This window comes from Microtetraspora glauca, assembly GCF_040656155.1.
In the GTDB taxonomy this organism is placed as follows: Bacteria; Actinomycetota; Actinomycetes; order Streptosporangiales; family Streptosporangiaceae; genus Microtetraspora; species Microtetraspora glauca.
On record NZ_JBFALK010000019.1, the window covers coordinates 1 to 115343 of the forward strand.

General features: G+C 71.5%; 88 protein-coding genes and 3 pseudogenes (1 of these 91 running past the window's edge). 47 read left to right on the plus strand and 44 right to left on the minus strand.

The window, feature by feature from the left end; translation table 11 throughout:
* Positions 1 to 74: 74 nt before the first annotated feature.
* Positions 75 to 941 (plus strand): potassium-transporting ATPase subunit C, encoded by an 867-nt coding sequence (locus tag AB0I59_RS30085; RefSeq protein WP_358138271.1) that lies wholly within the window; start codon positions 75 to 77, stop codon positions 939 to 941.
* A gap of 277 nt (positions 942 to 1218) precedes the next feature.
* Here AB0I59_RS30085 and AB0I59_RS30090 read toward each other — a convergent pair whose 3' ends face one another.
* The 3 genes from AB0I59_RS30090 to AB0I59_RS30100 are packed head-to-tail and all read right to left on the minus strand — an operon-like array spanning position 1219 to position 2904.
* Positions 1219 to 1656 (minus strand): YbaB/EbfC family nucleoid-associated protein, encoded by a 438-nt coding sequence (locus AB0I59_RS30090; protein ID WP_358138273.1) that lies wholly within the window; start codon positions 1654 to 1656, stop codon positions 1219 to 1221.
* A 3-nt stretch (positions 1657 to 1659) separates the two neighbouring features.
* Positions 1660 to 2580, minus strand: coding sequence for a hypothetical protein (locus AB0I59_RS30095; protein ID WP_358138275.1), 921 nt, complete (start codon positions 2578 to 2580; stop codon positions 1660 to 1662).
* Positions 2581 to 2619: 39 nt separating this feature from the next.
* On the minus strand, positions 2620 to 2904 hold the full coding sequence (locus AB0I59_RS30100; protein WP_061260702.1) for a hypothetical protein: 285 nt from the start codon (positions 2902 to 2904) through the stop codon (positions 2620 to 2622).
* A 1083-nt stretch (positions 2905 to 3987) separates the two neighbouring features.
* Here AB0I59_RS30100 and AB0I59_RS30105 point away from each other — a divergent pair.
* The 3 genes from AB0I59_RS30105 (at position 3988) to AB0I59_RS30115 (ending at position 7531) form a co-directional block, all read left to right on the plus strand.
* A complete protein-coding gene (locus AB0I59_RS30105) occupies positions 3988 to 6675 on the plus strand; it encodes a hypothetical protein (protein ID WP_358138277.1) in 2688 nt (895 codons plus the stop codon).
* On the plus strand, positions 6627 to 6986 hold the full coding sequence (locus AB0I59_RS30110; RefSeq protein WP_358138279.1) for a hypothetical protein: 360 nt from the start codon (positions 6627 to 6629) through the stop codon (positions 6984 to 6986). The genes AB0I59_RS30105 and AB0I59_RS30110 overlap by 49 nt, the downstream gene beginning before the upstream one ends.
* Positions 6987 to 7081: 95 nt before the next feature.
* Positions 7082 to 7531, plus strand: coding sequence for a group II truncated hemoglobin (locus tag AB0I59_RS30115; RefSeq protein WP_061260697.1), 450 nt, complete (start codon positions 7082 to 7084; stop codon positions 7529 to 7531).
* 19 nt (positions 7532 to 7550) lie between these two features.
* Here the strand turns inward: AB0I59_RS30115 and AB0I59_RS30120 are convergent, their stop codons facing one another.
* From AB0I59_RS30120 to AB0I59_RS30140, 5 genes are all read right to left on the minus strand, one after another.
* Positions 7551 to 8126 (minus strand): hypothetical protein, encoded by a 576-nt coding sequence (locus AB0I59_RS30120; RefSeq protein ID WP_061260695.1) that lies wholly within the window; start codon positions 8124 to 8126, stop codon positions 7551 to 7553.
* Between the two features lie 104 nt (positions 8127 to 8230).
* Positions 8231 to 9061 carry a hypothetical protein gene (locus AB0I59_RS30125; RefSeq protein WP_061260693.1) on the minus strand — a complete coding sequence of 277 codons (831 nt, stop codon included), beginning with the start codon at positions 9059 to 9061 and terminating at the stop codon, positions 8231 to 8233.
* Positions 9062 to 9285: 224 nt separating this feature from the next.
* A complete protein-coding gene (locus AB0I59_RS30130) occupies positions 9286 to 9732 on the minus strand; it encodes an Lrp/AsnC family transcriptional regulator (RefSeq protein WP_061260692.1) in 447 nt (148 codons plus the stop codon).
* Positions 9729 to 11084, minus strand: a complete 1356-nt coding sequence (locus tag AB0I59_RS30135) for a transaminase (RefSeq protein WP_082777552.1) — start codon at positions 11082 to 11084, stop codon at positions 9729 to 9731. Before AB0I59_RS30135 ends, AB0I59_RS30130 begins: the two co-directional genes overlap by 4 nt.
* 107 nt (positions 11085 to 11191) lie before the next feature.
* Positions 11192 to 11851, minus strand: a complete 660-nt coding sequence (locus tag AB0I59_RS30140; RefSeq protein ID WP_358138282.1) for a TetR/AcrR family transcriptional regulator — start codon at positions 11849 to 11851, stop codon at positions 11192 to 11194.
* 84 nt (positions 11852 to 11935) lie between these two features.
* Between AB0I59_RS30140 and AB0I59_RS30145 the strand changes: the two genes are divergently transcribed.
* A complete protein-coding gene (locus AB0I59_RS30145) occupies positions 11936 to 13561 on the plus strand; it encodes an amidohydrolase (protein WP_358138284.1) in 1626 nt (541 codons plus the stop codon).
* Positions 13558 to 14898, plus strand: a complete 1341-nt coding sequence (locus AB0I59_RS30150) for an APC family permease (RefSeq protein WP_358138286.1) — start codon at positions 13558 to 13560, stop codon at positions 14896 to 14898. Before AB0I59_RS30145 ends, AB0I59_RS30150 begins: the two co-directional genes overlap by 4 nt.
* A 156-nt stretch (positions 14899 to 15054) precedes the next feature.
* Here the strand turns inward: AB0I59_RS30150 and AB0I59_RS30155 are convergent, their stop codons facing one another.
* Together AB0I59_RS30155 and AB0I59_RS30160 are read right to left on the minus strand one after the other, a co-directional pair.
* Positions 15055 to 16302: an amidohydrolase family protein gene (locus AB0I59_RS30155; RefSeq protein ID WP_358138288.1), complete on the minus strand. Its 1248-nt coding sequence runs from the start codon at positions 16300 to 16302 to the stop codon at positions 15055 to 15057.
* A 202-nt stretch (positions 16303 to 16504) separates the two neighbouring features.
* Positions 16505 to 17527, minus strand: a complete 1023-nt coding sequence (locus AB0I59_RS30160) for a TauD/TfdA family dioxygenase (protein WP_358138290.1) — start codon at positions 17525 to 17527, stop codon at positions 16505 to 16507.
* Positions 17528 to 17651: 124 nt separating this feature from the next.
* On the opposite strand from AB0I59_RS30160, the pseudogene AB0I59_RS30165 reads away from it, so the two are divergent.
* A pseudogene (locus AB0I59_RS30165) lies at positions 17652 to 18865 on the plus strand (RNA-guided endonuclease InsQ/TnpB family protein); the annotation flags it as partial.
* 37 nt (positions 18866 to 18902) lie between these two features.
* Here the strand turns inward: AB0I59_RS30165 and AB0I59_RS30170 are convergent.
* From AB0I59_RS30170 to AB0I59_RS30205, 8 genes are all read right to left on the minus strand, one after another.
* The gene (locus tag AB0I59_RS30170; RefSeq protein WP_358138292.1) at positions 18903 to 24488 is read right to left on the minus strand and encodes a non-ribosomal peptide synthetase; all 5586 of its coding nucleotides are present in this window, start codon (positions 24486 to 24488) and stop codon (positions 18903 to 18905) included.
* Positions 24485 to 28090: a non-ribosomal peptide synthetase gene (locus AB0I59_RS30175; protein WP_358138294.1), complete on the minus strand. Its 3606-nt coding sequence runs from the start codon at positions 28088 to 28090 to the stop codon at positions 24485 to 24487. Before AB0I59_RS30175 ends, AB0I59_RS30170 begins: the two co-directional genes overlap by 4 nt.
* Positions 28091 to 28095: 5 nt before the next feature.
* Complete coding sequence (locus tag AB0I59_RS30180) at positions 28096 to 28281, minus strand: MbtH family protein (RefSeq protein ID WP_061260679.1); 186 nt, start codon at positions 28279 to 28281, stop codon at positions 28096 to 28098.
* A gap of 67 nt (positions 28282 to 28348) precedes the next feature.
* Positions 28349 to 34033, minus strand: a complete 5685-nt coding sequence (locus AB0I59_RS30185) for a type I polyketide synthase (RefSeq protein ID WP_358138296.1) — start codon at positions 34031 to 34033, stop codon at positions 28349 to 28351.
* Positions 34026 to 37634, minus strand: a complete 3609-nt coding sequence (locus AB0I59_RS30190) for a non-ribosomal peptide synthetase (protein ID WP_358138298.1) — start codon at positions 37632 to 37634, stop codon at positions 34026 to 34028. Before AB0I59_RS30190 ends, AB0I59_RS30185 begins: the two co-directional genes overlap by 8 nt.
* Positions 37631 to 40078, minus strand: a complete 2448-nt coding sequence (locus tag AB0I59_RS30195; RefSeq protein ID WP_358138300.1) for a lantibiotic dehydratase — start codon at positions 40076 to 40078, stop codon at positions 37631 to 37633. Before AB0I59_RS30195 ends, AB0I59_RS30190 begins: the two co-directional genes overlap by 4 nt.
* On the minus strand, positions 40075 to 40839 hold the full coding sequence (locus tag AB0I59_RS30200; protein WP_358138302.1) for a thioesterase II family protein: 765 nt from the start codon (positions 40837 to 40839) through the stop codon (positions 40075 to 40077). Before AB0I59_RS30200 ends, AB0I59_RS30195 begins: the two co-directional genes overlap by 4 nt.
* On the minus strand, positions 40839 to 44384 hold the full coding sequence (locus AB0I59_RS30205; RefSeq protein WP_358138304.1) for an amino acid adenylation domain-containing protein: 3546 nt from the start codon (positions 44382 to 44384) through the stop codon (positions 40839 to 40841). Before AB0I59_RS30205 ends, AB0I59_RS30200 begins: the two co-directional genes overlap by 1 nt.
* A 241-nt stretch (positions 44385 to 44625) precedes the next feature.
* Here AB0I59_RS30205 and AB0I59_RS30210 point away from each other — a divergent pair, with 241 nt between their 5' ends.
* From AB0I59_RS30210 to AB0I59_RS30235, 6 genes are all read left to right on the plus strand, one after another.
* Positions 44626 to 46446, plus strand: coding sequence for an AfsR/SARP family transcriptional regulator (locus AB0I59_RS30210; protein ID WP_358138306.1), 1821 nt, complete (start codon positions 44626 to 44628; stop codon positions 46444 to 46446).
* Positions 46447 to 46510: 64 nt separating this feature from the next.
* Entirely contained in the window at positions 46511 to 48178 is a 1668-nt protein-coding gene (locus AB0I59_RS30215) for a serine/threonine-protein kinase (RefSeq protein WP_358138308.1), read from the plus strand.
* Between the two features lie 3 nt (positions 48179 to 48181).
* Positions 48182 to 51094: an AfsR/SARP family transcriptional regulator gene (locus tag AB0I59_RS30220; protein ID WP_358138310.1), complete on the plus strand. Its 2913-nt coding sequence runs from the start codon at positions 48182 to 48184 to the stop codon at positions 51092 to 51094.
* Positions 51095 to 51174: 80 nt separating this feature from the next.
* Positions 51175 to 51846 (plus strand): hypothetical protein, encoded by a 672-nt coding sequence (locus tag AB0I59_RS30225; RefSeq protein ID WP_358138312.1) that lies wholly within the window; start codon positions 51175 to 51177, stop codon positions 51844 to 51846.
* Positions 51830 to 52396 (plus strand): OmpA family protein, encoded by a 567-nt coding sequence (locus AB0I59_RS30230; protein WP_061260655.1) that lies wholly within the window; start codon positions 51830 to 51832, stop codon positions 52394 to 52396. Before AB0I59_RS30225 ends, AB0I59_RS30230 begins: the two co-directional genes overlap by 17 nt.
* A gap of 45 nt (positions 52397 to 52441) precedes the next feature.
* Positions 52442 to 53170, plus strand: a complete 729-nt coding sequence (locus tag AB0I59_RS30235) for an ankyrin repeat domain-containing protein (RefSeq protein ID WP_061260653.1) — start codon at positions 52442 to 52444, stop codon at positions 53168 to 53170.
* A gap of 196 nt (positions 53171 to 53366) precedes the next feature.
* Here AB0I59_RS30235 and AB0I59_RS30240 read toward each other — a convergent pair whose 3' ends face one another.
* Entirely contained in the window at positions 53367 to 54170 is an 804-nt protein-coding gene (locus tag AB0I59_RS30240; RefSeq protein WP_358138315.1) for a maleylpyruvate isomerase N-terminal domain-containing protein, read from the minus strand.
* Between the two features lie 172 nt (positions 54171 to 54342).
* Positions 54343 to 54753: a virulence activator alpha C-terminal domain-containing protein gene (locus AB0I59_RS30245; RefSeq protein WP_358138317.1), complete on the minus strand. Its 411-nt coding sequence runs from the start codon at positions 54751 to 54753 to the stop codon at positions 54343 to 54345.
* Positions 54754 to 54920: 167 nt separating this feature from the next.
* Between AB0I59_RS30245 and AB0I59_RS30250 the strand changes: the two genes are divergently transcribed.
* Positions 54921 to 56111, plus strand: a complete 1191-nt coding sequence (locus tag AB0I59_RS30250) for an esterase-like activity of phytase family protein (protein ID WP_061260646.1) — start codon at positions 54921 to 54923, stop codon at positions 56109 to 56111.
* 181 nt (positions 56112 to 56292) lie between these two features.
* Complete coding sequence (locus AB0I59_RS30255) at positions 56293 to 57033, plus strand: trypsin-like serine protease (RefSeq protein ID WP_358138320.1); 741 nt, start codon at positions 56293 to 56295, stop codon at positions 57031 to 57033.
* 50 nt (positions 57034 to 57083) lie between these two features.
* Here the strand turns inward: AB0I59_RS30255 and AB0I59_RS30260 are convergent, their stop codons facing one another.
* The 3 genes from AB0I59_RS30260 to AB0I59_RS30270 all read right to left on the minus strand — a co-directional run bounded on the left by AB0I59_RS30260 (position 57084) and on the right by AB0I59_RS30270 (position 59416).
* Complete coding sequence (locus tag AB0I59_RS30260; RefSeq protein WP_358138322.1) at positions 57084 to 58253, minus strand: alanine racemase; 1170 nt, start codon at positions 58251 to 58253, stop codon at positions 57084 to 57086.
* Positions 58254 to 58439: 186 nt separating this feature from the next.
* Positions 58440 to 58712 carry a hypothetical protein gene (locus tag AB0I59_RS30265; RefSeq protein WP_063818980.1) on the minus strand — a complete coding sequence of 91 codons (273 nt, stop codon included), beginning with the start codon at positions 58710 to 58712 and terminating at the stop codon, positions 58440 to 58442.
* A 101-nt stretch (positions 58713 to 58813) separates the two neighbouring features.
* Positions 58814 to 59416, minus strand: a complete 603-nt coding sequence (locus AB0I59_RS30270; protein WP_358138324.1) for a TetR/AcrR family transcriptional regulator — start codon at positions 59414 to 59416, stop codon at positions 58814 to 58816.
* Positions 59417 to 59531: 115 nt separating this feature from the next.
* Here AB0I59_RS30270 and AB0I59_RS30275 point away from each other — a divergent pair, with 115 nt between their 5' ends.
* The 5 genes and pseudogenes from AB0I59_RS30275 to AB0I59_RS30295 form a co-directional block, all read left to right on the plus strand.
* Positions 59532 to 60185 (plus strand): class I SAM-dependent methyltransferase, encoded by a 654-nt coding sequence (locus AB0I59_RS30275; RefSeq protein ID WP_358138326.1) that lies wholly within the window; start codon positions 59532 to 59534, stop codon positions 60183 to 60185.
* 181 nt (positions 60186 to 60366) lie between these two features.
* Positions 60367 to 61419: an aromatic ring-hydroxylating dioxygenase subunit alpha gene (locus AB0I59_RS30280; RefSeq protein WP_358138328.1), complete on the plus strand. Its 1053-nt coding sequence runs from the start codon at positions 60367 to 60369 to the stop codon at positions 61417 to 61419.
* Positions 61416 to 61607 carry a hypothetical protein gene (locus AB0I59_RS30285; RefSeq protein WP_061260634.1) on the plus strand — a complete coding sequence of 64 codons (192 nt, stop codon included), beginning with the start codon at positions 61416 to 61418 and terminating at the stop codon, positions 61605 to 61607. The genes AB0I59_RS30280 and AB0I59_RS30285 overlap by 4 nt, the downstream gene beginning before the upstream one ends.
* Entirely contained in the window at positions 61604 to 62587 is a 984-nt protein-coding gene (locus AB0I59_RS30290; protein WP_061260633.1) for a PDR/VanB family oxidoreductase, read from the plus strand. Before AB0I59_RS30285 ends, AB0I59_RS30290 begins: the two co-directional genes overlap by 4 nt.
* Positions 62588 to 62623: 36 nt before the next feature.
* Positions 62624 to 63307: pseudogene (locus AB0I59_RS30295) on the plus strand (IclR family transcriptional regulator); the annotation flags it as partial.
* A 73-nt stretch (positions 63308 to 63380) separates the two neighbouring features.
* Here AB0I59_RS30295 and AB0I59_RS30300 read toward each other — a convergent pair.
* Positions 63381 to 64298, minus strand: a complete 918-nt coding sequence (locus tag AB0I59_RS30300; protein WP_358138331.1) for a PaaX family transcriptional regulator — start codon at positions 64296 to 64298, stop codon at positions 63381 to 63383.
* 146 nt (positions 64299 to 64444) lie between these two features.
* Between AB0I59_RS30300 and AB0I59_RS30305 the strand changes: the two genes are divergently transcribed.
* The 10 genes from AB0I59_RS30305 to AB0I59_RS30350 all read left to right on the plus strand — a co-directional run bounded on the left by AB0I59_RS30305 (position 64445) and on the right by AB0I59_RS30350 (position 74515).
* Entirely contained in the window at positions 64445 to 65356 is a 912-nt protein-coding gene (locus AB0I59_RS30305; protein ID WP_358138333.1) for an SDR family oxidoreductase, read from the plus strand.
* Between the two features lie 16 nt (positions 65357 to 65372).
* Positions 65373 to 66251: an amidohydrolase family protein gene (locus AB0I59_RS30310; protein WP_435831128.1), complete on the plus strand. Its 879-nt coding sequence runs from the start codon at positions 65373 to 65375 to the stop codon at positions 66249 to 66251.
* 43 nt (positions 66252 to 66294) lie between these two features.
* The gene (locus AB0I59_RS30315) at positions 66295 to 66753 is read left to right on the plus strand and encodes a MaoC family dehydratase (protein ID WP_358138337.1); all 459 of its coding nucleotides are present in this window, start codon (positions 66295 to 66297) and stop codon (positions 66751 to 66753) included.
* A 5-nt stretch (positions 66754 to 66758) separates the two neighbouring features.
* Entirely contained in the window at positions 66759 to 67910 is a 1152-nt protein-coding gene (locus tag AB0I59_RS30320; RefSeq protein ID WP_358138339.1) for an acyl-CoA dehydrogenase family protein, read from the plus strand.
* A gap of 132 nt (positions 67911 to 68042) precedes the next feature.
* Positions 68043 to 69389: an MFS transporter gene (locus AB0I59_RS30325; RefSeq protein WP_358138341.1), complete on the plus strand. Its 1347-nt coding sequence runs from the start codon at positions 68043 to 68045 to the stop codon at positions 69387 to 69389.
* Between the two features lie 19 nt (positions 69390 to 69408).
* Positions 69409 to 70929 carry an acyl-CoA synthetase gene (locus AB0I59_RS30330; protein WP_358138343.1) on the plus strand — a complete coding sequence of 507 codons (1521 nt, stop codon included), beginning with the start codon at positions 69409 to 69411 and terminating at the stop codon, positions 70927 to 70929.
* Between the two features lie 90 nt (positions 70930 to 71019).
* Complete coding sequence (locus AB0I59_RS30335) at positions 71020 to 71934, plus strand: ATP-binding cassette domain-containing protein (RefSeq protein WP_358138345.1); 915 nt, start codon at positions 71020 to 71022, stop codon at positions 71932 to 71934.
* Between the two features lie 3 nt (positions 71935 to 71937).
* A complete protein-coding gene (locus AB0I59_RS30340; protein WP_061261095.1) occupies positions 71938 to 72735 on the plus strand; it encodes an ABC transporter permease in 798 nt (265 codons plus the stop codon).
* Between the two features lie 11 nt (positions 72736 to 72746).
* Positions 72747 to 73880, plus strand: coding sequence for a sensor histidine kinase (locus AB0I59_RS30345; RefSeq protein WP_358138348.1), 1134 nt, complete (start codon positions 72747 to 72749; stop codon positions 73878 to 73880).
* Positions 73871 to 74515 (plus strand): response regulator transcription factor, encoded by a 645-nt coding sequence (locus AB0I59_RS30350; RefSeq protein ID WP_061261097.1) that lies wholly within the window; start codon positions 73871 to 73873, stop codon positions 74513 to 74515. Before AB0I59_RS30345 ends, AB0I59_RS30350 begins: the two co-directional genes overlap by 10 nt.
* Before the next feature lie 74 nt (positions 74516 to 74589).
* Here AB0I59_RS30350 and AB0I59_RS30355 read toward each other — a convergent pair whose 3' ends face one another.
* Positions 74590 to 75180, minus strand: coding sequence for a TetR/AcrR family transcriptional regulator (locus tag AB0I59_RS30355; protein WP_358138350.1), 591 nt, complete (start codon positions 75178 to 75180; stop codon positions 74590 to 74592).
* Between the two features lie 169 nt (positions 75181 to 75349).
* Between AB0I59_RS30355 and AB0I59_RS30360 the strand changes: the two genes are divergently transcribed.
* On the plus strand, positions 75350 to 76369 hold the full coding sequence (locus AB0I59_RS30360) for an aldo/keto reductase (RefSeq protein ID WP_358138352.1): 1020 nt from the start codon (positions 75350 to 75352) through the stop codon (positions 76367 to 76369).
* Between the two features lie 55 nt (positions 76370 to 76424).
* Here the strand turns inward: AB0I59_RS30360 and AB0I59_RS30365 are convergent, their stop codons facing one another.
* The 6 genes from AB0I59_RS30365 to AB0I59_RS30390 all read right to left on the minus strand — a co-directional run bounded on the left by AB0I59_RS30365 (position 76425) and on the right by AB0I59_RS30390 (position 81814).
* Positions 76425 to 78032 (minus strand): ABC transporter permease, encoded by a 1608-nt coding sequence (locus AB0I59_RS30365; protein ID WP_358138354.1) that lies wholly within the window; start codon positions 78030 to 78032, stop codon positions 76425 to 76427.
* On the minus strand, positions 78029 to 78952 hold the full coding sequence (locus AB0I59_RS30370) for an ABC transporter ATP-binding protein (protein ID WP_358138356.1): 924 nt from the start codon (positions 78950 to 78952) through the stop codon (positions 78029 to 78031). Before AB0I59_RS30370 ends, AB0I59_RS30365 begins: the two co-directional genes overlap by 4 nt.
* Positions 78945 to 79634 carry a TetR/AcrR family transcriptional regulator gene (locus AB0I59_RS30375; protein ID WP_061261145.1) on the minus strand — a complete coding sequence of 230 codons (690 nt, stop codon included), beginning with the start codon at positions 79632 to 79634 and terminating at the stop codon, positions 78945 to 78947. The genes AB0I59_RS30370 and AB0I59_RS30375 overlap by 8 nt, the downstream gene beginning before the upstream one ends.
* 191 nt (positions 79635 to 79825) lie before the next feature.
* Entirely contained in the window at positions 79826 to 80530 is a 705-nt protein-coding gene (locus AB0I59_RS30380) for a hypothetical protein (protein ID WP_358138358.1), read from the minus strand.
* Between the two features lie 141 nt (positions 80531 to 80671).
* Positions 80672 to 80857 (minus strand): hypothetical protein, encoded by a 186-nt coding sequence (locus AB0I59_RS30385; RefSeq protein ID WP_358138360.1) that lies wholly within the window; start codon positions 80855 to 80857, stop codon positions 80672 to 80674.
* Positions 80858 to 81061: 204 nt separating this feature from the next.
* Complete coding sequence (locus tag AB0I59_RS30390; protein ID WP_358138362.1) at positions 81062 to 81814, minus strand: DUF4118 domain-containing protein; 753 nt, start codon at positions 81812 to 81814, stop codon at positions 81062 to 81064.
* A gap of 357 nt (positions 81815 to 82171) precedes the next feature.
* Here AB0I59_RS30390 and AB0I59_RS30395 point away from each other — a divergent pair, with 357 nt between their 5' ends.
* Positions 82172 to 82600, plus strand: coding sequence for a hypothetical protein (locus tag AB0I59_RS30395; RefSeq protein WP_061261105.1), 429 nt, complete (start codon positions 82172 to 82174; stop codon positions 82598 to 82600).
* Here AB0I59_RS30395 and AB0I59_RS30400 read toward each other — a convergent pair.
* Positions 82584 to 83030, minus strand: coding sequence for a hypothetical protein (locus AB0I59_RS30400; RefSeq protein ID WP_061261106.1), 447 nt, complete (start codon positions 83028 to 83030; stop codon positions 82584 to 82586). The two genes, AB0I59_RS30395 and AB0I59_RS30400, sit on opposite strands and share 17 nt — an antisense overlap.
* A 92-nt stretch (positions 83031 to 83122) precedes the next feature.
* The gene (locus AB0I59_RS30405; RefSeq protein WP_358138364.1) at positions 83123 to 83692 is read right to left on the minus strand and encodes a class I SAM-dependent methyltransferase; all 570 of its coding nucleotides are present in this window, start codon (positions 83690 to 83692) and stop codon (positions 83123 to 83125) included.
* Positions 83693 to 84206: 514 nt separating this feature from the next.
* Here AB0I59_RS30405 and AB0I59_RS30410 point away from each other — a divergent pair.
* On the plus strand, positions 84207 to 86015 hold the full coding sequence (locus AB0I59_RS30410) for an APC family permease (RefSeq protein ID WP_358138366.1): 1809 nt from the start codon (positions 84207 to 84209) through the stop codon (positions 86013 to 86015).
* Positions 86012 to 86536, plus strand: a complete 525-nt coding sequence (locus tag AB0I59_RS30415; RefSeq protein WP_061261109.1) for a hypothetical protein — start codon at positions 86012 to 86014, stop codon at positions 86534 to 86536. Before AB0I59_RS30410 ends, AB0I59_RS30415 begins: the two co-directional genes overlap by 4 nt.
* Positions 86537 to 86669: 133 nt before the next feature.
* Here the strand turns inward: AB0I59_RS30415 and AB0I59_RS30420 are convergent, their stop codons facing one another.
* Entirely contained in the window at positions 86670 to 87767 is a 1098-nt protein-coding gene (locus AB0I59_RS30420; RefSeq protein WP_358138368.1) for a hypothetical protein, read from the minus strand.
* A complete protein-coding gene (locus AB0I59_RS30425) occupies positions 87764 to 88273 on the minus strand; it encodes an RNA polymerase sigma factor (RefSeq protein WP_358138370.1) in 510 nt (169 codons plus the stop codon). The genes AB0I59_RS30420 and AB0I59_RS30425 overlap by 4 nt, the downstream gene beginning before the upstream one ends.
* 286 nt (positions 88274 to 88559) lie before the next feature.
* Here AB0I59_RS30425 and AB0I59_RS30430 point away from each other — a divergent pair, with 286 nt between their 5' ends.
* Positions 88560 to 89477 carry an NAD(+)/NADH kinase gene (locus AB0I59_RS30430; protein WP_061261112.1) on the plus strand — a complete coding sequence of 306 codons (918 nt, stop codon included), beginning with the start codon at positions 88560 to 88562 and terminating at the stop codon, positions 89475 to 89477.
* 232 nt (positions 89478 to 89709) lie between these two features.
* Here the strand turns inward: AB0I59_RS30430 and AB0I59_RS30435 are convergent, their stop codons facing one another.
* Both AB0I59_RS30435 and AB0I59_RS30440 read right to left on the minus strand, forming a co-directional pair.
* Positions 89710 to 90378, minus strand: coding sequence for an Lrp/AsnC family transcriptional regulator (locus AB0I59_RS30435; RefSeq protein WP_358138372.1), 669 nt, complete (start codon positions 90376 to 90378; stop codon positions 89710 to 89712).
* A 67-nt stretch (positions 90379 to 90445) separates the two neighbouring features.
* A pseudogene (locus tag AB0I59_RS30440) lies at positions 90446 to 91711 on the minus strand (MFS transporter); the annotation flags it as partial.
* Positions 91712 to 91863: 152 nt separating this feature from the next.
* Between AB0I59_RS30440 and AB0I59_RS30445 the strand changes: the two are divergent.
* From AB0I59_RS30445 to AB0I59_RS30460, 4 genes are all read left to right on the plus strand, one after another.
* The gene (locus tag AB0I59_RS30445) at positions 91864 to 92370 is read left to right on the plus strand and encodes a hypothetical protein (RefSeq protein WP_358138374.1); all 507 of its coding nucleotides are present in this window, start codon (positions 91864 to 91866) and stop codon (positions 92368 to 92370) included.
* Positions 92371 to 92481: 111 nt separating this feature from the next.
* A complete protein-coding gene (locus tag AB0I59_RS30450) occupies positions 92482 to 93657 on the plus strand; it encodes a cytochrome P450 (protein ID WP_061261114.1) in 1176 nt (391 codons plus the stop codon).
* 122 nt (positions 93658 to 93779) lie between these two features.
* Positions 93780 to 94403, plus strand: coding sequence for a CBS domain-containing protein (locus AB0I59_RS30455; protein ID WP_358138376.1), 624 nt, complete (start codon positions 93780 to 93782; stop codon positions 94401 to 94403).
* Positions 94404 to 94534: 131 nt separating this feature from the next.
* Positions 94535 to 94813, plus strand: coding sequence for a dsRBD fold-containing protein (locus tag AB0I59_RS30460; protein WP_061261115.1), 279 nt, complete (start codon positions 94535 to 94537; stop codon positions 94811 to 94813).
* Between the two features lie 39 nt (positions 94814 to 94852).
* On the opposite strand, the gene AB0I59_RS30465 is transcribed toward AB0I59_RS30460, so the two are convergent.
* A complete protein-coding gene (locus AB0I59_RS30465) occupies positions 94853 to 96490 on the minus strand; it encodes an AMP-binding protein (RefSeq protein ID WP_358138378.1) in 1638 nt (545 codons plus the stop codon).
* A gap of 86 nt (positions 96491 to 96576) precedes the next feature.
* On the opposite strand from AB0I59_RS30465, the gene AB0I59_RS30470 reads away from it, so the two are divergent.
* Positions 96577 to 97449: a LuxR C-terminal-related transcriptional regulator gene (locus tag AB0I59_RS30470; RefSeq protein WP_358138380.1), complete on the plus strand. Its 873-nt coding sequence runs from the start codon at positions 96577 to 96579 to the stop codon at positions 97447 to 97449.
* A 140-nt stretch (positions 97450 to 97589) separates the two neighbouring features.
* Here AB0I59_RS30470 and AB0I59_RS30475 read toward each other — a convergent pair whose 3' ends face one another.
* Positions 97590 to 99155, minus strand: coding sequence for a glycosyl hydrolase family 18 protein (locus AB0I59_RS30475; protein ID WP_061261118.1), 1566 nt, complete (start codon positions 99153 to 99155; stop codon positions 97590 to 97592).
* Between the two features lie 480 nt (positions 99156 to 99635).
* Between AB0I59_RS30475 and AB0I59_RS30480 the strand changes: the two genes are divergently transcribed.
* Positions 99636 to 100172, plus strand: coding sequence for a nuclear transport factor 2 family protein (locus tag AB0I59_RS30480; RefSeq protein ID WP_061261119.1), 537 nt, complete (start codon positions 99636 to 99638; stop codon positions 100170 to 100172).
* A complete protein-coding gene (locus tag AB0I59_RS30485; RefSeq protein WP_358138383.1) occupies positions 100169 to 101029 on the plus strand; it encodes a TIGR03619 family F420-dependent LLM class oxidoreductase in 861 nt (286 codons plus the stop codon). The genes AB0I59_RS30480 and AB0I59_RS30485 overlap by 4 nt, the downstream gene beginning before the upstream one ends.
* A 320-nt stretch (positions 101030 to 101349) precedes the next feature.
* Here AB0I59_RS30485 and AB0I59_RS30490 read toward each other — a convergent pair whose 3' ends face one another.
* The 4 genes from AB0I59_RS30490 to AB0I59_RS30505 form a co-directional block, all read right to left on the minus strand.
* Positions 101350 to 102102 (minus strand): amino acid ABC transporter ATP-binding protein, encoded by a 753-nt coding sequence (locus AB0I59_RS30490; protein ID WP_358138498.1) that lies wholly within the window; start codon positions 102100 to 102102, stop codon positions 101350 to 101352.
* 89 nt (positions 102103 to 102191) lie between these two features.
* Positions 102192 to 103100 carry an amino acid ABC transporter permease gene (locus tag AB0I59_RS30495; protein WP_358138385.1) on the minus strand — a complete coding sequence of 303 codons (909 nt, stop codon included), beginning with the start codon at positions 103098 to 103100 and terminating at the stop codon, positions 102192 to 102194.
* A 2-nt stretch (positions 103101 to 103102) separates the two neighbouring features.
* Entirely contained in the window at positions 103103 to 104059 is a 957-nt protein-coding gene (locus AB0I59_RS30500; protein ID WP_358138387.1) for an ABC transporter substrate-binding protein, read from the minus strand.
* Between the two features lie 14 nt (positions 104060 to 104073).
* On the minus strand, positions 104074 to 105630 hold the full coding sequence (locus AB0I59_RS30505) for an amidohydrolase (protein ID WP_358138389.1): 1557 nt from the start codon (positions 105628 to 105630) through the stop codon (positions 104074 to 104076).
* 124 nt (positions 105631 to 105754) lie between these two features.
* On the opposite strand from AB0I59_RS30505, the gene AB0I59_RS30510 reads away from it, so the two are divergent.
* Positions 105755 to 106630 (plus strand): LysR family transcriptional regulator, encoded by an 876-nt coding sequence (locus AB0I59_RS30510; RefSeq protein ID WP_061261124.1) that lies wholly within the window; start codon positions 105755 to 105757, stop codon positions 106628 to 106630.
* A gap of 70 nt (positions 106631 to 106700) precedes the next feature.
* Positions 106701 to 107888, plus strand: coding sequence for an amidase (locus AB0I59_RS30515; RefSeq protein ID WP_358138391.1), 1188 nt, complete (start codon positions 106701 to 106703; stop codon positions 107886 to 107888).
* Between the two features lie 3 nt (positions 107889 to 107891).
* Here AB0I59_RS30515 and AB0I59_RS30520 read toward each other — a convergent pair whose 3' ends face one another.
* Positions 107892 to 108977, minus strand: a complete 1086-nt coding sequence (locus tag AB0I59_RS30520; RefSeq protein ID WP_358138393.1) for an Lrp/AsnC family transcriptional regulator — start codon at positions 108975 to 108977, stop codon at positions 107892 to 107894.
* Between the two features lie 102 nt (positions 108978 to 109079).
* Between AB0I59_RS30520 and AB0I59_RS30525 the strand changes: the two genes are divergently transcribed.
* The 3 genes from AB0I59_RS30525 to AB0I59_RS30535 all read left to right on the plus strand — a co-directional run.
* Positions 109080 to 110573, plus strand: coding sequence for an amidohydrolase family protein (locus AB0I59_RS30525; RefSeq protein ID WP_358138395.1), 1494 nt, complete (start codon positions 109080 to 109082; stop codon positions 110571 to 110573).
* Positions 110570 to 111262: a cysteate racemase gene (cuyB, locus tag AB0I59_RS30530; RefSeq protein ID WP_061261128.1), complete on the plus strand. Its 693-nt coding sequence runs from the start codon at positions 110570 to 110572 to the stop codon at positions 111260 to 111262. The genes AB0I59_RS30525 and cuyB overlap by 4 nt, the downstream gene beginning before the upstream one ends.
* A 155-nt stretch (positions 111263 to 111417) precedes the next feature.
* On the plus strand, positions 111418 to 115343 hold the beginning of the coding sequence (locus AB0I59_RS30535; protein ID WP_358138397.1) for a hypothetical protein. It continues 5431 nt past the right edge of the window; the window shows 3926 of its 9357 coding nt (coding positions 1-3926); its start codon is at positions 111418 to 111420; the stop codon falls past the right edge of the window.

A 115343-nucleotide genomic window follows, 5' to 3' on the forward strand; every position in this document is an offset into this window, starting at 1 on the left:
GGCGGCATCGTGGCGCCGTTCATCGGGATCAAGCTCATCGACCTGTTCATCCAGTTCCTTCCGGGGATGTCATGATGGAACGTCTGCCAGGCTGGATCCGCCAGCACCTCGCCGCGGTTCGCGCGCTGCTCGTGCTGACCGTGGTTCTCGGAGCCGCCTACCCGCTCGCGGTCACCGGCGTCGCCCAGGCCGTGCTCAACGGCAAGGCCAACGGCTCCCTCGTCCAGAAGGACGGCGCGGACGTCGGCAGCGCCCTCGTCGGGCAGTCCTTCACCGACAAGGACGGCAACCCGATCAAGAAGTACTTCCAGAGCCGCCCGAGCGCGGCCGGGGACGGTTACGACATGCTGGCCAGCTCCGCCAGCAACCTCGGCCCCGAGGACGTCATTGACGTCCTGCCCGACCCGAACGGCGCCGACGACGCCGCCAAGGAAGGCAAGCAGCGTCTCCTGACGCTGGTCTGCGCGCGCAGCGTGGCCGTGGGCGCGCTCGAAGGCGTCAGCGGCGCCCGGCCGTACTGCACGGGCGATGGGGTCGGGGCGGTTCTCAAGGTCTTCCCGGCCGTCGGCACGCCGACCCGGGTGGTCAGCGCCAACCAGGCATGTCCGGCGAAGCCGTTCATCGCCGGTTACCAGGGCGTGCCGGTCGAGTGCGCCAAGCCCGGCGAGGACCTGGCCGCCGGCCGGACCGTCCCGGTGCGAGGCGCGGCGCGGGCCGTCGTCCCGGCGGACGCGGTCACCGCGAGCGGCTCCGGTCTCGACCCGCACATCTCGGTCGCGTACGCCGAGCTCCAGGCGCCCCGAGTCGCCAAGGAGCGGGGCATCCCGCTGGAGCGGGTCAGGCGGCTCATCACGGACAACACGACCGGGCGAGCGCTCGGCTTCATGGGAGAACCCGCCGTGAACGTTCTCGCGCTCAATCTGGCGCTGGACAAGGGGTGAACAGGAGGTGCGGGCCGTCTGTCACAGGCGGCCCGCACCTTGCGGTGTCCAGCAGCGTCGCAGTGTCCAGCGGCGTCACGATGTCATGGTGTTACGGCCGTCAGCGGATCAGCGGCGTCAGAAGCATCAGCGACTTCAGCGATCTGACCAACTTCAGCGGCGTCAGGGTCTACACGACCTGAGTAACGTCAGGGATTCAGCGACTTCAGCAACTTCAGCGACCTCAACGGTGTCAGCGACCTCAACGGTGTCAGCGACCGCAGCGACGTCAGCGGCTTCAGGGGCGGATCAGCGCCCGGAGCCGCTCGATCATTTCGGTGGCGTCGCGGAGGTTCTCCTCCAGCGTCCTGCTCGCGTCGCGGGTCAGGTCACCGAGCAGCCGCCGATCGGCGATCAGCGAGTTGGCCGGGTCCAGATGCTCGGCCGCCCGCTCACGCGCCCGGGTCTCGGCATCGTGGCGAGCCCGGTGGATCAGAGCGACGATCGTCTCGGCGAGCTCGTCCGAGCCCATCCGCATCGCGCGCGGGTCGATGTCGATCCGTGTGACGCCCGAGCTGGTCGCGTAGTCGACCGCGACTCTGCCGTCATCGGACTCGGCGCGTACGGTGATGCCGCCGGCCTCCCGGTGCGCCGCCGACATTCGGTCGAAGAGCCGGTTCGCGTCGTGGGCGAACTTCTCCGGGTCGAAGCCCAGTGCCCGTGTGAACTCGTCCATCCGTCACTCCCATGGATAGGTGTAGGAGCCGTCCGCCTCCTGCGCGGGGACGTACGGACCCGTGATCGTCTGGTGGCCTCTCGCGACGTCGGCGACGCCCTTGGCGCCCGCCGCCTGGGAGAGGCCGGGCGGGAGGGGCGACCCCGCGGGTAGGCCGAACCGGTTCATCAGGAACCCTTCGCCGGGAAACCTGCCGTCGATGCCGCGCGCGGTGAGATCACGTTCGAGCCTGTTCGCGGTGCCCCAGATCAGCAGGGGGCCCTGCGAGACGGTCGCCTGGACGAAATCAGCCACCGCGCTGTGGTCGCCCTTGGCGGTCTCGACCAGGATGTCGCCCGCGATGGTGCTCCCGAGCAACGCGGCACAGGCGTGGAGCAGGGTGGTGAGCCCGGACTCCACCGTGACGAAGCCGCCGATCATCTTGATCAGCACCTGCAGGGCGAGGACGCGCGCCTCGGCCGCGCTGATCGGGGAGACGCTCGCGAGGAGGACCCAGGCCGCGACCGCCGCGAGTGTCAGCGCGACGAGGCACACGAACAGGACCATGGCGTAGGTCGCCGCGGCCGCCGTGAAGAGGACGAGGGTCACGACCCAGGCCCGGATCTCGATGCTCGTCAGCTCGTCGAGGTAGGCGTCCATCCGGCGCTGGAAGGCACGCCCGTCCTCGCTCTTCCAGCGCTCGTCGGAGGAGCCGGAGACCCCGGAGAGGAGGTCGGTGATTCGCCGCCTGGCGGCCGCGACGCCGCTCGCGGTCTCGTGCCAGACCTTCGCCGCGTCCCAGAACAGCCGCGGGTCGTACTGGTGCACGTACAGCTTGGCGACGAACGGCCACGCCGCCGACACGCCGAGGGCGGAGAGGGTGAGCGCGGCCCCGGTCCCCACCTGCAGCGCCGTCTTCGCGGCGTCGGCGGCCCCGTCAAACATCGCGGGCCCGTCCCCGCGCGTCACGCCGGTCCGCCGGCATCAGACCGTCCTGATGGTGGCGGCGCTCTCGGCGCCCGCCCAGACGGCGGCCGTGGTGCCGACCTTGTCCGTGATCACGACGAGGTCCTCGACCTTGCCCTTCAGCTCCTGCAGCGTGTACGCCTCGACCTCGTTGTAGGCGAGGGCCAGCGAGTACGTGAACGAGGTGAACGTCGACTCCGAGACGGAAAGCCCGACGATGGCGCTGATCACGTCTCCGAGCGGTTCGGCGGCCCGGGGAAGACCCGCCTGGATCTCCCGTAGCCGCCCCTGCTCGATGAGCACCTCCTGCGGTGAGGCCGGGCATGGTGGCGTGAACGGACCTCCGGGAGCCCAGGGCCAGGTGCCTTCCCCACGGGGGCGGTCATCGCACTCGTGGGATCCTCCACCCGGGGGATCGCCGTACCGGGAATCATCACCTGCAGGGGTCGGGGGCGGGGTCTGACCGGGTCGCACCACTTCTCCTCTCGGACGCGGCGCCTCCACTTTCGGGCACGGTCCCGGCGGAAGTGATCATCGCTACGGAACTTCTACGGCCGGGGCGCGGGTTCATACGTGTTCTTGACGAGGTCCTCGTCGCCGGCTCGCGACCCGGCCGCTGACCCCGGCGTCGTCGAATCGGCGCCGGGTGATGTCGATGTGATCGAGATCATCGCGCGTTCCTTGCCGTACATTTCGTGGCATGCCCCCCGTCTGGCTGGACACCGGCGACAAGATTGCATCCCTGGTCGGGGCGGTCGCCGGAGTGACCGCCCTGCTGGTCCAGGTCATGGCGACGGTCCTGCGGAAACCAGCGGCGACCGAGGGAACAGGAGGCCGGCGCCCACGCCGATGGACGAGCCGGATCTCCCTGACCGCGTTCGTGACCGCCGGTGTGGCCGGACTCGTCCTGGCGGCACCGTCGACGGCCCGAGGGGAGCCGGACTGGCGACTGGGCGCCGCGGTCGTTCTCGTGGCGGCGACGGCCGCCGTCCACGGCGGGGTCCGGCGCCGTGAACCGGTCACGCTCAACCCCGCCGTACGGCACCTGCTGGCCGAGCAGCGGCGAGAGGCGGAGCGCCATCGCTACCACCTGACGGGCTCGCACCTTCCTCGGGTCACCACGCTCTATGTTCAGCAGCGGGCTGATGCGGGCGTGGGGCACGCCGGCCGGGCCGTACCGGGGGACAGGGGACCGATGACCCCCCTGGAGATCCTCACGCGGTTCCGGCACGCCGTGATCGTCGCGGAGCCGGGAGCCGGCAAGTCCACGCTCACCGCGCACCTCGCCGCCGCGTCCTCCGACTGGTGGCAGGCGGCACGGCGCGGGTCCCGGAAGAAGTCGCCGTTCGGCGAGACCGTCGCGCTGCGCCTGCCCGCCCTCGACTGGTGGGCAGGGACCTGGCGGCGGCGCTGGCCGATCACTTCTCCAGGCACGGAGACGAGGTGGCGCGGGACATGTTCACCCGGCCGCCGCTGGAGGGAGCCCGCTGGCTGGTCCTGGTGGACGGCCTGGACGAGATCGCCGATCCGGACGAGCGGTCTCGGGTGCTGACCACTTTGAGCACGTCCGCCGAGCAGCGGTCGGATGTGTTCCGCTTCCTGATCACGACCCGGCCCCTTCCCCCGGGTGAACTGGCCGAACTGGTGCGGGCCGGCGCGGCGGACCTGCGGCTCCGGTTGTTCGACGCGTCGGATCTGCGGCGGTTCGCCCAGCGTTGGTTCGAGGCGCGGCCGGTGGCGGGGGCGGGTGCCGAGCCGCTGGAGTCGGCCCGCACATTCGTGGCCGGCATCAGGCGGAGCGGGATGTCCGCGCTGCCACGGGTGCCGCTGCTGGTCACCATGGCGGCCCTGCTGTACGAGCGTGATCCTTCGGCGGGGCTGCCCGCCGACCGCACCCGGCTCTACGAGGAGTTCGTCACCCTGCTGCGCGCTGCCCGGCGCCGGCCCACGGACACCGCCGCCCTGGCGTGGACGGAGCACGAGGACCGCCTGCTGGCGCACCTCGCCGCGATCAGGGTGCATACTCCGGAACGCCACCTCCTCGAAGCGGCGGTGGAGTGGACGTCGGAGTGGATCCCGAGCGAATCGATCGCCGGGATGACACGTTCGGTGCTCACCAGCACGGTGCTCAACCGGCTCCTGGCGACCTCGCTGCTCGTCGCGGACGGGACCGATGTGGTTTTCCCCCATCAGAGCCTCGCGGAGTATCTCGCCGCCGGGAGCGAACCGTTCGACGAGGTCGTCTGGCGGCGCGCGATCGGCGACCCCGCGAGCCGAGAGTTCGCCCTGTTCGTGCTCGGCAGGGCCGGCCCTCCCGTGGACGAGTTCGTCCCGTGTCTGCTGGACGGAACCGACGCCGACCTGGTGGCGGCGGGCCGCGTGATCGCCGACGGGTACCGGGTGAAGCCGGAGGTGGCCGAGGCCGTCGTCACCTCCCTGCTCTCCCGGGTGCGGGCGGGTGAACGCGGTGAGGAATGCCTGGACGTGCTCACGGACCTGGCGGTGACCCGGCCGGAGCTGGTCGCGCGCCTGGCCGAGGTCTCCCGCGACCGGGACGTTCCCGACTGGACGAGGGCGATCGTCGCCGACGCCCTGGTGGACGTGGACAGGAAGACCGCGTGCGCGCTGCTGGCCGAGATCGGCCTCGCCGACGAACTCGGGACCCATCCCGTGCGGCGCTGGTGCGCGGATCGGCTGCTGGCGCATGCCGACGACAGGGCCGCCCACCGGATCCAGAAGATCCTGCAGGTGGACGGTGACTGGGAGATACGTTCCTGGGCGCTCGACCTGGACGATCTGCTGCCACCGCTGCCCGACGTGCCCGAACGGGCGCTCGCCGCGCTCGCCGACGACCCGCGCCAGCAGATCTTCCTCCGGGTTCAGGCGGCCACCGCGCTGCTGGAGCACGCGGCCCCGGTCGCGGCCCGGATCCTGACCGACATCGCGACCGACCATGGAGAGGACCAGCGGGCACGGTTCGAGGCCGCGCGGGTGCTGGCCCAGCGTGCCCGGCCTCCGGTGCTGACAGGTCTGGAGGTGCTCGCGGAGAGCCCGTCGACCAGGTCCACGCTGCGGTGTGAGGCCGCCATCCTGCTCACCGGACACGAGGACGCCCGCGGCCGGCTGGTCCTGCGGGACCTGGCCGGAACAGCGGAGGAATCGTGGGTGCGCTTCCGCGCCGCCCGGAAGCTGTGGGAAGACGGCATCGATGAGGGACGCGACGTCCTGCGGCGGCTCGCGATCGACGAGCGGACGGGCCTGCGGACCCGCGTCGCGGCAGGACGCCTTCTCATCGAACGCGACGATGCGCACACGCGGGCGGAGCTACGGCAGGTCGTGACCCAGGCTGACGGCCTCTCCGCCCGCTACTGCGCGGCCCGGGCACTGCACGAGGCGGGCGACGCGACGGGTACGGCGGCGCTCCGCGAACTGGCCGCCAGTCCGGCTGCCGGTCCGCACATCCGGCACGCGACCGGGCTGGCACTCCTGCGCGCCGGCGATCCCACCGGCGTCGCTGTGCTCGAAGCGGTGGCGACCCAGAGCGCCGACTCCCAGGCGAGGATCACAGCCGCCCGGTCGCTGATGCCGTACGACGCCGCTGCGGCGGTCGCGGCGCTCCGCTCGATATTCGACGAACCGCGTGTGGGAGGTCACATCCGCTACCAGGCGGCGTCGTCCCTGCTCGAACACGGCGACGAGGTGCCTCTCGCCCGGCTTGCCGCGCAGGTCTCCGACAGGCTGCTGCGCGTGGCGATCGCGCAGACCTTGCATGAGCGTGGAGACTCCGCCGGACTCGTGCTGCTCCGCGACGTGCTGTGCGCCAGACGGTCCGGGGGAGCCGAGCGGAGGGCGAGAAGGACGCCGCGTGGTTCGTGGAGCTGCTCCTCCGGCGCAAGCCGCGCTTCTACGACGGACTCAAGGTGGTGGTCGCACTTGCCGAGATCGGCGGTGAGCAGGTCCGGATCGTGCTGGAGCGCATGGCTCGCAACCGGGAGGCGGCCGGCACGCTGGTCCGGCCGGCCTGCGTGGCGGCCATCGCGGCGGATGCGGAGCCGGCCGCACTCGACGCGTTGACACGGGTGGCCCAGGATCCGCGAGCGGACGTGCTCGTTCGGTGCTACGCGTCGGCGTTCCTGCTCGCCGAAGGTCGGACCGGCGTGGCCCTCGCCGCCCTGCGGAGCCTGCGTGATCGGCGTCGCGGTGACCCGATCACCCGGCGCCTGTGCGACCGGTTGATCGCCGTCGCCACGGGACAGCGGGTCGAAGCGCTACCGCGGCTCTGGCGCATCCTGTTCGACCTGTTACTCCCGGATCTCGATGTCACCGAGATCGATTTCGCTGGGATCGATTTCGCCGGGATCGATGCCATCGGGCGACGGCCGTGACGCCTGAAATCCCAATGTCCTGATAAAGGACCGAAGGCGGTGAATGCAATCGCAAAAGCTGGCAGCGCGCCGATTTCGCATGTAATGCTGTAAGCATGGTGAGTCTGTTCGAGCACGCGGGTGGACACGAAGGTCTCCACCGGTTCAACGACATCTTCTACAGCAGTCTTCTGGCCGATCCGCTGCTTCAGCCGCTGTTCGGTGCCGGACGCCCCCATCACGTCGCGCATCTCACCGCCTTCACCGCCGAATCCTTCGGCGGCCCCGACGTCTTCTCGCAGGACATGGGCGGGTTTCCCATGCTGATCGCGGCACATCGTGGTCTGAAGATCAGCGAAGAGCAGCGGCAGCGGTTCGTCGAGCTGTATCTGGCCGCCGCCGACAGCGCCGGGCTGCCCGACGACCCGGCGTTCCGTGAGGCGCTGCGTTCGCACGTGGAGTTCGGCTCGCAGGTGGCCGTGCAGAACTCCCACGCCGAGACCGACGACCAGTTGCACCCGCTGCGGGAAGTCCCTCTCTGGGAGTGGCCCGGGCCGTCCGCGTAGGGCACCGCCCGGGTCGTCGTCATCGTCTCGTGAGCGCGGGGTCGCGGGACATCGTCGCCATGACCGCCAGACCCGCTCCGAGCAGCAGAGTCCATCGCAGATGGGCGGAGAGCAAGGCCTCGGGCCGCAGGGTGAACAGGGAGACCGGCCCGGGGAGGGTCAGCATCAGCAGCCAGCCGCCGACGATCGCGGCGGATGCCACGGCTCCCGGCTCGCTCTGGCCGTATCGGCGGGCCGCCAGGGCGGCCGTCGCGAGCCCGGCGACGAGCAGCGCCGCGAACTCCAGGCTGGCCCACCCCATCCACACGTCGGGAATCCGCGGCGCCACGACGAGGAGGGACACACTCCAGACCGGTACCGCCCAGGCCGCGGCCAGCCCCACCCGGAACAGGGTTCGCGCGCGGAGCGGCGTGGGCGAGGGCGCGATGATGTCTGCCGCCTGGTCGTCCAGCACGAAGGCGCAGGCCAGGGTGACCAGGCCCGCGATCACCCGCAGGCACCAGACGCCGTCCGTCCACGACGCCCCCACGTCGTACGGCCAGGCGAGCGCGAGCGCGACGAGGACCGTGGCGACCGCCGCGGGCTGCCACCGCACGAGACGTCCACTCAATGGGGCGAGCTGCCGGAGCTGCCCGATTCGCGAGGACCTCGGCGGCGGTGGATCGCCTGCGGCCGACAGGGATCGAGGCGCGGGCGCCTTCACAGCAGCACCCGGATTCCCGCGAAGGCGACGACCACGACGGCCAGCGCGCCCACCGCCAGCCACAGACGCCGGCGGGAGGAGTCGGCCAGCATCGCCAGCGCTCCCGCCCCCAGGCACAGTCCGAGCAGGTAGACCGCGTGCCAGCCGACAGAGCCCGGGTTGAAGCCGATGGCCGCCAGGTAGGGGTGGGGCCCCCAGAGCGCGAAGTCGGCGTAGAAACCCAGCAGGTAGAACGGGCCGGTCTCCTGGCCGTCCCCCGCGCCCGCGGTGTTCACGTACTGGTTGACGCGCACCAGGATGATCATGATGAGCAGCGGTGCTCCCGGCCAGGGCGTCCACCGGGCCACCGCGATCCCGAGCAGGCACCCGCCCAGCAGGTTGAGCGGCCCGCACGCCAGCTCCGCGATGGTCGGAAACCGCTCCAGCTGGTTGCCCGTCACCAGGTAGAGACAGGACAGCAGCGCCTGCGCCGCGACACCCATGAAGAACGGGGCGAGGGCCGCCAGGCACAGAGCCCCGGTCCGATCCTCCCGCCAGCGCGGGAGACCCTCCAGCAGCTCCTCCGTACCGGCCCGGCGCGCGGACGAGGTGACCAGATTCGCGGCGAAGAAGACCGGTACGCCCCAAAACAGCGTCATCGGCGCGGTGAGCGCGGTGAAGGCGGGGCGAGGACCCGCCCAGGCGTCGGTGCCGACCGCGATGCACCACATGGCTACACCCAGCAGGTTGAGCGGATGGCACAGCAGGCGCCGGGCCTCGTTGGTCGCCAGCACGTGCAGGGCGGAGGGACGCGACGTGCCCCGGACGGCGTGCGGGACGGCGCTCATGGCGTCACCTCCAGCGCGGCGCGGCCGGTGGCGCTCGTGCCGGGTGGTCGCGGGCCGTTCCGCACCGTGTGTTCGTCCATCGCCCTGCCCGCAATCCGTGTCTCGACAGCGTGTCGTTCCTCTGTCGCTCCGGGGCCGCCGAACGGTTCGCGCCGGCTCACGGCGGTGCAGGGGGGCGGGGGGCGCGGGCCGGGCCGCCCGCCACCCCGCCACCGCGCGGGTGCTCAGGTGCCGGGCCAGGCGAACCGGTGGGTGTGGATCCCGAAGTACGTGAACGCCTCGGCGCGGGTGACTCCCGGAACCCGCTTGATGTGGTCGTTGAGCACGGCGAGCAGTTCGGCGGGCTCCTTGCACACCACCTCCACGAACATGTCGAACGAGCCGGACGTGAGCACGACGTAGATCACGCCGGACAGCTCGCTGATCCGGTCGGCGACGGTGTGCACGTCGCTCTCGACGCGCACACCGATCAGCGCCATGACGGGTAGGCCCAGCGCCATCGGGTCGGTCACGCCGACGATCTGGACGACGCCCTCGTCCCGCAGCCGCTGCACCCGCTGGCGTACGGCGGGGGCCGAGAGCCCGGTCGTCTCGGCCAGCGCGGTGTAGGAGACCCGGCCGTCCCGCTGCAGCTCGCGCAGCACGAGCCGATCGATCTCGTCGAGGTTCATCCGGCCAGCTCGGCCACGGCGGCCGCGAACACCTCGTGGTGCCGGTCGACGTCGGCCTCGGTGGTCGCCGGGCACATCAGCGCCATGTTGTGGAACGGGGTGAGCAGCACGCCGCGGTTGGCCAGGTAGACGTGCAGGTAGTCGTCGAGGTCGGGGTCGCCGGCCGCGTTGGACTCCCCGCCGTCGCGCGGGGCCGGATCGGAGAAGCGGTACTCCGCGCGCGCGCCGAGCTGGGTGACCGACCAGGGCAGCGCGTGCTCGTCGATGACCTCCCGCACCCCCTTGGTGAAGCGGGTCGCCAGCTCGGTCATGGCGGTGAAGGCGTCGTCGGTGAGCACGTGCTCGAGAGTGGCCCGCATGGCGGCGACCGAGAGCGCGTTGCCGGCGAGCGTGCCGCCGACTCCGCCCATGTCGACCAGGTCGAGGCCGCTCATTCCCTCGACCCGGGCCGCCACCTCGGCGGACAGCCCGTACCCGCCGCTGGGGATGCCGCCGCCGACGGCCTTGCCGATCGTCACGATGTCGGGGTCGAGCCCCCACGCCCCCGTGCAACCGCCGGGACCGGCCGAGAACGTGTGCGTCTCGTCGTTGATGAGCAGCGTGCCGTACCGCCTGGTCAGCTCGCGTACGCCGTCGAGGTAGCCGGGCTCGGGCAGCACGATGCCGATGTTGGTGAGAGCGGGTTCCATGAGGACCGCGGCGACGTCGCCGTGGGCCAGCTCGCGCTCCAGGGACGGAAGGTCGTTGAACTCCACCACGCGGGAGGTCACGGTCGGATCGACGGGAGCGCCGACGTTGCCCTCGCGGGAGACCTGCTCGCCGTCCGGGCCGACCACGAGGAGGACCTCGTCGACGCTGCCGTGGTAGCAGTAGCTGTTCACCAGGATCTTGGGGCGGCCGGTGATCGCCCGGGCCAGGCGGATCGCCCAGCGGTTGGCGTCGGTCGCGGTCAGCGAGAAGCTCCAGTACGGCACGCCGAAGCGGCGGCCGAGCTCGGCGCCGACCCAGGTCGCGTCCTCGGTCGGCATCATCACGGTCGCGCCGCCACGGCCCCCGAAGCGGTCCGCGACCGCGTCCACGGTGGCCTGCGGCGAGTGCCCCGCCATGGCGCCGGTGTCGCCCAGGCAGAGGTCGACGTAGGAGTGGCCGTCCAAGTCGGTGACCCGGGCACCCCTGGCCTCCGCCAGGTAGAGGGGGAAACCGGCGGCGGTCTTGTTCATCCAGGTCATCGGCACGCCGCCGAACAGGTGGGCCCGTGCCTGCTCGTACGCGGCGGCCGAGCGCGGGTTGCGGTCACGGAAGGCGCGGCGCTCACGGTCGAGCAGGTCGGCGAGATGAGCACGGTCGATCATGGTCACTGCCTTAGAAAACATCGAACGAGTCGGTAGTCATGACTGAATCTGAAGTCAACGTATACCAGAACGTTCGATTCTTCATAGGGGTGGTCTGGGGCGCGATGTCACCCGGTCAGGGTCGGCAGCACCCGGCGCAGCCCGTCGACGATCGCGCCGAGGCCCACCTCGAAGGAGAGGTCGGCGGGCGGGCACCGGCGCGCGGCCGCCGCGTCGTCGCGGGCGCGTACGGTCGCGGCGAACGAGGGCGCCTCCGCCGCGAGCGGCCCGGAGTCGAACATGTCGGGCGGGGCCACCATGTCCAGCGCGGATCCGAGGATGAACGACTCGACCGAGACCATGACGGGGATGATCATCTCGGCCGGCCAGCCGCCGCGTTCCAGGCCGACGACCACCTGCTCGTACATCCGCAGGGTCCGCAGGGCGCCGGTGATCGGAAGGGTCGCCAGGAGCGATATGGCGGGCGGATGCGCGGCGAAGGCGGCGCGGTATCCGTGGGCCCACTGGACCATCGCCTCATCCCAGGGCAGCCGGGAGAACATCGAGGCGTCGATCGAGTCGGAGACCAGCTCGCGGACCGCGGCGAGGATGTCGTCCTTCCCCGTGACATGGTTGTAGAAGGAGGAGGGGCGCACCCCGAGCCGCTGCGCCAGCGCGGCCAGGGAGAACCCTTCGGCCCCGGCGTCGTCGATGAGCCCGAGGGCGGCCCGCGCGATGATCTCCCTGCTCAGCACCGGTGTGGCCGGTCGGCCTACCCGTCTTCTCATTTCGCCCGGCCGACCCCTTCCGCTTTCACCTCCGGACAACTTATCCTTCCCGCACAAAACGAACGACATTCTTTTTGGACGCCGATGACTCGCACCCTCTTCCACAACGGCACCATCTGGACCGGCACCGGGAGTACCGTCTCCGCACTCACCACCCGGAACGGCCGGATCGAGGCCGTCGGGGCCGAGGCCCTCGCCCGGACCGCCGACGCGATCGTCGATCTCGAGGGCGGGTTGCTGCTCCCGGCCTTCGGTGACGGGCACTGCCACCCCGACCACGCGGGGTTCGAGGCGATGGGCCCGCGCGTCAGGGAATGCGGCAGCGTGGAGGAGATCGTCGAGGAGGTCCGCCGGTACGCGCTCGCGCATCCGGATGCCGAGTGGATCGTCGGCGCCAGCTACGACTCCACCCTGGTCCCCGGTGGCGTGTTCGACGCCCGCTGGCTGGACGCCGCCGTACCCGACCGCCCCGTCGTCCTGCGTGCCTGGGACTACCACACGGTGTGGTGCAACACCGAGGCCATGCGGCGGGCCGGTCTTTCCGCCTCGACGCCGGACACGGCCCGCGGCACCTACGCCCGCCGCGCCGACGGCGAGCTGCTCGGGACGATGTACGAATGGGACGCGGTGGACGCGGTCCTCGGCGCCGCCCCCGCCCGCACCACCGGTGACCTGGTGCGGGCGCTGCGCCTCGCCACCGAGTCCTACGCGGCGGCCGGAGTGACCTGGATCCAGGACGCCTGGGTGGAACACCGTTCCGTAATGGCGTACATCGAGGCGGCCCGGCAGGGCGCGCTGGCGACCCGGGTGAACCTCGGCTTGCGCGCCGACCCGGCACGCTGGCGCGACCAGCTCGCCGAATTCGCGGCCGACCGTGACCGGGTGCGCGCGCTGCACGACGACCGGCTCACCGCGAACACGGTCAAGTTCTTCATGGACGGCATCCTGGAGAACCGCACCGCGTCGCTGCTCGACCCCTACAGCGACGACCCGTGCGCGCGCGGCATGCCGATCTGGCCGTACGAGGAGCTGCTGGAGGCGTTCACCGCCGTGGACGCGATGGGCCTGCAGGCGCACCTGCACGCGATCGGCGACGGCGGCGTGCGGACCGCCCTGGACGCGGTCGAGCACGTGATCCGGGTCAACGGACCCCGGGACCGGCGACCGGTCATCGCCCACGTCCAGGTGCTGGACGAGGCCGACCTGCCGCGTTTCGCCGAGCTCGGTGTGATCGCGAACCTCCAGCCCCTGTGGGCGCGCATCGACGCCGCGATGACCGAGCTGACGTTCCCCCGGATCGGCGCCGAACGCGCCCGGCGGCAGTACCTCATCGGCTCGCTGCTCCGCGCCGGAGCCCGCGTGGCCTTCGGCAGCGACTGGCCGGTGAGCGACCACCGCCCGCTGGCCGGGTTGCCGGTCGCGGTGACGCGCGAGAACGCGGAGCGGGAACCGGCCGGCGGCTGGCTGCCGGAGGAGCGCCTCACCTTCGACGACGCCCTGTCCGCGTACACGGCCGGCGTGGCCTACCAGGCGTTCGCCGAGGAGGACCGCGGCGTGCTCGCCCCCGGGAAGGTCGCCGACCTGGTCTGGCTGGACGCCGACGTACGCCGGATGGACCCGCACGACATCGCACTCCGGTCGGCCGTCCGCGGCACGTGGATGGCCGGCACGCGAATCCACCCCCCTTCCGACAGGAGTAGCGCGCTATGAAAGAGTCCGCCGCGGACCCGGGACTGAAGCGGGTCCTGGGCGTTCCGGGCCTGACGCTGTTCGGGCTGACCTACCTCGCCCCGGTCGCCGTCTTCACGACGTACGGCGCCGTCGCCCAGATCACCGAGGGGCACCTGCCGTCGGCGTACGTGGTCGCCCTCGTGGTCATGCTGTTCACGGCGTTCAGCTACGGCCGGATGGCGCGGGCGTTCCCCGCCGCCGGATCGGCCTACACCTACACCCAGCAGACCTTCGGCGGGCACGTCGGGTTCATGACCGGGTGGACGCTGATGCTCGACTACCTCTTCCTGCCGATGATCAACTTTCTGCTCATCGGGATCTACCTGCACGACCAGTTCCCCGGCGTGCCGCAGTGGGCCTTCACCCTGGCCGCCCTGCTCGTGGTGCTCACACTCAACGTCCTCGGCATCAAGGTGATGAGCCGGGTCAACGTCGTGGTCGTCGGAGCCTCCGTGGTGCTGATCCTCATCTTCGTCGCGCTGTCCCTCAAGCACCTGTCGGGCCACCCTTCCCCGGCGCCCTTCGAGTCGTTCACGCCCGGTACCGGCGTCTTCACCGGCGCCGCGATCCTCGCGCTGAGCTTCCTCGGCTTCGACGCCGTCTCCACGCTGTCGGAGGAGGCGAAGGAGCCACGCCGCAGCATCCCGCGGGCGATCATGCTCACCACGCTGATCGGCGGCCTGCTGTTCGTCCTGGTCGCCTGGATGGGCAGCCTCGCGCACCCCGGCTACGACGACTTCGTCAACCCCGACACCGCGGGCGTGGACATCATGGCCGCGCTGGGCGGCGCCGCGTTCCAGACGATCTTCGTGGGCATCTACGTGATCGGCGCCTTCGGATCGGCGATGACCACCCAGGCGAGCGTCTCCCGCATCCTGTACTCCATGGGACGGGACGGCGTGCTGCCGAAGCGCGCGTTCAGCATGCTGCACCCCCGCTTCAAGTCGCCGGTCTTCGCGGTCGCCGTGGTGTCCGCGGTGTCGCTCGTCGCGCTCTTCATCAGCCTGGGCAACGCGGTGGTGATGGTCAACTTCGGGGCGCTGATCGCCTTCTCGATGGTGAACCTCACCGTGATCAAGCGCTACATCGTCGACGAGCGACGGCGGTCCGCGGGTGACCTGCTCCGGTACGGACTGGTGCCCCTGGTGGGCTTCGCCCTGACCGTCTGGCTGTGGACGAGCCTGGAGGGGGTGACGTTCCAGGTCGGACTCGTCTGGATGGCCGTCGGCCTGGTCTACCTCGCCGGACTCACCCGGTTCTTCACCCGCAAGCCTCCGGTGATGACCTTCTCCGAGGCCGATCCCGCCGGCGCCTGACGTTCACGAGCCCGGACGCCGGGGTCCCCTCCGCCAGGGACCCCGGCGTCCGGACGCCGGGCCGTACCGGGCGCGGTCGCGGCGTGTGGCGCGCCTCGGCGGGGGGAACCGCCGGTCAGGCGGTCATGACGACCAGGGTCGGCGGGCGGTGGAGCCTCACAGCGCCGGGACGCGGCCGTGGAACGTCGTGGCCGAGGTCGTGGTGGCGACGATCCGGCCGCCGGTGATCACGTGACCCGGCGGTGAGTGCCTGGCGAGGACCTCGCGTACGCTCCGGCCGTCCAGCACGACCAGATCGGCGGGTGCGCCGGGCTCCAGCCGGTGGGCCGGACGGCCCAGGACGCGCGCGGCGTCCACGGTGACCATGTCGAACAGCCGCTCCAGTTCCGGATCGGTTCGCGCGTCCAGCAGATGGGCGGCCAGGAAGGCGACCTCCGGCATGCTGTGCCTGCCGAAGGGGTAGTACGCGTCCTCGATGTCGTCCTGGCCGAGCGCGACCGGCAGGTCGGCGTCGGCGAGGGTGAAGACCGGCAGGTGCAGCGGGCCGGTGTGCGGGTCGCTGACGAATCCCAGTCCCGCCGCGCGGCACAGTCCGATGAGGCGACGCAGGGAGGGCTCGGGATAGAGGGCCGTCGCGCGGGCGTGCTGCACGCTGGCCCGGCCGGTCATCCCGCGCTCCACCAGCGCGGTGGCCAGCATCTGGGTGGTACGCAGCGACGGATCGCCCGCGTCGTCGGTCAGCATGGCAACCCGCAGCCCGTGCTGGTGCGCCAACTCCACCATGCGGGTGACGTGCACCTCGGCGTCGGCGTCGGTGAACTCGATCCAGGGGATGCCGCCGACCACGTTCACGCCCAGCCGCACCGCCTCGGCGACCAGTTCCTCGGTGCCCGGCGCGCGCAGCAGGCCGTCCTGGGGGAAGGCCACCACCAGGAGGTCGACCAGCCCGCGGAACTCCTCGCGCAGGGCCAGCAGCGCCTCGACCCCGGTGAGCCCGGCGACCGGATCGACGTCGGCGAACGCCTGTACGACGCGCACGCCCTGGCGCACCGACTCCCACATCGCCGACCTGGCCCTGGCCAGCACGGCATCGGCGGTCTGGCGCACCTTGACGGCCGCCGCCGACTCGATCGCGCCCATCGCCGCGCCCATCGTCCCCGCGGTGTAGGCGGAGAGGGGCTCCTGGCCCGCCAGGTCGAGGGTGTGGACCTTGCACAGGTGCAGGTGGGCGTCCACGAACGGCTCGGTCACGAGGTTCCCGTCCGCGTCGACCACCGTCGCCTCGGGCGGGCTCGTCGTCTCCGGGTCGTCGGGCGCCACGACGGTGAGCAGGCCGCCGTCCGCGGCCAGCATCCACCGGCCCGGGCGGCCGCGCAGCGATGCGTTGCGAATGAGTACGTCCACAGCTCGGACGATAGGGCCGGTCCTGCGGCCGGGCACATGGCGACATCTGCCAAGTCAGCGCCGTACGGGTCTCACCGGGCTCCGGGGCGCCATGCCGCAGACGGCCTTGTGCGTGGGGTGGTCCACGACATCACCCCCTCTGTCCAGGGAGGGTCTGACCGCCATCATCGGTGGCCAGACCCTCGACGGGCGGAGCAGCCGATCAGGCGGTCATCGCGACCAGGATCCGGCGGGCGCCGGTGTACGGCTCCCGGCCGTGCGCGCACAGCATGTTGTTGATGATCATCAGATCACCCTCCCGCCACGGGAACGCGTACGAGGTCTCGTCGTAGGCGGCCTTGACGGCGGCGAGGTCCGCCGGGGCGATGGAGGAGCCGTCGGCGAGGTACGCGTTGCGGGGCAGGTCGGCCTCGCCGTACAGCATCAGGAGGGCCTCGCGGACCTCCTCGTCCAGGCTGGTGACATGGAACAGGTTCGCCTGGTTGAACCAGACCTGCTCACCGGTCAGCGGCTCGGTCTGGTGCGCGGGCCGGTGGTGCCGGGTGCGCAGGCCCTCCTCGGTCCATTCGTACGCTATGCCGTGCCGCGCGCAGTAGTCCTCGACCTCGGCGGGGTCGTCGGTCTGGAACGACTCCTGCCAGGACAGGCCGAGCCCCTCCCGGAACGCCCTGGCGTAGACGACGCCGGCCGCGAACCTCTCCCGTACGCCCTCGGGGATTGCGCGGAACACCGCGCGGCTGTTCGCGATCGGGGTGGCCCCGCCCGTGGCGGCGGCGGTGTCGCAGAAGAAGAACAGGTGCCCCGGCCAGGTGTCGGAGTACGAGTTCTCGTTGTGCATCGGGAGCGGCTGGTCGGCCGGGTACTCGGTCGAGGTGTAGATGGACTCGGTGACCGACGTGCGCGGGGTGGAGCGTTCGGTGTAGCGCAGCGGCTCACCGCCGACGACCCGGACGATCCGGTCGAACAGGTCGAGGTCGGCGGGCAGGTCGCGGATCAGCACCGCGCCGTGCTCGGCCAGACCGGCCCGCAGGCCGTCGCGGTGGGCCGTCACCCAGTCGAGGTGGTCGGTCATGTCCGGGCCGAGGCCGTAGACCACGATGGTGGTGTGGTCGTTGCCGGCCACCTGCCCGGTCACTGGCCCGGTCACCGGCCCGGTCACTGGCCCGGTCACCGGCCCGGCCACCTGCCCGAGCCGCCCTGGGTCCGTGGGAACGACGCCCGTCATCAAATCTCCTTGAGCGTGGATACCCCCGCCTTCAGGCGGGGGAGGAAACGCGGCACGATTCCGCACCGGTGGATACGAACAAACGAGCGATGTCTCGGCTGGTCGCGTGGTAGGACTGTGAGGCATGGCGCAGGTGGTGAAGCGGGCGTACAAATACCGCTTCTACCCAACTCCCGGGCAGGCCGACGTGCTTGCCCGGACGTTCGGCTGTGTCCGTCTCGTCTACAACAAGGCATTGGAGGATCGGACCCGCGCCTACAGGGTGGAGGGCCGTCGGGTCTCGTATGGGGAGTCGTCGGCCGCGCTCACCGCGTGGAAACGCACTCAGGAACTGGCGTTCCTGAACGAGGTGTCGTCGGTGCCGTTGCAGCAGGCGCTGCGTCATCTTCAGGCCGGGTTCGTGAACTTCTTCACCAAGCGCGCCGGGTTCCCGACATTCAAGTCCCGTAAGAAGTCGCGGCTGTCGGCGGAGTACACCCGCTCGGCGTTCCGGTGGCGGGACGGCACGTTGACGTTGGCGAAGATGGACGGCCCGCTGGACATCGTGTGGTCCCGGCCGCTGCCGGAGGGGGCGGAGCCGTCCACGGTCTCCGTGAGCAAGGACGCGGCCGGCCGCTGGTTCGTGTCGATCCTGGTCGAGGAGAAGATCACACCGCTCGCCCCGGCGGAGAACGTGGTCGGGGTGGATGCGTGGATCACGTCCCTGCTCACCCTGTCGCGGCCGATCGACGGGGTGACCGACGCACACGGCACGGTCGCCAACCCTCGGCATGAGCCGGCTGAGCGCAGGCGGCTGGCCAGGGCCCAGCGGGCGCTCGCCCGCAAGGGGAAGGGGTCGGCGAACCGAGTCAAGGCCAGGCGGCGGGTGGCTCGCGTGTATGCGCGGATCACCGATCGCCGCCGGGATTTCCTGCACAAGGTCACCACACGGCTTGTTCGCGAGAACCAAGTGATCGCCGTGGAAGACCTGACCATCCGTACCATGGTCAAGAACCGCACGCTGGCCCGCGCGATCTCGGATGCGAGCTGGCGGGAACTGCGGTCGATGCTGGAGTACAAGGCCCGCTGGTATGGGCGGGAAGTCGTGGTGGTCGACCGCTGGTTCCCCTCCTCCAAGCTGTGTTCGGCGTGCGGCACGCTCGCCGAGTCGATGCCGCTTTCCGTCCGGGAGTGGGTGTGCGCCTGCGGCGCTGTCCACGACCGGGACGTGAACGCGGCCAGGAACATCCTCGCCGCCGGGCTGGCGGAGAGGTGAAACGCCTGTGGAGCTGGTGTAAGACCTCAACGGAGTCCTCTCCGGGCGGGCGACCGGCGGTGAAGCAGGAAGGCCGACCTGTGAGGGTTGGAATCCCCTTCCTTCAGGGAGGGGAGGACGTCAAGATGTGCTTCCTTTCGCGAGGCTCAGGCGGCGTTGCCTTTCCTGCATGCCGATGAGGTCGTCGGGGAGCGAGTCCGGAACCTCGGTGTCGAAGCGCCGCAGCAACCGGAGGGTCGACGCGCCGACGGTCACCGCGGCCATCATCAGCGCGAAGACGACGTAGGTGAGGCCCACGCCCCGGCCCTCGCCGACGCCGATGACCGCGCCGACCGAGCCGGCGAGCGCCCCGTCCGGCCGCAGCATGGGGTTGAACAGGGACGTGGCCAGGGGCGCCAGTACGGCGAACCCGATCGGCAGGGTGGACCACGAGAGGGCCTGGTTGAGCGAGAGCACCCGCCCGTGGAACCGCTGCGGCACCTTGACCTGGACCAGCGTCACGTAGATGCCCTGCGAGATCGACATCGACATCGCCAGGCAGAACACACCGGTCACGACCACGGCCAGGGACGGCCGCAGGCCCATCACCAGGCACCCGGCGGCCATTCCCAGGTTGCCCAGGAACACGCCGACCATCCGGCGCTTGCGCGGGCCGCCCCAGAGCGCCATCACCACGCCGCCGGCCACCGCGCCGAGCGCCTCGGCCACCGCAACCTGCGCGACCTGGTCGACCGTGCCGAAGGAGAGCGTCAGCGGGACGGTCAGCACCAGGGCGGGGCCGAGGAAGATGTTGGCGACGGCGAAGTAGATCACCATGGCCCGGAATCCGCGGAGGTTCCAGGAGAACCGCAGTCCCTCCACGATCGCGGTGACCAGCGGTTCCTTACGGCGGAAGCCGAGCGTGTCGGGGAAGCGGACGACCAGCAGCACCGCGAGGGCGAACACGTAGCTCGCCATGTCGATGGCGAGGATGCCGGGCAGGCCGATCGCGACGTACAGACCGGCGCCCATCAGAGGGGCGAACAGCATCGCGAACCCGTTGGTGAGCTGCGCCAGACCGACCGCGTGCCCCAGATAGCGCTTGGGCACCAGCTGCGGCACCGCGGTCTGGAAGGCCAGCCGCTGGTAGGTGCCCGCCATCGAGTTGATCGGCAGCAGCACGTAGATGATCCACAGGTCCAGCCGCCCAGTGAAGAGCAGCGACGCGATCGCGAGCTGGACCGCCCCCGCGACGCCGCTCGCGACGATCATGACGCGTCGCCGGTCGAACCGGTCGATGAGCGGCCCGGCGATGGGCATCATCGCCACACCGCAGATCAGCGTCAGCGCCCACAGCAGGCCGAGGTCGGCCACCGATCCCGTCCGGTCGAACAACCACACCGGTACGGCGAAGCCGGTCAGCGCCGAACCGGTCGCCGACACGAGCTGCCCGATCGCCACGCTGAGGAACCTGCGGTTGCTCGGCTGCACCGCGGGCGGCCCCGCGGACTCTCCCGGCCCGGCCGGGTAGTGCGTGTCGTGCAGCGCCCACGCCGCGTCCGGCCCCCGCTCGGCGACGCCGTACTCGGCGGTCTCGCGCCGGGCCATCGCCGGGTGGACGCCCGTGACGATCTCGGCCAGTTCCTCCGCCCGATGCTTCAGGAAGAAGTGGCCGGCCTGGTCGAGAACCACCAGCCCGGTCGTGCCGGTCAGGAACTCCCACTCCCGATACCGCTCGGTGTAGTAGTCGGTGACCGGGTCCTCCGAGCCGACGACGGAGATGATCGGAGCGGACATAGGCGCGGGGCGCTGGTCGAGCAGTGTGGTGAAGTACTCCTCGGACGCCCGGGAGTCGGCCCGCATGTTCGCGATGATCCGGTCGGCCTGCTCGGGGTCCAGCTCGTCGGTGTCGACGCCCATGCCCTTGAGCCAGTTGGCGTACTCGCGGTTGCTGCGCAGCTTCTCCAGCCGGGTCCGCAGCGTCCCGACGACGCCCTTGATGCGGGCGAACGGGAACATCGCGCCGATGTAGACCGCGTCCACGTCCCGGCCGTTCTCGGTCAGCTTCCGTGCCGCGCCGACCGCGATGGCGCTGCCGACGCCGCAGTGGCCGTACAGGACCAGGGGGCCTTCGACGCGCTCCCTGATCTCCGCCACGATCCGGTCCACCAGCTCGTGGAAGGGGAGCGCCTCCTCGTTCAGCCCGACGTCGTGGCCGGGGATGGCCACCGAGTACAGCGCGTGCCCGGCGGGGAGCGCGTCGGCGAGCGGCTGGTAGACGATGGCGCTGCCCCCGCCGTAGGGCACGCAGACGTAGGACAGGGTGCGTTTCCCGCCCTTCGGGGTCAGCTCGTAAAGCAGCGGCTGGGGCCCGGCCGCCGCGTCGGCGCCGCCGTCGATGAAGGCGGCCAGCTCACGGATGGTCCGGTTCTGGAACAGGTCCATCACGCCGACCGGACGTCCCGAGCCGTCGGACGCCTTGCGGATCCTGGCCACCACCTGGGTGGCGAGCAGGGAGTGGCCGCCCGAGTCGAAGAAGTCGTCGTGGACGCCGAGCCGCTCCACGCCGAGCACGTCGATCCAGATCTCGGCCAGCATCCGTTCCGTGGCGGTCTCCGGCTCGACCAGCTCGGCGGTGGCGTCCCGCGTGGCCTGGGGACCCGGCAGGGCCGCGCGGTCCAGCTTGCCGTTGGGCGACAGCGGCAGCGTGTCCATGGTGACGAACGCCGTCGGCACCATGTAGTCGGGCAGGCCCTGTTTCAGCGCGGCCCGCAGCTCGGCGACGTCGACGTCCACCCCGCCGTGGGTCGTCAGGTAGGCGACCAGCCGCTTGTCGCCGGGGGTGTCCTCGCGGACGATCACCACCGCCTCCGCGACCTCGTCGCGGTCGCGCAGCGCCGTCTCGATCTCGCCCAGCTCGATGCGCAGGCCGCGCAGCTTCACCTGGTGGTCGATGCGGCCGAGGAATTCCAGGTTCCCGTCCGCGCGCCAGCGCGCCAGGTCGCCGGTGCGGTACAGCCTGGCACCCAGGTCGGCGCCGAACGGGTCGGGGACGAACCGTTCGGCGGTGAGCGCCGGACGGCGGTGGTAGCCCCTGGCCACCCCGACCCCGCCGATGTGCAGCTCGCCCGGCACGCCGATCGGGGCGGGATTCCCGCGCTCGTCGAGGACGTACAGCCGGATGTTCGCGATCGGGGCCCCGATCGGCAGGGTGACCGCGTCGGCGATCGCCTCGGGAGCGCAGTGCCAGGAGGTGACGTCGATCGCCGCCTCGGTGGGGCCGTACAGGTTGTGCAGCTCGCAGTGCAGGAGCACCGTCGTGAAGGTGGCCGCCGTGGCCACCGGAAGCTCCTCGCCGCTGCAGATCACCCGGCGCAGCGCCGTGCAGCCCGCCGCCGACTTCTCGTCGTCGGCGAGGAACACCGCGAGCATCGACGGGACGAAGTGCGCGGTGGTCACGCTCTCGCTGATCAGCAGCTCGCGCAGGTACGCCGCGTCCTTGTGGCCGCCCGGCCGGGCGAGCACCAGCCGCGCTCCGGTGAGCAGCGGCCAGAAGAACTCCCACACCGACACGTCGAAACCGGCGGGCGTCTTCTGCAGTACGACGTCGTCGCCGCCCAGCGGGTAGGCGCGCTGCATCCACAGCAGGCGGTTCACGATGCCGCGGTGGGTGTTGGGCACGCCCTTGGGGCGGCCGGTGGATCCCGACGTGTAGATGACGTACGCGGCGTTGCCTGAGGTGACCGGGGGCCGCGGGTCGTCCGCGGGCCGGTCCGCCCACTCGCCGGGATCGTCCAGGTTCAGGATGACCGCGTCGGTGGCCGGGACGGTCGCCTTCAGGTGCTCCTGGGTCAGCACCACGGGAGCCCGAGCATCGTCGATCATGAACGCCAGCCGGTCGGCCGGGTACTCCGGATCGAGCGGCAGGTAGGCGGCTCCCGCCTTGAGCACGCCCAGCAGCGCCACCACCAGTTCGGCCGAGCGTTCGGCGAAGACGCCGACCAGGGTCTCGGGGCCCGCTCCCAGGTCGCGCAACCGGTGCGCCACCCGGTTCGCCCGCTCGTTCAGCTCGGCGTACGTCAGGTGGCGGCCCTCGAAGGTCACCGCGACGGCGCCGGGGGTGCGGGCGACCTGCTCCTCGATCAGGCCGTGCAGCGTCGCCGCCTCGTCCAGCTCGGCGCCGGTGTCGTTCCACACGTCCACCAGCAGCGTCTGCTCGGCGGCGTCCAGCATCGGCAGCTCGGACACCCGCCTGGACGGGTCGGTCGTGACGGACCGCAGGAGGGTGACGAAGCGGGTCGCCATCCTCGCCACGGTCGCCTCGTCGAACAGTGCCGTGTTGTAGACGAACTTGACGATCAGCCGGTCCCGCACCTCGATGACGTGCAGTTCGATGTCGAAACGGGTGGCCCGCAGGTCCATCGGCAGCCAGGTGATGCCGAGGTCCGAGCCGCCCGCCTCCGCGATCCGGCCCATCTGGTAGTTCTGCAGCGCGAACATCGCCTGGAACACCGGCGACCGGCTGACGTCGCGGGGCACGCCGAGCGCGTTGACGAGCTGCTCGAACGGGACCTCCGCGTGGTCGAAGGCGTCGAGAACGCCGACCCGGGTGCGTTCGAGCAGCTCGTCGAAGGTCGGGTCGTCACCGAGCCGCGCGCGCATCGGCAGCATGTTGACGAACATGCCGACCACGTTCTCCAGCTCAGCCAGCGACCGGCCGGCCGACGAGGAACCGACCGCGAAGTCGCCCTGGCCGGAGTGCCTCGACAGCAGCACCTGGTAGGCGGCGAGCAGCGTCATGAACAGCGTCGTTCCGCGCTCCCTGGAGAGCCGGTTGACAGCCCCGGCGAGCTCGGCGTCGACATCGACGATGTGCCAGTCGCCCTCGAAGACCTGGGTGGCCGGTCGCGGCCGGTCGGCGGGCAGCTCCAGGGCCGGCACGCCGGCGAGCCGGTCGCTCCAGAAACCCAGCTGGCGCTCCAGCTCGGGACCGGTCTGTGTCTGCCGCTGCCAGTGCGCGAAGTCTCCGTACGAGACGGGCAGGCCGGGGAGCGTGACCCCGGTGCCGGCGCGCCCGGCGTGATAGGCGGCGGCCAGGTCGCGCAGCAGCAGGTCCACCGACCATCCGTCACCGACGATGTGGTGGGTGGTGACCAGCAGCCGGTGATCGTCGTCGGCCAGCCTGATCAGCAGGGCGCGGAGCAGCGGCCCCTCGGTCAGGTCGAACGGCTCCGCGGCCGCCTCGTCGATCAGCGCCTGGGCGGCGGCCTCGTCGTCCGCCGTCACGACGCGCAGCGGCACCGCGACGGAGGGCTCGACGTGGACGGTGGGCCGCCCGTCGGAATCGGCGGGGAAGCGCATCCGCAGCGCCTCGTGCCTGGCGGGAAGGGTCTGCAGGGCCCGGTCGAGCAGGTCGAGGTCGATCTCCCCGGTGAGGCGCATCGGGATCGGGATGTTGTACTGGCTCGTGCCCGGCGCGAACTGCTCCATGAACCAGACCCGCTCCTGCTGGTAGGACAGGGGCGGGGCGGAGCCCTCTGGGCGGGGCCGCACCGTGGTGGTGGCTGTGTCCGGTCCGGCCGCGCGCCGCCGGAGCCGCTGTTCCAGCAGCGCCCGCCGGGCCGCGGACAGCGATGCCTGTTGCGGGTTCTGGGACGGCGTCTGGGGCGGCGTCTGGGGTGGTGTCTGGGGTGGTGTCTGGGGTGGTGTCTGGGGTGGCGTCGTCATGATCGGCCGTCGCCTTCTGATGTGAGCAGCCGCTCGACATCCTCATCACTGAGCTGGTCGAGGTCCTCGGTGAGCCGTCGTTCGATCTCGGCCGCGAGGTCCGCGACGGTGGTGTACGAGAACAGACCGCGGACCGGGATGTCGATCTCGATCTGGCCGCGGATCCTCGCGATGGCCCGGATCGCCAGCAGGGAGTTGCCGCCGAGCTCGAAGAAGTCGTCGGTGGCACCGACCTTCTCCACGCCCAGGAGACCGGCGAAGACCTCCGCCACCAGCTCCTCGGCGGCCGTGCGCGGCTCGACGTACTCGCCGTCCGCGACCGCGACCGGCGCGGGAAGCGCGGCGTGGTCGAGCTTGCCGTTGGCGGTCAGCGGGAGGGCGTCGAGGACGACGTATCCCGACGGGACCATGTGGGCGGGCAGGGTCGCGGCGAGCGCGTCGTTCACCGCCGCGACGTCCACGCCGAGGCCCGTGCCGCCGTCCGTGTCGCCGCCCGTGTCGTTTGTGCCGCCTGTGCCGCCACCTGTGCCGTCGCTCGCGTCGCCGACCAGGTAGGCGACGAGACGCCTGCCGTCGGAGGTGTCCTCGCGTACGGTGACAGCCGCGTCCCGGACGCCCGGCTGGGCGCGCAGAGCCGTCTCGATCTCGCCGGGCTCGATGCGGTAGCCGTGCAGTTTGATCTGTTCGTCGGCGCGGCCGACGAACTCCAGGCTCCCGTCGGCACGGCGGCGGGCCAGGTCACCGGTGCGGTACATCCGCAGGCCGGGGGCCCCGAAGGGGCAGGGTACGTACGCGGCGGCGGTGGCTCCCGGCCGGTTCAGATAGCCGCGGGTCACCTGGGGGCCCGCGATGTACAGCTCGCCGACGACACCGGTGGGCACCGGCCGCAGTCCGCCGTCCAGCACGTAGGCGGCGTTTCCGGGGGCCGGGCGGCCGATCGTGACCGAGCCCGCCTGGTCGACGGGCAACGCCTCACCCGGTGCCACGCGCGCCGCGACGCAGCCGACGGTGGCCTCGGTGGGACCGTACTCGTTGACGACCGTGACGCCGGGGTGCCGCTCCCGCCAGGCGGTGACCCCGTCCGCGGGCAGCGCCTCGCCTCCCAGCACCAGGTCGCCACCCGGGGCCACGTGGTCCGGCAGCGCGGCCAGCAGCGCGAGATGGCTGGGCGTGACCTTGAGGAACGTCGCCAGGCCGCGGGGGGCCCCGCCGAGCGTGCCGCCGGTCGTCTCCCCAGCCGTCCTCCCAGCGTTCTCGCCGGTCGTCGTCCCGATGGTCGTCCCGATGGTCGTCCCGGTGGTCGTCCCGGTGGAGATGGCGGCAGGGGAGTCGGTCTGGGTATCGGCCGGGGAGTACGTCCGGGTGGTGGTCGGGGTGTCGGTCTCGGTGTCGTCGAGGGCGGCGAGCCGCACGGCGCCCCCCACCGTCAGCGGTCCGAACAGGCCGGTCACGGTCAGGTCGAAGGCGATAGGGGAGTGCAGCAGCGCCTCCCCGGCGAGTCCGGGATAGGCGGTGCCGGCCCACGCGAGGTAGGCGGCCACCGAGCCGTGCTCGACCACGACGCCCTTCGGGGTGCCGGTAGAACCCGAGGTGTAGATGACGTACGCGACGTTCCCCGGCGCGGCCGGACGTGGCGAGCCGCCGCCGGGGCCGCCTGTCCCATCGCCGACCCGCTCAGCGGGCCGTCCGGCCTGCCACCCGGCGGGCTCGTCGATGGCGAGCACGGCCGGTCGGGAGGCCAGGCCAGCGGCTGAGGGAGCAGCCGGGGAAGCGGCTGAGGGGGCGGACGGGGGAGTGGCCAGTGTGCCCTCCACGGCAGCCGGGGGAGTGGCTGAGGGGGTGGCCGGGGGAGTGGCCAGGGCGCCTTCCACGGCGGCCAGCAGGTGGCGCCGGGTGAGCACCACCGTGGCGGCGGAGTCGCCGAGCAGGTACGCCACCCGGTCGGCCGGATAGGCCGGATCCACCGGAACGTAACCCGCCCCGGCCTTCCACACACCCAGTAGGGCGGGCAGCAGCTCCAGGCAGGGGTCCGCGCACACCGCCACCAGCGACTCGGGGCCGGCTCCCGACCGGCGCAACCGGTCCGCCACGCCTTCGGCGGCCTCGTCCAGTTCCGTGTAGGTCAGCCGCCGGTCGCCGACGATCACCGCGGTCGCGTCCGGAGTGCGCGCGACCTGCTCCTCCACCATGCGGAGCGCCGTCTGGCCGCGCTGCTCGCGCGGCTCACCGGTGCTCGCCTCCACCAGCGCCGCGTGCTCGGCGTCGTCCATGAGCCGCAGGTCGCCGATCCCGGTCTCGGGGGCGGCCACACCGGCGGACAGGACGCGCAGGTAGCGGGCGACGAACGTCTCCGCCGTGCCCCGGTCGAACAGGTCGGTGCGGTACAGCAACCGGCTGGTGCCCGTGGTCAGGTCGAACGCGAGATCGTCCTTCGAGGTCGTGTACGGGGTCGGCTCGATGCCGGAGTCGGGGATGTAGTTGAAGCCGATCTGGTACAGCGGCTGCGCTCCCGGATCACGCTGCGGCGCGACCGCCTCCACGACCGCCTGGAACGGAATCTGACCGTTCTCCATGGCGTCGAGCATCGTGGCGCGGACCCGCCCGAGCAGTTCGGCGAAGGTGGGGTCACCCGAGGCGTCCACCCGTACCACCAGCTGGTTGACGAACATGCCGATCAGGCCGGTGACCTCCGGGAGTTCGCGCCCGCTCATGGTCACCCCGATCACGGTGTCGTCCTCGCGGGACAGCCGCGACAGCAGGGCGACGTACGCCGTGAGGAACACCATGAACGGCGTCGCGCCCGAACCGCGCCCCAGCGCGGTGGCCCGTGCCTGGAGCTCTTCCGGGATCGTGAAGCGGACCTCGTCTCCGGCGTAGCCGAGCCGGGCGGGCCGGGGCCGGTCGGTGGGAAGGGAGTGTACGGCGGGCAGTCCCGCCAGCCGCTCCCGCCAGTAGTCCGTCTGCGCCGCCAGCGCGTCGTCGGCGAGCCGGCCACGCTGCCAGGCCGCGTAGTCGGCGTACTGGATCGGCAGGTCGGGCAGCCCCGGCCGCTCGGCGGACCCGGCCTGTTCGGTGGCCCCGAACGGCTCGGTGGCCCCGGCCTGTCCGGCCGCCGCGGCGGCGCACAGTTCGGAGATCTCCCTTTCGAGGATGACGGCCGAGGTGGCGTCGAACACGGCATGGTGGACCACGAAGCTGACCACCCAGCGCGCGTCCCCGGTCCGGATCACCGTGGCCCGCCACATCGGGGCGCGATCGGTGGAGATCGCCTCCCCGGCGACCGACCGGATGTGGTCGAGCGTACGAGCCCGGTGATCCTCGGCCGGGAGCGACCGCAGGTCGAGCACCCGTACGCCGGGGTCGATCTCCGCGTGCACGATCTGGCGGAGGGAGCCGTCCACGATCCGCAGGGACGTGCGGAGCACCTCGTGCCGATCGGCGACGGCCTTGAGCACCGCGATGATCTGATCGGCCTCGAGCGCGTACGGGATCTCGAACGCGCACGGCAGGTTGAAGACCGGCGAGCCCGGATCCATCTGATCGGCCAGCCAGATCCGTTCCTGGCCGAAGGAGGAGGGCGCCTCCCATTCCTTGTCGATCACCCCGGTCACCCGCCCTGGCGCAGGCTGAGCGGCCGCATGTCGGTCCACACCGTCTCGATGTGGTCCAGGCACTCCTGCTTGGCGCCGCTGAATCCGGCGTCGTGCCACCCCGCGGGAAGGGTACGTCCGCTGGGCCAGATCGAGTACTGCTCCTCGTCGTTGCGCACAACCAGGAAGTGGTCGTCGGTCATATTTCCTGCCTCGTTCGTCGAATCTCTTCGGGTGTGAAGACCTCGGGCGTCGGCCGTGGAGAGGAGGTCAACGACGGTCCAGCCTGGGGATGGTGGTGACGGCCGGGCTCGGCTCGGCCGCGTCGGTCGCATTGGGGGCATCGGTCGCATCGGGGGCATCGGCGACGTCGGTGGCGTTGGTGGCGCTGGCCGCGTCGGTCGCGTCGGCCGCTTCCGGGCGCGGCGCGTCGGCCACGTCGGCGGAGGCGCGCAGCCGTTCGACGACGACCGCGAGCTCCGCCACGGTCGGGGATTCGAACAGGCTGCGCATCGGCAGCTTCACCCCGACGGCCTTGCGCAGTGAGGCGATGAGCTGCACCGCGATCAGGGAGTTGCCGCCGAGCGCGAAGAAGTCGTCGTCGATCCCGACCTGCGGCACGCCGAGGCCGTCGCTCCACACCTGGGCGATGGTCGCCTCAAGTTCGTTGCGGGGCACGGCGTGGTCGTCGGATGCTCCCGACGCCCCGGGGCGATCGTCGGCGCCGGCGTCTCCGGCGTCTCCGGCGTCTCCGGCGATGGTGTCGGTGGTCCGGGACCTGGTCCGTTCCGCGAGTTCGGCCACGGGCAGCGGGTTGATCACGACCTGTGCGCCGAGGCCCGCGGCCATGACCCGGCGGAACGCCTCCGCGCCGTCCACCGGAGCGATCCCGTCCGAGCCCGCCGTGCCGTCCACCGTGCCGCCCGTCACGTCGGAGGACGCGCCCGCCGAAGCGGGGACAGGTGTCGCGGTCGCGGATCCGGCCGCCGGTTCGCTGCCGTCACCCGCCAGGTTGCCCGTGACGGCGGCGCGGTCCACCCGTCGCAGCACGAAGTCGGCGATCTGCACCAGCACCCGGCCGTCCTCGTCGAAGAGCGTCAGATCGGCCGAGACCACGTCGTCGCCACCGTCGGCGTACCGCAGGTGGCTCCAGAACCGCGCGGGCAGCGACCCGCGCACCCGCACCTGGCCGTAGGAGAGCGGCAGGTAGCTGCCCTCCCCGCGCCCCTCGCCGAACGCGGTGGCCACGTCGAGCAGCGCCGGATGCAGCACCCAGCGCGCGAGGTCGGCCATGGCGGCCTCGGGCGCGACGATCCTGGCGAGTTCCTCGCCCTCGCCCACGTGGTGTTCGTCCAGCGCGTCCCAGCGGGGACCGAAGGTGAGCATGCTGGTGCGACCGGTCCCGCGTACGACGGCGCTCTGCCGGCAACGGGCCACGATCGGCCCGGCCTCCACCCCGGCGGCCGGCTCGGGCCGTACCCATGCGGCCGATCCGCGTACGTGCGCGGCGGAGCGGCCCGCCGTACGGCTCGTCACCTGGAACTCGACGCCCTCCGGCGTGCCGGCGAGCTCCACGCGGTACTGCGCGGTCGCCCCGTCGGGAACGGAGAAGGGCTCCAGGAACGCCACGTCCCTGAGCTCCACGACGTGGTCCGCGTCCGGAGCGGGCACGCAGGCGGCCACGGCGGCCCGGACCGACTCCAGGTGACCGGTGCCGGGGACCACCGCGACGTCGCCGATGCGGTGCTCGTCGAGGATCCAGTGGGTGGAGGCGGACACCAGCCCGTGACACTCGGCCTGCCCGTCCTGGCCGGTCACCCGCGTGGAGAGGACCGGGTGGTCCACCGCTTCCGCCACCCCGCCGCGTGCGGCGCGGAACCCGTCGGGCGCGGACACCTCGACGGCCATGCCGACCTCGGTCCAGCCGCCCCAGTTCTGCGACACGACCGGCGCGTTCCAGCCGTGTGCACTGCGGGCGTAGGCGTCGAGGAAGTTGTTGGCCGCGCAGTAGTCGACCTGCCCGAAGCCGCCGACCACCGAGGTCACCGAGGAGCAGAGCGCCACCCAGTCGAGCGGGAGGTCGCCGAAGGCCTTCGCGAGGGCGAGGGTTCCGGCGACCTTGGGGGCCAGCACGGCGGTGGCCGCGGCCCGGTCCTTCACCTCGGCCATCCCGCCCCCGGGAAGGCCGGCCGCGTGCACGATCCCGTCCAGCCCGCCGAACTCGGCGTCGATCCGCTTGCGCACCGCGCTCAGCTCGGCCGGATCGGTGACGTCGGCGGCCAGCACCAGCACCTGGGCGCCGGCCTGCTCCATCCGCCGGATAGCGAGGATGGCCCGGCCCGTCCTGTCCGCGCCGCCGTGCACCGCGAGGTGGGCGTCCCACTCCTCACGCGGCGGCAGGCCACCGCGGCTGAGCAGCGCCAGCCGGGCGCCGGCCCGCCGCGCGAAGTCTTCGGCGAGCGTGATGCCGATTCCGCCGACTCCACCGGTGATCAGGTACCGGCCGCCGTCGCGGACCACCGGCGACTGGGGGGCCTCCTCGCCCAGGGACACCTGGGCGTAGTCGGTCACCCAGCGGCGGCCGCCGCGCAGCGTCACCTCCGGCTCGTCGGCGGGGCGCAGCAGCTCGGCGACGAGTTCCGCCGTCCGCGTGGGACCCGTCTCCGGGTCGGCGTCCACGTGCCGTACGGTCAGGCCGGGAAGTTCCAGCGGCACCACCCTGACGATGCCGGCGAGGGTGGCGTGCTCGGGGCGGAGCAGGTCGCCCCGCGCGTCCGAGGTTCCCGACGAGACCACGTCGAGGTGCACGCCGTCGGCCGCTCCCGCGTCGGCGAGGGCCTGGACCAGGTTCAGCACGCTGAAGAAGCCGCGCTCCTGCGCGTCCCAGGTGGCGGTGATCTCACCGTCGGCGGGCGGCCCGTCCAGGGCCAGGGCGTGCACGATCCTGGCGGGGACGCCCTCGCCGAGCAGCGCCGCGTAGTCGCCGTGGCCGCCCACCCGCACGGCGGCGCCCCGGGCGCGCAGCCCGGCGACGAGTTCGTCTCCGCGCGGCCCGTCGGCCAGCACCAGGCAGTCGCCGAGGTCGGTCCGGCGGGTGTCCGGGGCGAGCTGCCGCCAGGTCGGCACCGCGAACCAGTCGGCCAGCGGCAGCGGCCCACGCCGCCGGACGGGCGCGGAGGCCGCCTGGTCGGCCGGGTCGGCGTCGATCCAGTAGCGCCTGCGCTCGAACGGGTAGGCGGGCAGCGGCACCCGGCGCGCCACAGTGCCCGGCCCCGACCCCGTACCTGTGCCCGGTCCCGTGCCGAACCCCGCGCTCAGCGGCACTCCGGCGGCCCACAGCGTGCCCGCCGCCTCGTAGACGGTGACGGTGTCCCCTGCGCGTTCCCCCGGCCCGGGAAGGCTGGGCAGCGGCGCGGGCGCCCCCTTGGGAAGCTGCATCCTGGCCAGCCCGGCGAGCTGTCGTCCGGGCCCGCACTCGATCAGCAGCGGCGGCGTCTCTCCGTACGCGGCGAGCAGCCCGGCGACGCACGCGCCGAACCTGACCGGCCGCCGCAGGTGGTCGGCCCAGTACGCCGGATCGGTCGCCTGCTCGGCGGTGATGGGCTCGCCGGTGACGTTGGACCAGAACGGCAGGCTCGGGGCCTGCCGCGGCACCGAGGCGACCAGCGCGGTGAACTCCGCGAGGATCGGCTCCATCATCGCCGAGTGGAAGGCGTGCGACGTGCGCAGCGCCTTGCAGCCCACCTTCTGGTCCTTCAGGGTCGCGGCGAACGCCTCGATCGCCTCCGTGGGACCCGCGACCACGCAGGTGCCGGGGCCGTTGACGGTCGCCACCGACACGCCCTCGGGCAGCAGCCCGGCCAGCGCCGACTCGCCCCGCTGTACGGCGAGCATCGCGCCCGGCGGCATCGACTGCATCAGCGCGCCGCGGGCCGCGACCAGCCGCACCGCGTCGGGCAGCCGGAATACCCCGGCGACGGTCGCCGCCGCGTACTCGCCGATGGAGTGGCCGATCATCGCGGCCGGTCGTACGCCCCAGCTCTGCCACAGCCGGGCCAGCGCGTACTCCACGGTGAACAGCGCGGGCTGGGTGTAGCGCGTCTGCCGGAGCGTCTCGTCGGCGTCAGCGCCGTCCGTGCTGTCAGCGCCGTCCGTGCCGTCAGCGCCGTCCGTGCCGTCCGTGCTGTCCGTGCCGTCCGCCGCGGCGAAGAGGAGGTCGCGCAGGTCGAGGCCGAGGTGCTCGGTGAGCAGGCCCGCGCACTCGTCGACGGCGACGGCGAACACCGGTTCCGTCCGGTACAGCTCGGCGCCCATGCCGGCGTACTGCGCGCCCTGCCCGGAGAACAGGAAGGCGATCGGCGGGGCGGCCGCGGGCTCCCGCTTGCGCAGGCGCTTGCGGTCGCGCAGCGCGGCGACCGCGTCCGCGCGGTCGGCGGCCACCACCGCGGCCCGGTGGGGGTACTCCAGCCGGCCCGTCCGCAGCGTGTGGGCCACATCGGCGAGATCGAGGTCTTCGTGGGCGGCGAGATGGTCGGCGAGCCGGTCCACCGCGGTGTCCAACGCGGTGGCGGTCTTCGCGGACACCTGCAGCAGGTGCGCGGGCCGTGCGGAAGGGGTGCCGGAACCGGGCGCCGCCTCGACGGGTGGCGCCTCCTCCAGGACCACGTGCGCGTTCGTTCCTCCGATGCCGAAGGAGCTCACGCCGGCACGTCGGGGACCGCCGTCGGTCTGCCACTTGCCCAGCGTGGACGCCACGTAGAACGGGGTGTCGTCGAAGTCGATCGCCGGGTTGGGGCGCTCGTAGTTGATGGTCGGCGGGATCAGCCCGTGCTCCAGCGCCAGCACCGCCTTGATCACGCTGATGATGCCCGCGGCCTGGCTGAGGTGGCCGATGTTGGACTTCACCGAGCCGATGGCGCACCAGCCGCGGTCCGGCGTGTCCTGCGTGTACACCGAGGACAGGGCGGCGACCTCGATCGGGTCGCCCATCGCGGTGCCGGTGCCGTGCGCCTCGACGTAGCCGATCGTGCGCGGGTCGATGGCGGCCAGCCCGACGGCCTGCGCGATCACGGACGCCTGCCCGTCGACGCTGGGCGCGGAGAAACCGACCTTCGCCGCGCCGTCGTTGTTGATCGCGTTGCCCCGGACCACGGCGCGGATGTGGTCGCCGTCGGCGATGGCGTCCTCAAGCCGCTTGAGGACGGCGACTCCGACGCCGCTGCCCCAGACGGTGCCGTTCGCGCCGGCGTCGAACGGACGGCAGTGACCGTCGGGTGAGGTGAACCCCTCCACCCCGATGTATCCGGCGGCGGGCGGGTGTTCGACGTTCACTCCACCCGCCAGGGCCATGTCGCACTCGCCGCCGCGCAGCGCCTCGCAGGCCATGTGGAACGCGACCAGCGACGTGGAGCAGGCGGTGTGGAGGGTCAGGCTGGGCCCGCGCAGGTTCAGCCGGTACGACACGGTGGTGGCCACGTAGTTCGGTGAGTTGGCGGTGGCGAGCCCGATGCCGTGGCGGGTGTCCCACACCCGCTTGTTGCGGGCCAGGTTCTCCCACAGGTACTGGTTGCCCCCGGTGCCCGCGTAGACGCCGATGGCGCCGTCGTAGCGCGTCGGATCGGTTCCGGCGTCGTTCAGTGCCGCGTAGCACGACTCCAGGAACAGCCGGTGCTGCGGGTTGAGGATCTCCGCCTCGCGCGTGGTCATGCCGAAGAGGGCGGCGTCGAACTGGTCGTACCCCTCGACGTACGGTGCCTTGGACACCCAGCTCGGGTCGTCGACGTCCTCCGCGGGCACACCCCTGGCCAGCTGCTCCTCACGGGTGAAGGAGCTGATGGACTCCACACCGTCGACCAGGTTGCGCCAGAACTCCTTGAGGTCGGCCGCGCCCGGCACGCGGGCGGCCATCCCCACGATGGCGATCGGTTCGACGCCCTCGTCGGTGACGTCACTCATGGTCGTTCTCCTGTCCGATGGTGCCGTGGGCGCGTCGTGGGCGCCGGGTACGGTTCCGCCGCGCCTCGGCCCGGGAGGCCGCGCGGGCGAGTTCGGGGTTACCGGCCTCAGGTCGGCCGGTGGGGCCGTCCGCCCGGGTGTCCAGGTGGGCGGCGAGGGTGCGGATGTTCGGATAGCGGAACAGGTCCACCATCCGAAGTTCGCGGTCGAGCCGGACGCACAGGCGGGCGTGCACGGCGGCGAGCGCCAGGGAGTGGCCGCCGATGTCGAAGAAGTTGTCGTCGGGGCCGAGGTTGTCCCGCTCCAGGACCTCGCGCCAGATCGCGGCGATCAGCTCCTCGGTGGCGGACGTTCCGGCGCCCGGGACGGGGCGCGGCGCGGCCGCCGGTTCCGCGACCCGCATGGCGCCGGGCGCGGCGGCCGGGAACAGCGGGGCCGGCAGGGCGACCGCGCCTACGGCGGAGGCCGGGTCGGCGGCCAGCGCGCCGACCACGGTCACGTAGTCGGCGAGCATCGCGTCGATCCTCGCGGCGTCGAACAGGTCGGGGTTGTAGACGACCTCGACCGTGAACCCGCCGTCCCGTTCCACCACGTACACGGTCAGGTCGAACGGTGAACCCGGCTTGTCGACCTCGATCGTCTCGCCGCGCAGCCCGGCGAGATCCAGCCGCGGCTCGGTCAGGTTCAGCACGTTGAACATGACCTGCACCAGCGGGGCGCGGGAGGGATCCCTGGGGATGCCGAGCTCCTCGACCACGCGTTCCAGGGGCGCGGCCGGATGCGCGGCGACGTCCATCAGCTCGCGGGTGCACCGCCGTACGAGGGTGGCGAAGTCGGCGTGCTCGTCTGATCGCAGCCGCAGGGGCACCATGTCGATGAAGAACCCGACCAGGTCGTCGAAGGCGGCGACCCTCCGGTCGGCGACCACCGCGCCGATCACGTGGTCGGCGCTGCCGGTGAGCCGGTGGAGCAGCCGGCCGAGCCCGGCCAGCAGCACGCCCGCGGGGGTCGCGCCGAGGTCGGCGGCCAGCGCGCGGACGGCGGCGCCCGTCTCGGGCGGCAGTTCCACGCGGGCCTCGGCGCCACGGTAGGTCTGCTCGGCCGGGCGGGGCCGGTCGCGGGGCAGGTCGAGCACGGTGGGCGCCCCACGCAGGTGGTCGGCCCACCAGGCCAGGTCCGCCTCGCCGGCGCGGAGGTCACGCTCGGCGCGCCAGACCGCGTAATCGGCGTACGACGCGCGCGGCGGCGGGAGGTCCGCCGCCCGGCCCGTGACGGCGGCCGCGTAGGCGGCGGCGAGATCGGTGTAGAGCACGTCCCTGGACCAGCCGTCGAACACCGCGTGGTGCAGGGTCAGCGCCAGCACGTGTTCGCTCGGCCCCAGCACGTACAGCCACGCCCGCCAGGGGGAGCCGCCCGCCAGGTCGAACGGCGCGGCCGCGCCGGCCGCCAGCCGGGTGCGGAGCTGTGTTTCCCGCTGCGCCTCGCCGTATCCGCTCAGGTCCACCACGGTCAGGTCCACGTCGGACGGCGGCTCGCAGACGGCATACGGCACGCCGGCCGTCTGCCGGATCCGCCAGCGCAGGACGTCGTGCCGTTCGGCGACGGCCCGCAGCGCCGTACGCAGGGCCGCCGGGTCCAGGCGGCCGCGCAGCCTCTGGGCGAGCGCGATGTTGTACGGCGCGGCCTCGGGCGCGAGCTGGTCCATGAACCACAGCCGGCGCTGGGGCGGGGCCAGCGTCGGCGGATGGCCGAGGGTGAGCTCCGGCCCCGGCCGCCGGGCGGCCTTGTCGAACCGTTCGGCGATCTCCGCCAGGGTGCGGCCGGCGAACACGTCGTCCACCGTCACGTCCAGTCCCAGCTCGTCGCGGGCGGCGGCGACGAGCCGCATCGCGGTGATCGAGTCGCCCCCGCTCGCGAAGAAGTCGGCGCCGATGCCGAGGCGCCGCCAGATCGCCGCGAGTGCCCGTTCTGTGGTGGTCCTTCCTTCCGGTGCGCCGTCGGCGGGACGGCCGGCGGCGGCCAGCTCGCGCAGCCTGGCTCCGTCCACCTTGCCGGAGACGTTGAGCGGCAGTTGGGGCAGGCGCAGCACCCGTCCGGGCAGCATCGCCGCGGTCAGCCGCGAGGCGGCGTATCCCACGTCGTCCGGCGCGTCCTCGGGGGTGAGGAAGGCGACCAGTTCCAGGCCGCCGCCGGGCCGGGGCACCGCCTCGACCGCCGCCTGCGTCACGCGCGGATGCTCCCGCAGGACGGCCGCGATCTCGCCGATCTCGACCCGCTGGCCGCGGATCTTGACCTGTCCGTCGCGGCGGCCCAGGAAGACGAGCCGGCCGTCCGGGGTGTACCGGACCAGGTCTCCGGTCCGGTAGAGCCGGGCGCCCGGCTCGCCGGAGAACGGGTCGGGCACGAACACATCGGCGGTCGTCGCGGGCCCGCCGAGGTAGCCGCGAGCCACGCCGGGGCCGCCGACCAGCAGCTCGCCCTCGGCTCCCGGCTCGACCGGGCGGAGCCGCTCGTCGACGACATGGCAGCGGTAGCCGGGCAGTGGATGTCCGATGGGCACCGGCGTGCCCTGCGGCGCGGTCAGCTCGGCCGTGGTGACCGCCACCGTGGTCTCGGTGGGCCCGTAGGCGTGGATGAACCGGCGGCCCGGCGTCGCCCACCGGTTGACCAGCTCGGCCGGCACCGATTCCGCGCCGGACATCACCGTCCGCCAGCCGGGCAGCGTGTCCGGGTCGAGCAGGGAGAGCACGGCCGGGGTGAGGAACCCCCAGGTGACCCGGTGCTCGGCGACGAAACGCTGCAGTCTGGCCGGGTCGGCGCGGTCGGCGTCACCGGCCAGCAGCACCGTCCCGCCCACGGCCAGCGGTACGAGCTGGTCGAGGACGGCGACGTCGAACCCGAGGGACGCGGCGGCCAGCGCGCGGGTGGTCTCGTCGGCTCCACTGATCGCGGCCCATCCGGTCACGAACGTCATCACGTTGCGGTGAGTGACGGCCACGCCCTTGGGACGGCCGGTGGACCCGGAGGTGTACAGCACGTAGGCGAGGTTGTCCGGTGCGGCCGGGCAGGCGGGCACGGCGGCCAGGTCAGACATCTCCGCCAGGTCGGCCAGGTCGGCCCCATCGGACGGCTGGGCCGGATCGGACCGATCGGACCGATCGGACGGCTCGGACGGCTCGGGTACGGCGACGCACCGCACGGCCGTCTCACCCGCCGCCTCGCCGACCGCCTGGGCTCCGGCCGGGTCGCACACCACGATGCCCAGACCGGCGTCGGCGGCCATGTCGCGCAGCCGCAGTCGCGGGCCGTCCGGATCCAGCGGCACGTAACAGCCGCCGGACAGCAGCACGCCGAGGACCGCGACCAGCATCGAGGGCCGCCGCTTCAGGCAGATCCCGACCCTGGTCTCCGGGCCGACGCCGAGAGCGCCGAGCCGGGCGGAGAGCGACGCGGCGCGGCGGGCCAGCTCGCCGTACGTGATCTTCTCGTCCCACTGGGCGACCGCGACCGCGTCCGGTACGGCGCGAGCCCGCGCCATGATCAGGTCGGCGACGGTGAGGTGGGCGCCGATCTCCTCGACGCGGGGCGGACGGCCGTTCATCGCCCGCCGTCCACGGTGACGGGGTCGGTGATCTGGAGGCGGAGCTCGCTGAAGTAGCGGTTGCCGTCGTGGTCGGGGACCCAGGCCTGGTCGGGGGTGGGGAGGGCTTCGCTGATGGTGAGGGCGACGTCGGGTCCGGCGGCGCGGAGCATCGCGCACAGGACACCGGCGTAGTGGGGACTGGTGAGATCGAAGTAGCAGGGTTTCACTTCGGTGCCGATCTTGATGAAGACCTGGTCGGGGAGGCCGAGGCGGTGGCGCCAGGCGCGGGCGGCGAGGTAGCGTCCGCGTTCGCCCTTGACGCCGGCGAGTCCGGTTTCGGCGGCGGTGGTACGCCAGATCTCGCGGGCGACGACGAGCCGGTCGATGGTGATCCGGGGGACGTGGGCGCCCGGCATGGTGATCTTGAAGGCGTCGACGGCGAGGGTGCTGAGCATCTCGGAGAACATCTCGATCAGCGGCCATCGGTGCCCGTCGGGCGCGGTGGCGACCAGCGTTCCCTCCTCCTCGGTGACGGTGACGGAGGTGGCGGGCAGCAGCAGGTCGGGGTCCGCGCCGGCCGCCGCGGTGAAGCCCAGCATCCGGTCGGTGGTGCCGGTCAGCGACGCCATGAGCCGTCCGGTGTGCCGGGGCCAGGTGCCGGGACGGAGCAACCGGATCCGGTGCGGCCCGAGGTCGAGGGTCAGCTCGTCCCGGAGCCGGTCGACCGAGGGATGCCAGGCGGTGAAGACGTCGCAGTCGAACGTCGCCCACGCCGCGTGCATCTCGCCGAGGACCACCTGATAGTCGCCGCGGTTGACCGCGTCGGCGTCCGTGGCGCAGATCTGCAGGTCGGGGCTGTGCAGCCGGCCCGCGGACCAGCCGGGCCGTTCGGCGGGGAAGAGCCGGGCCAGCGGTTCGGCCAGGTCGGCGGCGGCGAACCGGACGCGGGCGTCGTCCCGCTCCAGGCGGGCGTCCTTCTCCGGCCCGGATCCCGGCCCGGATCCCGGCTCAGATCCCGGCTCAGATCCCGGCTCAGATCCCGGCTCGGATTCGGTCCGGGATCCCTGCCCGGGGCCCGGCGCGGACTCAGGCCAGGACTCAGGCCCGGACTCAGGCCCGGACACAGGTTGGGACTCCAGCCCGAACAGGCTCTCCCAGCGCCGTGCGAACTCCTCGGCGACGGCGTCCGCCGGACGCCGCCCGGCGCCCCAGAACAGGCCGGGGGACAGGGACAACAGGTCGTCCAGGCGTACCGGGGCGTCGGATTCCTCCCGCAGGTCGTCGTACAGCTCACGCAACGCCGTCGCATACGCGTCGGCCAGCGCGGCCGTCAGCCAGCGGGCGGTGGTGAGGAGGACGGCGAGGGGTGGCGCGAGGTCGTTCAGGAGTGTGGTGCCGACGGTGACGTCGAGGTCGCGGGTGGTGTCCTCGTAGCAGAGGGTGCGGCCGGCGTACATCTGGCCGTCGCGTCGGCGGGGTGGGGCGCCCGTCAGCGCGGTGAATTCTTCGTCCAGCGTGGCGAGGGCGGCCCTGAGGGTGTCGGGGTCGCTGGCCGCGGCGGCGACCGTGTCGCGGGCGGCGCACAGGCGATCGAGTCCGGCCATGGCGCTCTCGCGTAGGTCGGGGGCGTCGATGGTGGTGATGCGGTGGCGGAGGGCGTGTTCGGCGGTGCGGCCGAGGGGGAGGGCGGCGTCCCAGGTGATGAGGTCGCGTTCGGTGAGTCGTTCGAGGAGGAGGTAGCCGTCCTCGGGGCGGTCGAGCTCGGCGACGACCTCTGTGGCGGGGGTGCGTCCGTCGCATCGGGCGAGTACGGCGGCTTCGACCGGCGACAGGGGAAGGGGCGGCTGCATGGGGCGCAGCACCGTCCGACCCTCCAGCGTGAGGTGAGGGAGGAGCGCGGGCGGCCAGTGGCGGCGGATCCGGGGGTCGGTGGCGAGGTGGTCGGCGTAGGCGGTCAGGGCCCAGCTTTCGAAGAAGACCCGTCGTTCACGCAGGAGCCGGGGGCCGGGGCGGACGTCGAGTGCCTCAGGGGAGTCCTGGACGCTGATCCAGCAGACGGGTCCGAAGAAGCCGATGGTCTCGTTCTTGGCGCAGTACCGCTGCCAGTAGCGGGCCACCGCCCGTTCCCTGTCCCGGCGGCGCCTGTTGCGAGCGGCCGCGGGACCACCGGCGACCAGGCTGTTCAGCGTGACGAGCACGCCGGGGTTCTGCCAGGTGATGGCTTCGCGGAAGAGCGGGTCGGCGGCGATCTCGCAGATCTTCGCCGCTCCGGCGGCGATCGCCTCGTCCAGGGCCTTGTCGAGGGTCTCGGCGTCGCCGTGCCCGGCGAGCAGGTCGTCGGCGGCGGCCGCGGCCGAGGGGGCGTGGAAGGCGTCCAGCCCGACGGCGGGGAAGCCGGTGGTGCGCAGCAGCGCGTCCGGCCACACCGTCCAGCCGGTGTCTCCGAGGGCCGGGTTCTTCACCGGTCACCGGCCAGCGTCGTGAGGTCCGCCGACAGGAGGGCGATCAGGTCCGCCTGGCGGTCCTGGAGGAAGAAATGACCGCCCTCGACGTGGTGCAGGACGAATCCCGCGCTGGTGTGCCGCTCCCACCCGGCCATCTGCTCCATCGAGACGGCCCGGTCGAGCGTGCCGGAGACGGCCCTGATCGGCACCGGCAGCGGCGCCTCCGGCTCGTACACGTAGTCGTCCAGCCAGGTGAAGTCCGCACGCAACGTCGGCAGCAGCAGTTCGAGAAGCTCGGGTTCGCCGGCGACCGCCTCCGGCACCCCGCCCCCGGCGACGACCCGGGCCAGCAGCTCGTCGTCGGGCACGCGGGAGAGCCCGTCGAACGTCGCGGACCCGGTCAGGTGCGGCGCGCGGGCGGCGCCCACGTACAGCCGGACCGGCAGGGACGCGCCGCCCCGGCGCAGGGCCCGGATCAGCTCGAACGCGAGCCGCGCGCCCAGCGAATGCCCGTACAGCGCGTACGGGCGGCCGTCCGACGTCGTGGCGTCGGTGACCGCGGCGGCCAGTTCGGCCAGGTCGATCTCGGCGGGCTCGACGATCCGGTTCTCCCGTCCGGGGAGCTGGACGCCCAGCACCTCCACGTCGGGAGCGAGCGCGGCGGGCCACGGGTGGAACACACCCGCGCCCGCACCGGCGTACGGCAGGCAGAAGAGCCGGAGCGCCGCCTGCGGCAACGGCCGCGGGCAGCGGAACCAGCGGGCCGTAAGAGTGGACATCAGTTGCCTCCCGGCGGGTCGATCCAGTAGCGCTGTCGCTGGAAGGGATAGGTCGGCAGGGGCACCCGCCGCCCCGGGACGCATGCGCCGGATGGCGGCGCCTCCGGCGCGGCGGCCTGGGACATCAGCAGGTCGGGGTCGAGCGCCGCGACCGCCTCGGCGAGGTCACCGCACTCCACGACGACCCGGTGTGCGAAGGCTCGGCGTCCGAGCGTCAGCGTGTGCGCCACGTCCGCCGGTGACAGGTGGGGGTTGGCGGCGAGGTGGTCGCGCAGCCGGACGATCGCCGCGCGCAGGGCCTCGGGAGTGCGCGCGGAGACGGGGAACGTGTACCGCCTTGCGGAGGCGGATGTCGCTCCCGGCGACCCCGGTCCCGCCGGCCCCGGCGCGTCCGCTGCGTCCGGCTCCGCTGCGTCCGGCTCCGGCGGCGCCTGCCCCGGCGCCTCGGCCACCAGGACGTGGGCGCCGGTGCCGCCGATGCCGATCGCGCTGACCCCGGCCACGCGGCGGCCGTCGGGCCAGTGCGTCGTCTTGGACGGGAGGTAGAACGGCCCGCGCTCCAGTTCGAGCTGTGGGTGGGGCGTGCCGAGGTGCAGGTTGCCGGGGATCTGCCCGTGCCACACCGACAGGACCGCCTTGATGAATCCCGCGATTCCGGAGGCGGCGTCCGTGTGGCCGATGTTGGTCTTGACCGCGCCCAGCGCGCAGTGGCCGGTGCCGCGTGCACCGGCCGCCCGGAAGGCGCGGGTCAGCGCCTCCACCTCGATCGCGTCTCCCAGCGGGGTGCCGCTGCCGTGCGCCTCCACCATGCCGATCTCGTCGGGGGAGATCCCCGCGTCGCCGAGCGCCTCGGTCACCGCGGCGACCTGCCCGGTCAGGCCGGGTACGGCGAAGCCGGCCCGCGCGGCGCCGTCGTTGCCGACCGCCCAGCCGGGGATCACGGCGTACACGTGGTCGCCGTCGGCCATGGCGTCGGCGAGCCGCTTCAGCGCCACCACGCCGCTTCCGCTGGAGAAGCCGGAGCCGGCGGCCTCGGCGTCGAAGGCGCGGCAGCGGCCGTCAGGGGACACCATCCCGCCGGGGGTGTGCCGGTGGCGAGGCCAGGTGACGGTGACGCCGCCCGCGAGCGCGAGGTCGCAGCGGTGGTCGGCGAGACTCTGGGCGGCGAGGCACACCGCGACCAGCGAGCTGGAGCAGGCGGTCTGCACCGCGATCGCCGGACCGGTCAGGCCGAGCCGGTAGGCCACCTGCCCCGGCAGGTGGTCGGAACGCTGGTGCGGCAGGAGCCGCCCCTCCCAGTCGTCGGGGTCGTCCGGCGTACCGGCGGCGGGGTTGCCGAACAGGTGGAACAGGAAGTACCTGTTGGCCGACGTCGAGGCGAACACGCCGATCTGGCCGTCGAACCGCTCCGGGTCGCACCCCGCGTCCTCCAGGCACTCCCAGGCCGTCTCCAGGAACAGCCGGTGCTGCGGATCGGTGCGGGCGGCCTCGTCGGAGGCGAACCCGAAGAACTCCGCGTCGAAGTCCGCCACCCCGTCCAGCTTCCCGCCGGCCCGTACGTGCGCGGGGTCGGCGAGCAACGTCGCGCCGACGCCCAGTTCGCGCAGCTCGGATTCCGAGTAGTCCCAGATGGCGTCCACGCCGTCGGACAACACGGACCAGAACGCGGCGGGGTCCGGCGCGCCGGGGAACCGGCAGGCCAGGCCCACCACCGCGACATGCCCATCGAGATCGTCGAGATCGTCGAAGTCCTCGCGCTCGTCGACGTCGTCGGCCTGGCCGGTGACGGCCGGCCGAGCGGACGACGTGACGGCGGGTCCGCTCGGCGTGGTCGGCGTGGTCGGCGTGCTCAGGGCCCTGGCCTGGGCCCGCACCGTGGTGTGCTCGAACAGCGCCGTCATCGGCACCGCCGTCCCGAACGTGTCGGCCAGCCGCCGCTGGAGCCGTCCAAGGAGCAGGGAGTGACCGCCGGCGTCGAAGAAGGGCTCGGTCACGCCGATCTGGTCCACCCCGAGCACGTCGCACCAGACGTCGTGCACGGCCGCCTCGACGGGCGTGGCCGGCCGCTCACCCGCGCGTACGGGGGAGGGAGCGGACAGGGCCCTGACGTCCACCTTGCCGGTCGGGGTGAGCGGCAGCGCGTCGAGCACCACGATCGCCGCGGGCACCAGATGGTCCGGCAGGTTCTCGGCCGCGCTCCGTCGCAGCGCGGCCGGATCGAGTACGGCGCCGGGGGAGGGCTGGACATGCGCGACGAGCCGGTCGCCCGCGAGCGAGACCACGGCCTTGGCCACCCCCGGCCGTCCCACCAGGTGCGCCTCCACCTCGGCCGGCTCGACGCGGAAACCGCGCACCTTGATCTGCCGGTCCAGCCTGCCCAGGCAGACCAGCGTGCCGTCGGGGAGCCGGCGTCCGAGGTCTCCGGTGCGGTAGACCCGCCTGCCCTCGTCGTCGACGGTGAAGCGTTCGGCGGTGCGTTCCGGGTCCCGCCAGTACCCGAGCGCCAGATAGGGCCCGCGGATGGCGATCTCACCCTCGTCGGCGGTCGCGCCGGTGCCGCCGTCCAGCAGCACCACCTCGTAGCCGGGCAGCGCGTGGCCGATCGGCATCAGGGGACCGGCTTCCGGCGCGGCGTCCGGCAGGTCGAAGGAGGTTCGATGGTGCGCCGCGAAGGTGGCCTCGGTGGCGCCGTAACCGTTTACAAAGAGGCACGCGTCGGCGAAACGCCCACGGCCCGCGACCACATCGGACCTGGTCACCCGCTCACCGCCGAGCAGAACGGTACGGACTGACGGCAACCGGCCGTCCGGCCCCAGGGCGTCGAGCACGTACCGGTAGAGCGTCGGGGTGGAGTGGTAGACGGTCACCCCGAGGTCGGTCAGGCGGCGTACCAGCTCGCCCGGCCCGAGCGCGCGGACGTTGATCGGCACCACGGCCGCACCCGTCAGCAGCGCGGGGTAGATGTCCGGGATGGAGGCGTCGAAGCTGACCGAGGAGAGCAGGCTGAGCCGGTCCTCCGCCGTGATCGACAGACTGTCGATCTGGTTGCCGACGCAGTGCAGCAGGTTGCGGTGGCTCTGGGCCACGCCTTTGGGCACGCCGGTGGATCCGGAGGTGTACCGCAGGTAGGCGGGGCCGTCCGGGTCGATCGCTCCGGAGACCACCGGCGCCGCCGGGGGCGCGTCTTCGATGAAGACGACCGGGCACGGCCGGTCGTCGAGGAGGGTCCGGGCGAGCGCCTCGTGCTCGCGGGTGGAGACCAGCACGGTGACGTCGGCGTCGTCGATCATGTAGGCCAGGCGCGGCCCCGGATACGCCGGGTCGAGCGGCACGTAGACGCAGCCGGAGAGCAGAGTTCCCATGATCGCCGCGATGACGCCGGCGCCATGGCCGATCAGCAGGCCGACACGCGTTCCTGGGCGGGCTCCCGCCGTGGTGACGAGGCGCTGGACCCCGCCGGCGGCGGCGGCCAGGTCCGCATAGGTGACCGAGGATCCGGCCGAATGTACCGCGACGCGGCCAGGGTTCTTTCTGACGACATTCAAGAACTGATCGACTACGGTGTGTTGCGTCACCGGAATTCTCGCACGTTGCCCACCAAATCGGTTCCGCCCATCACGGTGTTGCGCAGACAGAGATGACTCGCGACTTGTCGACACCTGGACGTTAAAGGTCAGACATTGCCGATCATTGGCCGTATGATTGCTGTGTCCGCAATTGCGGTTATTGCGGCTCTGGTGTGATCTTTCGTGATGATCCGCGAGTGGCTCAGGCGAGGGAACCGGCATGATCGTCGACAAAATCGTTCCCGCGTACGACTTCCAGGTTCTCGGACCGCTCCAGGTCCGCGTGGAAGGGATCACGTTGGCGTTGCCGGCGCGCCATCCGCGCATGCTGCTCGCCGTCCTGCTGCTGCACAACGGCGAGGTCGTTCCCGAGGGGCGGCTCCTGGAACAGGTGTGGGGCCACGGCGTCGGCAGCACGATCGCCCTGCGCACGGCCGTGTCGCGACTGCGCTCCTGGTTGCGAGACAAGGCGGCCGCGGTCGCCGAGATCGAGCACGTCGGCGGCGGCTACCGGCTCCGGCTGCCGGACCGGTTCCTCGACGCCGCACGCTTCCGCGCCGCGCTGGCCGCCGACGTCGAGACCGCGGGAGGAGACCCGCACCAGCGGCTCGCCGCCCTGGTGGGCGCTCTCGAACTCTGGCACGGCTCCGTGCTTGACGGCTTCCCCGAGGGGGTGCGGGAGGAGTCGGCGATCCGCGCTCTGGAAGACGAGCACGCCACGTGCGTGCAGCGGCTGGCCACACTCGCCATCTCGGTCCAGATGCCCGAACTGGTCCTGCCGAGGGCCCGCGCCCTGGCGCGGGCGCGGCCGTTCGACGAGCCGCTGCACACACGCCTGATCGAGTTGCACGCCGCCTGCGGCCGGCCCGCGGAGGCCCTCATGGAGTACGAGAGGTTGAGAACCCGGCTGGCCGAGGAGCTGGGCGTCGCGCCCAGCGCGGACGCGCAGAACGCCTATCTGAGCGTGCTCAACCAGGACCTTCCGTCGCCCGGCGGGTTCGAGCGGCCCAGTGGCATGGGGCGGGGACATCAGGTGGTCCCCCGTCAGACCCCTCCCGACATCGCCGACTTCACGGGACGCGCCAAGGCGGTCGCCGTGCTCCTCGACCACCTGGACGGGGTGCTCGACGACTCGACCAGGACGACCGCGCTGGTCGCGGCGATCACCGGTCCCGCCGGAGCGGGCAAGACCGCCGTCGCCGTGCACATCGCCCACCGGCTGATGTCCGCGTACACCGACGGCCAGCTCTACGCCGACCTGCGCGGTCGTGCGCCCATGCCCGAATCCCCGATCCGCGTGCTCGGGCGGTTCCTGCGGGCGCTCGGAGTCGGCAAGAACGCCGTACCTGACGACCCGGCCGAGCGCACGGCCCTGTACCGCAGCCTCGTGAGCGGCCGTCGCATGCTGGTCATCCTCGACGACGCCGCGGACGAGGCGCAGGTACGGCCCCTGCTCCCCGGCTCACCGGCGTGCGCGGTCCTCATCACCGGCCGCACCCGGCTGGTGGGAGTCGGCGGCGCGAGGATCGTGGAGGTCGACCGGTTCGACACCGATCACGCCATCCAGCTCCTCTCGGCCATCGTCGGGCACGAGCGGGTGACCGCGGAACCCGACGCCGCGGCCGAGCTGGTCCGGCTGTGCGACAGGCTTCCCCTGGCGGTGCGCATCTGCGGCGCCCGGCTCGCCGCGCGCCCGTACTGGCCCATCGCCGGCCTGGTCGCCCTGTTGCGCGACGAGCATCGCCGGCTGGACGAGTTGAGCGTCGCGGACCTGGCCGTACGGGACGGTCTGGTGCAGAGCCACGCACGGTTGAGAAAGGACGTCCGCCAGACGCTGACCCGGCTGGCCAGGTTGGGGCGGGTCGAGTTCACGACCGGCACCGTCGCCGCCGTCTGCGGCCTGGACCACAGCGCCGCCGTGGACCATCTGGGCATCCTGGTCGAGGCCCGGTTCGTCTCGGTGGTCGACACCGGTCAGGCCGGCCGGTTCCACTATCGCGTCGACGACCTGGTCCGGCTGTTCGTCCTCCACCCGAGCTGAGCTGAGAGAAGCCGAGGTTGAGGCCTTTGTCGTGGTTCGGGTCTTTGACCATAAGGTGACTCCGATGAACGTGATCGGCGGATACGTGCTCAGGCGTGAGCTGGGCCGGGGCGGCATGGGCGTGGTGCACCTCGCCTCCACCTCGACCGGCGGCCTGGCCGCGGTGAAGGTGATCCATCCCCACCTGGCCCGCGATCCGGCCTTCCGGCGGCGCTTCGATCGCGAGGTCACGGCGGCGCGCAGCGTGGCCAGGTTCTGCACGGCTCCGGTACTCGACGCAGGGATCGAAGAGGGCGTCGCCTACCTCGTCACGGAATACGTGAAGGGGCCGGATCTGGCGCAGGCAGTACGCGAGCAGGGGCCGCTGACCGGCGGCAACCTGGAGGCGCTCGCGGTCGGGATCGCCACCGCGCTCCACGCCATCCACGGGGCCGGGGTGATCCACCGCGACCTCAAGCCGTCGAACGTGCTGCTGTCGCCGCTCGGCCCGCGCGTGATCGACTTCGGCATCGCGCAGCTCGTCGACAACCAGAGCCTGGCCAGCCAGGCGATCGTGGGCACGCCCGCGTTCATGGCACCCGAGCAGGTACGCGCCGACCCGCTGACGCCCGCGGCCGACGTCTACGCGTGGGGCGGGGTGATCGCGTTCGCCGGTACGGGACGGTTGCCGTTCGGCGGCGGCTCGCCGTCCGAGGTCCTCTACCGCATCGTCAACGAGGGGCCGAATCTCGACGGCCTCGACGAGCGCATGCGCGCCGTCGTCGAGCGGGCGATGGCCAAGGACCCGGCGCGGCGGCCGAGCGCGCAGCGGCTGTTGGACGAGCTGGTCGGCGGCCGGCCGACCCCCGCGACGGCCACCCAGGTCGTCGAACGCACCTGGTCCGGCACCGCCGGGCCGCGCACGCCCGCCGGTCCTGTCCCACCCGATGGATACGCCACGCGCGATGGGTCGGCCCCGGCCGGAGACCTGTACGTCCCCGGAGACCGGAACGTATCCGGCGGCATGGCCGCATCGGGCCCGGTCGTATCGGGCCCGGTCGTATCGGGCCCGGCCGGACCCGAGGCACGGCCCGCGAAGGTCCGGCGACGGTGGCCCCGGGTCGTGGGCGTCGTGGCGGGCGGCGTCGCGCTCGCCGCGGTCCTGGCCGGCGGGTGGGCCGTCTACACCGGCCTCGGCACGACGGCCCTGCCCTACCGCGCGGACTTCGCCGACGCCTGGGCCGTCGGCGCGTCCGAGGGCGGCCGGAGCGAGCAGGACGGCGGCGGCTACGTGCTGACCGCGAACGCCGGCTGGCGGTTGTGGAAGTCGGCCCCCTTCTCGGGCGAGTCCGCCGAAGGCATCGTGATCAGCTCCAGGGTGCGGCTGGAGCGGGGCTCGGGCGAGTTCGGCGTGTGGTGCCACGGAGACTCGGTCACCGGCGACCGCTACGAGTTCGCGGTCACCGGCTCGGGCGAGGCGTCGATCAGTAAGCGGCACGGCGGGCGGAGCACCGTCCTGCACGGCCCCGTCCAGGTGAGGAAGTCGGCGGAGAACCGGGTCGTCGCCCAGTGCGTACAGCGGGGCGAGAAGGTCGCCCTGAGCATGTGGCTCAACGACGACCTGGTGAGCGAGGCCGCCGACACGAGCGGCCCCTACAGCCCGGGAGCCGTCGGCGTGTACGCGGCCCCGGACACGGCGCAGCCCGTCCAGGTCAGGTTCCGCACGTTCGAGCTACGCGCGGCGAAGGGCTGAGCGGTGCGGTTCGGCGTGCTCGGCCCGCTCCAGGTCCTCGCGGGCGACCGTGATCTGACGCCCGGACCGCCCAAGCACCGTGCGCTGCTGGCCGCCCTGCTGCTGCGGCCGGGTCGGCTGCTCACCGTCGACCGGCTGATCGCCGAGGTGTGGGGCGACGAGCCGCCCGCCTCGGCCGAGCCGGTGCTGCGCGTGTACGTGAGCGCCTTGCGCAAGGTGGTCGACGGGATCCGCACCGTGCCCGGCGGCTACCTTCTCGACGTCGATCCCGACCAGGTGGACGCGTACAGGTTCGAGGGCCTGGTGACCGCGGCCAGGCGGGCCAGGGACGCGGGCAGGATCGTCCGTGCGGCCGACGACCTGCGCGCCGCCCTGGGGCTGTGGCGGGGACCCGCGCTGGCCGGCATCGACTCGGCCGAGCTGCGGCGGGCGCATGCCGTACCGCTGGAGGAGCTTCGGCTGACCGCGCTGGAAGAGCGCGTCGAGCTGGACCTGGCGCTCGGCCGTGGCGCGGAGGTGGCGGGGGAGCTGCGCGCGCACGTGACCGCGCACCCGCTGCGCGAACGGGCGTGGGGGCAGCTCCTGCTGGCGCTCAACCAGGCGGGTCGAAGGTCGGAGGCGCTCACCGCGTACCAGGAGGCGCGGCGGCTGCTGGTCGACGAGCTCGGCCTCGAACCCGGTGCGGAGCTGCGGGAGGCGCACGCGCGCGTGCTGGCCGGAGAGGCCCCCTCGCCGAACATGGCGAACATGCCGAACGTGCGGAACACGCCGAACGCGCCAAGCTCGGCGCACTCGCCGCACATCCCGAGTTCGCCGCACATGCCGGACGGCGCGCGGGCCGTGCCGAACGAGACGCCGCCTGATGTCGCCGACTTCACCGGACGCGAGCGCGTACTGGACTGGATCCGCCGGTCCGTGCCCGCGGCAGGGACCGCGCCCGTCCACCTGGTGCTGCACGGCCCGGCGGGTGCGGGCAAGTCCGCGGTGGCGGTCCACGCGGCCACCGCGCTCGACTTCCCCGACGGACGGCTGCACGCCTCGCTCGCGGCCAGGCCGCCGGGCGCCGTGCTGGAGGACCTGCTGCGCTCGCTCGGCTGCCCGCAGGGTGCCGTGCCCGCCGACCTGGCCGAGCGGGTCCGCCTCTATCGCAGCATGGTGAGCGGGCGGCGACTGCTCGTGGTGCTGGACGACGCGGCCGACGAGGCCCAGGTGCGCCCGCTGCTGCCCACCGGCTCCGGCTGCCTGACGCTGGTGACCAGCCGCTCGCCGCTGTCCGGCCTGGAGGCGGCGCGCGCCTGGGAGCTCGACGTGTTCGCACCGGGCGAGTCGGTGGCGATGCTGGCCAGGGTCGTGGGGGAGCGACGGGTACGCGCGGAGCCCGAGGCGGCGGCGAGGATCGCGGAGTTGTGCGGCGGGCTGCCGCTCGCGCTCAGGATCGCCGGATCCCGGCTGGCGCGGCGGCCGAACTGGACGCTGGAGTACCTCGCGGGACGCCTTGACGACGAGCACGGCCGCCTCGACGAGCTCAGCGCGGGCGATCTGGCCGTGCGCGGCAGCCTGGCGCTCGGCTACCGTGCGCTCTCGGACCGGGAACGCCTGCTGCTGCGCCGGCTGGGCGCGCTGTCCGCGCCCGACTTCGCTCCGTGGGCGGCCGCCGCCGTCCTCGGCGAACCCGCCGACGGGCCGCTGGAGGCGCTGGCCGAGGCCGGCCTGCTGCAGGCGCGCGGGCTCGACGCGGCCGGCCGGGAGCGGTACGGCCGGCACGACCTCACCAGGCTCTACGCCGCCGAGCGTCTGGTCGCGGAGGAGGGCCCGCCCGCCCAGGTGCTCGCCGCGGCCGCCCGGGAGATCCTCGACCGTACCCGGCGGGCCAGGACGATGCTCCTGCCCGCCGAGCCGGGTTCCGGCCAGACCCTGGTCCGTACGGCGGAGCAGGCGGCGGCCCTGGAGACGACGCAGCTCAGGGAGTCGGCCCGCTGGCTGGCCGCAGAGCGGGGCTTCCTGGTCGCCACCGTCGGCGACTTCGAGCGAGCCGGGCTGGACGAGGCGGCGTGGCGGCTGGCCTTCTATCTGACGCCCTTCTTCGAGCTCGGCGCGCACCGCGAGGACTGGCGTACGACGGCGGAGCTCGGCCTGCGGGCGGCGCGGCGGATGGGCCACCGCCACGGCGAGGCGTTGCTGCTGCGGTCGCTGGCCGACCTGCACCGCATGGAGGGCCGCCTTTCCGAAGCCGCCGACGCCCTCCAGCGAGCGCTTCCGCTGGCGGAGGTGGGCGAGGTGGCCCGTACCCGGCACCGGCTCGGTCTGGTCCATCTCGCCCAGGGGCGGCCGGCGGAGGCGGAAGCCTGTTTCGTGGCCTGTCTGGCCGCGTTCTCGGCGGCGGCCGACCGGCGCGGCAGAGCCGACGCGCTGCGCGCCCTCGGCGGCGTGCGGCGGGCGGAGGACCTGCTCGTCAGAAGCCTTGAGGTCTACCGCGAGCTGGGCGACCCGCGCGGGGAGGCGGCGGTCTCGCTCGATCTCGCCGGGCTCTGTCTGGACCGGCGGCGGCCGTCCGAGGCGCGTACGTGGGCCGAACGCGGCCTCGGCCTGGTACGGCGGCTGGGGGACCGGCTGCCCGAGGCCGGGGGACTGGTGGTCCTGGCGCGGGTGGCCATGGCGGAGGGCAGGCCCGACGCCGCCCGCGCGGCCGCCGAGAAGGCGCTCGGGACGTTCGGCGAGTACGGGGACCGCAGAGGCGTCGCGTGGGCGTCGCTGACCCTGGCCGGGGCGCTGCTGGACCTGGATGAGATAGATGGGGCAGTTGATGCCGTAACGCGTGCTGTGGGAGAGTTTGCCGCGCTTGGTGACAGACCCGGCCTGACCGGGGCCCAGGAGCTGGCGAACGAGGCGTCACGGCGGCGTGGCCTGCGCATATAGCGCGCTATGCGGATTCTGAAGGTGGCCCGCCTACGGTCGAACCCGGGTTCGATTCGCGACAGGCAGAGGTGGAAGACGGGATGCGAAGAGGGAACACGCCGAAGGCGGCCGGATATCTGCTCACGGCGGCGCTGGCGGGCGTGCTGACCGGCTGCGGGATGCTTCCCGGGCAACAGGGTGGCAGTGGTGAGGAGAAGCAGCCGGTCTCGCAGGGGAAGCAGGCCGCCGACTCCGTCGACGCCACCGGTTCGGACGGCTCCACCGGTGATGACGGCGGCGGTTCCGGGGACGCCGCCGGCGGTGACGCCGCACCCGACGGGCAGGCGAGCGCGCCCGCCGAGCAGGGCACGGTGATCGCCAGCAGGGAGGTCAAGGCCGGCGGCGCCGACCTGACCGTGGAGATCACCGGACTCAAGCGGCAGGGCCGGCTCTCCACGTTGACCCTGACGGTCACCAACAAGGGCGACGCGCGCTGGCAGATGAGCAGTGGCATGGGCGACACCCCCGCCGGCCTCGGCCTGACCGTGGCGGGGATCAGCCTGGTCGATCCGGCCAACGGCAAGCGGTACACCGTCGCGCGCACGGGGGCCTATCCCAAGGCCAAGTGCCTGTGCTCGGACTACGACGTGTTCACCGAGTCCGGTGAGGTTCTGCCGCTGCACGCCACGTTCGCCGCCCCGCCGCCGGACGTCACGAAGATCAACGTGGATCTCAAGGTCCTGGGTGTGTTCACCGATGTCCCGATCTCCTGAGCGCCTCGTCGTCCTGGCGCTCGCGGTCGCGCTGGTCGCCGGTCCCATGGCCGGTCCCGCGACCGTCGCGTGGGCGGATCCGCTGGACGCCACGGCCGGGGTGGAGGAGATCGTGGCCCCCGTCGAGGACATCAACGCCGAGGTGGAGTCGCTCGACGGCGCCGAGAGCGAGTCGAAGCAGGGCGAGCAGGTCACCGTGGCGCTCACCAGCGACGTGCTGTTCGCGCTCGACAAGGCCGTGCTGACGGCCAAGGCGAAGGCGCGCCTGCGGCAGATCGCCGCGAAGGTCCAGGCCGAGTCAGCGGGCGGGGTGGTCAGGGTCGAGGGCCACACCGACGACCAGGGCACCGACGCCTACAACAACGTGCTGTCTCTCAGGCGGGCGCAGGCCGTACGGCAGGTGCTCCAGGCGACACTGTCCGGCGTGACCTTCCAGGTCAGAGGCTTCGGCGAGACCAAGCCCAAGTTGCCCAACGTCGTCGACGGCAGGCCCGTCGAGGAGAACCGCGCCAGGAACCGGCGAGTGGAGATCGTCTTCACCGCCAGGTAGTGACCTCCGAGTGTTCTGTCGGCCGGTCGGGCGAGGATGGTGTCCATGGCGTACCTGGACAGCGAGGACCCGGTCGCGGTCGCGGCGGTGGAGGCGATCCGCACCGGCGCGGTGCACGAGTTGCGGCGGCTTCTGGACGAGCATCCCGACCTGGCCGCCGTCCGGCTCCGGTCGGCGGAGGGCATGTCGCGGACACTGCTGCACGTGGCGACCGACTGGCCCGGCCACCACCCGGGCGGACCGCGTACGGTCGCGGTGCTGGTGGAGGCGGGGGCCGACGTCAACGGCCGGTTCGCCGGCCCGCACACCGAGACCCCGCTGCATTGGGCGGCGAGCAACGACGACGTCCCGGTCGTGGACGCGCTGCTCGACCGCGGCGCCGACATCGAGGCCCCCGGCTCCGTCGTCGACGGCGGCACGCCGCTGGCCGACGCGGTCGCGTTCGGGCAGTGGAACGCCGCCAGACGGCTCGTCGAGCGCGGTGCGGTGACGAACCTGTGGCAGGCCGCGTCGCTCGGGCTCATGGACCGCGTCCGCCGGATCACCCGGGCGGAGCCCCGGCCCGGCCGTGACGCTCTGACCACCGCACTGTGGTGCGCCTGCCACGGCGGGCAGCGCGAGAGCGCCGAGCACCTCCTCGCGATGGGCGGCGATCTCGACTGGGTCGGCTATGACAGCCTCACCCCGCTGGACGCCGCCCGCCGCTCCGGTGCCGACGATCTGGCCGAGTGGCTGCGCGCCCAAGGCGCCAGGTCGGCGAGCGAGACGCGCTGACGAGGTGTGCCCTTCAACTGATCGTTTCAGAATGAGTCGAGCCGCGGGTCTCGTGCTCGACGGTCGTGGTCGGCGGGGTGTCCGCGTGCGTGCTGATCTTGTTCCGGACGACCTGTGGGAGCGGGTGGTCGCTGTCACGCCAACCGGCGGGAACCGACACGCCCTCGGGGCGCGCGCGGTGGCGCGTCGTCACGTCCTACTCAGGCTCCCAGGCCTGGAGCAGGTCGAAGAGATGCCGGTCGCCGTGGAGTTGCAGGGAGTCCACCGGAATCCGGCCGTACAGGGTGAGGACCAGCTCACTGGCCGTGCCCCGGGCGGAGGCGGCGGCCGCGTCCGGGTCCTCGTCGGCAACGGTGTCAGGCATTGTGCCGGGCGTCGGGAGACGGGTGGTCCGTGCGCCGTCGCCGGAGAGCGAGAGGCGCCAGGAGTGGCCCTCTATGGCGTGGAAGTCGACGGCAGCGGGCTTGTGCGGCCAGGCGCTTGTCCATGCGCAGCAAGTGGACAGGAACTCGTCGACACCGTCGAGTGCCGCTTCGTCCGGCAGCGGCTGCGGGGTACCCAGGGTGATCTGGGCGTCGTAGGTGTGCACAGCGATCTCCTGGACTTGGTGCCGGGCGACGGCACCGGAGCTCTGCGGCGACTCCGACGCACCCCACCACGTCCAGCAACCGGCATCCGGGCCGGCCTCGCGCAGTGCGCTCAGCAACTGCTCCGTCGACTCGACCGACCAGGCCAGTAGGGCCTCGCGCTCCCGGGGCGCAGCCGGCGCGCCCTCCGACGCGGTCTTGGCCGGGGGAGCATCGGCAGGCCCTGCGGCGACGGTGGCAGCCCAGAAGCGGTGCACCCCGCCCAGATGGTGCACTAGATCGATCAGCGTCCACTCGGGGCAGGTCGGCACCTGCGCGTCGAGGCTGGGCGCGGCGGAGACCGCGGCCCGGAAGGCGACCGACCGTTCGTCGATCAGCCGCAAAAGAACGGGGAACTCAAGAGTCTTCGCCACGCTGGATGTCTACCATCACGCCGGGACAACCGCCGTCGATTTTCGCAGTCGGCACAGCCGGCACAGCCGCCACGGCGGGTGCATGGCGGGTGTCGAATACGCGAATGGAACGCCAGGCGATCATTTGCTTCCGTAGCCATGGCGAGGTGCGGCGGAGTCGCGTTCGGGGGCTTCACGTGGTGGCGGCCGACCGCCGATTCAGTACGGCCAGGGCCCACTCGCCCCACTGGTGGTTCTCGCGTTCGAAGGCCAGGCCGCGCATCAGGGTCAGGTAGGGGCCGACGCGCTCGGCGAGAGCCAGGTACTCCTCCTCGCTGTGGCCGTTCAGTAAGCGGGAGCGCAGCCGTTCGTATCGGGCGATCTTGGCTTGGGCCCAGAGCATGCGTTCCTCGACGGCGGCTCGCACGGCCTCGATGGCGCCGACGTCCACGGCTTGGACCTTGACCATCAACTCGTCGCGGAACCGTCGGACCGCCCGCGCCGGCCTCGACCCAGCGCAGTACGCGGTGTCCGCGAACCAGTTCACCGCGCTCCGCTCCACCGGGATCAGGGCCGACATCGCCTGCCCGATGACGTCGTTCACAGGTCCCCCTGCGCCATCCGATGTCCGTTGTGGTCAAATGCGGACGCTACCGCGCAGATCCACAACTGGCACTCCGTCTACCGGCGGACGTCCTTGTCCGGACGCGGTCACATCCCGTCTGGTTCGCGTTGGATGTCCGGTCACCTGGCATCTCTAACGTGCGCCCCATGAAACGAATTTTGACGATCGTCGGTGCCGCCGCCTTGACCTTCGGGCTCGCGCAGCCCGCCTCCGCCACCCCCGCCGACACCTTCGGCCGGGCCACGCTGACCGGATTCGCCGTGCTTCCGGCGGAGACGTTCGTGCCGGGCAGTGAGCCGTCCGGATCGGCGATCGGGGCGGGGCCGTTCAACGGGATCGCCGCCCCGTTCGCGGGACAGCCCGTCCAGGGGTTCAGCGGTGTCGTACGCCGGGGTGACGGCACCTTCGACGTGCTCTCCGACAACGGATACGGAGCGAAGGCCAACAGCGCGGACTTCCTGCTGCGCGTCCACCACATCAAACCCGACGTCTCGACCGGCAAGGTGAAGGTCCTCGGCGGGTTCAACTTGAGCGATCCCGGCAAGCACATCACGTTCCCGCTGACCAGGCAGGACCGGGTGCTCACGGGGGCCGACTTCGACGTGGAGTCGATCGTGCGGGCCAAGGACGGCACACTGTGGATCGGTGACGAGTTCGGCCCGTTCCTGCTGCACTTCTCGGCCACCGGAAAGCTGCTCAGTGCCCCGGTCGAGCTGCCCGGCGTGAAGGCGCCGGAGAACCCGTACCTCAACGGGGGAAACCCGAACCTCGGCAGCAGCAAGGGCTTCGAGGGCATGGCCCGGTCCGTGGACGGAAAGCGCCTCTATCCGCTCCTCGAAGGAACCGTCACCGGGGACGAGGCGGGAACCCTCCGGATGTACGAGTTCGACGTGCGCAAGGGCGCCTACACCAAGCGGCGCTGGACCTATCAGCTCGAATCGCCGTCGAACGCCATCGGTGACGCCATCTCGGTGGACGGCCACCGGTTCCTGATCATCGAGAGGGACAACGCGCAGGGCGACGCCGCCGCGTTCAAGCGTGTCTACCTCGCCGACACGCGGGACCGCGACCATGACGGGAAGCTGGACAAGACCCTCGTCGCCGACCTGCTCGATCTCGCCAACCCGAAGGGGATCGGCGGCTTCGGGCCGACCTTCCGCTTCCCGTTCCAGACGATCGAGGACATCGCCCTGCTGGACGACCAGACCCTGGCCCTCCTGAACGACAACAACTTCCCGTTCTCCTCCGGCCGGACCGCCGGTAAGGCCGACGACAACGAGTTCATCACCGTGCGGCTCTCGCGGCGCCTGCACGCCGACCCGCGCGCCCTGTCCTGATCTCGTGCCTCCCGCCGCCGGGGTGACCGGCGGCGGCCGGGCCCGCCCGTGGAAGATCATCCGCTTTTTAACCGGTTTGTATGTAGATCTTTCTGTTGCCCTATGTCAAGTGAAGACCACGGGCCGCTACAGTTCCTGAATGCGTTTTGTCCCTTTTGTCATGATTCCTGCCTTGCTGGTGATGGGTGTCGCTTCCCCGGCGGCCGCCATCACCAACGGGTCCGCCGACGGAACCGATCACCCTGAAGTAGGGGCCCTGATCGCCGAGAAGCCGCACAGTGACGACACCTGGTCGTTCTGCACCGGCACGCTCATCTCGCCGACGGTCTTCCTCACCGCCGCTCACTGCGGGGAGGACGTGAAGAAGCGGAAGGACGGGAAGAAGATCGCTCGCGTCTCCTTCGAGAGCCGCTACAAACCGGGCGCCAAGGTCTACACCGGTCGATTCGTGGCCGACTCACGCTACAGCGACAAGGCCGACAGCCATGACATGGCCGTGGTCGTCTTCGACACGCCCGTCCCGGACATCGCTCCCGCCACCTTGCCGACCGAGGGCCTGCTCGACGAGCTCAAGGCCGACGGGGGCCTCAAGACGGCGCGCTTCACCCCCGTCGGGTACGGCTCCCTCAACCCGACCAAGGGCACGCACTACGTCTACACCGACGTCCGCAACCAGACGTCCATCTCGTTCAAGTCCCTCACTCCCCGGTGGCTCAAGCTGTCGATGAAGTCCAAGAAGGACGGCAGCACCTGCTTCGGCGACTCGGGCGGCCCCAACTTCCTGGGAGGACGCGACTCCCACCTGATCGTGGCCACGACGATCAGCGGAGACGACGACGCCTGCAAGCTGACCAACCTGGACTACCGCCTGGACACCGCCACCGCCCGGCAGTTCCTCGGCAGGTTCGTCACTCTTCCCTGAGCCGCCTCGGGCGCCATGCCGTGCCCGTACGCCGGGCCCCGGGGGTGGCCTCATCCTCCGATGTAGTGGAAGCCCGGCTCGGGGTGCATGAGGAACGAGTGGTGGGAGATGTTCCAGGCGTACGCGCCCGCCATGGTGAACTCCACCACGTCGCCGCGTTCCAGGCTGATCGGTACGCGCCGGGCGAGCACGTCCTTGGGGGTGCAGAGCTGACCGACGATCGTGACGGGCTCGCCCGGCGCGCCGTCGACCAGCGGCTGGTTGTGCCCCTTGGTCGCCGGGGTGCGGATGTGGTGGGTTCCGCCCGCGACCACGGCGAACAGCTCGCCGTGAACGCGCTTGACGTCGATGACCCGGGTCACGTACCGGCCGCAGTAGACGGTCAGCGAACGCCCCGGTTCGACGCGGAGCACCTCGCCGGGACGGCGCAGCTCCGCCAGGCCCCGGCCGTAGGCGTGCCAGTCGAACCGCCGCTCGGGATCGGTGTAGGAGACGGCCATGCCGCCGCCGAGATTGATCTCGGTGACGCCGAGTCCCCGCGCGTACTCCAGGATGGCGGCGGCCAGCTCCAGCATCCGCGGCGCGTCGAGTCCGCTGGCGAGGTGCGCGTGGATCCCGCGGAGCCGGACCGTGTCCTGAGTGGAGAGCAGGTCCAGGCACTCGTCGATCGCGGCAGGGTCCATGCCGAACGGAGTCGCTCCACCTCCCATGGCCAGGGACGCGCCCTCGACCGGGAGGTCGAGGTTGACCCGGAGCAGCACGTCGGCGGCGCGTCCGGACGCGAGCAGCCGCCTGAGTTCGCCGGTGCTCTCCACGTGGAGCCGGGTGACCTCGCTGACGAGTTCCTCGTCGGTCTTGCCCGGACCGCCCAGCGCGACCGGCTTGTCCGGGTACGACGCGCGTACGTGTGCCAGTTCTCCGCCAGAGGCGACCTCGAAGCCGTCGACGTGTGAGGAGAGAACGCGCAGCAGCTCCGGGTCGGGGTTCGCCTTGACCGCGTAATAGAGCTCGACGTCTCCGAGCGCCGCCCGGACGGACCGCACGTGCGCGTCCAGTTCGGCCAGGTCGTAGACGAACGCGGGAAGCCGTCCGGCGGCGGCGAGTTCCAGCGCGAGCGCACTCGCCGGTGTGCGCGCCCGTTCCTGTGCCCGACCCTGTTCCTGCGCCTCGTTCTCGGCCTGGTTCTCGGCCGGACTCTGTGCGGGCACCACGGCTGTCACATCTCCTCCAGTCCTCCCCGGGCAGGGGGTAGGCGAGCGGGAAGCGGCTCTCGATCACCAGACGGCCGGCGGGTGGCCGTACGCGCGCGGTCGACGAACCTTCAGCGATCTTCCCCGTTTGACGTCCTTACTCCCGTGAAGGACGGGGATCGCCGCGCTTGCGGGCCATGCCGTTGGCAGCGGTGGTCAGGCGGTCCAGCCCAGGAACGCCTCGCCGGCCGAGACCGCGCCCAGCCAGATGCCGACCGCCGACACCGGCACCGCCAAGCCCCACGCCGAGCGCGCCCGGATCGCCCACACGCAGACGCCCAGCAGTCCCAGCCACACGACGAGGAGGGCGATGATCGCCCAGAGGGGGGCCACCAGCCCGCTCGCCAGATAGAAGGGCAGCGCGCAGAGGTGCCCGGCCAGTCCCAGCCAGCTCGCGAGGCGGCCGGCGGCCGTTGGCACGGTGAGCATGTCTCCTCCTCTTTCGTCAATGGAACCATGTGCGCGGTATGCGCAGGAGTTCGGCGCATCGATCGTTATGTCCGCCGGGTGCGGGGTCCCTCGCGACCGCCTCACATGGGACGACCCCGCTGTTCGGCCAGCACCGCTTCCAGGCCGGGCAGCACCACGGCACGGAACGCCGCGTCCATCTCGGCGGGTGTGGCGACGAGCTCACCGTCGGCCCATTTGCGCAGCAGGGCCATGAACGCCCCGGTCACGCAGATCACCGCCATGTCGAGCGACGCCGGCGGCGAGTTCCCCTCGGGAAGCGCCGCCAGCAGCTCGTCACGGACGACGGCGGCCATGATCTGCTCGCCGCGCGCGACCACGGCGGTGCCCCCGCGCCGCCCGAGCAGGGCCCGCGCCAGGCGCCGCTGCTCGTGAAGATGTTCGAACATCGGCAGGGTGAACGAGAGCAGCCTGTCCGAGCGTGACGCGGGATCGAGTCGAAGAAGGTCGGAGAGCTCGTCGAGGCTGCTGAAGAGCACCTCCTCCTTGTCCGTGAAATGCGCGTAGAAGGTCGAGCGTCCGACGTCGGCGCGGTTGATGAGGTCGGTGACGGTCACCGCCTCGTACCCCTTGGTCAGGATCAGGTCCACCAACGCCTGCCGGATGGCCCGGCGGGTGCGCCGTACGCGCCTGTCGGAGCTCTCCCGCCTCGGGGTCCCGGACATCTTCATCACTCCTGTTCAGTACGGCACGGCCTGGCGAATCTGCGTGTTGACCCCTCCGCGTCAACGAACTGACCATTCATAACTAAACAACCTGTTCCGAAAAAGGAGAAGTGCCATGCGCATCGGACACGGCCCCGCGAAACAGGAGGACGGCGGCGGCACGATCGATCACCCCCGCGCCTACGAGGTGCTGGCGGAAATCGGCCTCGGCGGGCGCCGCCGCAGGGTGTTCACCCGTATCGCCGCGCTGACCGGTGCCCGCCCAGGTGATCGGGTTCTGGACGTCGGCTGCGGCACGGGATACCTGACCCGGATCATCGCCCCTCTCGTGGGGCGCGACGGGCACGTGACCGGGGTCGACCCGTCGACGTCGATGCTCGATCACGCTCGTGAGCGCGCGCCCCGTACCTGCTCCTACCGCGTCGGCGAGGGCCAGGACCTTCCCTTCTCCGACGCGGCGTTCGACGTCGTGGTCTCGACTCTCGCCGTCCACCACATGCCCCGGTCCGCGCGCGGCACCGCCGTACGGGAGATGTTCCGTGTCCTGCGGCCGGGCGGAAGACTGCTGATCGCCGATTTCCGCCCGCCGACCCACCCCGTCTCCGCCCGCCTCGTCGGCGTGCTGGCCGGGCCGGCCATGCGGCCCGGCATGCCGGAGCTGCTCGCCGAGCTGGTTCCTGACGCCGGTTTCCGGATCACGAGCACCACCCATGTGAAGCCGCTGCTGCACTGCGTCGAAGCCGTTCGCCCGATCGAAACCGGGGCCTGAACGACCCCGGCCGCGACCCCGGCGTGGGAGAGAGGCTCCATCGATCTCCCGCCGCCGGTCGCGGCTCGAACCAGCCACGTCTTCCATCCAGTGAAAACGTTGATGTGCTGGGCGGACCGCGTCCAGATAGTTGGGGGGAGTCGCAGTTTCGAGGGAGCTCTGAATCCATATGACTGCTTTCGTGCGCAATCAGTGGTACGTCGCCGCGTACGGCCGCGAGATCGGGCGGGAACTCTTCGCCAGGACGATCCTCGGCGAGTCGCTGGTCTTCTACCGCACCACGTCCGGCCGGGTGGTCGCGCTGGCCGACCGGTGCGTGCACAGGCGCTACCCGTTGTCGGAGAGCCGGCTGGAAGGCGACACGATCGTCTGCGGCTACCACGGTTTCACCTACGACCAGGGCGGGACGTGCGTGTTCGTCCCCGGCCAGGCCCGGATCCCGCGCACCGCCCGCGTCGCGTCGTACCCGGTGGTGGAGCAGGACTCCTTCGTCTGGGTGTGGATCGGCGACCACGATCGAGCGGACCCCTCGTCCATCCCGCGGGCGCCCTGGCTCGACGATCCCGCGTACACCAGCGTGAGCGGCATGGAGCCGCTGGCCGCGCGCTACCAGTTGCTGGTGGACAACCTGATGGACCTCTCGCACGAGACCTACCTGCACGGCGGCTACATCGGCACGCCGGAGGTGGCGAACACCCCGATCACCACCGAGGTGGACGAGGACCGCGGGATCGTCTACGTCAGCAGGCACATGGCCGACGCCGAGTGCCCGCTGTTCTACGCCAAATCCACCGGCATCGAGGGCCGGATCACCCGCTGGCAGGACATCGAGTACCACCCGCCGTGCCTGTACCTGCTGCACAGCAGGATCGCGCCGGTGGGCGTGCTGCCGAACGCCGACGGTTCCGACCCCGGCGGCTTCCACGTCGAGGTCGTGTACGCCATCACGCCGGAGACCGAGAACAGCACGCACGACTTCTGGGCGGTGGCGCGCGACTTCGCGCTCGGCGACCACGAGGTGTCGGACTTCCTGGCCGAGAACAACCGCACGGTGGTCATGCAGGACGTGGTCGCGCTGAACCTGCTGGAGAAGGTGATCGCCACCGAGCCCGAGGGCTACCAGGAGCTGTCGATCAACATCGACACCGGCGGCCTGGCCGCCCGGAGGATCCTCAAGCGGATGGCCGAGGCCGGCGCGGCGCCCGCCCGGCCCTCCGAGGCAGTGCCGTCATGACGAGCCCGTCGATGCCGCGGGGCGACACCGTCTACCGCATCGACTGGACGCTCGGAACGGATGTCCTCGACGGCGTGTGCCACTGCGGCGCGCGGCGCCGCTCGGAGGATCCGGTGGAGCTGTGGGAATGGCTGCTCGCGCATCCCGCGGGCCACGAGCCGCCGGCCCGGGCGGGTGGCGGCGGATGAGGACCGCGACGCGGGCGGGCGCTCTCCCGCAGGCCGAGACGGAACTCGACGTGCTGCTCGCGCGCAAGGAGACGGTGGCCGACGGCGTGGTGCGGCTCACGTTCCGCGGCCTCGACGGCGGGCCGGTGCCGTACTGGGAGCCGGGCGCGCACCTGGACCTGATGCTGCAGGACGGCCTCGTGCGGCAGTACTCGCTCTGCGGTGATCCGGCCGACCGCTCGACGCTGCGGGTCGCCGTCTTGCGTGAGCCGGAAAGCCGGGGCGGGTCGCGCCACGTGCACGACCGGCTCGCCGAGGGCGACCGCGTGCGTGTTCGCGGGCCGCGCAACCACTTCGCGCTGGTGGAGGCGGAGCGCTACCTCTTCGTCGCGGGCGGCATCGGCGTCACCCCCCTCGTGCCGATGGTCGCCGAGGCCCAGGCGCGCGGCGCGGACTGGCGGCTGGTCTACGGCGGGCGCACACGGGCCTCGATGGCGTTCCGGGACGAGCTGTGCGACCGCTACGGCGACCGGGTCTCCGTACGGCCGCAGGACGAGACGGGACTGCTCGACCTGGACGCGCTGCTCTCGGAGCCGCGGCCCGGGACGGCCGTCTACTGCTGCGGGCCGGAGCCGTTGCTCGCCGCCGTCGAGCGGGGGTGCGCCCACTGGCCGGCCGGCGCTCTGCACATGGAGCGGTTCGCCCCGAAGGCCGGAGCGGACGCGGGGCCGCGCGACACGTTCGAGGTCGAGCTGGCCCTGTCCGGGCGCACGCTCGTCGTCCCCCCGGACAGGTCGATCCTGGAGGTCGTGGAGGAGTCCGGCGTGCCGGTGCTGTCGTCCTGCCAGGAGGGGACCTGCGGCACCTGCGAGACCGCCGTGCTGGACGGGGTTCCCGACCATCGCGACTCGCTGCTCACGGCGGAGGAGCGGGCGGCGGGCGACACGATGATGATCTGCGTGTCGCGTGCCCTCGGTCCGCGGCTCGTTCTCGAACTCTGATCACAGGGGAAGGACGGCGCCCGAATGGAGGAGGACATGGGAACCCCGAGCGACGCGCCGCGTCCCGGCCGCTCGGTCACCGCCAAGGTGCTCGCCCTGCTGGAGGCGTTCACCGCCGCCGAGCCGGAGCTCACCCTGAGCCAGTTGGCGCGCCTCGCCCGCCTGCCGCTGGCCACCGCGCACCGGCGGGCCGCCGAGCTCCTCGAATGGGGCGCTCTGGAACGCGACGAGCGGGGCCGGTACCGGATCGGGCTCCGCCTGTGGGAGGTCGCCTCGCTCGCCCCGCGCGGTGTCGGGCTCCGCGACGCGGCCATGCCCTTTCTCGAGGACCTCTACGAGGTCACCCACGAGAACGTGCAGCTCGCCGTACGCGAGGGCGCGGAAGTGGTGTTCGTCGAACGCATCGCCGGGCTGCACGCCGTACCGGTCTGGACCCGCGTCGGAGGCCGGTTCGCGATGCACGCCACAGGTGTGGGGCTGGTCCTGCTCGCCCACGCGCCGAGGGCCGTACAGGAGGAGGTGCTCGGCCTGCCGCTGCGCCGGTACAGCGAGAAGACGGTGACCGATCCGAACACGCTGCGCCGGGTCCTCGCGGGCGTGCGCAGGTCCGGTTACGCGGTCAGCGACGGCCAGGTCACCGTGGACGCCCTGTCCGTGGCCGCGCCGATCGCGGGCGTGGACGGCCGGATCACCGCGGCCGTCTCCCTGGTCGTCCGGGCGGACGGCGCGCAACCGGGCGCGCTGGCCCCTCTCGTCCAGGCCGCGGCGCGCGGCATCACGCGGGCGCTGCACGCTACGGCCGCGGGGCGGCCCGTGATGCGGAGCCCGCCGCCTCCACAGGCTCGTCCGCCACCGGCCGGCCCGGAGCCGGCGCGTCCAGCGACAGCTCGTCCAAAACCATGTCGGCCAGCTTCTTGGCGCGCGGCTCGTACGACCGGGCCAGCGACTGGAAGACCTGCTCGGCTCGGATCGCCGGCCAGTCGCCGGGCAGGTGCTCGGCCGGCAGGTGCGGGTCCTGGCGGACGAGCTGCAGCCAGTCGGTGTGCAGGAGCAGTTGCCGCGCGAGGTCGTCGGGCGCCGACGGGAGCGGGTGGCGGGTGTCCCAGCGGTCGAGGAAGGCGTGGTACCGACCGGCGATCTCCTCGGTGTCGAACGCCTTCCTGACGATGTCCGCCGACTCCGTGGGCTTGAACGCCCGCGCCGTGAGCACGGTGACGTGGTCGCCGAGTTCGAGCGGAGCGAGGATCCCGGTGACGTCCTTCACGCCGGGCGCGACCCACAGGCCGCTCTGCAGCAGGCCGAATCCGGCCCAGATGAGCTGGGATCGGAGGTCGTGCCGGGTGCTGCGCCTGCTGTCGGGGAGTGAGAATCCGACCAGCGTCCAGGTGCCGTCCCAGTCGCGGTTCACCGCGCCGGTCTCCCAGACCCGCCTGCGCCCGTCTTCCAGCACCTGCGTGGCGTGCCCAGTGAGCCCGAAGTACATCTTCCGGCCCTGGCGGTGCCGGGCCAGCAGGTTCCGCTTGACCATGCGGGTCAGGGTCGATCGCACCGCCTCCTCGGAGAGGCCGAGCCGGGCGAACACGTCGATGACGCTTCCCGAGTAGACGGCGGTGTCGCGTCCCAGCACGTAGATGCCGAGAAAGCTGAACATCAGCGACTGCGGGCGCGCGGACGGCGCGTGCGCCGGGTCGTCTCCTTCGCTGAGCGTCACAGGAAGAGGGTAGATGGATCAGCGATATTAGGCAAAACTTTGACGAACGTCTGAAAACTGCCTTATGTTGACCGGGTCGCTCATCGGCGCGTCGATCACATCGATCCGCGTCGAGAGGTCGTCGAGGGTCGTCGAGAGGTGAATCCATGGATCTGTCCGGCAAGGTCGCCGTGGTCACGGGCGCGGGCCGTGGCCTCGGGCGCGCGTACGCTGAGGCCCTGGCCGCGGCCGGCGCGGCGGTGGTCGTGAACGACGTGAACGCCGAAGCCGCGGGCGAGGTCGCCGACGCCATCACGGCACGCGGCGGCAGGGCCGCCGTCGCCGTGGGGCCGGTCGGCGGCTCCGAGATGGCCGACCGGCTGGTCGCCACCGCCGTCACGGAGTTCGGCCGGCTCGACGTGATGGTCACCAACGCCGGCATCCTGCGGGACAGGGTCCTGTGGAAGATGTCCGACCAGGACTTCGACGCGGTGATCGACGTGCACCTGCGCGGCACGTTCACCTGCGCCCGCGCGGCGGCGGTCCGCATGCGCGAGCAGGGGACAGGAGGCCGCCTGATCCTGATCTCCTCGCCCGCCGGTCAGCGCGGGAACTTCGGCCAGACCAACTACGCCGCCGCGAAGGCGGGCATCGTCGCCATGGCCCGGACCTGGGCGATGGAGCTGGCCAGGGCGAACATCACCGTGAACGCGGTCGTGCCGGTGGCGGCCACCGAGATGACCAAGACGATCCCCGTCTTCGCCCCGATCCTGGAGGAGGCCGAGCGTACCGGCCGGCCGTTCCCCGAGTGGCTGCGCAAGGACGAGGGCCTCGGCACGGTCGAGGACGTCGCCGGCCTCGTCGTCTTCCTCGCCTCGGACGCGTCCGCGGGCGTGACCGGGCAGGCCGTCGGCATCGGCGGCGACCGGCTCGCGCTCTGGTCGCACCCGAGCGAGAAGGCCGTCGCCTACGCCGACGGCGGATGGACGCCCGACGCCATCGCCGCGTCCTGGGAGGCGGGCGTCGGCGCCGAGCCGGAGACGTACGGGATCCCCGCGCCCAAGGTTCCGGAGGCGTGAGATGAGCGATCGGGTCATGAACGTCGCCGAACTGGTCGCGATCGACGTCCACACGCACGCGGAGGTCGCCAGGGACGGGCACGGCTCCCTGAGCTCGGAGTTGTTCGGCGCCTCCGAGGAGTACTTCAAGGCGCACGGGCACCGCAAGCCGACCATCGCGGAGACGGCCGACTACTACCGCGAGCGGAAGATGGCCGCGGTGGTGTTCACCGTCGACGCCGAGCACGCCACCGGGCACCGCCGCATCGCCAACGAGGAGGTGGCCGAGAGCTGCGCCGAGCACGCCGACGTGCTCATCCCGTTCGGCAGCGTGGACCCCTGGAAGGGCAGGGCGGGTGCCCGCGAGGCGCGCCGGCTCGTCGAGGAGCACGGCGTGCGCGGCTTCAAGTTCCACCCGAGCATCCAGGGCATCGCGCCCAACGACCGGACCGCCTATCCGCTCTACGAGGCCATCGAGGAACTCGGCGTCCCCGCGCTGTTCCACACCGGCCAGACCGGCATCGGCGCGGGAGTCCCCGGCGGAGGCGGCATCCGGCTGAAGTACGGCGATCCGATGCTGGTCGACGACGTCGCCGTGGACTTCCCCGAGCTGCGGATCATCCTGGCGCACCCGTCGTTCCCGTGGCAGGACGAGGCGCTCGCCGTCGCCACGCACAAGCCGTACGTCTACATCGACCTGTCCGGGTGGTCGCCGAAGTACTTCCCGCCGCAGCTCGTGCGGTACGCCAACACGCTGCTCAAGGACAAGGTGCTCTTCGGGTCCGACTATCCCGTGATCACCCCGGACCGCTGGCTCTCGGACTTCGACAAGCTCGAGATCAAGCCGGAGGTCCGTCCCAAGATCCTCAAGGACAACGCCGTACGCCTGCTCGGGCTCGGCGGCGAACAGCACTGAACCGGAACCGGAACAGGAACCGGCAGGAAGGGAGAACCCGGCGATGACCATCACCGTGAACGGGCTCGACGAGATCAAGGCGCTCACCGGCGGGGACCTCGGCCGCAGCGGCTGGCTGGAGATCACCCAGGACAGGGTGAACACCTTCGCCGACGCCACGGGCGACCACCAGTGGATTCACATCGACGCGGAGAAGGCGAAGGACGGGCCGTTCGGCGGCACGATCGCCCACGGCTATCTGACCCTGTCCCTGGTCATCCCGCTCTTCAACGAGCTGCTCGACATCCGGGGCGTGACGATGAGCGTGAACTACGGCCTGGAGAAGGTGCGCTTTCCCAGCCCGGTCCGGGTGGGCGGCAGGATCCGTCTCGCCGCCACGGTCGTCTCGGTCACCGAGGTGGCCGGGAACGGCGTGCAGATGCTGCTCGACTTCACCGTCGAGGTCGACGGCTCCGACAAGCCCGCCTGCGTCGCTCGGGCGGTCTACCGGCACTACGCCTGAGCACGATGCGGCGGGCATTCTACGAGGAGGACCACGAGGTCTTCCGATACGCGGTGCGCGAGTTCGTCGCGCGCGAGGTCGTGCCCCACCAGCTCGGGTGGGAGGACGCCGGGCGCGTCGATCCCGCTCTGTGGCCGGCCGCCGGCCGCCAGGGCCTGCTGGGCCTGGCCGTGCCCGAGCGGTACGGCGGAGGCGGGACCGGCGACTACCGGTTCAGGTGCGTGTTCATGGAGGAGCTGGCCCGGGTGGGCGCCGCCTCCGTCAACTCCCAGGTGAGCCTCGTCGACGACCTCGTGCTTCCGTACCTGCTCGATCTGGGCACCGGCGAGCAGCGGGAACGCTGGCTGCCCGGACTGTGCGGTGGCGCGCTGACCCCGGCTCTGGCGATCACCGAGCCGGGCGCGGGCAGCGACCTGCGCGGCATCGCGACCACGGCGCGGCGGGACGGCGACCACTGGCTGCTCAACGGTGGCAAGACGTTCATCACGAACGGAGGGCACGCGGACGTTCTCGTGGTCGTGGCGCGTGCCGATCCCGAGGGCGGCGGCCGCGGCTTCAGCCTGTTCCTCGTGGAGAGGGGCTCGCCGGGCTTCACCGCCGGGCGGGACCTGGACAAGCTCGGACAGCGCGGCGAGAACGTGGCGGAGCTGTTCTTCGACGACGTGTGGCTGCCGGCCGGCGCGCTGCTCGGGACCGAGGGCGAGGGGCTGCGGCACCTGCGCGAGCACCTGCCCACCGAGCGCATGTCGATCGCCGTGTACGCGCTCGCGGCGGCCGAGGCCGCGCTCGGCTGGACGCTCGACTACGTGCGGCAACGCGGCGCGTTCGGGCAGCGGATCGCGGACTTCCAGAACACCCGCTTCGAGCTCGCCGAGATGCGGACCGAGCTCGACGTGACGCGGTCGTTCGTGCACGACGCCGTCCTGGCGCTGAACGCGGGCGACCTGTCGGCGACGGACGCGGCCAAGGCGAAGTGGTGGACCACCGAGCTCCAGCAGCGGGTGGTCAGCCGGTGCCTGCAGCTCCACGGGGGCTACGGCTACATGCGCGAATACCCGATCGCGCGGGCCTTCGTCGACGCGCGCGTACAGACGATCTACGGCGGCACGACCGAGATCATGAAGGACCTCATCGGCCGCGACCTGGTCCGCGAATGAGCGGAAATCCGAACGCTGGTCCGCGAATGAGCGGGCAACGTTAGGCAAAGTATTGACGTGCGTAACAAGACTGCCTAACCTCGCCGTCAAGAGAGCGGACTCTCGCCAAGCCACGAATGAGGACCCCCACTCATGTCGAACTCGCCGGCCCCCCAGTCCACCCCCGTCCAGCTCCGTCGCGCGGTGACGTCGAGCTTCCTCGGCAGCGTGATCGAGTACTACGACTTCCTGCTGTACGCCACGGCGTCGGCGGTCGTGTTCAGCAAGGTCTTCTTCGGAAACCTCACCCCGCTCATGGCGACGGTCGCCAGCTTCGGCACCTTCGCCACCGGATACCTCGTCAGGCCGCTCGGAGGCGTCGTCTTCGGCCACTTCGGCGACCGGCTGGGACGCAAGCGGATGCTGGTCCTCACCATGGTGCTCATGGGCATCGCCAGCTTCCTCATCGGCCTGCTCCCGACGTACGAGCAGGTCGGCAGCCTGGCGCCCCTCGCGCTCGTCGTGCTGCGGATGCTGCAGGGCGTCGCCGTCGGCGGCGAGTGGGGCGGCGCGGTGTTGATGTCCGCGGAGCACGCCACCCGCCGCCGGGGCCTGTGGGCCAGTTTCACCAATGCCGGAGCGCCGTTCGGCATGGTCCTCTCGACCGCCGCGCTCAGCGGCACCGCGGCCGTCGTCGGCGAGGAGGCGTTCCTGAGCTGGGGCTGGCGCGTCCCGTTCCTGCTCAGTGTCGTCCTGCTCGCGATCGGCCTGTTCGTACGCCTCAAGGTCGAGGAGACCCCGGTGTTCACCGCCGCCAAGGACGAGGCAGCGCCCCGCTCGGCGCCGCTGATGGACGTGCTGCGCAACCACCCGAGGACGCTCCTGCTCGGGGTCGGCGTCGGCCTGTCCGCCTTCGTCGCCCAGGGGACGCTGACCACCTACCTCATCTCGTACGGCGTGGGAGCCGGGTTCGCGCGGCAGGACGTCCTGAACGGCCTGACCCTCTCGTCCGCGCTGGCCGTGGCCGGCATCGTCGGCTGGTCCGCGCTGTCGGACCGTGTCGGGCGCCGCCCGATCGTGCTCGCCGGAGCGCTGATCATGGCGGTGTACGGCTTCGTCCTCTTCCCGATGGCGGACACCCGGAACGTGGCCGTGCTCACCGTCGCGCTCGTGCTCGGCCAGGCGGTGATCCACCCGATGATGTACGGGCCGCTCGCGGCGCTCTACGCCGAACTCTTCAGCACGCGGAGCCGCTACACCGGCGCCTCGCTCGGCTACCAGCTCGCGGGACTCGGCGCCGGCCTCGCGCCGCTGCTCTTCGCCCAGATCCGGGCGTCCAGCGGCGGTGACGGCACGACGGTGATCTCCGTGGTCATCGCCGGCTGCTGCCTGCTCACCGTGCTGTGCGCATGGGCGCTGAAGGAGACCAGCCACGAGAACCTGACCTCGGACGCCGTGGCCGTACCGGCCGGAAGTCCCACCGCCCATCCGAAGATCTGACCCCGGAGGTCGTACACCGATGCAGAACGCTGGAGTGGGAGGGTGGCCGGCTCGCCGGGCCCAGATGACGCCGGACCGCACGGCGCTCGTCCTCCACGACCGGACCCTCACCTACGCCCAGGTCCACGAACGCACCACGAAACTGGCCTCGCGGCTGCGCGAGGCCGGGGTGCGGGCCGGGGACCGGGTCGCCTACCTCGGTCCCAACCACACCGCGTTCGCCGAGACCATGTTCGCCACCCACCTGCTCGGCGGGATCTTCGTCCCGCTGAACTTCAGGCTCGCGGCACCCGAGATCGCGTACATGCTGGAGAACTCCGGCGCGACGGTCCTGATCTACGCGCCGGAGTGCGCCGCGGTGGTCCGCGCGCTCCCGGACACGCCCGCCCTGCTCGCGATCATCGCCCTCGCCTCTCCCGCGCCGGGGGAACGGGAGTACGAGACGTGGTTGTCGGAGGGCGACCCCACGCCGATCGACGTGCCGGTGGCGCTCGACGACGTCGCCCTGATCCTCTACACCTCGGGCACCACCGGGCGCCCCAAGGGCGCGACCCTCACCCACGCCAACCTCGTCTGGAACACCTTCAACATCATGATCGGCGTCGACGTGGCGAGTGACGAGGTGACGCTGATCAGCGCGCCGCTCTTCCACGTCGCGGCCCTGGACCAGACGCTGCTGCCGACGTTCGCCAAGGGCGGCTGCTCGGTGATCATGCCGTCGTGGAACGTGGACGAGTGCTACGACCTCATCGAGAAGCACGGCGTCACCTGGATGTTCGGGGTCACCACCATGTTCGCGGCGTTCGCCCGGTCGCCGCGGTGGGCCGGCGCCGACCTGTCCTCGCTGCGCAACCTGATGTCCGGGGGAGCGGCGATCCCGGCCGCGCTGATCCGTACCTACCAGGAACGCGGCCTGGTGTTCTGCCAGGGGTACGGGCTCACCGAGACCGCGCCGGGCGCGACCTTCCTGGAGGCGAGCCAGAGCACCCGCAAGGTCGGCTCCGCGGGCGTTCCCGTGTTCTTCGCCGCCGTACGCGTGGTCCGTCCCGACCTCACCGACGTGGCGGTCGGCGAGCCGGGAGAGGTGCTCGTCAAGGGGCCCAACGTGACCCCCGGCTACTGGCGGAACCCGGAGGCGACGGCGGCGGCGTTCTCCGAGGGCGGCTGGTTCCACTCCGGTGACATCGCCACCGTCGACGAGGAGGGGCACCTGTACATCGTCGACAGGGTCAAGGACATGTACATCTCCGGCGGGGAGAACGTCTACCCGGCCGAGGTCGAGGGTGTGATGTTCGAGCATCCGGCCGTGGCCGAGGTCGCCGTGGTCGGAGTGCCCGACGCGACCTGGGGCGAGGTCGGCCGCGCGTTCGTCGTCCGCCGTCCCGGCGAGGACGTCACCGGCGACGAGCTGCGCGACTTCCTCCTCGGACGGCTGGCCAAGTACAAGATCCCCCGCTATTTCGACGTGGTGGACGACCTGCCGAGAACGGGATCAGGGAAGATCCAGAAGCCCGAACTACGCCACCGCGCCCTGCCATAGCGGAGCCGGTGCGCGTTACGGGTTTCCGCCATAGGAGTCGGCGGATCGCCCCCATGGTCGGCGGCCCCGCCCCTGCCTAGCGTTGGACGCATGATCAGCCTCAAGGGATTGACCAAGCGTTACGGCGATCGGGTCGCCGTCGACGACCTGACGCTGGAGCTGAAACCCGGCACGGTGACCGGCTTCCTCGGCCCGAACGGCGCCGGCAAGTCGACCACGATGCGCATGATCCTCGGGCTCGACCGCCCGACGTCCGGCACGGCGCTCGTCGGAGGAGTGCCGTACCACGAGATCAGGTATCCGCTGCGGACGGTCGGGGCGCTGCTCGACGCGCGCGCGGTGCATCCGGGGCGCAGCTGCCGCGCGCACCTGCTGGCGCTGGCGCGCGGCAACGGCATCACGAGAAGCCGGGTCGAGGAGGTCCTGGAGACGGTCGGACTGGCGGGCGTGGCGGGCAGGCGCGCCGGCGTGCTGTCGCTGGGCATGAGCCAGCGGCTCGGCATCGCGGCGGCACTGCTGGGCGACCCCGACGTGCTGATGTTCGACGAACCCGTCAACGGCCTCGACCCCGACGGCGTGCGCTGGGTGCGCGACCTGATGCGCTCGCTGGCCGAGCAGGGCCGCACGGTCTTCGTCTCCAGTCACCTGATGAGCGAGATGCAGCTGACCGCCGACCACCTGGTGGTGATCGGCAAGGGACGGCTCATCATGGACGCGCCGCTCGCGGCGGTCATCGCGCAGAGCTCGCTGACCGCCGTGGTCGTCCGCAGCCCGCACGCGGGCGACCTGTCCGTACGGCTCCGCGCAGCCGGGATCGGAGTGGAGCGGGTCGGCGAGAACGCGATCGTCGCCACCGGCGCGGGCATCGAGCGGATCGGCGACCTGGCGTACGAGGCGGGCGTCCGGCTGCACGAGCTGAGCACGCGCGAGGCCTCGTTGGAGCAGGCATACCAGGAACTGACCGCGAGCAGCGTGGAGTACGGCGTCCAGAGAGCGAGCGTGTGAACGATGGCGGTCAAGGAACTGGGCCAGACGATCGGCGCCGAGTGGACGAAGCTGTGGTCGGTCCGCTCGACCTGGTGGTGCCTGACGGGCGCCGCCGTGCTCATGGTGCTGAGCGCGCTGACGCTGGGCGGCGCCACCGCGACGGAGCTGCGCCGCGCCGGCGGTGAGGGGGCGCGCCTGGTCGTGAGCGAGCCGGTGATCTCGGCGACGTCGTTCGTCCAGTTCGCGCTGGTCACGCTGGCGATGCTGACGATCACGTCGGAGTACGCGTCGGGCGGCATCCGCACCACGTTGCAGGCCACGCCGATCCGCGGCCGGATGCTCGCCGCGAAGGCGTTGGTGGTGGCGCCGGTGATGTTCGCGGCGGGAGTGGTGTCCGGCGGCATCGCGTCGGCGGTCACCTATGCGGTGCTTTCTACCAGGATGTTCGGCGGCTACGCCGTCCTCCCGCCTGCCGAGACCACGCTCGACCTGCTGGCCCTCGGGGCCTTCCTCGCCCTGGTGTCGGTGATGACGCTCGGTGTGGGCGCCGCGATGCGCAGCGCGGCCGGGACCCTCACCGTGGTGTTCATGCTGCTGATGGGCCTGCCGCTGATGCTCGCGATGACCGGCGGCCAGGTGGCGCTGGAGGTGTCGATGCGCATGCCGATGTTCGCCGGCCTGGCCTTCATGGGCAGCACCGACAACCTCACCGGCGGCCCGATCCCGTACTCGCCCGGCGAGGGCCTGGCCTGGCTGATCGGGTGGACGGCGGCCGGGGTGGCGGCCGGCTACGCCGTGCTGCGCCGGCGCGACGCCTAGACTTCGCAGCCGTGTCGAGCAACCGAGTCGCCCGCATGCTGACGGGGGTCTTCGCGGGCATGGCCCTCGGCGTCGCCGAACTCGCCTTCCTCTGCCTCGCCTGGCCCGCGTCCGTGATCCCGGCGGTCCGGCCCGCGGTCAGCCGCGCCGTGGCCCGGTTCATGGCGGTGGAACGGGCGCGACTGGGCCACGGCGCGGCGCAGGCGGGCGGCCACGGTTTCCTCGCCGCCCGCGCCGCGCTCGGCGTGCTCGGCGGGTACGTCAGCGTGGCGGGCCTGTTCATCAGCGGCCTCTTCCTGTTCGGCGGGTTGTGGGACCTGGCCTCGGGCGAGTCGGATCGGGTGCCGCTGGAATTCCCCGGAGTGAGGCTGGTCACCAGCAGTTGGGTGCTCGGGCTCACGGGCGGGGTGGTCCTGCTGGCGCTGGTCGTGCTGTGGATCCTCACGGTCGGCGCGGCGGAGCGACGGCTGGCCGACCACGTCCTCGGACCGGGCAGGCAGGAGCTGATGCGCAGGCGCATCGCCGAGCTGACCGCGACCCGTTCGGGCATCGTGCGAGCCGTCGACGACGAGCGGCGAAGGATCGAACGCGACCTGCACGACGGTGTGCAGCAGCGGGGTGTCGCGCTGGCCATGCTGCTGGGCCGCGCCCGGCACAACCCCGACCAGGCCAGGACCGCCGAACTGGTGAGCCAGGCCTACACCGAGTCGCGCCGGCTTCTCGACGAGTTGCGCAGCGTGGCCTGGCGGATCTATCCGACCGCGCTCGACGAGCTGGGCCTGCGCGCCGCCCTCGCCGGGGTCGCCGAGCGGTCGAGCGTACCGGTGACCGTGCACTACGGGCTGGCCGAGCGGCCCGTCTCCGAGGTCGAGACGGCCCTCTACTTCGTGGCCCGCGAAGCGATCACCAACGCGGTCAAGCACGCGGGGGCTCGTGACATCCTGGTCGTCCTGACCGAGGACGAGCGGACGGTGAGCGTGGCGATCTCAGACGACGGCACGGGCGGCGCCGACCCGTCCGGAGGAGGACTCTCCGGGCTGGCCAGGCGCGTCCTGGCGCTCGACGGCGACCTCACCGTCGACAGCCCCGCGGGAGGCCCCACCACGGTCGCCGCGACGTTGCCCAAGGCGGCGCCGTGCGGCTGATCCTGGCGGACGACTCGGTGTTGCTCCGCGAGGGCCTGATCCGGCTGCTCGACGAGGCCGGCCACGAGGTCGTCGCCGCGGTCGGCGACTCGCGCGCGCTCCTCGACGCCGTCGAGCGGCACCGGCCCGACGTGGCCGTCATCGACGTGCGCATGCCGCCGACGCACACCGACGAGGGGCTGCGCGCCGCATTGGAGATCCGCGAACGCCGGCCGGGCGTCGGCGTGCTCGTCCTGTCGCAGTACGTGGAGAAGACCTACGCGGCCACACTCCTCGCCGGGGCCACCGAGGGCCTGGGCTACCTGCTCAAGGACCGCGTCTCTGAGGTGGCCGACTTCCTCGACTCGCTCGAACGCGTACACGCGGGCGGGGCGGCCTTCGACCCCGAGGTGGTCCGCCAGCTGCTCGCCCGCACCACGCACGCCGACCCGTTGAGCAGGCTGAGCGCACGCGAGACGGAGGTTCTGGAGCACCTCGCGCAGGGCCTCGTCAACGCGGCGATCGCCGAGCGCCTGCACGTGTCGTCGAGCACCGTCGAAAAGCACGTCAACGCCATCGTCGAGAAGCTCGACCTGCCCCGGGATCCCGATTACAGCCGCAGGGTGCTCGCGATCCTGCGCTACCTCGACGGCTGATCCGCGGATCGCACGGTCCTGTGGCGTCGGGGCCGAGCCTCCACCCCACCCGAAGATCCGAACTGCGCATAGCCCTATCGCGGTAGGCGTAGTCCTGCGATGAGGAGTTCGACCAGCCGACGTGCGTCGTAGTGGGGATCGTTCTCCGCGCCGATGCAGAGGTTCCCGACGCCGCGCATGAGTTCGTAGGCATCCACGTCGGAGCGGATCTCGCCGGCGACGGCTGCGGCTTCGAGCAGTTGGGCGCACACGGGCACGAGCCGGTCGAGGAAGTAGGCGTGCAGGGCGTCGAAGCCGGTGTCGTCGGACTGCAGTACGGCGGCGAGTCCGTGCTTGGTGACCAGGAAGTCGATGAAGAGATTGATCCATCGCCCTAGTGCGGCGTGAGGAGTCGGGCTGGTCGTCAGCAGGGCTGCACCGGCCTCGGCGAGGGCCTCGATCTGGTGCCGGTAGACGGCGATGATGAGATCCGCGCGCGTCGGGAAGTGGCGGTAGATCGTGGCCGTCCCGACGCCGGCCTCGGCCGCGATGTCGCGTATCGGCGCTTCCACGCCTGACGTGACGAAGATCGCTGCGGCGGCGTCGAGCAGAGTCTTCTCGTTGCGCCGGGCGTCCGCCCGTTTGGGCCGGGCCGTAGGCCCTGCGCCCCGGTCGCTGTCGTTCACCGCGCCGTTCCCTCCGCTACCGAGCTTGCTAAACGGGACAACGTCCCATATCGTCAATCGGGACAATGTCCCGTTTGCTCATGATGTCAGAGCAGGGGGCCGACGACCAAGCCACGCATCGCCACCACGCTTCACCACCACGCTTCACCGCAATGGAGGAGACACTGTCATGCAGTACCGCACCTTGGGCCACACCGGTGTGCAGATCAGCTCCCTCGCGCTCGGCGCGATGAACTTCGGCAAGATCGGACGCACCACCCAGGACGAGGCCACCGCCATCGTCGACGCCGCCCTCGAGGGCGGGATCAACGTCATCGACACCGCCGACATGTACAGCGGCGGCGAGTCGGAAGAGATGGTCGGCAAAGCCATCGCCGGCCGCCGCGACGACATCGTGCTGGCCACGAAGGCGAGTATGCCGATGGGGGACGAGCGCAACCATCAGGGCGGTTCGCGCCGCTGGCTGGTCACCGAGTTGGACAACAGCCTGCGCCGCCTCGGTGTCGACCACGTCGATCTCTACCAGATCCACCGGTGGGATCCGCGTACCAGTGACGAGGAGACGCTGTCGGCTCTGACCGACCTGCAGCGCGCGGGAAAGATCCGTTACTTCGGCTCCTCGACCTTCCCGGCCTACCGCATCGTGCAGGCGCAGTGGGCCGCCCGCGAGTATCACCTGAGCCGTTACGTCACCGAACAGCCCAGCTACTCGATCCTGCAGCGCGGGATCGAGACCCACGTACTGCCCGTGACCGAGCAGTACGGGCTCGGTGTGCTGGTATGGAGCCCGCTCGCCTCGGGCTGGTTGTCGGGCGCGATCCGCGAGGGCCAGGAAATCACCACCAACCGCTCGACGTTCATGCCGCAACGCTTCGACACCTCCATTCCGTCCAACCGGGCCAGGCTCGACGCGGTCGAGCGGCTGGCCGAAGTCGCCGACGAAGCCGGCCTGACGATGATCCAGCTCGCGCTCGGTTTCGTGACCGCGCACCCGGCCGTGACCAGCGCGATCATCGGTCCTCGCACGCTGGGCCACCTGCATTCGCAGCTCGCCGCCGCTGACACCGTGCTCTCCCCCGACGTGCTCGACGCGATCGATGCGATCGTCGCCCCTGGCACCGACCTCGCCGCACACGAGAAGTTCGACACCCCGCCCGCGCTGCTCGACCCGTCGCTGCGGCGCCGCTGATCGCGACACTCCTCACGGATGACGCCTTCACTGCGTCGGCGCAGGACATCGGGCGTCAGGTGATGGGGAGGTCCCGGCGGCGGAGACCGGCGAGTCCGGCGGCGGCCAGGGACACGGCGATGGCCGACAACCACAGGAGCGGGACCGCGCTGAACCGCCCTCCGGGAATCCGGGGGAGGTGGGTGAACGGCGAGAGGTCCAGGACCCACTGGTCGAACTGCAGCGCGGTGCCGACCATGCCGAACAGCAGGCAGATCGCCAACGCGCCCCAGCTGACGGCCGCGAGCCGGGGCAACAGGCCGGAAAGCGCGATCGTGATCGCGGCGAGGATCCAGACCGCGGGCAACTGCACCATCGCGCCCGCGAGGATCCGCGGCAGCTCATGGCCGACGTCACCGGTGTTCAGGCCGTGAGTCAGCCCCATGGCGATCCCGGCGGCGGCCAGCGCGGCGGCCGGGCCCAGCAGCGAGAAGACCAGATGGCCGCCCGCCCAGCGGAACCGCCCGACCGCGGTGCCCAGCACCGGCTCGGCGTGCCCGCTGGTCTCCTCGCCGCGTAGCCGGAGGGTGGCCTGGATGGCGTAGCCCGCCGCGATCAGGCCGAACAGCCCCATCATGCCGGCGAGGTAGTCGTCGATGAGTCCGGCCGCGCCGCCGAGGCGGGCGAGGATGTCCCGCATCTGCTGGTTGTCGCGCACCAGGTCCCCGACGCCCGCGGCGAGATAGCCCAGCACCACGCCGAGGACGGCGAACCCCGCGATCCAGCCGGCGAGCAGGCCGCGGTGCAGCCGCCAGGCCAGAGCAAGCGGCGAGCGCAGCCAGGTCGCTCCCCAGGCAGGGCCGAGCCGGGGAGGGAGGATCCCGGCGCCGACATCGCGCCGCGCGGAGAGCGCGACGGCCACCAGTGCGAACACCGCGGTGAAGCCGATGGCAGGCGCGGTGATCCACCACCGCTCGTCGGCGTAGGGACTGATCCGCTGCGCCCAGCCGATCGGGGACAGCCAGGTGAGCCCGGACAGCGGGCCGTCCGTCAGCCCGTTGATGTCGCCGACGACCCGGAGCACGTACGCCGCGCCGAGGGTGATGATCGCGATCCCTCGTGCGCCGCCCGCGCCGCTGGTCAGTTGTGCGGCGACGGCCGCGACCGCCGCGAACATCCAGCCGGTGGCGGCGAACTCCACGCCGAAGGCCCATGATCCTGCGGCCGGCAGACCCTGGCCGATCATGCCCAGGGCCAGGACCGTGCCGAGGGCCAGGCAGGCGACGAACGTCGTGACCAGCGCCGCCGCCAGGCCGGCGTGCCGCCCGGCCACGGTGGCGCCGAGCAACTCGCGGCGTCCCGCCTCTTCCTCCGTACGGGTGTGCCGGATGACGGTGAGGATGCTGAACAGTCCGATCATGACGGGGATGAAACCCGCCCGCCAGGCGACCAGTTCGCCGAGCCCGGAGCCGTTCAACGGACCGTAGAGCGCGACGAAGCCGGCGTTGTTCGCGCTGGCGGTGGCATACCCCTGTCGTCCCGCGGCGGTCGGGAAGAGCTCGTTGATGGAGGCCACGTAGGAGATCGGGATGAGGCCGAGGGACAGCACCCACAGCGGCATCAGGAACCTGTCCCGCCGCAGGATCAGCCGGACCAGCCTGCCGGTGCCCGTGAGCTCGTTCATCGCGACACCTGCGCGTCGTTCTCGGTGGCCGGGCCGTTCCGGTGGTAGTGCCGTAGGAACAGCTCTTCGAGCGTGGGCGGCCGGCTGACCAGGCCGCGCACGCCCACCGCGGTGAGGTGCCGCAGCGCCGTGTCCAGTGCGGCGGTGTCGACGTCGAAGCGCACCTGGCCGTTCTCCGTGCGCAGATCGTGTACGCCGGGCAGGTCGGCCAGCCCGTCAGGAGGGCCCGCCAACTCGGCCTGGATGGAGGTGCGGGTCAGGTGCCGCAGGTCGGCCAGGGTGCCGCTCTCGACGGCTCGGCCGTCGCGGATGATGGTGAGCCGGTCGCACAACGCCTCGACCTCGGCCAGGATGTGGCTGGACAGGAGCACCGTCCGGTCGCCGCGGCGTTGCTCCTCCCGGATGGTGTCGCGGAACACCTCCTCCATCAGCGGGTCCAGGCCCGAGGTGGGCTCATCGAGCAGCAGCAGCTCCACGTCGGAGGCCAGCGCGGCGACCAGGGCCACCTTCTGCCGGTTGCCCTTGGAGTAGGCGCGCCCCTTCTTGCGGGGATCCAGGTCGAAGCGGTCCAGCAGGTCGGCGCGGCGCCGCTTGTCCAGCCCGCCGCGCATCCGGCCGAGCAGGTCGATCACCTCGCCGCCGGACAGATTGGGCCACAGTGTGACGTCGCCGGGCACGTAGGCCAGTCGGCGGTGTAGCGCGGTCGCGTCGGCCCATGGGTCGCCGCCGAGCAGCCGGGCGGTGCCCGCGTCCGCCCGCATCATGCCCAGGAGGACCCGGATCGTGGTGCTCTTTCCCGCGCCGTTCGGCCCGAGGAAGCCGTGCACCTCACCGGTGCGTACGACGAGATCGAGACCGTCCAGGGCTCTCGTCGAGCCGAATGTCTTGACTAAGCCTGCCACCGATACGGCGTCAGTCATCGCGGTGCTCCTTGATTCGCGGGGGAGTGCTCTCGCGGTCCGCTTGGGGGGATGCGCTCTGGACCTTGTCGAGGGCCGCCCGGATCGAGGCGGCCTCCTCCAGGCTGAGCATGGGGTGGGAGTAGATGTCGATCAGCGCTCGGGCGAGCAGCAGGTCTCCCTCGGGGCTGAACATCTCGACGCCCGTGACGCGGGACAGGTGCTGGTGCAGGACGGTGACCGACAGCGCCATCGCGGTGGTCACCGCCGCCCGGGTCGTGCGGTCGACATCGGGGGTGTGGTCACGACTCTTGTCGGCGTCGGCGAGCCACGGCTCGCTCATCCGGACCATCGCGTCGAACAGCGGAGCGGCGCCCCCCTCCGCCAGGGCGCGTGCCAGATATCGCTGGTAGGGCCCGATCGCGGCACGGGCGGCGGCCACGTAGTTCACGTCGGCCGGCGCGGGGTCGGCCCGGACCTGGTCGTTGAGCCTGCTGATCAGCTTCACCAGGTGGGCGTCGCACGCCTCGCGCAGGGCCTGCTTGGAGCCGAAGTGGTGGCGCACCAGCCCCGAGGACACACCGGCGGTCTCGGCGATCCCGCGGATCGTCGCCCGCTCGAACCCGTGCTCGCCGAAGTGCAGCAACGCGGCGTCTCTGATCCGCGCGCGAGCGGTGAGGTCGTCGGGGTCCGGTCCGGTCATCACCACAGAAAAACCATCCCTATACACACATGTAGTGAAATGCTCATACGAAAAAGATGCTACACGCGTGTGTAGTCACCGTCCAGTGCGTGTCGAAGCCGTCGCCGGAACGCCGGACGCCATCCGGCGGCGGATCCGACGAAGGTCATCCAGTGGTCATCAGACCCGGCCGGTACCGCGACGGAGAGGCACTAGCGTCGGTTCCACACGCGATGGATCTCCAGTGCGTCGGAGAGCTCCTGGGCCACTTCGGGCGAGGAGGCGGAAAAGAATGCGGTCTCCAGGATCTCCGCGGATGCCGGCCCGCGTATCCAGCCGTCGAGGAGCATGTACCAACCGGTGTCGTCGGCGACGCTCATGGTGAAGTCCCGCACGAGCCATGCCAGGTGACGAGCCGCTGTCTCCGTGTTGTGCGACGCCCACTCGGCCAGGTGGGGAGCCAGATCCAGCTCAAGACCGTCCGCGATGATTTCGATCATCGTCATGACGTCGACGTCACGCGGATAGTGGTTCAGGGTGACCTGCCACCATGCGCGGACGACGGCCACGATGGCCTCCTGCTCCACCTGTCGCCAGCTCCGCCAAGCGACATCGACCCAGCCCATCAGAGACTCGGCGTGAAGGTAGCCGTCGAGTTCTTCGAGGATGAGCAACTCCAGTAGCCGCGGCAGGTAGTGCTTGAACTCGTCGATGTCTCCCCACGTGGACACAGCGTTCCAGGCGTACGCGTCCAGCGCGGACGCGGTGAGCATCCGGAGTGGTGCGGCACGCGCCGCCTGAACGCTTGCCGGTGACACGCAGTGGTCGCACACATCGGTCCTGGCTGGAAGCGGATACGGGGAGAAGGCCGCGTAGAGAGCGTCCAACGCCCGGTCGAGATCAGGCGACGTGTCCATGTTCGGATGCTATTGAGCCACCGCCTGGAGAGTGCGAGTCGTCCGTTCGAACGCGGCGTATCCCTGTGGCGCGGGATTCGGTGTCGTGAGCTCGGGCCGCTCGCACCGGCGACCTGGTTCTCCGAGCTCACGTCGGACCGTTCATTTCCTGCGGGATCGGAAGATGGCGATCACGAGGGTCACGAAGACGGCCAGAAGGATGAGAGTGCCGACCAGGGCCGCGGTGTGGCTGTAGTGCGGTAGACGCGTCTGTCCGATGAGTGCGATCGAGGCCATGCCGGTGATCGAGGTCCTCGGGACCGGACGCTCACGTGCCGATGCGGTCATCGTCAGCGCTCCAGAACGCCGTCATCCGGGCCATCTCGAAGATGGCCGGCACCATGGCGAGGCCCGGATAGAGGCGTGGAACACCCAAGCCGGCTTTCAGACATGTCGTCGCCGGGGAGTGGACGTGTGACGTCGCCCCGGCTCACCTTTCTCCTGTCGGTGATCTCGGGTTCCCACGCGTGGCCGGCGCGTACGGTCATCGGGTCATCGCCTGCCGCCGTGGGCGGCCGCGACGTCGAGCGTGTGGCCGACCTGGTCGGCCATCGTCACCGCGACGAGCCGTGCCTGGAGAGGCGGCACGGTCCCCGGCGTGGGCTGGAGCATGAACCGCCCGTAGAAGCGGCCGTTGCCGAAGGCGCGCAGCTCGATCTCCCGATCGGGGAGGCCCCTGCGCTCGACGTCCCAGTGCCTGCGGTTCACCGTGACGGTGCCGTCCTGTTCGAGGCGCGGGGGATGGCCGAGCAGGGTTCCGTACTCGAACCGGCAACCGCGCAGGTGGAGAAGCTCGGTGAGCTGGTCCTGCACCTGGTTGATCACTGTGCTGGGGGATCGGGCGGTCTGCGCCAGCGCGGCGATGCCGTGGACGCGGGAGAGGTAGTCGGCGTCGGTGATGGCGATCACCTTGAGGCGGCGGGCCCAGGCCGCCAGCTGGGAGGTCACCAGCCCGACGACGAGCAGCAGGACGGCGGTCTGGATGTCCGCGGCCTTGGTGATCGTGAACCGCTGGTAGGGCTGGGTGAAGAAGAAGTCGAACCAGACGGCGGCCGACACCGCCGCGAGTGCCCCGGCGACGCGGTTCCCGGCGGCGGCGACCGCCACCACGATCACCACCAGGACGAGAGCGGTGTTCGTGTTCGAGAAGCCCGCGCGGAACGGCAAGATCATCGCCGCGACGGCGAGGGGCACCACCAGCGCGGCGGCGACCGCCACGAGGTCCCTGTTCAGGAAGCGAGGCATGGCTCATCACCCCTTCTCCTGTCTCCTGTCTAGCACGACGGATAGTCGATCAGTCGCGCGCATGGTGCGGGCCCGTCGGCCGCGCGATCCCGCCTCGCGCTTGAGGGACGCGCACGGCTCGAATCCGCCGCCGGTGAGCGCCTTGGCGGAGGAAACGCTCGGGGTGACACTCCTCGATGCTTGCAGTTCGCGCACAGAATGCCTGGTCAGCGCAGTGCAAGTTGTACTGCAACGCATCGCGTTCGCTTCCTCTGGAATGGCGCGGCGCCGGGCTGTGACTCTTTGACCAGTCCATCGCGAGCAGGAGACGCCCCTGGGCGCGATCACGCGACGGGGGCGGAAGGAAGGGAGAGGAAAATGAGGAAACTGTTCGTTCGTACGGCCCTGGTGCTGGGGGTGGCGGCGCTGGTCGGCTGGCCTTCCGGAGCACAGGCCGCGGCGAGCTCCAACTTCTCGACGGCGGTGCCGGGGTTCGCTTCCGCGTCGGCGAACGTCACGTACGTCGACGGAGAGGAGATCCGCGTCAACTCGCTGTCGGTCAGCGATCTGCGGGTCGACTCCAACAACGTCTACGCCTACTTCGTCGTCTACAACGAGACGGGGTCCACGGCGAAGACCACCTATCGGTACAACAGGCAGGACGCCAACACCACCCTTACGTGGAGGAATCTCCGCATCACGGACGAGCATTACGGTCTGAAGAAGCTGCAGCTCGTGGTGTGCGTGGACGACTGGGGGTCTGACACCTGCCGGGGCAGCCGCGTCCAGATCAACCCGAACTTCTGACGCCGGAAGAACGCCGTCTCGCTGAGAGCACCGGTCGTCGGCGCGGGTTGGCGCGGGCGCGCATGAGCCGCCGCGCCCGACGTCGGGAGCCGTGGACCTGTCGCAGCCGGTCACATCCGAGGCCGGCGAGCCCGGTCGCGACGAACGCCCCCAACCTGATCACGTCGTCGCGGGAGAACGTCAGTTCTCCCGCGCCGTTCACCAGGAAGCCGGTGGTGAAGAACCACGCCGTCGCGGCTGTGGCCAGGGCGGCGGCCGGGTTTCCCGCCCACAGGGCGAACGCGCCGACGGCCGCCGCCATCGTGATGACGCGGACGGTGCCCTCGGGGAGGGCCAGTGCGGCGACGGCACAGGTGACGACGACCAGCACGAAACCGCCGGGGATCAGAAACTCGACCGGAGGTCTCCGGCCGCTCCTGCGCCAGCGCATGTGTCTTCCTCTTGCTGGGGGTGTGTTGCGGGGGTATGTGCGTTTCGGGGGACGTGAACGCCGGGCACGTACGGCGGTCGGCGCGGGTCGGCTCAGGCGCGGCGTGCGGCGCCGATGGTGTGGGTGACGTGACAGAAGGTGAAACGGTCGAGCCGCTCGACGATGAACCCGGCCCGCCTGATGGCCGTGACGATGTCGCGCGAGAGGTGGCAGCCACCCGAGACACGAGACCAGAGCGGGGTCACCACGCTCTGGGCCAGCGCGACGGCGGTGAGGTCCGAACGCTGGTGTTCGTAGAACCGCAGTTCCCCTCCCCGGCGCAGGACTCGCCGCACCTCCGCGAGCGTCGTCTCCAGTTGGGGCGTACAGCAGAGGATCAGTGAGCAGACGACCGCGTCGTAGGAGGCGTCCGGGACCGGCAGCCGGGCCGGGTCGCCGTCGAGGATGCGCGACGGCGTCGCGCAAGCGGCCGAAGCGATGCGAGCGGTGGCCCGCAGGAACGGGTCCGGTTCGACCAGCACGATCTCGTCCACCTCGGCGGGGTAGCAGGTGAGCTTCACCCCGTCACCCGCGCCGATCTCCAGCACCGTCCCGCCGAGCGCCCGCAGCAGTCGATCGCGTTGCCAGGTCGGACGGCAGTCGTCCCCGCGCCCGATGCGCACGGGCCGTGGATGATGGAACTGCTCCATTCCGCGGCCCAGGCCGTGCCTGTTGTCCGGGGGGTCATCTCGCTGGGCGGGGCACACCGTCATCTCTCCTCCTGGGCTGTGACCGGAGCCGGGACGGCGTCGTAACCGAAACCGGGGACCGGGACCGAAGCCGGGACCGCAGCCGTAACCGGGCCGGAGTCGAAACCGGACCGGAGCCGAAACCGGGGGCCGGCGCCTGAGGCGGAACCGGGGGCGACGCATCCACTTTCGGGCACAGTTCATGGCAAAAGCGGCGACCGATACGGAACTCCTACGAGTCGGCCGCCCATCCCTACACGTTCTTGACGCCTGGTGTTCCGTCACGCCGTCGCGGGTCCGGACGCGGGCCGAGGAAGATGTCCCCGGACGCCGCCGCCGTCTGATTTGCGTAGTTATCTTGACGAAAGGCATAAAGGGTCCGTATGGACGCGCGGGCGCACGCCGGCCGAGGGGAGACGATGGCGGCGTTCCCTCACAGGAGGACGTGATGTCCGCAGCATCCACTCCCGTCGCGGCCAAGGGGCTTCCCCACGCCGGTGACGAGCACCGGCTCAGCGTCGCCGGCGGTCTGGCCGCGCTCTCACTCGACGCGCTGGCGTCCGTGGCCTACGGTCCCGAGGCGATCGTGCTGGTCCTCGCTCTGGCCGGTGGCGCCGGACTCGGGTTCACCATCCCGGTCACGCTCACCATCGCCGCACTGCTGGCCGTGCTGACCTTCTCCTACCGGCAGGTCATCGCCGCCTTTCCCGAAGGCGGCGGCGCGTACGGCGTGGCCAGGACCCACCTCGGGCGCCGCGCCGGCCTGGTCGCCGGCGCCAGCCTGATCATCGACTACGTGCTCAACGTCGCGGTCTCGGTCGCGGCCGGGGTGGCGGCGCTCACCTCGGCCTTCCCCGCGCTGCTGCCGTACACGGTGTGGCTCTGCCTGGTGGTTCTGGCCCTGGTCACCGCGGTCAACCTGAGAGGCATCGCGCACAGCGCCCGCGTCTTCGTCGCCCCGACGGCGATCTACGTCGGCGCCATCCTCCTGGTCGTCGTCACCGGCCTCGTCCGGGCCGAGCCCGCCACGGTCGTCCAGCATGCCGAGCAGGCGCAGAACCTGCGGACGGTCGGTGCCCTGCTCCTGCTCAAGGCCTTCGCCAACGGCTGCGCCTCACTCACGGGCGTCGAGGCCATCGCCAACGCCGTCCCCTCGTTCAGGAAACCCCGGATCAGGCGGGCCCAGAACGCGGAGCTGGCCCTGGGCGCGCTGCTCGCGGTCATGCTGATCGGCGTTGCCGCGCTGATCGAGAAGTTCGCCATCGCGCCGGTCGACGGCGTGACCGTGCTGGCACAGGTCACCCGGGCCTCGCTCGGTGACGGAGCGCTCTTCTACCTGGTGCAGTTCTCCACCGTGGTGCTGCTCGCCCTCGCGGCCAACACCTCCTTCGGAGGGCTCCCGCCGCTGGCGCGGCTCCTGGCCACCGACAACAACCTGCCGCACCTGTTCGCGCTGCGCGCGGACCGGCACGTCCACCGGTACGGCATCGCCTTCCTCACGATCACCAGCGCCGCGCTCCTGATCGCCGCGGGCGGTGACATGAACCTCCTGGTGCCGCTGTTCGCTATCGGGGTGTTCGTCGGCTTTACCCTCTCCCAGGCGGGTATGGTCAGGCATTGGATCATCGACCGCCCCGCCGGCTGGAGGTGGCGGGCCGGGCTCAACGGGTTCGGCGCGCTGCTGACCCTCGTCGCCGCCGTCGTGGTCACGATCTCCAAGTTCACCGAGGGAGGCTGGCTCATCGTGGTCGCGCTTCCGCTGATGGTCCTGGCGATGGAATGGGTCAACCGCTCCTACACCCGCATCGGCGAGCGCCTGGAACTCGGCACGACCCCCGCCCCGCCCCGGCCGCACCGGTCCCACGTCGTCGTGCCGATCCACGCGGTCAACCGGCTCAGTCATGACGCCCTCGCCGCCGCGCTCTCCCTCGGCGACCGGGTGACGGCGGTCAACGTCACCCACCCCGAAGAGGAGACGATCGCCCGCGCGTTCGTCGAGGACTGGGAACGCTGGCACCCCGACGTGGAGCTGGTCCAACTCTTCGACGCCCACCGACGCCTGGACACCCCACTGGTGGACTACCTCGCGAAGGTGCCCGAACCCCACGTCTTCGTCCTGATCGCCGAGGTCGAGCCCGAACACGCCTGGCAGCGCATGCTCCAGAACCAGCGGGGTGCCGTCCTGGCCAGGGCACTGCGCCGCCGTACCGACGCCGTGGTGTGCCGGATGCGCTTCCGGATCGGAGCCCCGGCATGACCCTCCAGTCCGCGGGGCAATGGTTCCACACCGCCGGTCCGCTGCGGATGACGAGATCGGGTGTCGTTCGAGCCGCGATCGCCGTGCTGCTCGGCTCCGTCGTCGCACTGGCCGCCCACCGGTCCTTGTCGGCGGAGGTCGACGACTACCTCGCGACCCACCGGCAGATCACAGCGACGATCCTCGACGACCAGGAGGACAGGGTGACCAGGGGAGTCACCCGGCAGGTCGCCTGGGTCGACGAGCGCGGCGCGCGGCATGTCACGACGACGCGCCTGATCTCGGACCGGGTCTCCGATGGCCGGATCCGCCTCTGGGTCGACGCCGACGACAAGCCGGCCCGTCCTCCCCTGGACGCGCCGGGTGTTCTCATCGGCTCTCTGCTGGCCTGGATCGCCGCGGGGTGCGTCGCCTGGTCGATTTCCGGGCTCGTACGCGTGTCCCGGCACGCGTGGACCGCCCGCCGGGCCGTGGCGGGATGGGACCGGGAGTGGCGGCAACACGGAACTCCGGGCCGCTAGACTCCGGGCCGCCAGCGAGTGTTCGCACCATCTAGGGCGAACGGCACGTTCTGCCCGGACGGCCCGACCACTTTCCGGCGGCCCGCAGGGTCATCCACCGAGATGGCCGACCGGTTTCCCGCCCGCGGCGGCCCTACGGCCGCGTGCCCACCTCACGCGTCCAGCCCATGGCCTCGTAGGCGGCCTGGTAGCCCGCCGCATGGAGGATGCGCACCTCGCGGGGACCGGGTTCGCGTACGGGCCGCTCCGTCACGAGCTGGACGTAGGCGAGCAACGTCGAGCCCGACCGGTCCACGATCAGTCGCGCGGCGCCGTCCGGACTGTCGATCGCCACGCCGGTACGGCCCAGCCGGTCGGCGACGTTCTCTGACAGGGTGAGTCCCGGCTGGTCGGCGAGCACGCGGAGCGCCGCGGCCCGGGTCTCCGCGCTCGCCGGGGACGACAGGAGATAGCGGGCCGCGCCGAAGACGAAGTCGGGGAACGATCCTCCCGTGTGGGCCTGGCGGAGCCACTTCTCCAGCCCGGCGGCGGTCTCCGGCAGCATGTGGAGCTGGTTCATCGTCAGGGACTTCCTGCCGATCGACCACGAGAGGGAGATCTTCGAGAAATCGTCGGTCGACGGCTTCCCGGACCAGAGTGACGGTGAGCCCGCGGCCTGCCACCGGGCCTTGTCTCCGGCGGAGTCGAACACGACCTCGACGTCCTGGTTGGAGCTGGTTCGGCCCCCGCGGCCGTCGTACCAGCTCTCGTCGGTGTGCGCCACCAGAGCTCCGTACCGGTCGACCGGCTCGAACGTCCGGGTGCGCTCGTACCGGTAACGTCCGTCGGCGGGCTGCTCCCGCAGCACCGTCTCGGCTCCGGCCAGCAGGAAGGCGCGCGGCTCCAGCCGGATCGGCGACGGCGCGTTCCTGGCGTCGTCGGCGGCCGTGCTGATCGAGGAGGTCACGCCGGGGCGGGCGTCCTGTCCGCCGAGCTGGCCGGCGCCCCCTGCGGTGGCCGACATGGTGGCCGACAGGGTGACCGTCGCGGCGACGGCCATCGCGAGCGCGCCGCCGGCGAGTGCCAGGCCGGTCCGCCGGTACGGCGTCGCGAAGCGGTCCGTCCAGCGGGGGGCGCGGCGGGGTGTCGCGAAGGCACGGGCCAGGTCGGCCTCCCGCCTGCGCTGGTAGGCGGCGCCGGTGTACTCGTCCGGCCGCAGTTCGGCGACCAGATCGTCAACGGGATGGGTCACGTCTGCTCCTGGAGGGTCTTGTCGGTGGTGCGCAACGCCTCGGTGAGCCGGCGGCGGGCGCGGTGCAGGCGGACGTTGAAGGCGCGGGCGGAGCATCCGGCCGCCCGCGCCGCGTCCTTGGGAGCGAGGCCGTACCAACTGGCGAGGATCACGGCCTCCGCGTCTCGCTCCGGCATCGCCGCGAGCACGGCGAGGGCCGCCTCGCGTTCGGCGACCCGCTCGCCGACGTCCCCGTCCGATTCCGGGGCCAGCTCCGCGAGCCCGGCGGCGAGCTCCCTGCCGCGCAGCCCGGCGTGCCGTTGCTTGCGCAGCAGGTTGCGCGCCACACCGAGCAGCCACGGCAGCGGCGGGTCCGGCATGTCGTCGAGGCGACGCCAGGCGATCAGAAAGGTCTCGCCCGTCGCGTCCTCGGCGGTCTGCCGGTCGGCGCGCAGCAGCGCGTAGCCGAGCACGGCCCGGTAATGCCGGTCGTAGAGGTCGGTGAATCGCTCTTCGGGATCGTCCACACCCAGTAGTCCCTCCGCATCCGTCCCGATTACATCGTTCGGGTGTTTTTCGCGGTGGAATGCCGAACCCACGCCACGAGCGCCGGTGGGCGGCCGAAAGGGCACGACTAGACTTGTCCCTACTCGTCCGTACGGGAGCGTGGGAAGCCTGCCAGGCAGGAGGTCTCGAAGCGGCGGGCGAGAAGCAGGAGCCGCGGGGCGCCGTGGGACAGGCGGCAGGCTGGGCGTTCTCTCACGACACGGGGCGGTGCCCGAGGCTCTGGCTTCACTACGGAGGCTCGCTGTGATGCGCTCGGTCGGCCTGGTTCTGCACCCGCTGCGAAATTGCTCCGAAGCGGTCACCGCGGTCCTGGACTGGGCCGCCCGCAGGGACGCCGAGGTCCTCGGCGTCCAGGACGAGGTCGGCCGGCTCGACCGCGAGGTGATCTCGGTGAAGGCCGAGGAGCTCGGTCGGCGATCGGATCTGATCGTCAGCCTCGGCGGAGACGGCACCATGCTCAGGGCCATGCGGCTGGCCGATCGGCAGCGTGCCCCGGTCCTCGGCGTGAACGTGGGCAAGCTCGGCTTCCTGGCCGAGGTCGACGTGCCCGAGCTGCCCGGCGCGCTCTCGGCCATCGACGCCCAGCACTTCACCATCGAGCCCCGGCTGGCCATCGACGCCGATCTGGGCTCACAGGTCGTGACCGCCTTCAACGATGTCGCGCTGGTACGCGTACCCGGGCACAGAACCGCCGTCGTGGCGGTGCACGTCGACGGCCGGCCGTTCATCGGCTACGCGGGCGACGCCGTCATCGTGGCCACCGCGACCGGCTCCACCGCGTACAGCTTCTCCGCCGGGGGGCCGATCGTGAACCCCGAGGTCGAGGCCCTGCTCGTGACCCCGGCGTCCCCGCATTCCGCGCACAACCGCGGAGTGGTGCTCTCCCTCCGGGACACTCTCTCGCTGGCCGTCCTGCCCACCAGCGGCAGGCTCGCGGTCGAGGTCGACGGGAGGGTGGCGGGTCACGCCGCGCCGGGGGAGCACATCGGCATCCGGCCCCGGCCCGCCGCCGTCCACGTCGTGCGGCTCGGTCTCACCACGTTCTACGAGCGCGTACGCAGGAAGTTGCGCCTCACGGACTCCGCCGAGATCCTGGCCGGTCGGCCGGACACGACCGAGTGGCCGGACACGACCGGTCGGCCGGCCGTCCCTGGGGGTCCCTAGGCGTCCCAGGGGCGGGCGCGGGGCCGGGCCCGGCCGACGGGACGTCCTGCTCGCGGAGGAATTCGCCGACATACTTGAGATGTGAAGTGCACCCAATGCGGCGCAACCAACCTGGAGCCTGGATTCGCCGAAGACAGCGGCGAGCATTCCCCGGGTTACGGACGCTGGATTCCAGGCGCCCTGCAACGGGGCGTCTTCGGTGGTGCCAGACGTCTGGGCAAGCCGCGATGGATCATCGACGCCTTCCGGTGCGTCCGGTGCTCCCACCTCGAACTGTTCGCCCGCCCGAAAGACTGAACCCGGTCGCGGTGGTCCTGTCGAGGTCAACCACGTTCGTAAACGCGCCCAGCAGCGCCTCGTCGGCGGCATCCAGTACGACCGGCGCCGCGGCGGGAGCGGCAGCCGGTGCGCGCAGCGCGGCTTCCTCGTCGGGCTCGAGCGCGCTGGTCTTGCGCAACCATCCGAACGGGCCTCCGTAGAAGGAGTGCAGGATGCAGTGGGCGCTGACCGAGGTGACGCGCGGGGTGCGCTGGAGGCGTTCCAGGAGCAGCTCGTCGCGCTCCTGCCGGCTGCGCGGCCTCATCGCGCACAGCACCTCGGTGCCGCCGGAGACCAGATCGACGTACTGGGTGTCGGGGCGTCTGGCGAGCGCGGAGGCCAGGCGCACCGCCACGTCGGGGGTGCAACCGAGCCGGACGATCCAGCCGGCCCGGCCCAGGCGGCTGTCGTCGGTCATGCCGGTCACACGCAGACGTGCTGTGGTGCGCAGCCGCCTGAACCGGCGTGCGACGGTCTGGTCGGAGACTCCCAGCACCTGCGCGATCCGGCTGAACGGCGCCCGCCCGTCGAGTTCCAGCGCCTGCAGCAGCTTCAGGTCGAGCACGTCGAGTGTCTGGGGCACAACGGGGCCGGTGCGGGGGCACCGCGGCGACGGCGGTGCTCGTGAGGCACGGGAAGGCGATGCCGAGGCCCAGTCCCAGCAGCGCGAGGCGCCAGGCCACCGACCAGAACGACGTGTCCGTGCCGATCGTGGTCAGGCACAGCAGCGCGCCCGCCGCGACCAGCAGGCCGGCCGTGATGAGCACCCGGGCCGACACGCGGCGCATCACGCGGCCCATCACGACGCCCAAGAGCATGGACACGACGTTGACCAGCACCATGCGGACACCGGACTGGAAGGTGCTCAGCTGCTGCACCAGGCCGAAGTACAGGCTCAGGACGAAGAAGAAGCCGATCAGCCCCAGGAAGCTGATCAGGGCGGCCAGCGTGGAGGCGGCGAAGGCCGGGCTGCGGAACAGCGACAGGTCCAGCATGGGAGAGGTGCTGCGCGTTTCCACCACCACGAACGCCGCGGCGCTCACCACGGCCACCACCAGCGCCGCGACCGCCCGGGGATGAGAGAACGACTCGGCACCGCCCTCGATCACTCCGTAGATCAACGCCGTGATCGCCGCCGCGGCGGTGAACTGCCCAGGCCAGTCCAGCCTGCGTGTCCCGGGCGCTCGCGACTCGTCCAACAGCCGTGCGGCGACCGCCATGGTCAGCAGCGACACCGGCACCGGCAACAGGAAGATCCACCGCCACTTCACATGCTGGAGGATCACCCCGGCGATCAACGGGGGCACCGCCATGGCCGCCATCATGCAGGTCGTCCACAAACTGATGTATTTACCGCGCTCGCGCGGATCCGGCACCACGTGACTGATCAGCGCCAACGTCACCGGCAGCAGCGCCGCGGCCCCCGCATCGGCCAGCGCCTGCCCGACCCACACGACCTGGACCGAACGGGCACACAGCGCCACCACCGCGCCCGCCGCGCACAACGCCAAGCCCACCTGGTAGATCTTCTTGCGGCCGTGCACATCCGCGAACACCCCCGCGGTCAGGATCAACGCGGCGACCGGCAGTACGAAGGCATCGGAGACCCACGACAGCTGCGCGGTGGACGCACCCAGCGCCCGCTGGATCGCCGGCAGGCTCATCGCGACGGTGACCACCGGCAGATAGGCGACGAAGACCCCCGCACAGGCCAGCGTGATCGTGATCCTTTTCCTGCGCGCGGCCCCCGTCCCCCCACTCGAAACGTTCAAGGAAACCCTCTCTTGCGGCGTGGCACGCCGAGGTCGGTTGGTACCGCGCCACCCTGCGCCGTGTCGCCGTCCTCGGGCCAGCCAGCACCCCCAACACCGCCGAAAACCGACATCGAGCCCCGATTCGCGGAAGATTTCCGACATCGTTCGCGCGGTCGAAAACCCGGGGTCGAAAACCCGGGGTCAAAAGCCCGGCGTGGCCTACTGGCCATCCCCGAGCGGGGGATCTTGGCAGCGCCATGTGGAATGATTGCGGAGTTATGTCTGCGGCATTGCCCTTCCGCATCGTCCGGGCCATGGCGTTCGCCGTGGCGTGTGTCGGTCTGAGTGCGATGGCGCATGCTTTCGCCGGCGCCGCTCTCTCCCAGACGAGCGTGTTCGGCGGCCTCGGCATCTCCTTCGTCAGCGTGTTTCCCCTGACCGGGCGCGAACGCACGTTGCGGGTGATCCTTCCGTTCTTGGGATGCCTGCAACTGCTGCTCCACGTGATGTTCACTCTGGTGCACGCGTCGATGCCCGAGTCGGCCCAGGCGCACGTTCATTCCGGGCTCATGCCGAGCGTGAGCATGCTGCTCATGCACGGGTGGGCGATCGGCATGACCGCGTTGTGCCTGGCACGCGGAGAGGCGGTGCTGTGGGCACTGCTCGACATGCTGGACAGCGGTTTCGGCCGGCTGCTGCGCGCCTCGGTTCGCACGCCGCCGGTACCGGCCGTGGGGTTCTCCCAAAGCTCCCCTCGGCCGCTGATCTCCGAGAATCTCCGACATTCGATCCGTCGGCGTGGTCCTCCGGACCCGCGGTAGCCACCCCTCTCACCGAAGGCGTGCGCGCCGCGTCGATCGCGCGCGTTCGCTCCCGGCTGCCGCGTGCCCGGCTCACCAGCCGTGCGATCACATGACGATAGGAACACCACCATGTCCGAAACCGAGTTTCCGCTCGTGCAGTTCCTGCGCGAGGGGATGAACCCGGTCGCCGAGCTCGCCCAGATCCGGGCCGAGCGTCCTGTGCACCCCCTGCCGATGCCCGACGGCTCGACGGTCTGGCTGGTCACCCGCTACGAGGACGTCCGCGCCGTCCTCGGGGACAGCACCCGGTTCAGCAACGACTTCGGCAACATCATCGCCGCCGGCTCCAACCAGGAGGACCCCGGCGGCCTCGGCTTCCGCGACCCGCCCGAGCACACCCGTCTCCGGCGCATGCTCACGCCCGAGTTCACCATGCGGCGGCTCCAGCGGCTGGAGCCCCGGATCGGCGCCATCGTGGAGCACCAGCTTGACGTCATGGAGAAGGAGGGGCCGGGGGCCGACCTGGTCCGCCACTTCGCGCTCCCCATCCCCTCGCTCGTGGTGTGCGAGCTGGTCGGCGTGCCGTACGAGGAGCAGGCGGACTTCCTGCGGCTGAGTACCGACAGGTTCGACTTCTCGGCGGGTCCCGAGGCGTCCCTGCAGGCCATCAACGACACGATGTCCTATCTCACCGACCTGGTCGCAAGGGAACGGCTCCGCCCCGGTGACGGGCTGCTGGGCGGGCTGATCCGCGAGCACGGCGACGAGATCAGCGACCGGGAACTCGCCAGCCTGGTCGACGGGCTCCTGACCGGCGGGCACGACACCAGCACCAGCATGCTCGCGCTCGGCGCGCTGTGGCTGCTCGACAATCCCGAGCACCTGGCGTTGGTCCGTGACCGGGACGACCACGTCGAGCAGGTGGTGGAGGAGTTGCTGCGCTACATGACCGTGGTCCAGGTCGCCTTCCCGCGGTTCGCGCGGGAAGACCTGGTCCTGGCCGGACAGCCCATCGCCCAAGGCTCGATGGTCCTGTGCTCGCTGTCGGCGGCCAACCGCGACCCGGCCCTCGGCCCGGAGATGGACACCGCCGACCCGTCCCGGGACTTCCGGTCGCACCTGGCCTTCGGACACGGCATCCACCGCTGCGTCGGCGCCCCGCTGGCGCGGATGGAGCTGCGGATCGCCTATCCGGCTCTGGTGCGCCGGTTCCCCGGCCTGCGCCTGGCCGTACCGGCGGAGGACGTCGCCTTCCGGAAGATCGCGATCGTCTACGGCCTGGACTCGCTGCCCGTCACCTGGTGACAGGTGCGCGCGCGTCCCCGCGAGCGGATTCACGCGCGGGCGCGCGGTGCCGCGGTCGTCGCGACGACCGCGGCACTCTCCGGCCAAGGACCTTCGCCCCTGGGTGGGGAGGGCGGCGAGGGGTGGGATGGAGTGAGGGGGTGGTCGCGATGCTCGTCCGGGAGATGATGACCGCGCCGGTGGTGACGCTGCCGCGGACGTGGAGCGTCAAACAGGCCATCCACCTGCTCTACGAACAGGACATCACGGCGGCGCCGGTGGTCGACGAGAACGGCCGGATGGTCGGGATCGTCAGCGAGATGGACCTCCTGCGCGGAGAGTTCGAAGCGGACCCCAGGGCCTACCTCCGTCCCTCGGCCCCACCGGACTCGCCGCCGTCCGTGGGGGTCGAGGAGGTCATGACGCCGAACGTCAGGACCGTCAGGGAGGACGCCGACGTCCTGGAACTCGTGGATCTGATGATCTCGACCGGGGTGAAGAGCGTCCCGGTCGTACGCGGCGACGACGTCGTGGGCATCGCCAGCAGGCGCGACCTGATGGGGATGCTCGCCCACGGTGACGAGAGGATCCGCGACGACGTCCTCACGGCGCTGCAGGATTCGTTCGAGACGACGGAGTGGCGGGTGGCCGTACACGACGGAGTCGTCGAACTGCACGGCGGTGACCTGGACGACAGGTCGGCACGGATCGCCGAGGTCATCGCCCGCACTGTGCCGGGAGTGGCCGACGTCGTGCTCACTTCCTGAGGAGCGCTCACGAGGTCGGGCCGGCGGCGGTTCGATCCCGGACCCCCTCCTCGGCCGGGACACTCTCGGCCGAGGACGGACGAGGCGCCTCCCGCCAAGGAGGACAACGCCTCCCACCAAGGAGGACAACGATGACCGACAAGCGCTGGAACGTCACCGTCGACATCACCGAGCACGGCGACGACACCTACGCACAGGCCGCGCTGGCCGTCGTGGACGGCGTCAGCGTCTCAGGCACGGGCCACGCCCGCCGCAGTCCGGACGACCAGTCGGTCCCGGAGATCGGCGACGAACTGGCCGCCGCCCGTGCCCTGGCCAGGCTCAGCCATTCCCTGTATCAGGCCGCCGTCAGAGAGATGATCTCCCGGCAGGCGGGAATCGAGGAGACGGCCGATCTCGACCTGTGGTGAGACTCTCCACGGAGGAGGCCGGTGCCGCGAACCGACCGCTCACGCGTTCCGGATGCGGGCCGCGTCGTGCAGGCCGAGGATGTCGAGGGCGCTTTCCCGCATCTCCACCTTGCGGATCTTTCCCGTGACCGTCATGGGGAACGCGTCCACCACGTGGACGTAACGGGGGATCTTGTAGTGCGCGAGGCGCCCGGCGCCGAACTCCTTGAGCCGCTCGGTCGTGAGCGGCTCGGCCCCCGGCCGCATGATGATCCAGGCCATGAGCTCCTCGCCGTACTTCTGGTCGGGCACGCCGATCACCTGGACGTCGGCGATGTCGGGGTGGGTGTAGAGGAACTCCTCGATCTCGCGCGGGTAGACGTTCTCGCCGCCGCGGATCACCATGTCCTTGATCCGGCCCACGATGGTGACGTAGCCCTCGGCATCCATGATCGCCAGATCGCCGGTGTGCATCCAGCGCGCGGCGTCGATCGCCTCGGCGGTGGCGTCCGGCTGCGCCCAGTACCCGAGCATGACCGAGTAGCCACGGGTGCACAGCTCCCCGGCCTCGCCGCGGGGCACCGGCAGGCCCGACGCGGGGTCGACGATCTTGACCTCGATGTGCGGCATCGCCCGCCCGACCGTCTCGGTGCGGCGGGCGAGCCCGTCGTCGCGGCGCGTCATCGTCGACACGGGGGAGGTCTCCGTCATGCCGTAGCAGATCGCCACCTCGCTCATGTTCATCTCGGAGACGACGCGCTTCATCACCTCGACCGGACAGGGCGAACCGGCCATGATCCCGGTACGCAGGCTGGACAGGTCGAAGGAGGCGAAGTCCGGATGGCCGAGTTCGGCGATGAACATGGTGGGCACGCCGTACAGGGAGGTGCAGCGCTCCCGCTCGACGGCGCGCAGCGTGAGCTCGGGGTCGAAGCCGGGCGCGGGAAGCACGATGCACGAGCCGCGGGAGGTCACGCCCAGGTTGCCCATGACCATCCCGAAGCAGTGGTACAGCGGAACCGGCAGGCAGACGCGGTCGGCCTCGGTGTAGCCGACCGACTCGGCCACGAAGTAGCCGTTGTTCAGGATGTTGTGATGCGACAGCGTGGCGCCCTTGGGGAAGCCCGTGGTGCCCGAGGTGTACTGGATGTTGATCGGGTCGTCGAAGGTCAGCGTCGCCGCCCGTTCCCGCAGCGCCGTCGGATCGCTCCGCCTGCCGTTCTCGACGAGTTCGTCCCATCCGCGCTCGCCGATGAACACGACGTCCGTGAACCCGATCTCGGCGATCATCGCCCGGTAGTCGCTGGTCCGGTGCGCGACCGCGCTGATCAGCAGCCGCATGCCGGACTGTCTCACCACATAGGCCAGTTCGTGGCCGCGGTAGGCGGGGTTGACGTTGACGAGGATGGCGCCGATCTTCGCGGTGGCGTACTGGACGAGCACCCACTCGGCGCAGTTGGGCGCCCAGATGCCGACCCGGTCGCCCTTGGCGACGCCGCCGGCCATCAGTCCGAGCGCGACCTCGTTCACCGCGGCGTCGAGCTCGGCGTAGGTCCAGCGGCGCCCTGTCGCCACCTCCACCAGGGCTTCGCGATCAGCGAAGCGCGCGACCGTGCGTTCGAGATTCGCCCCGATCGTCTCTCCGAGCAGGGGGACATCGGAGGTGCCGCAGGAGTACGAGAGAGGTAAGTCGCCCATGAACGAAGCATCCGCCCGGACGCGTCGCGCCACCACCCCCGTTCGGGGGTGGCCGCCGCCGCTGAATCTCATACCATCCCGGTGATATGGCCGTATCGCACGCACCGGTCAGCGACCCGGAACACGAACGCGAAGTGCTGCACACCGCCCTGCGGAGGATGCGCCGGGTGACGGGGCTTCCCGTCGCCTTCGGCGGCGCGGTGTCGCCCCAGGGCCGGGACGTGCCGCTCACGGGGTTCACCGGAACCCTGACCGGCGCCCTGCGCGGACTGGTCATCGGAGCCGGCAACGGGCTCGGCGGCCAGGTGCTCGTCACCTCGCGCCCCGGCAGCGTCGACGACTACACGAGCGACCTGCGGATCAGCCACGAGTACGACAAGCCGGTGATCGCCGAAGGGCTGCGGGCCATCGCGGCGGTGCCGATCACCATGGACGGCTCGGTGTTCGGGGTCCTGTACGGCGGGACACGCGAGTCGTTGTCACTCAGCACCCGCGTGCTGGACGCCATGACCCAGGTCGCCCTTCGCGCGGGGATCGAGCTGGCCGTGCGGCGCGAGGTCGAGCGGCGGATGGTCGAGCTGGAGACCGCCGCGATCACCCGGGCCGTGCGCGAGGCGCCGACCGCACCGGAGTGGGAGGAGGTCCGCCAGGCGCACGCCCAGCTGCGGTCGATCGCGCAGGAGATCGCCGACCCCGCCATCCGGTCACGCCTCCAGGACGTCTGTGACAGGCTGGCGCGGACGAACGGGCGGCCGCCGCGCGCGAACCCGCTGTCGCCGCGGGAGCTGGACGTGCTGGCCCTGGTCGCCGTGGGATGCGGCAACGCCGAGACGGGGCGGCGCCTCGGCATTCTTCCCGAGACGGTCAAGAGCTACCTGCGCACCATCATGCGCAAGCTGGGCGCGCACAGCCGGATGGAGGCCGTGGTCGTCGCCCGCCGCTCGGGCTTCATGCCGTAGGCGGGCGGAACGGCGCGCCGGTGAGCGGCCGTCGGTGCCTCCTGCTCGTGGTCGGCGCCGGTGAGCGGTCGCCGGCGCCTCCCGGTCGTGGTCACGGGTGAGGCCGCCCCCGATCGTTCGGGGGCGGCCTTCGCGTACGGTCAGCGCCCCTGCAGGCTCCTGACGTTGTCGCCGAAGGTCCAGCCCTTCGACCCGTCCCAGTTGATGGACCAGGTCATCAGACCCTTGAGGCCGCCGCTGAAGCTGTTCCAGCTCTGGCTCACCAGGGAGGGCGCCATGTAGCCGCCCCCGGCCCCGGACTGGGCGGGCAGGCCGGGGACCTGCTTGTCGTAGGGGACTTTGATCGTGGTGCCCTGGATGACCAGGCCGTTGTTCAGGCAGGTGGTCTGGGCGGTGAAGCCCTGCACCGTTCCGGCGGAGTAGGAGTCGCCGGAGCAGCCGTACATGCTTCCGTTGTAGTACTGCATGTTCAGCCACCACAGGCGGCCGTTGTCGGCGTACTTCTTGATGATCGGCAGGTACGCGCCCCAGATCGAGCCGTAGGTGACGCTGCCGCCGGTGACGTACGCCGTCTCCGGGGCCATGGTCAGGCCGAAGCCCGCGGGCATCTGGGCGAGCACGCCGTCGATGATGCGGATGAGGTTGGCCTGGGAGGCGGACAGCTGGTTGATGTTGCCGCTGCCGCTGAGGCCGGTCTCGATGTCGATGTCGATGCCGTCGAAGTTGTACCTCTTGAGGATCGGCACGACGGTCGCGACGAAGCGGTCGGCGACGGTGCTGGAGCTGAGATCGATGCCGGCGGTCGCTCCGCCGATGGACATCAGGATCGTGGCGCCGGCGGCCTTGGCCTGGCACATCTCGGCCGGCGTGGCGACCTTCACGGTGGAGTCCATGCCGTCTTCCCACAGGACGGTGCCGTCGGAGCGGATGACCGGGAACGCGGCGTTGATCACGTTGTAGCCGTGGGCCTGGATGCGGGGGTCGGTGATCGGAATCCAGCCGAGCGGCGGGTGCACGCCGTTCGACGCGCCGTCCCAGTTCTCCCAGTAGCCCTGGATGACCTTGCCCGCCGGTCGGGACTTGACCGCGCACGTGGTGTCGGTCGGCGAGGCCGAGGGAGAGGCGGACGGCGAGGGCGACGCCGACGGGGACGCCGAGGGAGAGGGGGAGGGGGACGCCGACGGCGAAGGGGAGGCCGAGGCCGAGGGCGACGGCGAGGCTCCCGGACCGTCGAAGTTCACGTCGTCGGCGTAGTAGGTGCCCTGGCCGTACCAGCCGTGCAGGTAGATCACGGCGGTGGTCTGGGCGGCCGCGGTGGTGAAGGAAACGGTGAGCTGTGTGTACGCCGTCGCCGACGGGGTCCAGGTGGATCCGCCGCCGTTCACGCCGAGGTAGACGTAGTTGCCGCGGACCCAGGCGCTCAGGGTGTAGGCCGTGTTCGGCCGTACGGTCACGGTCTGGCTGCATTGGGCGGTGTCGGAGGCGCTCGCCGCGCCGGCGAGCGCCTTAGTGCCGGAGCGGACCGGCGAGCCGACCACCGACCCCAGCCCGCCGGTGCAGGACCAGGGCGCGAGGGTTCCGGTCTCGAAGCCCGCGTTCTCGAGCAGGTTGGCCGCGTTGGCCGGCATCTGGGTGATGAGCGCGCCCATGGCCGCCAGCAGTAGCGATACTGCCAGCGTCAGCAGGCGCGATGTTCGGTTTCGCATGACGGTCTCCCGAACCAGGAGCGATCGGCGCTTCCGCGCCGATCGAGGGGGGTGGGTACGGGTGATGGTCCGCCGGCGACATCGCCGGCGGACTTCCTTGCCAGTGAGCCGGATGAGTGCACGGATCCGCGTGGGTACATGGTCGGGATCGGTGGCGCCATCTGTCAAGTTTCTTAACAAATAACTCTCTCGCCAGCGATAACGCCGCGTCGATCGGTGAAGCTCTCGAGCCCCTGCGGGGCAGCGCGGCGGTCGGCACCTGGAACGCGCCGGGCCGCGCCGAGGAGGTCCTGGGCGTCAACATCGAGGACCTCGACCTGGCGCATCCCGACCACGGCGAAGAGCCCGGATCTGGTGCCGGGCTCTTCGCCGTTCCATGACGACGGTTCCCCGGTCGCTTCCGATCAACGGGACTCCGCCGCCCATACCCGGCGAGGCTCCCTAACCTGCGCAGAAGAACAACGGACCGAAAGGGAAGCCGTGGCGCAGCAGCGTTCGGAGTGGTCGGATCGGCGGGAGATCCACGAGGTCGTCCTGCGGTACTGCCGGGGCGTCGACCGGCTCGACATGGATCTGGTGCGCTCGGCGTACCACCCCGACGCGATCGACCACCACACCGGTTTCACGGGGCCCGTCGGGGAGTACCTCGCCTGGGTCGAGCCCAAGCTCCGGGCCCGCGCCCGGACCGGCGGGACCATGCACATCCTGGGCAACCACCTGGTCGAACTGTACGGAGACGCGGCGGTCTCGGAGACGTACGGCACTTCCGTCCATTGGGGCGAGCCGGCCGACAGCGCCCGCGCCAACTTCACCAGTGGGGTGCGCTTCGTCGATCACATGACCTACCGGGACGGCCGGTGGGCCATCTTCGAGCGCTGGGCGGTCCGCGAGTGGACCAGATCCGAGGTCGGCCGCTTCATGGCCAAGGAGGGCGACGGGCCCTCGGGACGGCATGACGACCAGGACCCTCTCATCCAGCTTCGACAGCGCATCACCTCTGGGAAGGCGGACTCATGAAAGTCGGTATCAGCTCCCCCATCCTCGCCCTCTCCGGCAACCGCCCCGCATGGGAGGAGCACGCCGGGGTTCCCGAACTGCTCCAGGTCGCCAAGACCGCCGACCGCCTCGGGTTCGACTTCATGACCGGCCCTGACCACGTCGCCGTGCCGCAGGGCGTCCCCCAACGCGAGCGCTTCTACGACCCGCTCGCGACGTTCTCGTTCCTCGCGGGGCATACCGAACGGCTGCGCTTCCTGCCGTACGTGCTGGTCCTGCCCTTCTACCACCCGCTTGAGCTGGCCAAGCGCTTCGGAACCCTTGACTACCTCAGCGGCGGCCGGCTGATCCTCGGCCTGGGCGTGGGCAGCCTGCGCGCCGAGTTCGACTTGCTGGGCAAGCCCTTCGAAGACCGCGGAGCCCGCGCCGACGACGCTCTACGTGCCCTGCGCGCGTGCCTGTCCACCCGCATCGCGTCCTACGACGGCCCGTACTTCTCGTTCAAGGAGGTGGTGATCGACCCGCACGCCGTCCAGGACAAGGTCCCGCTGTGGGTCGGCGGCCACAGCATGCGCGCCCTGCGCCGCGCGACCAGCCTCGCTGACGGCTGGGCCCCCGCCCCCCAGGCGTTCCACGGCCCGTCGCCGGAGAAGCTGCGCCAGATGCTCGATTCCGTGGAACTGCCCCCGGACTTCGACGTGGTCTTCACCCCCGGCCGGCGCGTCGACGCCCTGAACGCCCCCGACAGGGTCGCCGAACTCCTCGAGGCCGCCGCCGGCGCGGGCGGCACCCGCATCAACCTCACCGTGAAGCACGAGTCGCTCGCCCATTATCTGGAGCAGCTCGAAGCCTTCGCCGAACTCGCCTTCTCCGCGTAGGTGGCGCGGCCCGGCTCACCGGACGGCAACCCGACCCGCCTCGTGCACTCCTCCGCCATCGCGGGTTCCTCGCCCGCCAACGCAGGAGACCAGCACAACAAACCCTGAACCACCCTCCGGGGCTTGCTTGAGCCGCGTGCCGCGACGAGTGGCACGCACGGCTCTGAGGGGCCGGGGCGCAGTAATGCGTCCCGGCTACCCGCCGAGTTCCGGGCCTTCTCCACGTGTTGTCATGTGTTGCCGCGTGTTGCCGCTTGCCGCCACGCTTGCCGCCACGCTTGTCGCGTCGCGATGCGCGCGGTGCCGTCAGCACCGGTCACCTAGGGTTCCTGGCGCTCCTTCGAGCCGAGCACGCTGGACAGGAACGCCCGGGTCCGTTCGTGGGCCGGAGCGGCCAGGAGTTCGCCGGGCCGGCCCCGCTCGACGACCACGCCGTCGGCGAAGAAGGTCAGCCAGTCGCCGACCTCCCTGGCGAAGGCGATCTCGTGGGTCACCACGACCATCGTCATCCCCTCGGCGGCCAGGCCCTTCATGACCTCCAGAACCTCGTCGACCAGCTCCGGGTCCAGCGCGGAGGTCGGCTCGTCGAACAGCATCAGCGCCGGGTTCATCGCCAGCGCCCTGGCGATGGCCACCCGCTGCTGCTGGCCGCCGGAGAGCTGGTGGGGCCGCTTGTGCGCGTGGTCGGCCAGGCCCACCCGCTCCAGATGCTCCATCGCCAGCACCCGCGCCCGATCCGTCGGGGTGCCCAGCACGTGGACGGGGCCGCAGGCGACGTTCTCCAGCGCGTTCTGATGGGCGAAGAGGTTGAAGCGCTGGAACACCATGCCGATGTTCCTGCGGAAGGAGGCGAACTCCTTGGGCGTCCATGGGTGGTACCTGCCGTCGCGCAGCGTGTGGCCCACCTCCTCGCCGAGCACCCGCAGGCTGCCGCCGAGCACCGGCTCCAGGCCGTTGAGGCAACGCAGGAACGTGGACTTGCCCGAGCCCGACGGGCCGATGACGCAGCTCACCTCGCCGGAGGCCACGGTGAAGTCCACACCGTTGAGCACCTGCACGTCGCCGTAGCTCATCCGGACGCCCGACGCCCGCACGACCGGGTCCGGAACGGAATCCACGACCGGGTCCACGACCGCGTCCGCACCGGGGTTCGCGGCGGGCTTCACGCGGCCACCTTCGGCAGGATCCTGGCCGCCAGGCCGCCCCCGCGCACCAGCCGTACGGCGTCGGAGCCGAAACGGCGCTCCAGCCGGCCCTGCAGGAAGGTCGCCACGGCGGTCATGAGCATGTACCAGAGGCTCGCCACGATCAGCAGCTCCATGATCAGATTGTTCGCCTTGTATATCTGGCTGGCGTTGGTCATCAGGTCGTGCCCGGCGACCACGTAGACCAGCGAGGTGGTCTTCAGCATGGAGATGAACTCGTTGCCGGTCGGCGGGATGATGATGCGCAGCGCCTGCGGCAGCACGATGACCCGCATCCGCTTGGCCGGCGTCATGCCCAGCGCGTACGCCGCCTCGGTCTGGCCGCGGTCGACGGCCTGGATCCCGGCGCGCACGGTCTCGGCGAAGTAGGCGGCCAGGTTCAGCCCCAGCCCGAGCATGGCCGAGGTGAAGCCGGTCATCACCTGGTTGGTGTCCCACTTGAGGCCGATCATGGTGAACGGGATCTTGAGCACCAGCTCGGGGAACAGGAACGCCAGGTTGTACCAGAAGATGAGCTGCACCAGCACCGGCGTGCCGCGGAAGAACCAGATGTAGAACGTGGCCAGACCGCTCAGCACCGGGTTGTGCGCCAGCCGCATGATCGCGACCAGCACGCCCAGGACCAGCCCGAGGGCCGTGGCCAGCACCGAGATCTCGATGGTGACCCAGACCCCGCTCAGGATTCGCTCGTTGAACAGGTACCCGGCGACCTTGCCCCAGTCCAGGTTCGGGTTGGCCACGATGAGGTAGGCCAGCCGGGCCGCGACCGCCAGCGCGACCGCCGCGGCCAGCCAGCGGCCCCAGTGCCAGGTCCGCGCGACGGGGATCGGCCGGCCTGACGCGTCGGTGATCGGTTCGGTCCGCACGGTCACTTACCGCCGTTGATCACAGCGGACTGGACGGCCAGCTTGTCGAGGTTCCACGCCGCGAGCAGCTTGCCGTACTCGCCGCTCTGGATGAGCGCGTCCAGCGCGCCCTTGACGGACTCGATGAGCTCCTTGTTGTCCGGCTTCATCCCGATGCCCCACGGGCTCTCGGTGCCTTCGAGCGCGATCGCCTCCATGGCGAGCTTGGGATCGGCGGACTTGTAGGCGGCCACCACGTAGTCGGTGACGGTGGCCTGCGCCCGGCCGTTGCTCACCTGGAGCATGGCCTCCGTGTCGCCGGGGAACTTCAGGATGTTCACCGCCGCCTTGCCGTCCTTCTTGCAGTCGGCGTCGTAGCTCTCGGCCAGCTCCATGGAGGAGCCGTTGTCGACGACGGAGACCGTCTTGCCGCACAGGTCCTTCGGCCCGGCGATGCCGGCCGCGTTGCCCGCCTTGACCAGCATCCCCGAGCCCGCCTGCACGTAGTCGACGAAGGTGACCTGGCCCTGCCGCTCCGGGTTGTCGGTCATCGAGGAGATGACGAAGTCGTAGCGGCCGGTCAGCACGCCGGGGATCTGCGAGTTGAACTCCTCGTCGGTGATGGTCACCTTGACGCCGAGCTTCCTGGCGATGGCCCGGGCCAGGGCGGGGTCGAAACCGATCGGCGTCTTGCCGTCGGTGGCGAACAGTTCCATCGGCGGGTAGCCGATGGAGGAGACGACCTTCAGCCCGCCGGACTTGAGGCTCGCCGGCGCCTTGGCCGCGAGGTCCTTGTCCGGGGTGATGGCGTTGATGACGTCGGCCGCCTTCTCCTCGGTGGGAGCCTGGTCGAGGACGACGGCCGGGGCCGTGGCGGACGCGCCGGACGCGCCGTCGTCGTCCAGGGACTGGGCGCCGCAGGCAGCGGTGGCGGCGAGCAGCGCGCCGGCGGCGAGCGTGGTGAGGATCCGGGTGTTCAACGGGGGGTGCTCCTTCAGATTCGCTGCCAGCGGACTTCGCCGCCGACGACGGTGGTCATGACGTTGGTGCGCAGTACCGCGTCAGGCGACTCCCGGTAGGGGTCGGTGTCCACCGCGATGAAGTCGGCGAGCTTGCCGGGGGCGAGGACACCCTTGCGGTCGTCCTCGCCCGCGGCGTATGCGGCGCCCAGGGTGTGGGCGGTGATGGCCTCGGCCATGCTCAGCCGCTGTTCAGGCTGCCAGCCACCGGCGGGGGTGCCGTCGGTGCGGGTACGGGTCACCGCGGCGTACAGCGCGGCGAAGGGGTTGGGATGCTCGACCGGGGCGTCGGAGCCGAAGGCCAGCGCGACGCCGACGTTCAGCATCCCGCGCCAGGCGTAGGACGCCAGCTCGTGCCCGGCGAGCAGGGAGTCGACCAGGTCGATGTCGCTGGTGCAGTGCACGGGCTGCATCGAGGCGACGATGCCCAGACGCGCCATCCTGGCCAGGTCGCCGGGCCGCAGGTGCTGGGCGTGCTCGATGCGGTGGCGCAGCCCCGCGGCACGGCCGACGGCCTCGTAGGCGTCGATGACCAGGTGGGCCGCCCGGTCGCCGATGGCGTGCGTGGCCACCGCGATGCCGGCCCCCGAGGCCCTGGCGAACAGCCTGACCAGGTCCTCGTACGGTGTGACCGCGATGCCCACGTTGCCCTGCTCGCCGGCGAAGGACTCGCTCATGTGGCAGGTGTGCGAGCCCAGCGCGCCGTCACTGAAGATCTTCACGGGGCCGGTGCGGACCCAGTCGTCGCCCTGGCCGGTACGGCGGCCCTCGGCGATGGCGGCCTCCAGGTGGATCATCGGGATCGACTTGTGCACGCGCAGTTTCAGCTCGCCGGCGTCGTGCAGCTCCAGGTAGGCGGCGCGGCAGTCCTCACCGTCGATGTCGTGCACGCTGGTCAGGCCGAGCGCGAGCAGCTCCTCCTGCGCGGCGCGGAGCAGGTCACGCAGGTCGGGGGAGACCATCAGCCCGCGCAGCGGGTAGGAGGCCGACTCGCGCAGGATGCCGGTGGGCTCCCCGTCCGCGTCCCTGACGATCTCGCCGCCCACCGGGTCGGGGGTGTTCGCGTCGATGCCGGCCAGCCGCAGCGCCGCGGAGTTGGCCCATACCGTGTGGCCGTCCACGCTGGGCAGCGCGACCGGAAGTTCGGGGCAGACCGAGTCGAGCGCGTACCGGTCCGGCTGCGTCGGCGGATCCCAGGTGTTGCTGTTCCACCGGCCGCCGAACAGCCAGGCGCCCGGTCGCAGCCGCGCCGCGTGCGCGGCCACCTTGGCCAGCGCGTCGTCCAGGGAGCGCACGTCGCGCAGGTCCACCGCGTCCAGGCTCTGGGCGTACTGCGCGGTGTGGATGTGGGCGTCGTAGAGCCCCGGGATCACCGCCGCGCCCTCCAGGTCGATCAGCTCGGCGCCCGCGCCCGCGGCCTCGCGTACCTCCGCCTCTCCGCCGACGGCCAGCAGCAGCTCGCCGTCCACGGCCATGGCCTGGGCAGGCGGGGTGCCGCTGTCTCCTGTGTAGATGGCGGCGTTTCGGTACACGCGGATGCTCAATGTGACTCTCAAGGGCTCTCGAGTGACGGTGGCCATCACTGTAGGAGTGGCGAAAAGAAGTCGGAAGCGCTATAAACACGACATTTGGCGACGCTGAGAATAAGGAACGCTAATGCTGAAGCCGGAACACCTGCGCACGCTCCGTGAGGTCGTCCAGCTGGGGTCCTTCGCCGCCGCCGCCAACCGGCTCGGTTACACCTCCTCGGCCGTGTCCCAGCAGATGGCCGCGCTGGAGCGGAAGATGGGCGTGAAGCTGTTCGACCGCTCGGCCCACAGCGTGCTGCCCACCAGCGCCGCCGAGGTGCTGGCCAGGCACGCGGAGACCGTGCTCATGGACATCGAGCGCATGGTCGCCACCGTCCAGGCCGTGCACAGGAACAGCGGCGGCCAGATCCACCTGGGCATCTTTCCCAGCTTCGCCGACGTGCTGGCCGGTGTCCTGCGACGGATGGAGCCGCAGGACCGGGCCGGGATCAAGGTCTCCGTCGCCGAGTCCTCCCAGCTCATCCCGCGTCTGGGCGCCGGCGGCGAGATGGACGCGGCGATCGTCTACCAGGTGGGGAACTCCGGCCTGTCCTGGCCGTCGGCACTCGGACGGCACTGGATCGCCGAGGACCGCTACAAGATCGTCCACCCGCGCGACTGGCTCGACCTCGCGCCCTACCGGGTCGAGCAGCTCGTCGACCTGCCGTGGATCATGCATCATCCCGGCAGCAGCGACGCCTCCTTCTTCGACAGCGTCTTCGCCCGGTGGAACCTGCGCCCCCGGGTGGCCTGCTACTCCGACGACTTCAAGATCACGTTGACGATGGTCGAGGCGGGCATAGGCGCGGCCCTCGTGACCGACCTCGCGCTGCGCGGGCACGGCAGGGACGTCGTGGTCGCCGACGTGCCGTGGCTGAACACCAGCCGCAGTATCTTCAGCCTGGTCCGCCCCGAGCGCGAGACCGCGTCCCTGCACTCCCTGCTGGACGCGCTGGCGGTCTGACCGGCGGCGGCGCCGACCCGCGCTCGCGACGGGCGGCGTTCACCAGACACATCCCCAGGAGATCCCGACCATGGAAATGGAACACGAGGCGGCGATCGTCAGGTCCGCCGAGGCCATTCGGCTCCACCGCGGGCACAACATCCTCATCGAGTCCGGTGCCGAGCCGGTCATCGACCGGCTCGCGCGCCTCGACCGGCCGGTGCCCGCCACACCGCCCGAGCTGTGGGGCTGGACGTTCGTGGTCAAGGACATGATCGATGTCGCCGGTCTCCGCACGACCCGCGGCTCCGTCCTGTACGGGAGCGAGGAGGCCCTGACCACCGCGCCGTGCGTCGAACTGCTGGAACGCGCCGGAGGGCTCCTGGTCGGCAAGGCGAACCAGCACGAGTTCGCCTGGGGCGTCACGAGCGAGAACCCGCACTGGGGCGATGTGCGCAACCCACGCCATGAACACCTGGCCCCCGGCGGGTCGAGCGGCGGCACGGCGGCGGCGCTCGCCGCCGGCATCGCCCGGGTCGGCCTCGGTACGGACACCGGAGGTTCGGTGCGGATCCCGGCGGCCTGCTGCGGCGTCGTCGGACTGCGCCCGAGGGCCGGCGCCGTTTCGGCCGAGGGGGTCGCGCCGCTCGCTCCGATGTTCGACGTGGTCGGGCCGATGGCCACGTCGGTCGCCGACTGCGCGCGCGTGTGGCAGGCGCTCTCCGGGGAGGCCGTCCCGCCACCCCCCTCACTGTCGGGGCTGGTCGTCGGCGTCGCCGAAGGGTGCGCGCAGGCCGGGGAGTTCGCGGACCTGGGCGCCGAGGTACGCGAGATCGCCCTGCCGTACGACATCCTCTCCCCGTACTGGACGATCGTGGGCGCGCAGGCCCGGCGCACCCACGAGGCCACGTATCCGAAGAACGCCGCGAGCTACAGCGCGGGCGTGCGGCGGAAGCTGGACGACGCCGCCGGGATCGGCCATCGGGAATACCGCAGGGCCGTCGCGGAGCTCGCGGCCGTCCGGGCCAGGTTCTCGGCCGAGATGTCGGGCATCGACGTCGTGATCACCCCGACGCTCGGCGGCCCCGCGCCGCGGGTCGGATGCGACGAGGCCGCCGTGCGCGGCGAGGTCGGCCGGATCACGTCCGTCGTGTCCGCGCTCGGCCTGCCCGCGCTGGCCGTCGGAGACCTGCAGATGGTGGGGCGCGGGGAGGCCGACGTCCTGCGGGCCGGCCTGTGCCGGGAGGCCCGTGGGGGTGCGATCCCCGAGCCGCGCTGAACGTCAGATACGCGGCGACAGGCTCCACGGATCCACCGGGACGACTCCCGTGCAGCGGCCGAAGGGGTCGAGCACCCGCCCGTAGAGCTTCGACTGCCGCAGGACGATCTGCCGGTCGGCGACGCTCACGTACGGGAACCGCTCCTCGAGGCGCACCACCAGCGGATGCAGGTCGGAGACCCCGTGCAGGCCGACGGTGAGAAGCATGTTGCGGGCACCCGCGAGCGCCGCGCACGTCCGCGTCTCCGGCCAGTCGAGGAGCGCCCGGCCGGTCTCCTCCAGCAGGCCGTCCGGCATCCGCAGCCACAACACCGCCGAGGAGTGCCAGCCCGCGTGCGCGCGGGCCAGGTCGCAGCGGAAGTCGATGTCGCCGGTCGCGACCAGGCGTGACAGCCGCCGCTGGACCGTGCGCTCGGACATGCCGACGGCACCCGCCAGCTCGGCGTAACCGGCGCGGCCGTCCGCGAGCAGGGCCTTGAACAGCCGCCGGTCGATCTCGTCCATCTCCCTGGTGGACTCCGGCGGCCCGGGTCGCCTGGTCAGCACGCTCGCGGACCTGGGCGACAACACGCGCAGCCGCCAGCGGCACGACGCCTCGAAGACGCGCGTGGCGAGATGGGTGCGCACCTTCGCCACGCCGGGTACCCGCGGCAGGTCCGTGAGCAGGTAGTCCGCGAGCGCCGGCATCGACGCGGCGACGGCGATCACGAAGAGGTCGTGACCCGCGGCGACGTGCTGGACGGTGATGAGGTGCCCCGCCGTCGCGAGCCTGCCCGCGACCTCGACCGCCGCTCCGGCCTCGCAGTCGATCTCCAGGAACGCCATGCTCATCGCGTGCATCTGGCGCCGTCCCAGGGCGACGGTGGTCCACGCCTCCCCGGTGCCGTTCAGCCGCTGCCAGCGCCGCGCCGCCGTCACCGGGTCCGCGCCGGTCGCCGCCCCCACGTCCACCCAGCTCGCCCGTGGGTTGATCTGGAGGGCGTCGATGAGTTCGAGGTCGGTCTCCGACAACAACCGCGGAGGCTCGACGCCGGAATCCTGCACGATCACTCCCTTGGTGTCATATTGCTGCGTTCGGACACCGGGCACACCGTATACCTCGATCCTTGTGCGGGCAGCCGTCCCCGGCTCGCCTTCTGGCTCGCTCCCTGGATCGCCCCTCGGTCGCCGTGGGGGAGAGGACGCTTCCCGATGACTCCGCCGCGCGACTGCGACCTGGTGCTGGCCGGGGGGCGGGTCGTCGATCCCGAGTCCGGCCTGGACGCGGTCGCGGACGTCGCCGTCAGCGGCGGCACGATCGTCGCGGTCGGTGAGTCGTCCGGATTCCGCCCGGCACGGACGCTCGACGTGTCCGGTCACATCGTGACCGCCGGGTTCGTCGACCTGCACAGCCACGCGCAGACCATCCCCTCCCTGCGCCTCCAGGCGCTGGACGGGGTCACCACCGCCTTGGATCTGGAGGCGGGCGCGGGCGACGTGGCCCGCGCGCTCGCGAGCGCCGCGGCGGAGGGCCGCCCCGTCAACTACGGCTACTCGGCCTCGTGGGCGCAGGCCAGGATGGGCGTCCTGGACGGCACGCCCCCGGTACACGGACCGCTCGGCTTCGCGGCGGGCATCGGGGGCAGCGCCGGACGGCAGGGGCCCGCGGCCCCCGCCGCGCTCTCCCGGATCATCGGCCGCCTGGAGGAGGAGATCGGCGCGGGCGCGCTGGGCATCGGCGTGCTCCTCGGGTACGCCCCGCGAACCGGCAGGGGCGAGTACATGCGCGTGGCGAGCACGGCCGCGCGCCTGGGCGTGCCGACCTTCACGCACGCGCGCTTCAAGAACCGGGACGACCCGGAGACGGCGCTGGAAGGCGCGGCCGAGGTCGTCGCGGCGGCGGCGGGGACCGGCGCGCACATGCACCTGTGCCACCTGAACTCCACCTCGCTGCGTGCCGTCGACGAGGTCGCGGAGCTGGTCGGCGGCGCACGCTCGCGCGGGCTCGCCATCACGACCGAGGCCTATCCGTACGGCGCGGGGATGACCGCGGTCGGCGCCCCGTTCCTGCGTCCTGACCGCCTTCCCCGTCTCGGCCTCCGCCCCTCGGACCTGGTCGTCGTGGCCACGGGCGAGCGTCCCGAGGACGAGGAGAGGCTCCTGCGGATCCGGCAGGACACCCCCGAGGCGCTGGTCGTCGTCCACTACTTCGACGAGGCTTCGGAAGCGGACCTGGCCGTGATCAGGCGCGCGTTGCTGCTCGACGACACCGCGGTCGCCTCGGACGCCGTCCCCTTCACCGACGCGGGCGGCGCGCCCGTCGAGGGCGACCGTCCCATGCCGTCCGACGCCGTCTCGCATCCGCGCAGCTCCGGCACCTTCGCGCGGTTCCTGCGCACGATGGTGCGGGAGACCGCGACGTTGTCGCTGCGCGAGGCCCTGCGCCGCTGCTCGCTGCTGCCCGCCACCTTCCTCCAGGCCGCCTGCCCGGCCATGGCACGCAAGGGACGCGTACGGGCAGGCTGCGACGCCGACCTCGTGGTCTTCGACCTCGCCGAGGTCGCCGACCGGTCGACGTACCAGACCCCGGCGACGTCGTCGATCGGCTTCACACACGTGTTCGTCGGGGGAGAGGCCGTGGTGCGCGACGGCGCCCTGGTGCCCTCCGTACTGCCCGGCCGTGCCATCGTCGGAGGTGCCCGATGAGCGAGCCCCGGCTGGTCGGCGTCCTCGGCGGCATGGGCCCGGCGGCCACCGTCGACTTCTACGGCAAGCTCGTGGAGGAGACGGCGGCCACCTGCGACCAGGGGCACGTGCCCATCGTCATCTGGGGCGATCCTCGCGTCCCCGATCGTTCCCTGAGCCTGCTCGGCGGCGGCGAGGACCCGACCCCGCACCTGCGGCGCGGCATCGAGGCGCTGAAGCGGGCGGGATGCGAGGTGCTCGCCGTTCCCTGCAACACCGCCCACGCCTTCGTGCCGCGCCTGGCGGACGAGGCCGGGCTGGAGCTGGTGAGCATCATCGAGGTCACGGCCGACGCCCTCGCGGCGGACGGCGTCGGAGCCGCCGGCGTACTGGCCACCACGGGCACCCTGCGCGCGGGCCTGTACGCGGACGCGCTGCGGCGACGCGGCGTCGAGATCGTCGAGCCGGACGCGCCCGGCCAGCGGCAGGTCATGGCGGCCATCGGCGCCGTCAAGAGCGGCGGCGCCGGGCCCGCCCACCGTCGCGCGCTCGCGGAGGTCTCGCGGTCCCTCGCCGATCGCGGCGCGGAGCGGATCGTCACCGCGTGCACCGAGATCGTCCTGGCTCTGGACGTGTCCCGCGTCCCCGTGCCGGTGCTCGACCCCGCCCGCCTGCTGGCCCGCCGGGTCGCCGACGTGGCACTCGGCTGAGGCGCGCGCGGGACCCCGTCGGCCACGCGGGGTCGGAGCTCCCCCAAGTGGTTCACAAGTAGCGATCGATAGACACATCCCCGTCATATCGGCTGCTGAGTCCTGGGGGTCTCGTGTTCAGGCAGCGATTGTTCAGCGTTCTGTGCGCCTTGGGGATGGCGGCAGGACTGGTCACGGCGGTTCCGCCGGTCGCCTCGGCGGCCGCGCAACGGGATGAGGAGACCACCGCGCTCCTGTCCGCGGTCGAGCGGTTCGCCGCCGCGGGCAGGGGCCTCGCGACGGTCGGCCCGATGGGCGAGCAGCTGCCCCTGGTCGGCCTGGTCCCCGGCGGCGCGGACGGCCTGGGACTGGGCGACCTCTTCGACGTGGCGGTGTACGACCAGCTCAAGGACCTCACCAGCCTGGCCGATCTCAAGGACGAGTACGCGCTCGCCGGCCCGCGCGGCGGCCGGTTGCTGGCGAAGGCGAGCACCGACGGCACCATCAGGCGCCTCGACCTCACGTTGGAGGTCACCAGGACGGTCGCCGACCGGCCGGTCTCGGTCAGCAGCACCCAGCCCAAGGTCTCGCTGGCGACATCCGGCGGGGTGAACGTCACGCTGAAGCTCGCGGCGAAGCTTCCCTTCGGCTACGACCCGGCCACCAAGTCGGTCTGGCTGGGCAAGGACGTCGCGCTGACGGTCCAGGCGGACGGGCGACTGGTCGCGGGGGCCAAGCCCACGGCCGCCTTCGGCATCCTCGGCGTCGACCTGTCGGCGGGTTCGGCGCTCTCCTTCACCTCCACGTACACCTCGGCCGTATCCGACCCCGACGGCGACGGCAGGCTGGACCTGCGCGAGCTGGGGGCGGAGGGGGCGGCGGCCGGGCTGTTCACCTTCTCCAGGAAGGGCTCGGCCACCGCCAAGCTGGGGATCACGGCGCAGCCGTTCGCCGGTGCCCAGGTCGAGGGCGCCACCGCGACCGTCGACGTGAGCTGGCCGGACCTCGCGGCGGGCGGCCCGCAGGTGAGCGTGAGCCAGCCCGACCTGGACAGGCTCAACCGCTTCCAGACGCTCACCCCGAAGGACCTGCTGGACGGGCTGACACATCTGGCCAACGCGATCACCGCCGTACAGCGTGCCCGCTGGGGCGACCAGGGCGACGTGGATCTGCCGTTCATGCGTGGTTCCCTGGCCGACGCGGTGCAGATCTCGGAGGCGCTCGACGCGTTCGTCGCCGGCAGCGTCGACCGCGACACCGGCCGGCCGACCTTCACCTCGATCCAGGACATGTTCACCGCGCTCGGGAAGGCGCGCGGCCTGCCCGGCGGCGCGATCATCAAGGTCGCCGACGCGGGCTACGACGACGCCGCCAAGAAGATCGCCTTCACGCTCGTCATCGACCGCTCGGTCAACCCCGTGCCCGAGGCGCTCAACCCGGCGGGCCAGGCCAGCAGCGGGGCGGGAACCGGCGTCACCTACACGGCCGCGACCCTCAAGCACGCCGGCCAGAAGTGGACGCCCGGGCAGTTCGCCGGCCGTATGGTCACCGCGGGCGCGTCGAGCGGCGTCGTGGCGGACAACACCGCCGACACCGTCACCCTCGCCGCGGACGGGTGGCGCGGAGGCGTGCCCGCGGCCGGCGCGCCGTACCGGATCGCCGCGGCCGACCCGATGATCGGCCAGGTCTCCTTCGGCGACACCTTCAAGACCCGCGCGGGGCTCGCCCAGGCCAACGCGGCCACGTCGGTGGCCGGCGTGATGCGCGGGTACCACGCCGCCGCCACGGTCGTGCTCGACCTCAGCGACCCGGCCACCGGGCAGGCGTGCGCCGCCAGGCCGGACGGGCAGCAGAAGGCCTGCCCGTACAAGCACACCAATCCGGACGGCAGCTCCACCGTGGTGACCGAGTTGCCCCGGCCCGCCGACCGGATCATGCTGCGTACCGGCCGCGATCTTTTCGGGGCGCGCGTGTCGGTCCTGACCCCGGTCAACGTCAACGCCGTCGTCGGCTACCTGGGGGTGCAGGTCACCGGAGACCTCTCCATGTCCGGCAGGAGCGGCGGCGACCTGGTGAAGGTGGCGCTCAAGGACGTCGGAGACGTACGGCTGACGCGGCTGTTCGAGCGCCTGGCGAGCAACCCGGGCGAGGTCCTGACGTCCCAGGTGGACGCCGCCGCCCAGGCCAGGCTCACCCTGGGCGTGCCGGGGATGGCGGACTTCTTCGGCGGCAAGGTCACCGGCGCGGTGGAGATGCCGGACATCGGCAAGCCGGACGCGCTGGTCTTCAGCGGCTTCGACAAGCTCGGCAAGGTCAAGGACTTCGCCTTCGACCCCGACAACCCGCGCGCGCTGTTCGGCGCGCTGATCAAGTCTCTGGGCGCGATGGCCACCTACCTCGACCAGGTCAAGGGCAGCGGGCCGGTCGGCGACGCGATGACCACGAAGCTGCCGCTCCTCGGCCGCTCGGTCTCCGACCTGGTCTCCGCCGAGGAGATGGGCTCGGGCCCCGGCGTCGTGTACGGCGACGGCGCCTGCGGCGGCGGCAACGGCTTCGTCACCGACCCCTCCCGCACGTTCACCCAGGCGCACGTCGGCCGCGGAGTGATCGTCGGTACCCGTCTGATGACCGTCGCGGCGGTCTGCGACGGGCACACGATGGCGTTCACCGGGAAGTTCGGCGAGGCCACGCCGGAGCCGGGCGCCGCCTACGCGCTGCGCTCGCGGCTCAGGGACGCGGTCGACCGGCTGACCGCCGCCCCGCCGGACACCGTGCAAGCGATGGTCGCCGAGCTGAACAAGACGCTGGGCGGTCAGGTGCGCATCGGCTACGAGGGCGGCCGGCTGCGGCTGTCGCTGGCCTATGACAAGAAGGCGGCGATGAACGAGCCGCTGCGCTTCTCCTTCGGGGAGCGCAGCCTGGTCGCCGCCTCCGGTTCCGGCACGCTCGACGCCACGATCGACGGCGAGGTACGGCTGGGCCTGCAGGTGGCGCTCAAGCGCGACTTCGACCTCGCCCGCGATCTGCTCGTCGAGACCGATTCCAGCCTCGACCTGGAGGCGAGGGCGCAGCTCGACGGCACCGTCGACGCCTCCATCGGGCCGCTCCCCGTCTCCATCGGCAAGGCGGGCGACGATCCGCTGCAGGCCAGGCTCGGCTACGGCGTGAGCCTCCGCTACGGCGGCGAGTCGCAGGAGGCGGTGCCGCCGGCCGACTTCTTCGCCGGGCTCGACCTGGCGCTCAACGAGACGAGCGACCCCGTCACCTGCGACCGCGACCCCCGTCGCGACGAGACCGACCTCGCGCTGTGCGCGGTGCTGCCCGCCTACCTGGGCGGCAGCCCGATCACCGCCGACGGCAAGCACGCGCTCGTCCTGCGGTTGCCCAGAGCCGCTCCGCTGGCCGAGATGTTCGACCTGACCAAGAAGCTGCCCGGCGACATCGACCGGCTGGAGCTGCCCGCGTTCGACTTCTCCACGCTGCCCGCCGGGATGGAGCTGGACTGGACCAACCTGGGCGACGGCATCGACCGCTACCTCACCGCGCTTGAGTCCGGCATGCGCACGGCCGCCTACGACGGCCGGCTGCCCCTGGTCGGCCACGACCTCCAGCAGGGCGCGGACTTCGTCGGCGCCAAGCGCCTGGAGATCAAGGCGGCGATCCGCAAGCTGCCGAACGGCGGCCGGGTGCCCACCGGCAAGGACCTGCGTGAGTGGTACAACGCCGAGCTGGCCCCCAAGATCGGCCCAGGTGCGCAACCCATGATCACCTGCGTGCAGGCGCCGGAGCCCGCGGACCCCACCGCCTGCGACGCGGCCAAGGGCACCGAGCTGACCGGCGTCAGATTCACGATCAGCATCGGCAAGGGCGTCGTCGACCCGCAGCAGGGCTGTGTCGACGGCTGCGCGGCCCTCGAGCGGCGGCTGGACATCGGCATCCCCGGCCTCGCGCTGCGCCAGGGGCCCGGCAAGGGCGTGCAGGCCAAGGTCGGCTGGCACATCGAGGCCACTGTCGGCCTGGACCGGACCAACGGCTTCTTCCTCGACGCGACGCCGGACAAGCAGCCGCGGGCGAGCGTCGGCGTGAACGTCTCGCTGCCCGA

Excerpts from the sequence above, each read along its gene's own strand:
- AB0I59_RS30085 (WP_358138271.1), top strand. The coding sequence starts at position 75 with ATGGAACGTCTGCCAGGCTGGATCCGCCAGCACCTCGCCGCGGTTCGC.
- AB0I59_RS30090 (WP_358138273.1), bottom strand. The coding sequence starts at position 1,656 with ATGGACGAGTTCACACGGGCACTGGGCTTCGACCCGGAGAAGTTCGCC.
- AB0I59_RS30095 (WP_358138275.1), bottom strand. The coding sequence starts at position 2,580 with ATGTTTGACGGGGCCGCCGACGCCGCGAAGACGGCGCTGCAGGTGGGG.
- AB0I59_RS30115 (WP_061260697.1), top strand. The coding sequence starts at position 7,082 with ATGGTGAGTCTGTTCGAGCACGCGGGTGGACACGAAGGTCTCCACCGG.
- AB0I59_RS30125 (WP_061260693.1), bottom strand. The coding sequence starts at position 9,061 with ATGAGCGCCGTCCCGCACGCCGTCCGGGGCACGTCGCGTCCCTCCGCC.
- AB0I59_RS30130 (WP_061260692.1), bottom strand. The coding sequence starts at position 9,732 with ATGAACCTCGACGAGATCGATCGGCTCGTGCTGCGCGAGCTGCAGCGG.
- AB0I59_RS30135 (WP_082777552.1), bottom strand. The coding sequence starts at position 11,084 with ATGATCGACCGTGCTCATCTCGCCGACCTGCTCGACCGTGAGCGCCGC.
- AB0I59_RS30140 (WP_358138282.1), bottom strand. The coding sequence starts at position 11,851 with ATGAGAAGACGGGTAGGCCGACCGGCCACACCGGTGCTGAGCAGGGAG.
- AB0I59_RS30145 (WP_358138284.1), top strand. The coding sequence starts at position 11,936 with ATGACTCGCACCCTCTTCCACAACGGCACCATCTGGACCGGCACCGGG.
- AB0I59_RS30150 (WP_358138286.1), top strand. The coding sequence starts at position 13,558 with ATGAAAGAGTCCGCCGCGGACCCGGGACTGAAGCGGGTCCTGGGCGTT.
- AB0I59_RS30160 (WP_358138290.1), bottom strand. The coding sequence starts at position 17,527 with ATGACGGGCGTCGTTCCCACGGACCCAGGGCGGCTCGGGCAGGTGGCC.
- AB0I59_RS30170 (WP_358138292.1), bottom strand. The coding sequence starts at position 24,488 with ATGACGACGCCACCCCAGACACCACCCCAGACACCACCCCAGACACCA.
- AB0I59_RS30180 (WP_061260679.1), bottom strand. The coding sequence starts at position 28,281 with ATGACCGACGACCACTTCCTGGTTGTGCGCAACGACGAGGAGCAGTAC.
- AB0I59_RS30185 (WP_358138296.1), bottom strand. The coding sequence starts at position 34,033 with ATGAGTGACGTCACCGACGAGGGCGTCGAACCGATCGCCATCGTGGGG.
- AB0I59_RS30190 (WP_358138298.1), bottom strand. The coding sequence starts at position 37,634 with ATGAACGGCCGTCCGCCCCGCGTCGAGGAGATCGGCGCCCACCTCACC.
- AB0I59_RS30200 (WP_358138302.1), bottom strand. The coding sequence starts at position 40,839 with ATGTCCACTCTTACGGCCCGCTGGTTCCGCTGCCCGCGGCCGTTGCCG.
- AB0I59_RS30210 (WP_358138306.1), top strand. The coding sequence starts at position 44,626 with ATGATCGTCGACAAAATCGTTCCCGCGTACGACTTCCAGGTTCTCGGA.
- AB0I59_RS30215 (WP_358138308.1), top strand. The coding sequence starts at position 46,511 with ATGAACGTGATCGGCGGATACGTGCTCAGGCGTGAGCTGGGCCGGGGC.
- AB0I59_RS30225 (WP_358138312.1), top strand. The coding sequence starts at position 51,175 with ATGCGAAGAGGGAACACGCCGAAGGCGGCCGGATATCTGCTCACGGCG.
- AB0I59_RS30230 (WP_061260655.1), top strand. The coding sequence starts at position 51,830 with ATGTCCCGATCTCCTGAGCGCCTCGTCGTCCTGGCGCTCGCGGTCGCG.
- AB0I59_RS30235 (WP_061260653.1), top strand. The coding sequence starts at position 52,442 with ATGGCGTACCTGGACAGCGAGGACCCGGTCGCGGTCGCGGCGGTGGAG.
- AB0I59_RS30250 (WP_061260646.1), top strand. The coding sequence starts at position 54,921 with ATGAAACGAATTTTGACGATCGTCGGTGCCGCCGCCTTGACCTTCGGG.
- AB0I59_RS30255 (WP_358138320.1), top strand. The coding sequence starts at position 56,293 with ATGGGTGTCGCTTCCCCGGCGGCCGCCATCACCAACGGGTCCGCCGAC.
- AB0I59_RS30265 (WP_063818980.1), bottom strand. The coding sequence starts at position 58,712 with ATGCTCACCGTGCCAACGGCCGCCGGCCGCCTCGCGAGCTGGCTGGGA.
- AB0I59_RS30270 (WP_358138324.1), bottom strand. The coding sequence starts at position 59,416 with ATGTCCGGGACCCCGAGGCGGGAGAGCTCCGACAGGCGCGTACGGCGC.
- AB0I59_RS30275 (WP_358138326.1), top strand. The coding sequence starts at position 59,532 with ATGCGCATCGGACACGGCCCCGCGAAACAGGAGGACGGCGGCGGCACG.
- AB0I59_RS30285 (WP_061260634.1), top strand. The coding sequence starts at position 61,416 with ATGACGAGCCCGTCGATGCCGCGGGGCGACACCGTCTACCGCATCGAC.
- AB0I59_RS30290 (WP_061260633.1), top strand. The coding sequence starts at position 61,604 with ATGAGGACCGCGACGCGGGCGGGCGCTCTCCCGCAGGCCGAGACGGAA.
- AB0I59_RS30305 (WP_358138333.1), top strand. The coding sequence starts at position 64,445 with ATGGATCTGTCCGGCAAGGTCGCCGTGGTCACGGGCGCGGGCCGTGGC.
- AB0I59_RS30310 (WP_435831128.1), top strand. The coding sequence starts at position 65,373 with ATGAACGTCGCCGAACTGGTCGCGATCGACGTCCACACGCACGCGGAG.
- AB0I59_RS30315 (WP_358138337.1), top strand. The coding sequence starts at position 66,295 with ATGACCATCACCGTGAACGGGCTCGACGAGATCAAGGCGCTCACCGGC.
- AB0I59_RS30320 (WP_358138339.1), top strand. The coding sequence starts at position 66,759 with ATGCGGCGGGCATTCTACGAGGAGGACCACGAGGTCTTCCGATACGCG.
- AB0I59_RS30325 (WP_358138341.1), top strand. The coding sequence starts at position 68,043 with ATGTCGAACTCGCCGGCCCCCCAGTCCACCCCCGTCCAGCTCCGTCGC.
- AB0I59_RS30330 (WP_358138343.1), top strand. The coding sequence starts at position 69,409 with ATGCAGAACGCTGGAGTGGGAGGGTGGCCGGCTCGCCGGGCCCAGATG.
- AB0I59_RS30335 (WP_358138345.1), top strand. The coding sequence starts at position 71,020 with ATGATCAGCCTCAAGGGATTGACCAAGCGTTACGGCGATCGGGTCGCC.
- AB0I59_RS30340 (WP_061261095.1), top strand. The coding sequence starts at position 71,938 with ATGGCGGTCAAGGAACTGGGCCAGACGATCGGCGCCGAGTGGACGAAG.
- AB0I59_RS30360 (WP_358138352.1), top strand. The coding sequence starts at position 75,350 with ATGCAGTACCGCACCTTGGGCCACACCGGTGTGCAGATCAGCTCCCTC.
- AB0I59_RS30365 (WP_358138354.1), bottom strand. The coding sequence starts at position 78,032 with ATGAACGAGCTCACGGGCACCGGCAGGCTGGTCCGGCTGATCCTGCGG.
- AB0I59_RS30370 (WP_358138356.1), bottom strand. The coding sequence starts at position 78,952 with ATGACTGACGCCGTATCGGTGGCAGGCTTAGTCAAGACATTCGGCTCG.
- AB0I59_RS30375 (WP_061261145.1), bottom strand. The coding sequence starts at position 79,634 with ATGACCGGACCGGACCCCGACGACCTCACCGCTCGCGCGCGGATCAGA.
- AB0I59_RS30380 (WP_358138358.1), bottom strand. The coding sequence starts at position 80,530 with ATGGACACGTCGCCTGATCTCGACCGGGCGTTGGACGCTCTCTACGCG.
- AB0I59_RS30385 (WP_358138360.1), bottom strand. The coding sequence starts at position 80,857 with ATGACCGCATCGGCACGTGAGCGTCCGGTCCCGAGGACCTCGATCACC.
- AB0I59_RS30390 (WP_358138362.1), bottom strand. The coding sequence starts at position 81,814 with ATGCCTCGCTTCCTGAACAGGGACCTCGTGGCGGTCGCCGCCGCGCTG.
- AB0I59_RS30395 (WP_061261105.1), top strand. The coding sequence starts at position 82,172 with ATGAGGAAACTGTTCGTTCGTACGGCCCTGGTGCTGGGGGTGGCGGCG.
- AB0I59_RS30400 (WP_061261106.1), bottom strand. The coding sequence starts at position 83,030 with ATGCGCTGGCGCAGGAGCGGCCGGAGACCTCCGGTCGAGTTTCTGATC.
- AB0I59_RS30410 (WP_358138366.1), top strand. The coding sequence starts at position 84,207 with ATGTCCGCAGCATCCACTCCCGTCGCGGCCAAGGGGCTTCCCCACGCC.
- AB0I59_RS30415 (WP_061261109.1), top strand. The coding sequence starts at position 86,012 with ATGACCCTCCAGTCCGCGGGGCAATGGTTCCACACCGCCGGTCCGCTG.
- AB0I59_RS30430 (WP_061261112.1), top strand. The coding sequence starts at position 88,560 with ATGCGCTCGGTCGGCCTGGTTCTGCACCCGCTGCGAAATTGCTCCGAA.
- AB0I59_RS30445 (WP_358138374.1), top strand. The coding sequence starts at position 91,864 with ATGGCGTTCGCCGTGGCGTGTGTCGGTCTGAGTGCGATGGCGCATGCT.
- AB0I59_RS30450 (WP_061261114.1), top strand. The coding sequence starts at position 92,482 with ATGTCCGAAACCGAGTTTCCGCTCGTGCAGTTCCTGCGCGAGGGGATG.
- AB0I59_RS30460 (WP_061261115.1), top strand. The coding sequence starts at position 94,535 with ATGACCGACAAGCGCTGGAACGTCACCGTCGACATCACCGAGCACGGC.
- AB0I59_RS30465 (WP_358138378.1), bottom strand. The coding sequence starts at position 96,490 with ATGGGCGACTTACCTCTCTCGTACTCCTGCGGCACCTCCGATGTCCCC.
- AB0I59_RS30470 (WP_358138380.1), top strand. The coding sequence starts at position 96,577 with ATGGCCGTATCGCACGCACCGGTCAGCGACCCGGAACACGAACGCGAA.
- AB0I59_RS30475 (WP_061261118.1), bottom strand. The coding sequence starts at position 99,155 with ATGCGAAACCGAACATCGCGCCTGCTGACGCTGGCAGTATCGCTACTG.
- AB0I59_RS30485 (WP_358138383.1), top strand. The coding sequence starts at position 100,169 with ATGAAAGTCGGTATCAGCTCCCCCATCCTCGCCCTCTCCGGCAACCGC.
- AB0I59_RS30490 (WP_358138498.1), bottom strand. The coding sequence starts at position 102,102 with ATGAGCTACGGCGACGTGCAGGTGCTCAACGGTGTGGACTTCACCGTG.
- AB0I59_RS30510 (WP_061261124.1), top strand. The coding sequence starts at position 105,755 with ATGCTGAAGCCGGAACACCTGCGCACGCTCCGTGAGGTCGTCCAGCTG.
- AB0I59_RS30515 (WP_358138391.1), top strand. The coding sequence starts at position 106,701 with ATGGAAATGGAACACGAGGCGGCGATCGTCAGGTCCGCCGAGGCCATT.
- AB0I59_RS30525 (WP_358138395.1), top strand. The coding sequence starts at position 109,080 with ATGACTCCGCCGCGCGACTGCGACCTGGTGCTGGCCGGGGGGCGGGTC.
- cuyB (WP_061261128.1), top strand. The coding sequence starts at position 110,570 with ATGAGCGAGCCCCGGCTGGTCGGCGTCCTCGGCGGCATGGGCCCGGCG.